The sequence below is a fragment of the Limnobaculum parvum genome (assembly GCF_003096015.2).
GTDB lineage: Bacteria > Pseudomonadota > Gammaproteobacteria > Enterobacterales > Enterobacteriaceae > Limnobaculum > Limnobaculum parvum.
Map to the genome: position 1 here is coordinate 690,857 of NZ_CP029185.2, position 115,343 is coordinate 806,199.

At 46.9% G+C, this 115,343-nt stretch carries 91 protein-coding genes, 1 tRNA gene, 1 other RNA gene and 2 pseudogenes (2 of these 95 running past the window's edge); 67 read left to right on the forward strand and 28 right to left on the reverse strand.

Going from position 1 to position 115,343, the window contains the following annotated elements; all coding sequences use genetic code 11:
* The 4 genes from gshB to metK form a co-directional block, all read right to left on the reverse strand.
* A protein-coding gene (gene gshB, locus HYN51_RS02470) for a glutathione synthase (protein WP_108901393.1) crosses the window boundary here: on the reverse strand, window positions 1-326 show its beginning. Its footprint begins 622 nt before the window's first position; 326 of the gene's 948 nt are visible here — the first part of the coding sequence; the start codon lies at window positions 324-326; its stop codon lies off the left edge, out of view.
* Window positions 327-336: 10 nt separating this feature from the next.
* Window positions 337-1,068, reverse strand: a complete 732-nt coding sequence (gene rsmE / locus HYN51_RS02475; RefSeq protein ID WP_108901394.1) for a 16S rRNA (uracil(1498)-N(3))-methyltransferase — start codon at window positions 1,066-1,068, stop codon at window positions 337-339.
* A 200-nt stretch (window positions 1,069-1,268) separates the two neighbouring features.
* On the reverse strand, window positions 1,269-1,772 hold the full coding sequence (locus tag HYN51_RS02480) for a SprT family zinc-dependent metalloprotease (protein WP_108902130.1): 504 nt from the start codon (window positions 1,770-1,772) through the stop codon (window positions 1,269-1,271).
* A 98-nt stretch (window positions 1,773-1,870) separates the two neighbouring features.
* On the reverse strand, window positions 1,871-3,025 hold the full coding sequence (gene metK, locus HYN51_RS02485; RefSeq protein ID WP_108901395.1) for a methionine adenosyltransferase: 1,155 nt from the start codon (window positions 3,023-3,025) through the stop codon (window positions 1,871-1,873).
* A 746-nt stretch (window positions 3,026-3,771) separates the two neighbouring features.
* Between metK and speA the strand changes: the two genes are divergently transcribed.
* The gene (gene speA / locus HYN51_RS02495; RefSeq protein ID WP_108901397.1) at window positions 3,772-5,670 is read left to right on the forward strand and encodes a biosynthetic arginine decarboxylase; all 1,899 of its coding nucleotides are present in this window, start codon (window positions 3,772-3,774) and stop codon (window positions 5,668-5,670) included.
* A 46-nt stretch (window positions 5,671-5,716) separates the two neighbouring features.
* Here speA and HYN51_RS02500 read toward each other — a convergent pair whose 3' ends face one another.
* Window positions 5,717-6,313 (reverse strand): YhgN family NAAT transporter, encoded by a 597-nt coding sequence (locus HYN51_RS02500; protein WP_108901398.1) that lies wholly within the window; start codon window positions 6,311-6,313, stop codon window positions 5,717-5,719.
* Window positions 6,314-6,701: 388 nt separating this feature from the next.
* Here HYN51_RS02500 and speB point away from each other — a divergent pair, with 388 nt between their 5' ends.
* Complete coding sequence (gene speB, locus HYN51_RS02505; RefSeq protein ID WP_108901399.1) at window positions 6,702-7,619, forward strand: agmatinase; 918 nt, start codon at window positions 6,702-6,704, stop codon at window positions 7,617-7,619.
* A 79-nt stretch (window positions 7,620-7,698) separates the two neighbouring features.
* Here the strand turns inward: speB and HYN51_RS02510 are convergent, their stop codons facing one another.
* Entirely contained in the window at window positions 7,699-8,262 is a 564-nt protein-coding gene (locus tag HYN51_RS02510) for an NADPH-dependent FMN reductase (RefSeq protein WP_108901400.1), read from the reverse strand.
* Window positions 8,263-8,604: 342 nt separating this feature from the next.
* Window positions 8,605-9,354, reverse strand: coding sequence for a M48 family metalloprotease (locus tag HYN51_RS02515; RefSeq protein WP_108901401.1), 750 nt, complete (start codon window positions 9,352-9,354; stop codon window positions 8,605-8,607).
* Window positions 9,355-9,607: 253 nt separating this feature from the next.
* On the opposite strand from HYN51_RS02515, the gene tkt reads away from it, so the two are divergent.
* The 5 genes from tkt to HYN51_RS02540 all read left to right on the forward strand — a co-directional run bounded on the left by tkt (window position 9,608) and on the right by HYN51_RS02540 (window position 16,236).
* The gene (tkt, locus tag HYN51_RS02520; protein ID WP_108900415.1) at window positions 9,608-11,602 is read left to right on the forward strand and encodes a transketolase; all 1,995 of its coding nucleotides are present in this window, start codon (window positions 9,608-9,610) and stop codon (window positions 11,600-11,602) included.
* A 605-nt stretch (window positions 11,603-12,207) separates the two neighbouring features.
* Window positions 12,208-13,371 (forward strand): phosphoglycerate kinase, encoded by a 1,164-nt coding sequence (gene pgk, locus HYN51_RS02525; RefSeq protein WP_108901402.1) that lies wholly within the window; start codon window positions 12,208-12,210, stop codon window positions 13,369-13,371.
* Window positions 13,372-13,467: 96 nt separating this feature from the next.
* Window positions 13,468-14,544, forward strand: coding sequence for a class II fructose-bisphosphate aldolase (gene fbaA, locus HYN51_RS02530; protein WP_108901403.1), 1,077 nt, complete (start codon window positions 13,468-13,470; stop codon window positions 14,542-14,544).
* 206 nt (window positions 14,545-14,750) lie between these two features.
* Window positions 14,751-15,398: an arginine exporter ArgO gene (gene argO, locus HYN51_RS02535; protein WP_108901404.1), complete on the forward strand. Its 648-nt coding sequence runs from the start codon at window positions 14,751-14,753 to the stop codon at window positions 15,396-15,398.
* Between the two features lie 121 nt (window positions 15,399-15,519).
* Window positions 15,520-16,236 carry an oxidative stress defense protein gene (locus HYN51_RS02540; protein ID WP_108901405.1) on the forward strand — a complete coding sequence of 239 codons (717 nt, stop codon included), beginning with the start codon at window positions 15,520-15,522 and terminating at the stop codon, window positions 16,234-16,236.
* Window positions 16,237-16,243: 7 nt separating this feature from the next.
* Here the strand turns inward: HYN51_RS02540 and HYN51_RS02545 are convergent, their stop codons facing one another.
* Window positions 16,244-17,137, reverse strand: coding sequence for a LysR family transcriptional regulator ArgP (locus tag HYN51_RS02545; RefSeq protein WP_108901406.1), 894 nt, complete (start codon window positions 17,135-17,137; stop codon window positions 16,244-16,246).
* A gap of 149 nt (window positions 17,138-17,286) precedes the next feature.
* On the opposite strand from HYN51_RS02545, the gene rpiA reads away from it, so the two are divergent.
* Window positions 17,287-17,946, forward strand: coding sequence for a ribose-5-phosphate isomerase RpiA (gene rpiA / locus HYN51_RS02550; protein ID WP_108901407.1), 660 nt, complete (start codon window positions 17,287-17,289; stop codon window positions 17,944-17,946).
* A 289-nt stretch (window positions 17,947-18,235) separates the two neighbouring features.
* Window positions 18,236-19,468: a phosphoglycerate dehydrogenase gene (gene serA, locus HYN51_RS02555; protein ID WP_108901408.1), complete on the forward strand. Its 1,233-nt coding sequence runs from the start codon at window positions 18,236-18,238 to the stop codon at window positions 19,466-19,468.
* Between the two features lie 60 nt (window positions 19,469-19,528).
* Here serA and HYN51_RS02560 read toward each other — a convergent pair whose 3' ends face one another.
* The 3 genes from HYN51_RS02560 to zapA all read right to left on the reverse strand — a co-directional run bounded on the left by HYN51_RS02560 (window position 19,529) and on the right by zapA (window position 20,770).
* A complete protein-coding gene (locus tag HYN51_RS02560; protein WP_108901409.1) occupies window positions 19,529-20,116 on the reverse strand; it encodes a 5-formyltetrahydrofolate cyclo-ligase in 588 nt (195 codons plus the stop codon).
* Between the two features lie 37 nt (window positions 20,117-20,153).
* A non-coding RNA gene (gene ssrS, locus HYN51_RS02565) (6S RNA) lies at window positions 20,154-20,337 on the reverse strand.
* 103 nt (window positions 20,338-20,440) lie between these two features.
* The gene (zapA, locus tag HYN51_RS02570) at window positions 20,441-20,770 is read right to left on the reverse strand and encodes a cell division protein ZapA (protein WP_108901410.1); all 330 of its coding nucleotides are present in this window, start codon (window positions 20,768-20,770) and stop codon (window positions 20,441-20,443) included.
* Window positions 20,771-21,068: 298 nt separating this feature from the next.
* Here zapA and HYN51_RS02575 point away from each other — a divergent pair, with 298 nt between their 5' ends.
* The 4 genes from HYN51_RS02575 (at window position 21,069) to ubiI (ending at window position 25,819) form a co-directional block, all read left to right on the forward strand.
* Window positions 21,069-21,644, forward strand: coding sequence for a YecA/YgfB family protein (locus tag HYN51_RS02575; protein ID WP_108901411.1), 576 nt, complete (start codon window positions 21,069-21,071; stop codon window positions 21,642-21,644).
* Between the two features lie 460 nt (window positions 21,645-22,104).
* Window positions 22,105-23,421: a Xaa-Pro aminopeptidase gene (gene pepP, locus HYN51_RS02580; RefSeq protein WP_108902131.1), complete on the forward strand. Its 1,317-nt coding sequence runs from the start codon at window positions 22,105-22,107 to the stop codon at window positions 23,419-23,421.
* On the forward strand, window positions 23,418-24,599 hold the full coding sequence (gene ubiH, locus HYN51_RS02585) for a 2-octaprenyl-6-methoxyphenyl hydroxylase (RefSeq protein WP_108901412.1): 1,182 nt from the start codon (window positions 23,418-23,420) through the stop codon (window positions 24,597-24,599). Before pepP ends, ubiH begins: the two co-directional genes overlap by 4 nt.
* A gap of 11 nt (window positions 24,600-24,610) precedes the next feature.
* Window positions 24,611-25,819 (forward strand): FAD-dependent 2-octaprenylphenol hydroxylase, encoded by a 1,209-nt coding sequence (gene ubiI / locus HYN51_RS02590; protein ID WP_108901413.1) that lies wholly within the window; start codon window positions 24,611-24,613, stop codon window positions 25,817-25,819.
* A 26-nt stretch (window positions 25,820-25,845) separates the two neighbouring features.
* Here the strand turns inward: ubiI and HYN51_RS02595 are convergent, their stop codons facing one another.
* Entirely contained in the window at window positions 25,846-27,375 is a 1,530-nt protein-coding gene (locus HYN51_RS02595; RefSeq protein WP_108901414.1) for a tetratricopeptide repeat protein, read from the reverse strand.
* 392 nt (window positions 27,376-27,767) lie between these two features.
* Between HYN51_RS02595 and gcvT the strand changes: the two genes are divergently transcribed.
* The 5 genes from gcvT to trhA all read left to right on the forward strand — a co-directional run bounded on the left by gcvT (window position 27,768) and on the right by trhA (window position 35,185).
* Window positions 27,768-28,874, forward strand: a complete 1,107-nt coding sequence (gene gcvT, locus HYN51_RS02600; protein WP_108901415.1) for a glycine cleavage system aminomethyltransferase GcvT — start codon at window positions 27,768-27,770, stop codon at window positions 28,872-28,874.
* Window positions 28,875-28,947: 73 nt separating this feature from the next.
* Entirely contained in the window at window positions 28,948-29,337 is a 390-nt protein-coding gene (gcvH, locus tag HYN51_RS02605; RefSeq protein WP_108901416.1) for a glycine cleavage system protein GcvH, read from the forward strand.
* 23 nt (window positions 29,338-29,360) lie between these two features.
* Window positions 29,361-32,345 (forward strand): aminomethyl-transferring glycine dehydrogenase, encoded by a 2,985-nt coding sequence (gene gcvP / locus HYN51_RS02610; RefSeq protein ID WP_407936331.1) that lies wholly within the window; start codon window positions 29,361-29,363, stop codon window positions 32,343-32,345.
* Window positions 32,346-32,850: 505 nt separating this feature from the next.
* Window positions 32,851-34,263, forward strand: a complete 1,413-nt coding sequence (locus tag HYN51_RS02615; protein ID WP_108901417.1) for an alanine/glycine:cation symporter family protein — start codon at window positions 32,851-32,853, stop codon at window positions 34,261-34,263.
* A 274-nt stretch (window positions 34,264-34,537) separates the two neighbouring features.
* Entirely contained in the window at window positions 34,538-35,185 is a 648-nt protein-coding gene (gene trhA / locus HYN51_RS02620; RefSeq protein ID WP_108901418.1) for a PAQR family membrane homeostasis protein TrhA, read from the forward strand.
* A gap of 44 nt (window positions 35,186-35,229) precedes the next feature.
* On the opposite strand, the gene ygfZ is transcribed toward trhA, so the two are convergent.
* Entirely contained in the window at window positions 35,230-36,228 is a 999-nt protein-coding gene (gene ygfZ / locus HYN51_RS02625; RefSeq protein WP_108901419.1) for a tRNA-modifying protein YgfZ, read from the reverse strand.
* Between the two features lie 334 nt (window positions 36,229-36,562).
* On the opposite strand from ygfZ, the gene sdhE reads away from it, so the two are divergent.
* The 8 genes from sdhE to cdiI (HYN51_RS02665) all read left to right on the forward strand — a co-directional run bounded on the left by sdhE (window position 36,563) and on the right by cdiI (HYN51_RS02665) (window position 52,537).
* Window positions 36,563-36,826 (forward strand): FAD assembly factor SdhE, encoded by a 264-nt coding sequence (gene sdhE / locus HYN51_RS02630; RefSeq protein ID WP_108901420.1) that lies wholly within the window; start codon window positions 36,563-36,565, stop codon window positions 36,824-36,826.
* The gene (locus HYN51_RS02635; RefSeq protein WP_108901421.1) at window positions 36,801-37,220 is read left to right on the forward strand and encodes a protein YgfX; all 420 of its coding nucleotides are present in this window, start codon (window positions 36,801-36,803) and stop codon (window positions 37,218-37,220) included. The genes sdhE and HYN51_RS02635 overlap by 26 nt, the downstream gene beginning before the upstream one ends.
* A 64-nt stretch (window positions 37,221-37,284) precedes the next feature.
* Window positions 37,285-37,965, forward strand: a complete 681-nt coding sequence (gene creB, locus HYN51_RS02640; RefSeq protein ID WP_108901422.1) for a two-component system response regulator CreB — start codon at window positions 37,285-37,287, stop codon at window positions 37,963-37,965.
* Window positions 37,962-39,392, forward strand: coding sequence for a two-component system sensor histidine kinase CreC (creC, locus tag HYN51_RS02645; protein ID WP_108901423.1), 1,431 nt, complete (start codon window positions 37,962-37,964; stop codon window positions 39,390-39,392). The genes creB and creC overlap by 4 nt, the downstream gene beginning before the upstream one ends.
* 114 nt (window positions 39,393-39,506) lie before the next feature.
* Entirely contained in the window at window positions 39,507-41,111 is a 1,605-nt protein-coding gene (creD, locus tag HYN51_RS02650; RefSeq protein ID WP_108901424.1) for a cell envelope integrity protein CreD, read from the forward strand.
* Window positions 41,112-41,625: 514 nt separating this feature from the next.
* Complete coding sequence (locus HYN51_RS02655) at window positions 41,626-43,350, forward strand: ShlB/FhaC/HecB family hemolysin secretion/activation protein (RefSeq protein WP_108899894.1); 1,725 nt, start codon at window positions 41,626-41,628, stop codon at window positions 43,348-43,350.
* Between the two features lie 171 nt (window positions 43,351-43,521).
* The gene (locus HYN51_RS02660; protein WP_108901425.1) at window positions 43,522-52,170 is read left to right on the forward strand and encodes a hemagglutinin repeat-containing protein; all 8,649 of its coding nucleotides are present in this window, start codon (window positions 43,522-43,524) and stop codon (window positions 52,168-52,170) included.
* Window positions 52,171-52,177: 7 nt separating this feature from the next.
* Complete coding sequence (gene cdiI, locus HYN51_RS02665) at window positions 52,178-52,537, forward strand: ribonuclease toxin immunity protein CdiI (protein WP_108901426.1); 360 nt, start codon at window positions 52,178-52,180, stop codon at window positions 52,535-52,537.
* A 48-nt stretch (window positions 52,538-52,585) separates the two neighbouring features.
* Here the strand turns inward: cdiI (HYN51_RS02665) and HYN51_RS02670 are convergent, their stop codons facing one another.
* Window positions 52,586-52,810, reverse strand: a complete 225-nt coding sequence (locus HYN51_RS02670; protein ID WP_108901427.1) for a SymE family type I addiction module toxin — start codon at window positions 52,808-52,810, stop codon at window positions 52,586-52,588.
* A 224-nt stretch (window positions 52,811-53,034) separates the two neighbouring features.
* Here HYN51_RS02670 and HYN51_RS16265 point away from each other — a divergent pair, with 224 nt between their 5' ends.
* The 8 genes from HYN51_RS16265 (at window position 53,035) to cdiI (HYN51_RS02705) (ending at window position 64,337) form a co-directional block, all read left to right on the forward strand.
* Window positions 53,035-53,205 carry a hypothetical protein gene (locus HYN51_RS16265; RefSeq protein WP_157952964.1) on the forward strand — a complete coding sequence of 57 codons (171 nt, stop codon included), beginning with the start codon at window positions 53,035-53,037 and terminating at the stop codon, window positions 53,203-53,205.
* A gap of 181 nt (window positions 53,206-53,386) precedes the next feature.
* Window positions 53,387-55,378, forward strand: a complete 1,992-nt coding sequence (locus HYN51_RS02675; RefSeq protein ID WP_108901428.1) for a VENN motif pre-toxin domain-containing protein — start codon at window positions 53,387-53,389, stop codon at window positions 55,376-55,378.
* Between the two features lie 10 nt (window positions 55,379-55,388).
* Window positions 55,389-55,859, forward strand: coding sequence for a hypothetical protein (locus tag HYN51_RS02680; protein WP_108899878.1), 471 nt, complete (start codon window positions 55,389-55,391; stop codon window positions 55,857-55,859).
* A 170-nt stretch (window positions 55,860-56,029) separates the two neighbouring features.
* Window positions 56,030-60,850 carry a hemagglutinin repeat-containing protein gene (locus HYN51_RS02685; RefSeq protein ID WP_108901429.1) on the forward strand — a complete coding sequence of 1,607 codons (4,821 nt, stop codon included), beginning with the start codon at window positions 56,030-56,032 and terminating at the stop codon, window positions 60,848-60,850.
* Window positions 60,847-61,158, forward strand: coding sequence for a hypothetical protein (locus HYN51_RS02690; protein ID WP_157952965.1), 312 nt, complete (start codon window positions 60,847-60,849; stop codon window positions 61,156-61,158). The genes HYN51_RS02685 and HYN51_RS02690 overlap by 4 nt, the downstream gene beginning before the upstream one ends.
* 19 nt (window positions 61,159-61,177) lie before the next feature.
* On the forward strand, window positions 61,178-61,729 hold the full coding sequence (locus HYN51_RS02695) for a hypothetical protein (RefSeq protein ID WP_108901431.1): 552 nt from the start codon (window positions 61,178-61,180) through the stop codon (window positions 61,727-61,729).
* A gap of 283 nt (window positions 61,730-62,012) precedes the next feature.
* Entirely contained in the window at window positions 62,013-63,962 is a 1,950-nt protein-coding gene (locus tag HYN51_RS02700) for a VENN motif pre-toxin domain-containing protein (protein WP_108901432.1), read from the forward strand.
* A gap of 12 nt (window positions 63,963-63,974) precedes the next feature.
* Window positions 63,975-64,337, forward strand: a complete 363-nt coding sequence (cdiI, locus tag HYN51_RS02705; RefSeq protein WP_108901433.1) for a ribonuclease toxin immunity protein CdiI — start codon at window positions 63,975-63,977, stop codon at window positions 64,335-64,337.
* A 48-nt stretch (window positions 64,338-64,385) separates the two neighbouring features.
* On the opposite strand, the gene HYN51_RS02710 is transcribed toward cdiI (HYN51_RS02705), so the two are convergent.
* Entirely contained in the window at window positions 64,386-64,610 is a 225-nt protein-coding gene (locus HYN51_RS02710) for a SymE family type I addiction module toxin (protein ID WP_108901427.1), read from the reverse strand.
* 224 nt (window positions 64,611-64,834) lie between these two features.
* On the opposite strand from HYN51_RS02710, the gene HYN51_RS16270 reads away from it, so the two are divergent.
* The 3 genes from HYN51_RS16270 (at window position 64,835) to cdiI (HYN51_RS02720) (ending at window position 66,043) form a co-directional block, all read left to right on the forward strand.
* Window positions 64,835-65,005, forward strand: a complete 171-nt coding sequence (locus HYN51_RS16270) for a hypothetical protein (RefSeq protein WP_157952964.1) — start codon at window positions 64,835-64,837, stop codon at window positions 65,003-65,005.
* Between the two features lie 181 nt (window positions 65,006-65,186).
* Window positions 65,187-65,672: a hypothetical protein gene (locus tag HYN51_RS02715; protein WP_108901434.1), complete on the forward strand. Its 486-nt coding sequence runs from the start codon at window positions 65,187-65,189 to the stop codon at window positions 65,670-65,672.
* A gap of 8 nt (window positions 65,673-65,680) precedes the next feature.
* A complete protein-coding gene (gene cdiI / locus HYN51_RS02720; RefSeq protein ID WP_108901435.1) occupies window positions 65,681-66,043 on the forward strand; it encodes a ribonuclease toxin immunity protein CdiI in 363 nt (120 codons plus the stop codon).
* A gap of 272 nt (window positions 66,044-66,315) precedes the next feature.
* On the opposite strand, the pseudogene HYN51_RS16775 reads toward cdiI (HYN51_RS02720), so the two are convergent.
* Window positions 66,316-66,396: pseudogene (locus HYN51_RS16775) on the reverse strand (integrase); the annotation flags it as partial.
* Between the two features lie 279 nt (window positions 66,397-66,675).
* On the opposite strand from HYN51_RS16775, the gene HYN51_RS02730 reads away from it, so the two are divergent.
* Both HYN51_RS02730 and HYN51_RS02735 read left to right on the forward strand, forming a co-directional pair.
* On the forward strand, window positions 66,676-67,254 hold the full coding sequence (locus HYN51_RS02730; RefSeq protein ID WP_108901437.1) for an Ail/Lom family outer membrane beta-barrel protein: 579 nt from the start codon (window positions 66,676-66,678) through the stop codon (window positions 67,252-67,254).
* A 276-nt stretch (window positions 67,255-67,530) separates the two neighbouring features.
* Window positions 67,531-67,806, forward strand: a complete 276-nt coding sequence (locus HYN51_RS02735; protein WP_108901438.1) for a contact-dependent growth inhibition system immunity protein — start codon at window positions 67,531-67,533, stop codon at window positions 67,804-67,806.
* Window positions 67,807-67,868: 62 nt separating this feature from the next.
* Here HYN51_RS02735 and HYN51_RS02740 read toward each other — a convergent pair whose 3' ends face one another.
* The gene (locus tag HYN51_RS02740) at window positions 67,869-68,411 is read right to left on the reverse strand and encodes an RNA 2'-phosphotransferase (RefSeq protein ID WP_108901439.1); all 543 of its coding nucleotides are present in this window, start codon (window positions 68,409-68,411) and stop codon (window positions 67,869-67,871) included.
* A 26-nt stretch (window positions 68,412-68,437) separates the two neighbouring features.
* The gene (locus HYN51_RS02745; RefSeq protein ID WP_108902133.1) at window positions 68,438-68,695 is read right to left on the reverse strand and encodes a helix-turn-helix domain-containing protein; all 258 of its coding nucleotides are present in this window, start codon (window positions 68,693-68,695) and stop codon (window positions 68,438-68,440) included.
* A 125-nt stretch (window positions 68,696-68,820) separates the two neighbouring features.
* Between HYN51_RS02745 and HYN51_RS02750 the strand changes: the two genes are divergently transcribed.
* Window positions 68,821-69,051: a hypothetical protein gene (locus HYN51_RS02750; RefSeq protein WP_108901440.1), complete on the forward strand. Its 231-nt coding sequence runs from the start codon at window positions 68,821-68,823 to the stop codon at window positions 69,049-69,051.
* Window positions 69,052-69,077: 26 nt separating this feature from the next.
* Here HYN51_RS02750 and fldB read toward each other — a convergent pair whose 3' ends face one another.
* Complete coding sequence (fldB, locus tag HYN51_RS02755) at window positions 69,078-69,596, reverse strand: flavodoxin FldB (RefSeq protein WP_108901441.1); 519 nt, start codon at window positions 69,594-69,596, stop codon at window positions 69,078-69,080.
* 104 nt (window positions 69,597-69,700) lie between these two features.
* Here fldB and xerD point away from each other — a divergent pair, with 104 nt between their 5' ends.
* The 4 genes from xerD (at window position 69,701) to HYN51_RS02775 (ending at window position 74,899) form a co-directional block, all read left to right on the forward strand.
* Window positions 69,701-70,600, forward strand: coding sequence for a site-specific tyrosine recombinase XerD (gene xerD, locus HYN51_RS02760; RefSeq protein ID WP_108901442.1), 900 nt, complete (start codon window positions 69,701-69,703; stop codon window positions 70,598-70,600).
* 36 nt (window positions 70,601-70,636) lie between these two features.
* Window positions 70,637-71,374, forward strand: a complete 738-nt coding sequence (gene dsbC, locus HYN51_RS02765; protein WP_108901443.1) for a bifunctional protein-disulfide isomerase/oxidoreductase DsbC — start codon at window positions 70,637-70,639, stop codon at window positions 71,372-71,374.
* A gap of 94 nt (window positions 71,375-71,468) precedes the next feature.
* On the forward strand, window positions 71,469-73,199 hold the full coding sequence (gene recJ / locus HYN51_RS02770; RefSeq protein ID WP_108901444.1) for a single-stranded-DNA-specific exonuclease RecJ: 1,731 nt from the start codon (window positions 71,469-71,471) through the stop codon (window positions 73,197-73,199).
* A 476-nt stretch (window positions 73,200-73,675) separates the two neighbouring features.
* Window positions 73,676-74,899 (forward strand): OmpA family protein, encoded by a 1,224-nt coding sequence (locus HYN51_RS02775; RefSeq protein ID WP_108901445.1) that lies wholly within the window; start codon window positions 73,676-73,678, stop codon window positions 74,897-74,899.
* A 229-nt stretch (window positions 74,900-75,128) separates the two neighbouring features.
* Here HYN51_RS02775 and HYN51_RS02780 read toward each other — a convergent pair whose 3' ends face one another.
* Complete coding sequence (locus HYN51_RS02780; RefSeq protein ID WP_108901446.1) at window positions 75,129-77,141, reverse strand: LTA synthase family protein; 2,013 nt, start codon at window positions 77,139-77,141, stop codon at window positions 75,129-75,131.
* 339 nt (window positions 77,142-77,480) lie between these two features.
* Here HYN51_RS02780 and prfB point away from each other — a divergent pair.
* From prfB to HYN51_RS02855, 14 genes are all read left to right on the forward strand, one after another.
* Window positions 77,481-78,579, forward strand: a protein-coding gene (gene prfB, locus HYN51_RS02785) for a peptide chain release factor 2 (protein WP_108901447.1) whose coding sequence is annotated in 2 segments (ribosomal slippage) — window positions 77,481-77,555 and window positions 77,557-78,579 — 1,098 coding nt in all. Because the reading frame shifts where the segments join, the coding sequence is not laid out codon by codon here.
* Between the two features lie 17 nt (window positions 78,580-78,596).
* On the forward strand, window positions 78,597-80,120 hold the full coding sequence (gene lysS / locus HYN51_RS02790) for a lysine--tRNA ligase (protein ID WP_108901448.1): 1,524 nt from the start codon (window positions 78,597-78,599) through the stop codon (window positions 80,118-80,120).
* Between the two features lie 239 nt (window positions 80,121-80,359).
* Window positions 80,360-81,031, forward strand: coding sequence for a CsgG/HfaB family protein (locus HYN51_RS02795; protein ID WP_108901449.1), 672 nt, complete (start codon window positions 80,360-80,362; stop codon window positions 81,029-81,031).
* An 18-nt stretch (window positions 81,032-81,049) separates the two neighbouring features.
* Window positions 81,050-81,406 carry a DUF4810 domain-containing protein gene (locus HYN51_RS02800; RefSeq protein WP_108901450.1) on the forward strand — a complete coding sequence of 119 codons (357 nt, stop codon included), beginning with the start codon at window positions 81,050-81,052 and terminating at the stop codon, window positions 81,404-81,406.
* The gene (locus HYN51_RS02805; RefSeq protein WP_108901451.1) at window positions 81,403-82,059 is read left to right on the forward strand and encodes a DUF799 domain-containing protein; all 657 of its coding nucleotides are present in this window, start codon (window positions 81,403-81,405) and stop codon (window positions 82,057-82,059) included. Before HYN51_RS02800 ends, HYN51_RS02805 begins: the two co-directional genes overlap by 4 nt.
* A 378-nt stretch (window positions 82,060-82,437) precedes the next feature.
* On the forward strand, window positions 82,438-82,941 hold the full coding sequence (gene dps, locus HYN51_RS02810; RefSeq protein ID WP_108901452.1) for a DNA starvation/stationary phase protection protein Dps: 504 nt from the start codon (window positions 82,438-82,440) through the stop codon (window positions 82,939-82,941).
* Between the two features lie 517 nt (window positions 82,942-83,458).
* A tRNA-Gly gene (locus HYN51_RS02815) sits at window positions 83,459-83,532 on the forward strand.
* Between the two features lie 160 nt (window positions 83,533-83,692).
* A complete protein-coding gene (locus HYN51_RS02820; protein ID WP_230514008.1) occupies window positions 83,693-84,139 on the forward strand; it encodes a hypothetical protein in 447 nt (148 codons plus the stop codon).
* A gap of 80 nt (window positions 84,140-84,219) precedes the next feature.
* A complete protein-coding gene (locus HYN51_RS02825; protein ID WP_108901453.1) occupies window positions 84,220-85,140 on the forward strand; it encodes a hypothetical protein in 921 nt (306 codons plus the stop codon).
* A gap of 564 nt (window positions 85,141-85,704) precedes the next feature.
* Window positions 85,705-89,295: an AAA domain-containing protein gene (locus HYN51_RS02830; protein WP_192878438.1), complete on the forward strand. Its 3,591-nt coding sequence runs from the start codon at window positions 85,705-85,707 to the stop codon at window positions 89,293-89,295.
* Window positions 89,296-89,389: 94 nt separating this feature from the next.
* Complete coding sequence (locus HYN51_RS02835) at window positions 89,390-89,929, forward strand: DUF2058 domain-containing protein (RefSeq protein ID WP_108901455.1); 540 nt, start codon at window positions 89,390-89,392, stop codon at window positions 89,927-89,929.
* Between the two features lie 252 nt (window positions 89,930-90,181).
* Window positions 90,182-91,618 (forward strand): SEFIR domain-containing protein, encoded by a 1,437-nt coding sequence (locus tag HYN51_RS02840; protein ID WP_108901456.1) that lies wholly within the window; start codon window positions 90,182-90,184, stop codon window positions 91,616-91,618.
* A 140-nt stretch (window positions 91,619-91,758) separates the two neighbouring features.
* Window positions 91,759-92,864 (forward strand): IS3 family transposase gene (locus HYN51_RS02845; protein ID WP_108901457.1). Its coding sequence is split into 2 segments (ribosomal slippage): window positions 91,759-92,011 and window positions 92,011-92,864, totalling 1,107 coding nucleotides; the frame shifts between segments, so codons are not numbered across the junction.
* A 434-nt stretch (window positions 92,865-93,298) separates the two neighbouring features.
* Entirely contained in the window at window positions 93,299-93,505 is a 207-nt protein-coding gene (locus HYN51_RS02855; RefSeq protein ID WP_108901459.1) for a hypothetical protein, read from the forward strand.
* Window positions 93,506-94,011: 506 nt separating this feature from the next.
* Here HYN51_RS02855 and HYN51_RS02860 read toward each other — a convergent pair.
* The 8 genes from HYN51_RS02860 to HYN51_RS02895 form a co-directional block, all read right to left on the reverse strand.
* Window positions 94,012-94,920 carry a LysR substrate-binding domain-containing protein gene (locus HYN51_RS02860; RefSeq protein ID WP_108901460.1) on the reverse strand — a complete coding sequence of 303 codons (909 nt, stop codon included), beginning with the start codon at window positions 94,918-94,920 and terminating at the stop codon, window positions 94,012-94,014.
* A gap of 157 nt (window positions 94,921-95,077) precedes the next feature.
* Window positions 95,078-96,304 carry a cytosine permease gene (locus tag HYN51_RS02865; RefSeq protein ID WP_108901461.1) on the reverse strand — a complete coding sequence of 409 codons (1,227 nt, stop codon included), beginning with the start codon at window positions 96,302-96,304 and terminating at the stop codon, window positions 95,078-95,080.
* Between the two features lie 25 nt (window positions 96,305-96,329).
* Window positions 96,330-96,722 (reverse strand): allophanate hydrolase-related protein, encoded by a 393-nt coding sequence (locus HYN51_RS02870; protein ID WP_108901462.1) that lies wholly within the window; start codon window positions 96,720-96,722, stop codon window positions 96,330-96,332.
* 68 nt (window positions 96,723-96,790) lie between these two features.
* Window positions 96,791-97,750, reverse strand: a complete 960-nt coding sequence (arcC, locus tag HYN51_RS02875; RefSeq protein ID WP_108901463.1) for a carbamate kinase — start codon at window positions 97,748-97,750, stop codon at window positions 96,791-96,793.
* Window positions 97,747-99,189 (reverse strand): YlbE family protein, encoded by a 1,443-nt coding sequence (locus tag HYN51_RS02880; protein ID WP_108901464.1) that lies wholly within the window; start codon window positions 99,187-99,189, stop codon window positions 97,747-97,749. Before HYN51_RS02880 ends, arcC begins: the two co-directional genes overlap by 4 nt.
* Before the next feature lie 11 nt (window positions 99,190-99,200).
* The gene (gene fdrA / locus HYN51_RS02885) at window positions 99,201-100,757 is read right to left on the reverse strand and encodes an acyl-CoA synthetase FdrA (RefSeq protein ID WP_108901465.1); all 1,557 of its coding nucleotides are present in this window, start codon (window positions 100,755-100,757) and stop codon (window positions 99,201-99,203) included.
* 108 nt (window positions 100,758-100,865) lie between these two features.
* A complete protein-coding gene (locus tag HYN51_RS16445; RefSeq protein ID WP_192878440.1) occupies window positions 100,866-101,759 on the reverse strand; it encodes a DUF2877 domain-containing protein in 894 nt (297 codons plus the stop codon).
* A gap of 6 nt (window positions 101,760-101,765) precedes the next feature.
* Entirely contained in the window at window positions 101,766-102,434 is a 669-nt protein-coding gene (locus tag HYN51_RS02895; RefSeq protein ID WP_108901466.1) for a cysteine hydrolase family protein, read from the reverse strand.
* A 790-nt stretch (window positions 102,435-103,224) separates the two neighbouring features.
* Between HYN51_RS02895 and fdnG the strand changes: the two are divergent.
* The 9 genes and pseudogenes from fdnG to HYN51_RS02945 all read left to right on the forward strand — a co-directional run.
* Window positions 103,225-106,274, forward strand: a pseudogene (fdnG, locus tag HYN51_RS02905) (formate dehydrogenase-N subunit alpha).
* 12 nt (window positions 106,275-106,286) lie between these two features.
* Window positions 106,287-107,177, forward strand: a complete 891-nt coding sequence (gene fdxH, locus HYN51_RS02910) for a formate dehydrogenase subunit beta (protein ID WP_108901469.1) — start codon at window positions 106,287-106,289, stop codon at window positions 107,175-107,177.
* On the forward strand, window positions 107,161-107,805 hold the full coding sequence (gene fdnI, locus HYN51_RS02915) for a formate dehydrogenase-N subunit gamma (RefSeq protein WP_108902136.1): 645 nt from the start codon (window positions 107,161-107,163) through the stop codon (window positions 107,803-107,805). Before fdxH ends, fdnI begins: the two co-directional genes overlap by 17 nt.
* A 365-nt stretch (window positions 107,806-108,170) precedes the next feature.
* The gene (locus tag HYN51_RS02920) at window positions 108,171-110,987 is read left to right on the forward strand and encodes a DUF2345 domain-containing protein (protein ID WP_108901470.1); all 2,817 of its coding nucleotides are present in this window, start codon (window positions 108,171-108,173) and stop codon (window positions 110,985-110,987) included.
* Window positions 110,980-113,124: a T6SS effector phospholipase Tle3 domain-containing protein gene (locus HYN51_RS02925; RefSeq protein ID WP_157952967.1), complete on the forward strand. Its 2,145-nt coding sequence runs from the start codon at window positions 110,980-110,982 to the stop codon at window positions 113,122-113,124. Before HYN51_RS02920 ends, HYN51_RS02925 begins: the two co-directional genes overlap by 8 nt.
* A gap of 24 nt (window positions 113,125-113,148) precedes the next feature.
* A complete protein-coding gene (locus tag HYN51_RS02930) occupies window positions 113,149-113,760 on the forward strand; it encodes a T6SS immunity protein Tli3 family protein (RefSeq protein ID WP_108901472.1) in 612 nt (203 codons plus the stop codon).
* Between the two features lie 20 nt (window positions 113,761-113,780).
* Window positions 113,781-114,389 (forward strand): T6SS immunity protein Tli3 family protein, encoded by a 609-nt coding sequence (locus HYN51_RS02935; RefSeq protein ID WP_157952968.1) that lies wholly within the window; start codon window positions 113,781-113,783, stop codon window positions 114,387-114,389.
* A 20-nt stretch (window positions 114,390-114,409) separates the two neighbouring features.
* Window positions 114,410-115,018: a T6SS immunity protein Tli3 family protein gene (locus HYN51_RS02940; RefSeq protein ID WP_108901474.1), complete on the forward strand. Its 609-nt coding sequence runs from the start codon at window positions 114,410-114,412 to the stop codon at window positions 115,016-115,018.
* Between the two features lie 20 nt (window positions 115,019-115,038).
* Window positions 115,039-115,343 carry the 5' portion of a T6SS immunity protein Tli3 family protein gene (locus HYN51_RS02945; protein WP_108901475.1) on the forward strand. The gene runs 304 nt beyond the window's last position, so the window shows 305 of its 609 coding nt (coding positions 1-305); its start codon is at window positions 115,039-115,041; its stop codon lies beyond the right edge, outside the window.

A 115,343-nucleotide genomic window follows, 5' to 3' on the forward strand; every position in this document is an offset into this window, starting at 1 on the left:
CCTTTTGTTTCAGCGCGTTCCAGAATATAGGTAGCGTAGATATATTCGGTATCAAACGGAGGATCTTTACGCATCAAAATAACATCAAGATCGTGCAGAGGGATCTCTTGCTCCTGATGGAAGTCGAACCAGTGTTCCTTGTCATACTGAACGGTTAGTACGCGCGTTCGCGCACGCGCTTCTCCGGTCTGTAGATACAGATCGTTCATTTCCATATAGTGCAGTTCCCAGCCGCGTTTTTGCGCCTCTTGCAGCATGGCAAAGCTGGAGTCTTTCTTAATGTTGATAGACGAAATAGGGTCCATCACGATGCCGAGTTTGATCATCTTTTTCTCCTTATCCCAGATCGCCGAAGCGTATCTGTAGTGCAGCAATCGCGGTAAGCGCCGCGGTTTCTGTACGCAGAATCCGGGGGCCAAGTAGAATATCTGTAAAGTCGTAATTAGCCGTCATCTCGATCTCTTCTTGAGATAATCCTCCTTCAGGACCAATTAACAGACGAATGTTTTGTATCGGCATGGTGAGAGTATTAATACTCTGGCTGGCTCTTGGGTGTAAATTTAATTTAATACCGCCATCAGATTCTGAACACCATTCCTCAAGGTTCATCACCGGGCGGATTTCGGGAATTCGGTTACGCCCACACTGTTCACAGGCAGCAATGGCGATTTTTTGCCATTGCTGGACTTTCTTTTCAAGTCTATCTTTATCTAGTTTTACACCACAGCGTTCTGAAACTAGTGGAGTAATAACATTGACGCCTAACTCGATAGATTTCTGGATAGTAAACTCCATTTTCTCACCGCGAGAAATCACCTGACCAAGATGGAAATTAAGCGGTGATTCCAGATCCTCTTCCCGCTTATCAACTACGTTGACCAATACCTGCTTTTTATCAACCTGAGTAATAACGGCATCAAAAACGTGGTTGCTACCATCAAACAGCATAAGTTGATGGCTTGGCTGCATACGTAACACGCGGCCAACATGATTCGCGGCATCGTTACTCAGGGCGATATCATTAGCGATAGCAAGAGGATTGGGATGATAGATGCGGGGAATGCGCATAGTTGTATTCTGTTTTCCGGTATCTTCCTGAATTAACAGGTATTCAAGGGGATTCTTTTTCGACCATATAGCCAAAGAAGTCATAAATATGTTAACTAAACCGGGTAAGCTTAATATTGTAGACCAGACTGTTCAACCCTGCGTTGTTTTTATCGCCAATAAAAGCGGGAAAAGTTTAGAGAATCGGGCGTTCTGATAACTTAAGTCTCGGCTGGTTTTAACAGACTGCCACAGCGTTTACAGCGATATTCACTCTCTTGACGTATGATTTTATTATGGCGGCGTATGGTTAACTGATGAGTTTGACAATGGCAGGTATAGGTAAAAGTTTTTCCTTGGACCGATAGTACATTAAAACAGTGTGTTCGAGTTGCGCTAACCCCCAGCACTTTTTCCATCATCCATTGCCATTCACTACCGTGTGGAGATACGCGGCCAAACTGGCGATAAACCAATAAATGGGCCAACTCATGGGGAACTACATCATCAATAAACTGCTGACCATTCTCGACTAACAAGACGGCGTTAAGGCGTATTTCCCACTGGGCGAGATGAGCGGTTCCTGCAGTCGTGCCGCGCTGGCGATAGGTGACTTTGGGTTCTAAATACTCCGTTTTTAAATGGCAATTAGCCATTGCCAGATAATGGCGTAAGCAGCGCATAACGGCTTGCTGAATAGAGATAGGAAGGTGGCGTGTGGTCATGGGCGTTAGCATAGCGAGGCGCCATAAAATGAGCAATAAAAAACGGCGCGAGGCAACTGCCATCACGCCGCTAAATTAGCGATTATATTTGCTGGGAACTATTTAAGTCCGGCAGCTTCGCGCAGCATTGCCGCTTTGTCTGTTTTTTCCCATGGGAAATGTTCACGACCAAAATGACCATAAGCTGCCGTTTGCTGATACATCGGCCTGATCAAGTCCAGCATTTTGATTAACCCATAAGGACGCAGGTCAAAAAACTCGCGAACCAAATGAATTAAGCGCTCGTGTGGAATTTTTTCCGTGCCGAAGGTTTCCAGCATAATTGAGGTTGGCTCGGCAACGCCGATGGCATAGGAAACCTGAATTTCACAGCGATCCGCCAAACCAGCAGCAACGATATTTTTAGCCACATAGCGAGCAGCATAGGCTGCTGAACGGTCAACTTTAGAAGGATCTTTACCGGAGAATGCACCGCCGCCGTGACGAGCCGCGCCGCCATAAGTATCAACGATAATTTTACGACCGGTTAATCCACAGTCACCCATTGGTCCACCAATAACGAAGCGACCCGTCGGGTTAATAAAGTATTTGGTATTGGCAGATAGCCATTCAGCAGGTAGAACCGGCTTAATGATGTGTTCCATGACTGCTTCTTGCAGATCTTTTTGACCGATATGCTCAGAATGCTGAGTTGACAAGACAACCGCATCAATGCCGCTGATCTTGCCATTGTCATACATAAATGTGACCTGACTTTTGGCATCCGGACGTAGCCACGGTAGGGTACCGTTTTTCCGCACTTCCGCCTGACGCTCCATTAAGCGATGGGCATAAGTAATTGGCGCAGGCATCAAGACTTCGGTTTCGTTAGTTGCATAACCAAACATGATACCCTGATCGCCGGCACCTTGTTCTAATGGGTCACTGCGGTCAACCCCCTGATTGATATCTCGTGATTGTTTGCCAATAGCGCTTAATACAGCACAAGAATTCGCGTCGAATCCCATATCAGAGTGGGTGTAGCCAATATCACATACGGTGCGACGAGTCAGTTCTTCAATGTCCACCCACGCGGAAGTTGTGATTTCACCACCGACTAAAACCATACCGGTTTTAATGTAGGTTTCACAGGCTACTCGTGCTTTAGGGTCTTGTTCAAGAATCGCATCAAGCACCGCGTCAGAAATTTGGTCGGCAATTTTATCAGGATGCCCTTCGGATACGGACTCGGAAGTAAACAGGTGTTGGGCCATTTATTCTTTTACCTCTAAGACGGTTTAATTGCAAAGCGGCGTTATCTCTTTTATTGGTGAGATGATTCAGCGTCTCAGCTTAGTTGAGCATAAGACAACGCATGTGCAGATTAAGGAGTTCATGAATATGTTAGTTAATCGGTATAGACGGATTAACTTCTGGATGGCTATTTTAAAGATTTACAACAATATTGCCAGTTGTTTTTTATCTGAAAATATTCAACCCATTGTTCTAAAATCTGTTTTTTTTACAACTGGAAATAAACGATGGTTTTGAGTGTGATTTAGTATTAGAGAGTATAGATACACCGATTTGACATAAAAATGATCGATGGACGATCCTTGATAAAAACATTAACTGTTTAATTATCATTTAGTTCTGAAAAAATCGCTTTTTTGCCTTAGATAATCAGGTTTTTGAACTGGTTATATACTTGGATAATTATCACTCTATTTTAAATGGAACTTATCTTCTTTATTTATTGATTTTAATGATATTTAAAATCGCTGAGTACCTAACTATCCCTTGGACATATTTATAAACAAAAAATTTGTTTCCTGCAGCCTGATTGCTTCATTAACAATATGAAATAGCAATATTATCGTCTATCCTTATGCGGTCGTATGGTCCGGGTAGTTACCCTCCAGTGCTGCATGGTAAAATACGAACTAATCGGGTAGTTTTTACTGTTGAGTTGCTCAGATCGGTTTGTTTCCGTTCCGGGCTCTAAGAGGTTTATGTTGTTATGACAAACGGTTCCGCAAGCAAAATGATGCGTACTTATAATGTCGCTCACTGGGGTGGTGGTTATTATGGCGTGAATGAGTCCGGCCATATTACTGTCTGTCCGGATCCTGACTTACCTGATGCACGAGTGGATCTGGCAACGTTAGTTCAAGGAATGCAAGAGCAAGGGCAGCGTCTGCCGTCGTTGTTTTGTTTCCCACAAATACTTCAGCATCGTTTGCGTTCTATTAATGCAGCGTTTAAACGTGCGCGTGAGTCGTTTGGTTATGAAGGCAACTATTTTTTAGTTTATCCGATTAAGGTTAATCAGCAGCGTCGGGTAATTGAGTCACTGGTTAATTCCGGTGAACCTTTAGGGCTGGAAGCCGGTTCTAAAGCCGAATTAATGGCGGTATTGGGTCATGCCGGGTTTACCCGTTCAGTGATCGTATGTAACGGTTATAAAGATCGTGAATATATTCGCTTGGCATTAACCGGGGAAAAGCTCGGTCATAAGGTTTATCTGGTCATTGAAAAAATGTCCGAGATAAAGATAGTACTGGAAGAAGCCAAACGTCTGGACGTGATACCTCGCCTTGGGGTTCGTGCTCGTCTGGCTTCTCAAGGCTCGGGTAAGTGGCAGGCCAGCGGTGGTGATAAGTCTAAATTTGGTTTATCGGCTTCTCAAGTACTAACGCTGGTGGATACGTTGCGTAATGCCGGACGTTTAGACAGCCTGCAACTGCTGCACTTCCATTTGGGATCTCAGCTATCTAATATTCGTGATATTGCCACTGGCGTACGTGAGTCAGCGCGTTTTTACGTAGAGCTGCATAAGTTGGGTGTCAATATCCAATGTTTTGACGTTGGCGGCGGTTTGGGTGTGGACTATGAAGGTACGCGCTCTCAGTCTGACTGCTCAGTGAACTACGGCCTGAATGAATATGCCAATAACGTGATCTGGGGAATCGGTGAGGCCTGTAATGAACATGGCTTACCGCACCCAACGGTGATTACTGAATCGGGCCGCGCAGTGACTGCGCACCATACGGTTCTGGTCTCTAACGTTATTGGTGTGGAGCGAAATGAATTTGAAGTGCCGCAGCCTCCTGATGAAGATGCACCACGTGCCTTATGCAGCCTGTGGGACACTTGGTTGGAGATGCAAGAGCCAGAAAATCGTCGCTCATTGCGGGAATGGCTTCACGATAGCCAATTGGATCTGAATGATGTGCATACCCAATATGCACACGGCATGTTGGATTTAACCTATCGCGCTTATGCCGAGCAGCTTTATCTGACCATTTGTCATCATATTCAACTACAGCTTGAACCAAGCAATCGGGCTCATCTTCCAATTATTGATGAGTTGGATGAGCGTATGGCAGATAAGCTTTACGTTAACTTTTCGTTGTTTCAGTCAATGCCGGACGCATGGGGTATCGACCAGTTGTTTCCTGTATTGCCACTGAGCGGGCTGGATAAGGATCCTGAACGCCGCGTGGTGTTACTGGATATCACCTGTGATTCTGACGGTGCGATTGATCACTATATTGATGGTGATGGTATGGCAACGACGATGCCGATGCCACCTTACGACCCGGCGAATCCTCCGCTGTTAGGCTTCTTTATGGTTGGTGCTTATCAGGAAATTCTGGGAAATATGCATAACCTGTTTGGCGATACGGCCTCGGTTGATGTGTTTGTATTTAATGATGGCAGCGTTGAAGTTGAACAGTCTGAAGAAGGCAACACAGTTGCGGAAATGCTGGAGTATGTTCAGCTTAATCCGGAAACGCTGATGACTCGCTATCGTGAACAAATCAAGAGTGCCAATTTAAGCCCAGAGCTTGAAGAGCAGTTCTTAGAAGAGTTTGAAGCTGGGTTATATGGTTATACTTATCTTGAAGATGAGTAATTAATCGATGAGCAGGTGGTCAATGACCACCTGCTATTTCTGTTCTTTAGTGCGATAAATAGCTACGGATTCCATCCAGAAACATTTGGGTTGATATCATCACTAATATCAGTCCCATCAGACGTTCCAGTGCATTAACACCTTTCTCACCCAGCAACCGTAGAAATAAATCGGACATCATCAGTATCATGGCGGAAAGTGCCCAAGCGATAAACAGCGCAATAGCCAGATAGCCCATTTTGTTTGGATACTGATGCGACAACATCATTAATGCTGCCAGAATAGACGGTCCGGCGACTAGTGGAATAGCCATTGGCACCAGAAAAGGCTCTTCTCCTGCGGGTAAACCAGAGGTGCTGCCACTATCGGAAGATGGGAAAATCATCCTAATAGCAATCAGAAACAGAATAATCCCGCCAGAGATAGAAACCGTCTCGGTACGCAGATTCAACACTTCCAGAATTTTCTCACCGGTAAACAGAAAGACCATCATCAGAACCAGAGCAATCAACATCTCTCTGATAACAATAATGCGGCGACGTTTAGGGTCGATATGTTTTAGGATCGACATAAATACCGGCAGGTTTCCCAACGGATCGAGGATAAGAAAAAGTAGAATTATTGCCGATGTCATTTCTGCCATATTTAAATCCAGTTAACACATTTAGTTTAACTATATACTAACTTCAAAAGCCAAACCGGTTGGTTAATTCTATTACTGCTGGCGGATTTGAAATGCCTGATGGTTGAATCGGGTATTTTAGCGACCATACTCAATGCTGGTTTAAACACGGTATTTTTTATGCTCGGAATATCCATCGATACCGTTCGGGATTTTTCTTGAAGATGGGGAGAATTCACTCCATAATTTACATCAGCACAATTGAAGAATTCTCTGAATCCCTTTCTCGTCGGGCGCTCCATTCTGACGAGGAGGGATTTTTTTTCGCGACTTAGTTGATTTCTGCTAGTGGTCCACCGCTAACCGCGTGGGATAGCAGAAATATAACGCAGACATTTTGAGGAATACAATGAATAGCACGCTTGGCAATAAGCCTGATAATTCACTGGTCTCCAATGCTTTTGGTTTTTTACGTTTACCACTTAATTTTCAGCCGTATGAAAGTGATGCGGACTGGGTTATCACCGGTGTACCTTTCGATATGGCAACCTCTGGCCGTTCTGGGGCTCGTCATGGACCCGCGGCTATTCGCCAAGTATCGACCAATCTGGCTTGGGAGTCCTGCCGTTGGCCGTGGACATTCAAATTGCAAAGCAAGCTGAAAGTTGTGGATTGTGGCGATGTGGTATTCAATTTTGGCGACGCTCAGGACATGAGTGAACAGCTTCAGGCTCACACAGAGCGTTTGCTGGCTGCGGGTAAGCGCTGCCTGACCCTCGGCGGAGACCACTTTGTGACTTTGCCTTTACTGAGAGCTCACGCTAAACATTTTGGCAAAATGGCATTGGTTCATTTTGATGCTCATACCGATACCTATTCTAATGGCAGTAAGTTTGATCACGGCACCATGTTTTATCATGCGCCAAATGAAGGTTTAATCGACCCAACACATTCAGTACAAATCGGCATTCGTACCGAGCATGACACCGATAACGGTTTCACCGTGTTGGATGCTGCTCAGGTAAACGATCGCACTGTGGATGACGTTGTTGCCGAAGTTAAAAAGATTGTCGGGGATATGCCGGTTTATCTGACCTTTGATATTGACTGTCTGGATCCTGCTTTTGCTCCGGGTACTGGTACACCAGTATGCGGCGGATTAAGCTCCGATCGTGCACTGAAAATTCTGCGTGGATTACAGTCGTTGAATATTGTGGGAATGGATGTGGTAGAAGTAGCACCTTCTTACGACCATGCGGAGATGACGGCTTTAGCCGCGGCGACAGTTGCTCTGGATATGCTGTATATGCAGGCTGCGAAAAAGTAATTTAGTGTGAGTGAAACAGTTAGATAAAACGGCTGATATTTATCAGCCGTTTTTGCATTTAGAGAGTTACCAGAACCGTTTATTTTTGTGGACGGGTCTGGAACAGAACCCAGTCAGCATAAGCGTTAACAAAGTTTTGTAAGAAGGCTTTGGTTTTTTCGGTCAGTTCACCGTTCTCTTCAAAAATAGCGCCGGCGTTACTGATATAGGCTTCCGGCTGTTGCATACATGGAATATTTAGGAATACCAGTGACTGACGCAAATGGTGGTTAGCACCAAAACCACCAATAGCGCCCGGTGATGCGCTAACAACGGCCCCTGGTTTTTCTGACCAAGCACTTTGTCCGTATGGGCGCGATCCGACATCCAGCGCATTTTTTAATGCTGCTGGTACCGAGCGGTTGTATTCAGGGGTAACAAACAGTACGGCATCAGCGGCTTTGATTTGATGACGAAATGTGGTGTAAGCCGCTGGTGGAGTGACGTCAATATCTTCGCTATAGAGTGGTAAATCGCCAATTTCCACGATATCCAACTTGATTGAAGAGGGAGCTAATTTAGCCAATGCCAGGGCAATTTTTCGGTTGATTGACTCTTTACGCAGGCTACCGACCAAAACGGCTACGTGTTTCACTTGACTCATAAGACGACTCCTTGGTGAATTTTACTAACGATTCATTTAATACTATAACCTGAATAAATGATGAAATGAGGCACCCGTATAAGGGGGGTGTTGAAATATAAAAGATAGTTGATAATCATCGCTGTAGCAAAGAAATAACCCTTGATAAATGAAAAGATTATCTCGATTTTTACTAGTGACTTGAACACTCTACGCCACTTAATATTGGGGCGCTAATGATTTCGTGCCAAATATTTTGAAAGGGGAGGTTTGGTAAAAACAAAAAGACCGAGGTATTACCTCGGTCATTAAATTATATAACAGAAATGCGTTGATAATTTATCAAGCTACTCTGTCTAAATATTACTTACCGCCGTCAGCAGCGATACGCGCTCTGATTGCATCAGCACGCTCTTTTGAACCTGGGTGAGAACTCATCATACCTGCACTTGCACCACCGTCTAACTGAGCCAGTTTGTCAAACGCAGTTGCCAGAGGCATAGTTTTCAGATTTTTTTGCTTCAGCAGATCATAAGAGAAGTTATCAGCTTCTGATTCTTGAGACTGAGAGAACTGAGCGTTGATCAGTGCGTTAGCGAAATCCATCAGTTGAGCGTTGTTCAGAACTTCTGCAGTTTTACCGCCGTACTGAAGTGCTGCCTGAGTAGCGAACTGGGCTGCGTAAGCAACCTGGAATGCTTTCTTGGTGTGGCCTAAATCAACGTGACCAATTTCGTGACCCAGTACGCCGATAACTTCATCGTCAGACATCTTATCCATCAGACCGCTATATACACGGATACAGCCGTTAGCCATTGCCCATGCGTTGATGTCGTCAGTTAAGTAAACTTTGTAGTTCAGAGGCTGACCATTGATATTGGTGCCTAACTTCTTAGAAATGTTGTTCAGACGCTTGGTGTACTTGCTGCTCTTACCTGCAATTTTGTTAGTCTGATCCATCTCTTGACAAGATTGATCCGTCATTGATTTCACTTCTGCATCACTAACGGTTACAGCAGACAGAAGGGTATCACCAATACTTCCGTTTTGACAACCCGCTAACATAGTAGCTGATGCTAAAGTTACAGCAATTAAAGTGGAACGCATTTTCATAGAATTATCTTCCCGTGATTATATGATTATTAGCCTGCAAAACTGGTCCTATCCAGTTGCGCAATAATATCAATAATAAAAGAGTGTGTCATGAGGAATTAGAAAAATCTGTGATACAAAATCCCACACATTTGGCAACTATATGATGTATCGTCAATCGGGGTTGCCGTTTTAGCGCTGACTTGAGAAGATAACGGCGTTTTCCCTATTCTGGATCTGAACCTCGAATCCTAAGCCTAAAATGGAGTTAATAATGCCTTCTCATAAAGAACTCGCTAACGCTATTCGCGCCCTCAGTATGGACGCTGTACAAAAGGCCAAATCAGGCCATCCCGGAGCCCCGATGGGCATGGCCGATATCGCGGAAGTTCTGTGGCGCGGTTTCCTCAAACACAATCCAACCAATCCTCAGTGGGCTAACCGCGACCGCTTCGTGCTGTCTAACGGTCACGGCTCCATGCTGATTTATAGCCTGTTGCACCTGAGCGGTTATGACCTGACTATCGATGATTTAAAACAGTTCCGTCAGTTGCATTCCCGCACCCCAGGCCACCCAGAATATGGCTATGCGCCGGGTGTGGAGACCACCACCGGTCCGTTGGGTCAGGGTATCTGTAACGCCGTGGGAATGGCGATTGCCGAGCGCACGCTGTCTGCCCAATTCAACCGCCCGGGTCACGACATCGTTGACCATTATACTTACACCTTCATGGGTGACGGCTGCATGATGGAAGGGGTTTCTCACGAAGCCTGTTCACTGGCCGGTACTCTTAAACTGGGCAAGCTGATTGCCTTCTATGATGACAACGGTATCTCCATTGACGGCCACGTTGAAGGCTGGTTCACCGATGACACCGCGATGCGTTTTGAAGCCTACGGCTGGCACGTTATTCGCGGTATCGATGGTCATGATGCCGAAGCCATCCGCAAAGCGGTAGAGCAGGCGCAGAAAGAAACCGGTAAGCCTTCACTGCTGATGTGCAAAACCATCATTGGTTTTGGTTCCCCCAACAAAGCGGGGACTCACGACAGCCATGGTGCACCATTAGGCGATGCGGAAGTGGCAGCGACTCGTGAAGCGTTGGGCTGGAAATACGAGCCGTTTGTTATTCCTCAGGAAATCTATAGCGCATGGGATGCCAAATCTGCCGGTCAGACGGCGGAAGCGGCGTGGGACAAACAGTTTGCGGCCTATCGTTCAGCGCATCCTGAATTGGCGGCCGAGTTTACCCGTCGCGTCAGCGGTCAGTTACCGACTCAGTGGCAGGCCGAATCTCAGAAGTTTATCGAACATTTACAGGCTAACCCAGCCAATATTGCCAGCCGTAAGGCATCACAAAATGCGTTGGAAGCCTTTGGTAAACTCCTGCCGGAGTTTCTGGGCGGCTCCGCTGACTTGGCACCCAGTAACCTAACCATCTGGTCCGGTTCAAAGTCGATAGTGGATGACTTAGCGGGCAACTATATTCATTACGGCGTGCGCGAATTCGGGATGTCGGCGATGATGAACGGTATCGCCCTGCACGGTGGTTTTGTGCCTTACGGCGCGACGTTCCTGATGTTTATGGAATATGCCCGTAACGCGTTACGTATGGCCGCGCTGATGAAAATTCGCAGCGTATTCGTGTATACCCACGACTCCATCGGTCTGGGTGAAGATGGCCCAACTCACCAGCCGGTGGAGCAAATGGCCAGCCTGCGCCTGACGCCAAACATGAGCACTTGGCGTCCGTGTGACCAAGTTGAATCCGCGATTGCGTGGAAGTCAGCGATTGAGCGCTTAGATGGCCCAAGCGCGCTGATTTTCTCCCGTCAGAACCTGACTCAACAACCGCGTACCGCAGAACAACTGGCTAACGTAGCGCGTGGGGGTTATGTGCTGAAAGACTGTGCCGGAACGCCAGAGTTAATATTGATGGCGACCGGTTCAGAAGTGAGCTTGGCGGTGGATGCGGCAGACAAACTGGCAGGCGAAGGCCGCAACGTTCGCGTGGTTTCGATACCTTGTACCGAAGTGTTTGACCGTCAGGATGCGGTTTACCGCGAGTCGGTCCTGCCATCAGGCGTGACGGCGCGAGTGGCCGTAGAAGCGGGAATTGCGGACTTCTGGTTCAAATACACCGGCCTAAACGGTCGTATTATCGGTATGCACAGCTTCGGCGAATCCGCACCGGCAGAACAACTGTTTGTTGAGTTCGGCTTTACGGTCGATAACGTGGTGGCGAATGCCCGTGAGTTACTGAAGTAAGTTTAAATATTCCTAGTACTTAGCATTTAGTTAAGTTTAACGCCCTGATAGTGATGTCAGGGCTTTTTTAATTTCTAGACTGAACAAATATCAATGACGATGTGTTGTATTTTACAACATCCAGTAAACTCAGAAACCAAACTTTTTTTAGCTTAACGACATATAACCAGTAGTAATTTTGGCAGGATTTTCGTAATCTGTAGTTAATTGCTGAAGCGTTTCAGTTTTTATGTTTTCAGATATAGAATAACGGTAATATCGGATCAATACCTGAGGTTTAAGGCTATCGATCCGATAGCCGTATCACAGACAGGCCGTGCTGTTACGATTAGAATAGACGGGTTAATCTCAACTATACTTTTCGTGCTATCATTTGCTGCAACGATTTGTCCGGTATGTTAAATATTTTTGATATATAGGACTTGCCCGCGTGTTTTGTCTACCGCGAATGTCCTGTGTGATAAGTGATTTTTTGTTAAAAGTAGCAATCTTTGATGGGGTAGAAGCTGGACACTCCGGGAAAGCGTTAACCATCAGAATATATGAGTATTGGCAACGCGTGCCGGGCTCAGGTAACTTTGAGAGAATTAACAAGAGGATTCACAATGACTGTAATTAAGATGAACGATCTGGATTTAGCGGGTAAACGAGTACTTATCCGTGCAGATCTCAACGTACCAGTAAAAGATGGCAAAGTCACCTCTGATGCCCGTATTCGTGCATCGCTGCCGACTATCGAATTAGCCTTAAAACAAGGCGCTCGCGTTATGGTAACTTCTCACCTAGGCCGTCCGACTGAAGGTGAATATAACGAAGAATTTTCTCTGTTACCGGTTGTGAATTATCTGAAAGACGCCATCAAATCTCCGGTTCGTTTGGCGAAAGAATACCTGAATGGCGTTGATGTTGCACAAGGCGAGTTAGTGGTTCTGGAAAACGTTCGCTTCAATAAAGGCGAAGAGAAAGACGAAGAGACGTTATCCAAAAAATATGCTGCGCTGTGTGATGTGTTTGTGATGGATGCCTTCGGTACCGCGCACCGCGCTCAGGCGTCAACGCATGGTGTTGCTAAATATGCACCAGTTGCCTGTGCTGGCCCGCTGCTTTCTGATGAGTTGGAAGCCTTGGGTAAAGCGCTGGGTAACCCAGCTCGCCCAATGGTGGCTATCGTCGGTGGCTCTAAAGTGTCAACCAAGCTGACCGTATTAGGTTCTTTGGCCAAAATTGCTGACCAACTGGTTGTTGGCGGTGGTATTGCGAATACCTTTATTGCTGCTCAGGGCCATAATGTTGGCAAATCACTGTATGAAGCCGATCTGATTTCTGAAGCAAAAAAATTAATGGAAACTTGCCATATTCCGGTTCCTACCGATGTGCGTGTGGCTACTGCGTTTTCTGAAACTGCGCCAGCAGCCATGAAATCTGTTGCTGACATTAAAGATGATGAACAAGTTCTAGACTTAGGTGATGCTTCAGCAGAAGAGCTGGCGGCGATCCTGAAAAAAGCAAAAACGATTCTGTGGAATGGCCCTGTAGGCGTATTTGAATTCCCTAATTTCCGCAAAGGGACTGAAATCATTGCTCAAGCTATCGCTGAGAGTGATGCATTCTCTATCGCAGGTGGTGGTGATACATTGGCTGCGATCGACCTGTTTGGTATCGCAGATAAAATCTCTTATATCTCAACCGGTGGCGGCGCTTTCCTTGAGTTCGTTGAAGGTAAAAAATTGCCAGCAGTTGTGATGTTAGAAGAGCGTGCAAAGGGTTAATTTGATAAGACGGGAGGCTTGCCTCCCGTTTCTTCTATATTTATAGGATAAAGTTATTTTATCCATCAATAACCAATGAAAAATAGGACGAGTAGCATGTCTAAAATTTTTGATTTCGTAAAACCAGGTGTTATCACTGGTGATGATGTTCAGAAAGTATTCAAAATTGCTAAAGAGAATAATTTCGCGTTACCTGCAGTTAACTGTGTAGGTACTGATTCTATCAACGCGGTTATTGAAGCAGCTGCAAAAGTTCGTGCTCCGGTCATTGTTCAGTTTTCTAATGGCGGCGCTCAGTTTATGGCCGGTAAAGGTATGAAACTGGAAGGTCAGGGCAATGCTATCGTTGGTGCAATCTCCGGTGCTAAGCATGTGCACTTAGTTGCTGAACATTATGGTGTGCCAGTGATCCTGCATACTGACCACTGTGCTAAAAAATTACTGCCATGGTTAGATGGCCTGTTAGATGCGGGTGAAAAAAACTTTGCAGAAACCGGCAAGCCTTTGTTCTCTTCTCATATGATCGACCTGTCAGAAGAGTCACTGGAAGAGAATATTGAGATTTGTAGTAAATATCTAAAGCGTATGGCTAAGATTGGTATGACGCTGGAGATCGAACTGGGTTGTACCGGTGGTGAAGAAGACGGCGTTGATAACAGCCATCTGGATAACTCTGCGCTGTATACTCAACCAGAAGACGTGGATTATGCTTACGAAAAGCTGAATGCTATCAGTCCACGTTTCACGATTGCGGCTTCATTTGGTAACGTTCATGGCGTTTATAAGCCAGGTAACGTACAACTGACGCCAAAAATTCTGCATAACTCTCAGGAATATGTTTCCAAGAAACATAACCTGCCACACAACAGTCTGGACTTTGTATTCCACGGCGGTTCTGGCTCCACCGCAGCGGAAATCAAAGAAGCAGTTAGTTATGGTGTAGTTAAAATGAATATCGATACCGACACCCAATGGGCGACCTGGGAAGGTATTCTGGAATACTACAAGAAGAACGAAGGCTACCTGCAAGGCCAACTGGGCAACCCGGAAGGTGCCGATAAGCCAAACAAAAAATACTATGATCCACGTGCGTGGTTGCGTGCTGCTCAGGTAACCATGATCGCTCGTTTAGAAAAAGCGTTCAAAGAACTGAACTGCGAAAACGTATTGTAATCGTTCTTGCTTGAAGCTGTTGGAAAACACCGGTTGGAAACAGCCGGTGTTTTTTTATCACATCTATTTAAACCATCTCTGAATCGGACGCATCTGACTATTAGCTTCACCTAATGGGTAATAAGAATTATCCATTTCTCATTATCCTCATCACTCGTTAGTCTATCGCCTGATGAAATCAGTGAAGAGTTAAAGTGAGGAATAACGTGCTGGTAGCTTATTTTCAAGGGATTATTTTAGGGATGGCAATGATTCTGCCGATTGGGCCGCAGAATGCTTTTGTGCTATCGCAAGGGATTCGTCGTCAATATCCAGTGATGGTGGCGGCACTTTGTGCCATGAGCGATGCGGTTCTAATTTCTTTGGGCGTATTTGGTGGCGGGGCGTTATTGGCTCAGTCACCAGTACTGTTGCAAGTGGTAACTTGGGCTGGAGTGATTTTCCTAGTGTGGTATGGATGGGGCGCTTTTCGCGAAGCGTTCAAACCAAATCCAGATACCTTTAGTATGGATAACCAGACGCTGCATACCCGCTACCGTATTATTGCCACTGTTTTGGCGGTCACTTGGTTAAACCCACACGTTTATCTGGATACCGTTGTGGTATTAGGTAGCCTAGGGGAACAGTTTGGTGATTTAAGACTGTGGTTTGTGATTGGCGCTGTAACGGCTTCAATTATTTGGTTTTTCTCGCTGGCATTGCTGGCGGTTTGGATGGCACCTTGGCTGCAAAAGAGCCAAGCTCAACGTGGAATCAATCTGGTTGTCGGCACGGTAATGTGGGTGATTGCTATACAGCTAGCCAGACATGCCCTTTCAGGTTTTCTTACCTCAACCAATATCCATCTTGGGTAAACGGAACGTCAGGATGTTGTAAATTCTGTTGCCATTGTTCAGGATAATCCTATCATTGGTTCGGTTATACATTGATGGCACAGATTTTGTGCCATCAGGTTATGGTTTTTGAGGAGAGTTCATGAAATTAAAAGCGCTAGCGATGGCGGCAGTGGTTGCCATGTTACCGATGACGATGCAGGCAGCAGAATTGCCGGATGGTCCGCATATTGTAACTTCAGGTACCGGAACCATCGAAGTTAAACCCGATATGGCAACGTTACTGATCGAGGTAAAAGTATCTGACAAAGATGCGGCGGTAGCGAAAAAGCAAAACGATGAGCGTGTTGCTAAATATATGGAGTTTCTGGAGAAAAACGGCATCGTCAAAGCTGATATTGATGCGGCTAATATTCAAACTCGGTTGGAATATAACTATCCAAACAGCAACGACAGCAGCAAAGTGGTAAAAGACTATGCGGCGGTTCGTCAGGTTAAGGTAACCGTTCGCCAACTGGATAAATTGAACACGCTGCTGGATGGCGCATTAAGCTCAGGTTTGAATGAGATCCGTGATATCACGCTGGGCGTAACTAAAGATGACACCTATCGTAATGATGTGCGCAAAAAAGCGGTTGAGAATGCAAAAATACAAGCCGAAGCGTTAGCAAAAGACTTTGGCGTGAAGCTGGGGCCGGTATTTAGCATTCGCTATCGCGCTGCTAACCCAATGCCTGTGCCGATGATGCGCGCTTATAAATCTGATGCTGTCTCTGCCAGCGGTATTGATGAAACATACCAACAGCAGAGCATCAGCTTTAACGATCAGGTTGACGTGGTATTTGATATCCAACGTTAATCGCGGATTAGATTTGTCTCAATACCTGACGCCCGTAACTTAACAGGGCGTCAGTCACTCCCCGCATAATCTTACTTTCTGGCGAGAAACGATGCCAGTAAAGCATCCGTCGTTGGCACAGGCCCGGCGTCAAATCCATCAACTCACCGTTAGCCAGTTCCCGTTCAATTTGCAGGTGTGGGATCATACAACAAGTCGTACCCTGTTTTGCTAACTGCACAAAGGCTTCTGAAGAGCTAACGATATGACAAGGTACGCTGCCCGGTGGCAAATCAAAGTTCTGCTGTAAAAAGGCCTGATGCATATCATCCAGATGATCAAACGCCACGGCGGGCGCTTTAAGTAATGCCGTGCGAGTCACCCCATTAGGAAAATAGCGTTCCGCAAAGTCGGGTGATGCCACAAAGATATAGTCCAATGCTCCTAACTGATCCACCAAACAGCGCGGCAGGGCCTGAGGCTGAATACTCACTGCACCAACCACTTCCCCTAAACGTAAACGTTCCTGAGTGCGAGTTTCGTCTTCAACCTGTAGGTTTAAACGAATCGGCGAGTCAGACAATACGGGTTTCAGCGCCGGTAATAGCCAAGTTGCCAAGCTATCGGCGTTAACGGCGAGGGAGAGCTGTAACGGTGAATCTGCGCTGCCTTCATCACTGAGCCATTCGTCTTCCAATAGCTCGACCTGATGCAATAGCGCCAGCAGCTTCTGCCCTTGCTCGGTTGGACGGGGGGGAACGGTACGGATGAGTAATGGTTGCCCATACAAGTATTCAAGTTGTTTAATGCGTTGAGATACGGCTGACTGCGTAATACATAACTTTTGTGCTGCACGTTCAAACCCGCGCTCACGGATAACGGCATCCAGCGCCTGAAGTACACGATAATCTGGGCGTTTCATTCCTAAGTATTCTCCGTTTGAATCAAACCGTCTCTCTAACACTATGCCATACTTTTTTGATTGTCGTATGTTTCTGACAGGTTTAACTGTTTTGCCTCGTGGGTTACTCTATAATAATCACATTTTCGACAACGTAGGTAGATTTCACTATGACTCAAGATGAACTGAAAAAAGCAGTAGGTTGGGCAGCGCTAAAGTATGTGCGTCCTGGGACCATTGTCGGTGTAGGAACTGGCTCAACTGCTGCGCATTTCATTGATGCGTTAGGTTCAATAAAAGATCAAATCGAAGGGGCGGTTTCCAGCTCTAATGACTCAACGGCTAAACTGAAGAAGTTGGGAATCCAGATTTTTGACTGTAACGATGTGGACTCACTGGATATCTATGTTGATGGTGCCGATGAGATTAATGGTCATATGCAAATGATTAAGGGTGGCGGTGCGGCGCTGACCCGAGAGAAAATCATTGCGGCGATTTCTCGTCAATTTATCTGTATTGCGGACAGCTCTAAGCAGGTTGATATCTTGGGGGCCTTCCCTTTGCCAGTGGAAGTGATCCCTATGGCCAGAGCTTATGTTGCCAGAGAGTTGGTCAAACTGGGCGGTATGCCAGAATATCGTCAGGGTGTAGTTACCGATAATGGCAATATCATTCTGGATGTACATAATCTGAGAATTATGGATGCGGTAGCGATGGAGAATAATATTAATAACATCGCGGGTGTGGTAACCGTCGGGCTATTTGCCAACCGTGGTGCCGATGTGGCGCTGATTGGTACACCTGATGGTGTGAAAGTGATCGAATCGTAATGAGATCGCCTCGAATTTTATATAACCCTATAAAATTCGGGGAAATATTCAAAAATTATTACATATAATTAAAAAAATATTAATTTGGTGATATATATCACACTTGGCATTTTTATAACGTTAACAAGCTGCCCGCCCCTATCTGGGGCAGAATAAACCACCTAAATTAAAACATTCACTTACGCCTTCTACTGATATATAAGCAATCGATTGTATTGCCGTAACTTCTATTTTTGATATGTTGGTTAGACAGGGTCTATATAATAATCACTAGGGCAAGGTTCAGCAGATGGTAAAAGTATCGTTAGAAAAAGAGAGAATTAAGTTTCTCCTGGTGGAAGGTGTTCACCAAAGTACGGTTGATAATCTGCGTGCTGCGGGTTATACCAACATCGAGTACCATAAAGGTGCATTAGACGATGAAGCGCTTAAAGTGGCAATTCGTGATGCACATTTTGTCGGTATTCGTTCCCGCACTCATTTAAGTGCAGACATTCTGGCAGCAGCAGAGAAACTGGTTGCCATAGGTTGTTTCTGTATCGGTACCAATCAGGTTGATCTGCATGCGGCAGCTAAACGTGGTATTCCTGTGTTTAATGCGCCATTCTCCAATACTCGTTCCGTTGCAGAGATGGTGTTAGGGGAAATTCTACTGTTACTGCGCCGTATTCCTGAAGCTAACGCCAAGGCTCACCGCCGTGAGTGGTGTAAGCTAGCGGTAGGTTGTTTTGAGGCCCGTGGTAAAAACCTGGGGATCATCGGTTACGGCCACATCGGCACCCAACTGGGTATTCTAGCGGAATCTATCGGTATGAATGTGATGTTCTACGATATCGAGAACAAGCTACCGTTAGGGAATGCATCTCAGGTGCGTCATTTATCTGACCTGCTAAATATGAGTGATGTGGTGACGTTGCACGTACCGGAAACTGCCAGCACCAAGAATATGATGGGGCATAAAGAGCTGGCGCTGATGAAGCCGGGCGCAGTACTGATCAATGCTTCACGGGGTACGGTGGTGGATATTCCAGCACTGTGCAGCGCATTGGAGAGTAATCATCTATCTGGCGCGGCGCTGGATGTATTTCCAACCGAGCCTGCAACCAATCAGGACCCGTTTGAATCACCATTAACCGCGTTTGATAATGTGCTGTTAACGCCGCATATTGGTGGTTCGACTCAGGAAGCTCAGGCTAACATTGGTACTGAAGTGGCCGGTAAGCTGGCAAAATATTCCGATAATGGCTCTACCCTTTCTGCGGTTAACTTCCCGGAAGTTTCCCTGCCGGCACCGAGTGAAAATGTTAGCCGCTTGCTGCATATTCACGAAAACCGTCCAGGGGTTCTGAATCAGATTAACCATATCTTTGCGGAAGAGGGCATTAACATTGCTGCTCAGTTCCTGCAAACCAATAACGATATTGGTTACGTGGTGATTGATGTGGAGACCGATCGTTCAGATGAAGCGTTGGAGCACATGAAATCGATTCAGGGCACTATTCGTGCAAGATTGTTGTTCTGATAGCGATTGATGGTGAAGAAGGCGGCTAATCAGCCGCCTTTATTCTTTCCGGCATAGAATTTACCAATTCCAGTCGCGAGAAGGGGTAACAATTTCCGGTAGAGGGATATCCCAATCTTCATAGGGTAATGCGTCGACTTGCTGGCAATCGTGGGCAATCCCGATAGGATAGGAGCCGCTGTTACGCCAGTGTTTCAACGTTCGGTCATAGTAGCCACCGCCCATTCCTAAACGATTTCCCTGAGCATCAAAGGCAACCAGCGGAGTGATAATGACATCCAACTGTGACACGGGTAAAACTGATTGAACGTTAAGCCGAGGCTCTCGAATTCCAAAAGGGTGAGAAATCATCGGGGTTTCTGGGGTGTAGTGTAAAAACAGCAGATGACCAGGGCTAAAAGGATGAACAACCGGTAGGTAAAGAGACTTCTTTTGCAGCCAAAGCGCCTGAATCAATGGGTGAGTATCAATTTCGCCATCAAAAGAGAGAAACAAAGAGATATGCTGGGCCGTTTTGATTTTAGGATGATGGCACAGTTTTTGACACAATGTCTGAGCGGCTAAGTGCTGTTGTTCTTGCGTTAAACTATTGCGTAGTTGGCGTACTTTTCTTCTGAGGATTTGACGTGCAGAAATCTCAAAGGTCATACCGGATACGCTTATATCAAAGGATGAACAGAGAAGAGAGGACTCCGAGGTGCCGTCCCGGGCTGTAACCCTTGAACCCTTGGTTCAAGGTGAACGTGAATTTACAGCTATTAGGCTTCCCGGACGGACCGGGCATGCACACAAATTGTAAGAATCCACATTCTGTTGGTTTGAAATATCGGCTCAGGGGACTGGCCCGATAACGCGCACCTCAGAGAATTTTTTCAGAAACCGTACATGACGTTTTCTATTATTCTTGGTTAGTTAATATGTTTACCAACCACACATTAACTATAACAACATTTAGAAAAGAGTATATGGGATTTATTCAAATTTTGCACCCTGCCGTTTCGATATTAGATTCTGTTCGACCAAGGCTTGTTCAATTGTATGTTGTAACGTACGAATCCGTTCTTCCATATTTTTAGCATAATCATCGGTTTTATTTTTTTCCTGAGCCAGCTCATAGCTGATATTCAGCGCAGCAATGAAAACCAATTGTTCTGTATTGGTCACGCGAGTACGGACCTTCAAGTCCTTTAGTCGTTGACTTAAGTCTTCCGCAGCCTTATTCAGAGCCTCTTTTTGCTCCGGCGGGCAGTTTACCCGTAACGATCTGCCGAAAATTTGTAAATCTACCGGTTGTGCTGACATGTCACCTTCCTGCCGAATTTTGACCTGTGCTCTTTGTATGGAAAACCCAGAGGACCCAATCAACTAAGAGACGAATAAATAAAACAGATATCACTAATCTAACAAACTACGGCCATTATACCAAACTATCGCTTTGTGTGGGGCGGTACCTTCAGACTATGATTAAACGATAGATAATCACCCTTGGAAGACACGGGGATAAAGTACTTAAGATATATGCCTTTTATGGAATCGGATCTGCGGTTGATGGTAGCATAGTGTTAACTTATCTGACCTTACCTATGGTGGTGAATCATTCATGATGACCGAGAACACGCTTCCCTCTTATCAAACCCTGAATACAACGTTGGCACAGCATCATGTCGGGATGACTGCGGCAGAAATGCACGGCCTGATTAGTGGTTTATTGTGCGGTGGCAGCAATGATAGCAGTTGGACAGTAGTGGTCCATGATTTGACCAATGAAGGCATCGCGTTTGGTTATCCACTGAAGGATATGGTGACGCAATTATATGATGTGACCAAGCAGGATCTGGAAGATGAAGGTTTTGACTTCGACTTGCTATTGCCCGATGACGAAAGCTCAGTTTTTGAACGTATTGATGCCTTGTCCGGTTGGGTTAACCACTTTTTGCTGGGGCTGGGAATGATGCAGCCTAAGTTAGCTCAGGTAAAAGGAGAAACCGGAGAAGCGATTGATGACCTGCGTAATATCGCTCAGTTGGGGTATGAAGAAGATGAAGACCAGGATGAGCTGGAGCGCTCGCTGGCAGAGATTCATGAGTATGTAAGAATGGCGGCGATGTTGTGTCATAACGAGTTTGTTGGGGTGGGGGTTCCGGTGCAGGGAGCTGGGAAGCCGACGCTGCATTGATATTCTGATTTTTCTGAATGTCAGGCTCGGTGTAGGTTTCGCCGCCTTTGATGTAGTGCTTATCCCGGCAGCAGAGCCGCTCCCTACGTCGCTCCGCCTTGGCCAACATCCATATTGGCCGTGCTACTTTTTTATTGGCTGAGGCAACATTCGGATGCTTTAACCTGAAGGGCAATATATAAAAAATAAATGCCTGAATGAATCACCTGACTAGGCAGTTAGCATTGCTAATCGTAGGGAGAGGCTGTCGTGGGGGGCTTCCGGCTGAGCACAACGGTGATATACGCCACATCGTTTTTACGGCCGGAATATCTACCGAGGCAAATAGTAAACGATGTTAATCGGAGGGCTAGGCCGACGCCCTCCAAAGCTAAGTACAAACGGTCTTCCGGCTGGAATATCCACAACAATTACATTAAGAATTTAATATCAACCTGAACGCGAAAGGACAGCCACTATGATCACATTATCTGAATTTCAGCGTCGCCGTCAGGCTCTACTGTCGAAAATGGTGTCAGGGAGTGCGGCGATTATTTTTGCTGCGCCAGAAAGAACCCGCAGTGCTGATTCTGAATATCCTTTCCGTCAAAATAGCGACTTCTGGTATCTCACCGGTTTTAATGAACCTGAAGCCGCATTGGTGTTGATTAAAAGTGATGAAACTCACAGCCACAGCGTGCTGTTTAATCGGGTGCGTGATTTAAACGCGGAAACCTGGTTTGGTCGTCGTCTTGGGCAGGATGCGGCTCCGAAAAAACTGGGCGTCGATCGCGCTCTGCCTTACGATGATATCCACCAACAGCTTCATTTACTGTTTAATGGCCTTGATGTGGTGTACCACGCTCAGGGGCAGTATAACTATGCAGATAGCATCGTATTTATGGCGCTGGATATTTTACGTAACGGTAATCGCCAGAATTTACGCGCACCGGCAACCATGACGGACTGGCGTCCGTGGCTGCATGAGATGCGTCTGTTTAAATCACCGGAAGAGATTTCGGTAATGCGGAAAGCGGGTGAGATAACGGCTAAAGCCCATACCCGAGCGATGGAACGATGCCGCCCCGGTATGTTTGAATATCATCTTGAAGCGGAAATTCACCACGAGTTTACCCGCCACGGCGCTCGCTACCCGGCTTACAACACCATTGTTGGCGGTGGAGAAAATGGCTGTATTCTTCACTACACTGAAAACGAGTCACCGCTGAAAGAGGGTGATTTAGTCCTGATTGATGCCGGATGTGAATACTCTGGTTATGCGGGTGACATCACTCGAACCTTCCCCATTAACGGCAAGTTTAGCCTGGCACAACGCACCATTTACGACATCGTATTAGCTTCTCAGTATAAAGCGATTTCGCTACTTACTTCAGGGAGCAGTATTCGTGATGCCAATGAGCAAGTGATCCGCATCATGTTACAAGGGTTGGTAGAAGCAGGCGTACTGGAAGGTGAGGTGGAACAACTGATGGCGGACAAAGTTCATCAGCGCTTCTATATGCATGGACTGAGCCACTGGTTGGGACTGGATGTTCATGATGTGGGTAGCTATGGCTCTTCTACCCGCGATCGCCTGCTGGCGCCGGGAATGGTACTGACCGTAGAGCCGGGGCTGTATATAGCACCCGATGCAGATGTACCCGCGAAGTTCCGCGGTATTGGTGTTCGTATCGAAGATAATATTTTAATTACCGAGCAGGGTTGTGAAATTCTGACGGCGGGCGTGGTGAAAGATCCCGATGATATCGAAGCCCTGATGGCAGGATCACGGCAATGAACTCGGTGATTATTGTTGGCGGCGGCATGGCGGGAGCAACGCTGGCTTTAGCGTTGTCGACGCTGAGTAAAGGCCGCATCCATATTGATTTAGTGGAAGCGGTACTGCCGGAGAATGCAGAACACCCCGGGTTTGACGCTCGCGCCATTGCGCTCGCTCAGGGAACCTGTCAGCAACTGGCTCGCGTAGGTATTTGGCCCGCACTGGCGGATTGTGCAACGGCGATTAAAACGGTTCTGGTCACCGATCTCGGTCATAGCGGCATGGTAACATTGCGGGCGGATGACTATGCTCTGCCTGCGCTGGGGCAAGTGGTTGAGCTGCATGATGTTGGCAATCGATTGTTTTCGCTGCTGAAAAAATCATCCAATGTGACATTGCACTGCCCGGCTAAAGTGGTAGAGACCCAACGTGATGCCTCCCATGTTCAGGTTACGCTGGATAATGGTCAGCGCCTGTCGGCTGCGCTTTTGGTGGCGGCAGATGGTTCGTTCTCCTCTGTGGCTACCTCGTTGGGTATGGCGTGGAGCGAAGAGGACTATCATCAAATAGCGCTGATCGCGAATGTCACTACTGCCTTACCGCATCAGGGAAAAGCCTTTGAGCGTTTTACGCCTCAAGGCCCCTTGGCGTTGCTGCCGATGTCAAAAGGGCGCATGTCGCTGGTGTGGTGTATGGAGCAGGCACAGCAACAGCAAGTCATGGCATGGGATGAGCACACCTTTGTTAAACAGCTACAGCAGGTTTTTGGCTGGCGGCTGGGAGAAATCGTTTCAGCCGGGCAGCGAACCAGCTATCCGCTACGTTTACGCACTGCGCGTCAGCCGGTGAGCCATCGTTTGGTACTGGTTGGCAATGCCTCACAAACCGTTCATCCTATTGCTGGGCAGGGGTTCAATTTAGGGCTACGTGATGTGATGTCACTGGCTGAGATTTTATCTCAGGCGGTCGAACAGCAGGAAGACCCAGGCAGTTATGGTGTTTTGCGCCGTTATAGTCAGCGTCGCCAGCCGGACCAACAGGCGACAATTGGCCTGACGGACGGTTTGATTCACCTGTTTGCTAACCGTTATAGGCCACTGGTAGTGGCAAGAAATCTTGGATTAATGGTCATGGACAGCTGCGAACTACTCCGGCTGCCTTTAGCGCACAGAACCCTTGGCTGGGTTAAACGATAGGACAATCGTTCATGCACTCTTATGATGTAGTTATTGCCGGCGGCGGCATGGTTGGGCTCTCTCTGGCTTGTGGATTACAGGGCAGTGGCCTGCGTATTGCCATTGTTGAGAATCAATTGCCAGATGAATCTCTGTCTACCGATCCAAGCCTGAGGGTTTCTGCGATCAATGCTGCCAGTGAACGTTTTCTTGATTATCTCGGCGTATGGAAAAGCATTGAGGCTTTACGTCTTAGCCCTTATTCAGCCATGGATGTTTGGGATCGCGATAGCTTTGGCCGTATCGCTTTTAAGGCAGAAGATTACGGTTATACCCACTTGGGGCATATCATTGAAAATGATGTGATTCATAAAGCGCTGTGGGATAAAGCCAATAGCAGTGGTGATATTACCCTGCTGGCCCCAGCTCGACTTAAACAAGTGGTTAGAGGTGAAAACGAAGCGTTTATTACTCTGGAAGATGGCCGGATGTTGAGTGGCCGTTTGGTCGTCGGTGCGGATGGCGCTAACTCATGGGTGCGTCAACATGCGGATATTCCCCTGACATTTCGCGATTATGGTCATCATGCCTTGGTGGCAACCATTCGCACTGATGAGCCTCACCAACATTGTGCTCGTCAAGTATTTCACGGTGATGGCATCTTAGCTTTTCTGCCGCTATGGCAAACGGACCTATGCTCGATTGTCTGGTCGTTACCGCCGGAAAAGGCCGAGCAAATGAAAAAAATGGATAATCAGCAATTTAATCATCAGCTCGGCATCGCGTTTGACAACCGGCTCGGGCGTTGTCACGTCGTGAGCGACAGAGCCATATTTCCTTTAACGGCTCGCTATGCGCGCAGTTTTGCCGCCCATCGGCTGGCACTGGTTGGCGATGCGGCACATACCATCCATCCTTTGGCCGGGCAGGGCGTGAATCTTGGCTTTATGGATGCCGCCTGCCTGATAGAAGAGATTCGGCGCTTACAGAAACAGGGCAAAGATTTAGGCAATTATCTCTATTTGCGGAAGTATGAGCGTAGCCGTAAACAGAGTGCAGTCATGATGCTGGCTGCAATGCAGGGTTTCCGGGGTGTGTTTGATGGCGATCATCCGGCGAAAAAGCTGTTTCGGGATATCGGACTGAAACTGGCGGATACGCTACCGGGAGTAAAACCGCATTTGGTTCATCAAGCCATGGGATTACGTGATTTACCGGATTGGCTGGCAAGCCCGTTATAGGGCATTGCCAGTTTTATTTTTGGTGATTAAGCCTTAGTCTGTTGGCTATGCCACTGGGCTAAGGCATCGCGAACGCGACCAATCATTTCAGTCCATGATTTCTCATCGCTGTGGCGGAAGAGACGCATTGACGGATACCAAGATGAGGTTTCCTGTCCTTCAATCCAGCGCCAGTCAATAGCAAAGGCCGGGAGCATCACCCAACAGGGTTTATTCATGGCTCCAGCAAGGTGAGCTACGGACGTATCAACGGTAATCACCAGATCCACTTGATCGATAATTGCCGTGGTATCCGCATAGCTAGTGACCTGATGACCTAAGGCCAGAATAGGGAACTCTGCCGGTGCATTAATCGCTTCGTCCTCTCCTTCTCCCTTTTGCAAACTAACCCACTCAATATTGGGCACTGACCATAACGGATGCAGCACTGATAGATTCTCTAAAGAGCGGTTGCGATCGTTGGCGTGCTTGGATGAACCTTTCCATACCAAGCCTACCCGTAGCGGACGAGGCTCTGCGGAAGGCAAGCGCCATTGTTCGGGTATTGGTGATGGTGCAAAGACGTAAGGTGGTTGTAGTGCAAAAGGATCCTGACTGTCGACGAAGTGTCGTGGCAGGTCCAGCAGTAAACTCCAAACGTCAAACTCCGGCAAGGGCGCATTGTTTTCTTTATCTAATACAATAATACCGTCGATATTGGGCAGCGACTGCATCAGGGAATAGAGAGCAGGGCGACACATCAGATAGACTGTGGATGCGCCCTTTTCCTGTTTCAGACGAGTGGCGAAACGACAGAATTGTATCTCATCCCCCATTCCCTGTTCTGGATGTACTAAAATGGCTTTCCCGGTCAGGTCCTCACCTTCCCAATAAGGGCGATTAATCGAAGGTAGATTCACAAAACGATGGGGATTGTTTTGGCTATAGCGACTGCGGTACAAAGACCAACCCTGTTCAAAGTTTCCTTGTTGCAGTAGAACCATGCCTAAGGTGTTCTGAGTACGCGCGTCTTGTGGAGAGAATTGCAAAAAGTAGCGCATATGGTCAACTGCGGATTCCAACTGTTGCATATGCGCCAGTACCGAACTTAGCCCGTAGCGCGCTTCAAGATGGTTCGGATCGGCCTCTAAAGCGAGCTGATACTGTTGAGCCGCTTCCTGATAACGGTCCATTTTGTGCAGCATAATACCGTAGTTGTTGCGGCAGCCGGCGTAGGATGGCAGCACGGATAGCGCCATCTGATAGTATTTTTCTGCGTTGGCAAAATCTTTATTATCGTAGTAGGTAAGGCCTAACCCGTTTAACGAACTGGGATCGTTGGGAACTACCGCCAGTGCTCGCAGGTAATAGCGCTCTGCCTCATCCAGTTTTTCATTACGGCGATAAAGGCGTGCCGCCTCATGTAAAAACCAGGCATCCTTAGGGGCGAACATCAGTCTTACCTGAATCTTTTTTAAGGCCTCTTCGGTTTTTCCGGCATTAATTAATTCTGTCACTGTCTGTTGTAGAGACGGTGGTGTGGCAGTTGGGCTGCTAACTCTGGTTTTTTTGTTCATAAAACGTACTGTAACTTCCCATATCTTCGTTTATGACGAGGCGAACACTTCCTGACGAACCCGCCGCCAACAGTGCGATAGAACGACACATGTATAGCCGAAAGTGGTGCGTTTAATAACCGTGATCATATACTAAAAAGCAGAAAATATTGAGTCTTATGCTTCAAGAGACGGGCTGTGAATTTGGTACAGAGCTTTAATAAAACCAATACTGATTTCTGTGCAGAAAACCGCAGTTTATGAATCAAAACTGCTGCATCATAGCAATTGTTCACATGTCGCGATAATTATTAACAATTACGTTAACTTATTGTTACATTAAGACCGATGCCACTTTTGGCACCCGATTTATCTATTACGGGATTCACCCTGAAGTATTTAAAGAGGACCCAATGACCAATAAGACCCCTCTGTACGATAGACACCTCGCCTGTGGTGCCAGAATGGTTGATTTTCATGATTGGATGATGCCGCTGAACTACGGTTCACAAATTGATGAACACCACGCTGTACGCCAGCATGCAGGCATGTTTGATGTTTCCCACATGACCATCGTTGATTTGCACGGTGTTAACACCCGTGAATATCTTCGTTATCTGCTAGCAAATGATGTCGTCAAGTTAACTCAACCTGGTAAAGCGCTGTACAGTGCGATGTTGAATGCATCGGCAGGGGTGATTGACGATCTGATTGTCTATTTTCTGGCAGAAGATTATTTCCGTTTGATTGTGAACTCCGCTACGCGAGAAAAAGATCTGGCGTGGATTACCGAGCATGCCCAGCCCTTTACTGTCGAAATACAAGTCCGCGATGACTTAGGATTAATTGCGGTGCAAGGGCCTGAGGCTAAACAACGCGTAGCAACCCTACTGACGGATCAACAGTGTCAGGCGGTTAACCAGATGAAGCCTTTCTTTGGCGTTCAGTCCGGCGATGTGTTTATTGCCACCACTGGGTATACGGGGGAAGAGGGCTATGAACTGATGATGTCCGCGAGCCAACTGGACGACTGGTGGCAGAAGCTGATGGCGGCAGGCGTGAAACCTTGTGGTTTAGGCGCTCGTGACACATTGCGTCTGGAAGCCGGCATGAATCTGTATGGTCAAGAGATGGATGAGGGGGTTTCCCCACTGGCAGCGAATATGGAGTGGACGATTGCTTGGGAGCCAGCGGATCGTGACTTTATTGGTCGTGCAAGGTTAGAGATTTTACGTAAGCAGGGTACCGACAAGCTGGTTGGCTTGGTGATGACTGAAAAAGGCGTGCTGCGCAATGAGCTGCCGGTGATGTTTTATGATGCAGCCGGTAAAGAACATCAGGGGGTGATCACCAGTGGTTCTTTCTCCCCTACGCTGGGTTGCAGTATCGCATTGGCGCGGGTTCCTCAGGGTATTGGTGATGTAGCCATCGTGCCAATTCGCAACCGTGAAATGCCGGTGCGGGTGGTGAAACCCGGATTTGTGCGTAACGGCAGAACACTGCTGGCACCAACAGAATAAGTCTAGATTAATTATTCTGAACCCCTGAATTAAACAGAGTCAGTTAAAAATAGCGATAAAAATGGAGAGCGACATGAGTAATGTACCTACTGATTTGAAATATGCGACGTCTCACGAATGGGTGCGTGAAGAGCAAGAAGGTGTCTATGCCATTGGAATTACTGACCACGCTCAACATTTGCTGGGTGACATGGTGTTTGTTGAACTCCCGGAAGTTGGCGACGAAGTCGCTGTTGGTGAAGCGTGCGCCGTCGCCGAGTCGGTAAAAGCCGCTTCCGATATCTATGCACCCATGAGCGGTGAAGTGATTGCGGTAAATGAGCAACTGAGCGATGCGCCAGAATTCGTTAACACTGAGCCATACGCTGGGGGATGGTTGTTTAAAATTAGGGCCAATGATATCAATGAGCTCAATAACTTACTGGATGCCGCAGGTTACCTCGCAACGCTGAATGACGAGTAACGGATAAGGCGCCCTGCACTTGAATGACAGGGCATTTTGCTTTTATTTCCGCTATCCCTATTCCTTCACCGGTATCAGCCCGTATCAGGCATGGCGGTCTTATCGAATCCATTCAGGAAGGTATCCCAGTGAATCGAACAATTAAGCAGCTTGAGTATGGTGAATCTTTTATCGAGCGCCATATTGGCCCATCCGCAGAACAGCGCCAGCAAATGTTGGATGTTATTGGGGCAAAAAGTCTTGATGAGTTAACTCAGTTTATTGTCCCTACCGATATTCAATTACCCCACCCTCCCGCGACCGGCGATGCTCAGACTGAACATCAGGCATTGGCTGAACTCAAAGCCATCGCGGCACAAAATCAACGCTATAAATCATACATTGGTATGGGCTATCACGCGGTACTGACTCCCCCGGTGATTTTGCGCAATATGCTGGAAAATCCAGGTTGGTATACGGCTTACACCCCATACCAACCGGAAGTCTCTCAGGGGCGTCTGGAAGCGTTACTTAACTTTCAGCAGATGACACAAGACCTTACCGGTTTAGATTTAGCTTCAGCATCGCTGCTGGATGAAGCGACCGCCGCTGCGGAAGCGATGGCAATGGCTAAACGATCCAGCAAGTTGAAACTGGCTAACAGCTTCTTTGTTGCAGAAGATGTCCATCCGCAAACCATCGATGTGATTAAAACCCGCGCAGAGGCTTTTGGCTTTAATGTGATCGTTGGGCCTTCCAGTCATGCGCTGGCGCATAGCGATCTGTTTGGCGCTCTGGTTCAACTGACTGGAACCAGCGGTGAATTGCATGATGACAGCACGTTATTGCATCAGTTAAAACAGCGTGGCGTGATTACCTGCATGGCTGCGGACATTATGTCGCTGGTGTTGCTGGAATCTCCGGCTGCTATGGGAACGGATGTGGTGTTTGGTTCCTCCCAGCGCTTCGGTGTTCCTATGGGGTATGGTGGACCACATGCTGCGTTTTTTGCCTGTCGCGATGAGTTTAAACGCGCCATGCCGGGCCGAATCATCGGCGTATCCAAAGATGTCGCCGGTAATACGGCACTACGCATGGCGATGCAGACGCGTGAACAGCATATCCGCCGTGAGAAGGCCAACTCCAATATCTGTACCTCACAGGTGTTGCTGGCTAATATCGCCGGTTTTTACGCGGTATATCACGGCCCGGCAGGTCTTAAGCGTATTGCTCAACGTATTCATCGACTAACCGATATTCTGGCGGCCGGATTACAACAAAAAGGGTTGACGCTTCGCCACCACCGTTGGTTTGACACGCTGTGCGTTGAAGTGGCGGATAAAGCGGCTGTGCTAACCCGTGCATTGAGTTTTGGGGTTAATCTGCGGGCAGATCTTGATGGTGCAGTGGGTATCAGCCTTGATGAGACAACCACCGTAGACGATCTGAATACCCTGTTTGATATTTTGTGTGGTGACCAAGAAAATATCGATATTGACGCATTGGATCGCCAATGCATCACCCAAAGCCAGAGTATTCCTACCGCGTTATTACGCCAAACTCCGATTCTGACTCATCCAGTATTTAACTGCTATCACAGTGAAACCGAGATGATGCGCTATATGCATCGCTTAGAGCGTAAAGATCTGGCATTGAATCAGGCGATGATCCCATTAGGCTCCTGTACCATGAAGCTGAATGCTGCTGCCGAGATGATTCCTATAACTTGGCCAGAGTTTGCAGAGCTGCATCCATTCTGCCCGCCAGAGCAAGCAACCGGATATCAGATCTTGTTAGGCCAGCTCTCCCAGTGGTTGGCGCAGATCACCGGTTACGATGCCATCTGCATGCAGCCTAACTCCGGGGCTCAGGGGGAATATGCCGGATTGCTGACCATTCGCCGTTATCACCAAAGTCGCGGTCAGGGGAATCGTCATATCTGTCTTATCCCTAGCTCTGCTCACGGTACTAACCCAGCGTCCGCTCAAATGGCAGGCATGACGGTGGTCGTGGTGGACTGTGATAAACGGGGAAACGTAGATTTACAGGATCTGCGCGTTAAAGCGGAGCAGTCTGGTGATGAACTCTCCTGCATTATGGTGACTTATCCATCCACCCACGGCGTGTATGAAGAGACCATCCGTGAAGTGTGTCATATCGTGCATCAGTTTGGCGGACAGGTGTATCTGGACGGGGCCAATATGAACGCACAGGTTGGCATGACTACTCCGGGCTATATTGGTGCCGATGTTTCGCATCTTAACCTGCATAAAACCTTTAGTATTCCTCACGGTGGCGGTGGGCCGGGCATGGGGCCAATTGGCGTGAAGAAACATCTGGCACCGTTTGTTCCCGGACACAGCGTGGTTCATCTGGAAGGGATTATCTCTCATCAGGGCGCAGTATCTGCTGCACCGTTTGGCAGCGCTTCTATTCTGCCAATCAGTTGGATGTATATTCATATGATGGGGGCTGAAGGGCTGAAGATGGCCAGTCAGGTGGCGATCTTGAACGCCAACTATATTGCTCGTCGACTAAAAGATGCGTATCCGGTGCTTTATTCCGGCGTTGATGGTTTAGTGGCTCACGAGTGCATTCTGGATATCCGTTCGTTAAAAGAGGCGTGCGGCATTACTGAAATGGATATTGCCAAACGCCTGATTGACTACGGTTTCCATGCGCCAACCATGTCATTCCCGGTGGCGGGTACATTAATGGTGGAGCCAACCGAGTCAGAGAGTAAGGTGGAGTTAGACCGCTTTATTGATGCCATGTTGGCTATCCGCAGCGAAATTCGTCGGGTACATGCCGGTGAGTGGCCGCTGAATGACAACCCGCTGGTGAATGCTCCACATGTACAGGGTGAACTGGTGCATGGGTGGAACCACCCTTACAGTCGGGATCTGGCGGTGTTCCCGTCTCAGGCCGTATTCCATAATAAATATTGGCCAACGGTAAAACGTCTGGATGATGTTTATGGGGACAGGAATTTGTTCTGTTCTTGTGTGCCGGTGGGGGAATATCGCTAAGATTTTTAAATCTTTTTTAGAAGGCGTTCCGGCCAGCATATAGAGAGAGAGCATATTGCTTCTCGTATATGGCCGGAAGCGCATCAGGCATAGATCCCTTTATTCTTATATTCTTAACATCAAACAGCAGGATATCGAAGACGCAAATAAATGCCTATGGATGTTCTTTTGTCTGTTGTTTCTGTGATAATTACCGCTATTCCGTTCAATTCCAGCTAAAAAAGCCTGTTTTTTGCTTCGGGGTGGAATAAGCATACCCACCGCTCGATTATTAGTGGTATATTTCCCGCAATATGGGGAGGTGTTTCCTTTCTCTGCCATTTTGCGGTGCTTAATTTCATATCCTATTGATATATCAAGGTTCGTTCCCTTGGTGTTTTGATAGAGTATGTCGGGCGGCCAAAATGAGAAAAGTGACAGACTACTCATATACAAAAATGACGTGCGATAACGCACGCGTAAAAATAGCAAGCAAACACACAACATAACTAAGAGAAACTAAAGTATGGAAATACTTGAGCAACTGGTCGATCGGGTTAATAGCCTGCTCTGGGACCACATACTGATATTCCTGCTATGTGGAACAGGGATCTACTTCACAATTCGTTTAGGTTTTATCCAAATTCGACATTTTGGCACCGGCATAAAAGAGCTGTTTGGTGGGATGTCGCTCAAAGGGGATAAAGCGGGCGAGCATGGGATGAGTTCATTCCAAGCCGTGGCAACCGCGATTGCTGGGCAGGTAGGCACAGGAAATCTGGCCGGGCCGGCAACAGCAATTCTGGCCGGTGGGCCGGGTGCGATTTTCTGGATGTGGGTTTCCTCTTTTCTGGGGATGTCTACCATCTATGCCGAAGCCATTCTGGCACAAAAATTCAAAACCAAAGATAAGAACGGACAAACCGTAGGTGGTCCTGCGTACTATATTGAACAAGGTTTAAAGTGTAAGTGGTTAGCCTGTGTTTTTGCCGTGCTGATTATTTTTGCTTTAGGTTTTATCGGTAATATGGTGCAGTCCAACGCCATTGCTTCTGCCTTTAACAGCTCTCTTGGTATACCAAACTGGCTGATGGGTGTGATCATGGCTATCGTTGCGGGCGTGGTGATTATCGGTGGTATCCGTAGCATCGCGTCCTTCAGTGAGAAAGTGGTGCCAGTTATGGCAATCTGCTATCTAATTGGTGCCTTTACTATTCTGGCGTTTAACTACCAATACATCCTACCCGCTTTTGAAGCGATTTTTGTCGCGGCATTTAATCCACAGGCGGTAGTAGGTGGTGGTGTTGGTATCGGTATCCAGCAGGCGATGCGTTTTGGTATTGCCAGAGGTCTGTTTGCCAACGAAGCCGGTATGGGCTCTACGCCTCATGCTCACGCGGTTGCCCGAGTCGCAAGACCGGAGCAACAGGGCTTTATCGCCATGATGGGCGTGTTCGTGGTGTGCGTTATCGTTACGGTGACTGCGCTGGTGATTATTACTTCCGGCATGAAGGAATGGGATGCGGCAGGTCGCATCGGTGAATCCTTCCTAAGTGTTTTCCGCGGTCAGGGAATTACGGTTACACAGCAGGCATACACCTATGTGTTTGGTCATTTTGGTAGCCTGTTTATCTCAGCATCGCTATTCTTCTTCGCATTTACCACCATTATTGGTTGGTACTACTATGCGGAAAACAACGTGCGTTATCTATTTAGTTCAACTTTCGCCGTGCGTATTTACCAGTTCCTAGTGATCTGCTTTATCTTTATCGCCTCATTGTTTAACGTTGAGCTGGTATGGAAAATGGCGGATATGTTCAACGGCTTGATGGTGCTACCAAACTTGGCTGCGTTACTGCTGCTTTCACCGATTGTGATTAAGTTGGGTAAAATGTCGGGATACGGTAGCGGTATTGCGGATCCTGAGCCGGGTAAATAATATCTGAAGTGATGTTTGTCTCCGATGGGAGAGCAAATCATTTGATAACCAACGGCAGCCCCGAAAGGGCTGCCGTTGGTATTTAACCACCGCGATCTCTGAAACAATAACCCTTCAATTTTTGGTCCATTTTTCCGCCGATAAATATTTCCACAGATTTACACAAAATATTCAGCTTACATGTGTACACTGAAATGATTCTCATATACTCTGATATCGGTTGTGAATACCAAAACTATCGACGTTGTTTTTATCCTTAATAAAAGGCCACCGTATGTCAGCGTCTGTTAAACAGGGCTATTCCGTAGCCGAAGAGATTGCCAATAGTGTCAGCCACGGCATTGGATTTATTTTAGGTATTGTCGGGCTGGTACTGCTTTTAACGCAGGCTATCGGTAAAGATGCCAGTTCTCTGGAAATTACCAGCTATAGCCTTTACGGCGGCAGTATTATTCTGCTGTTTCTTGCTTCAACGCTTTATCACGCCATCCCCAATCCGGCTGCCAAACGTCGGCTGAAAGTGTTTGATCACTGTGCGATTTATCTGCTGATTGCTGGAACTTACACCCCTTTCTTACTGGTCGGCTTAGGCTCTCCATTGGCTAAGGGATTAATGGTGGTTATCTGGAGTCTGGCGCTCATTGGGGTACTGTTTAAGTTAGCATTCACTCACCGTTTTAAAGTCGTTTCGCTGGTGACCTACTTGGGAATGGGATGGCTATCTCTGGTAGTGATCTATCAGATGGCCGTGAAACTGTCGGTGGGTGCGGTAGGGTTATTGGCGGTGGGCGGAATTATTTACAGCCTAGGTGTGATTTTCTACGTTAACAAACGTATTCCGTTTAATCATGCTATCTGGCATGGGTTTGTGTTGGGTGGTAGCGTTTGCCATTTTCTGGCTATTTATCTGTATATTGCCTGATAGTAGTTTGGCTTCCTGCAACGGAGCAGGAAGCCAACAAAATATTACGCTTTGTCCGCGTCTTCCAGTGAATAAGGTAATGATTGAATGGCTAACTGACTGGTTAGATCATCTTTTACCCGCAAAACAGCATCACTCTCCAAATCGTTATTTAATACAGCCTGAACCCAAATAGTACTGTCTGTCAGCTTGACGGAAGCCAGTACGGTACCGGTACGACGCCAGTTTTCTCCCAGCTGTAATTCCAACTCATCTCCAGGGTTTGGCAGACTCAGCGCTTTGCCTGCGAGCCAATACATGGCGCGTTTATTGGCGCCACGGTATTTGGCACGGGCGATCATCTCTTGTCCGCTGTAGCAGCCTTTAGTGAAGCTGATACCATCCAGAGCCTGAATATTGGTGGCCTGCGGAATAAACTCATTGCTGGTGGCACTGTCAATGACCGGAATACCGGCTTCAATATCCAATGCCAACCACTGGCGGCTATCATTCAGCGCCGCTTTACCCAGTAGATAGCTGTACAAGCTGTTGGCGTCATCCTGCGTGGTCACCACCAGAAAACGCTCGCTTGGTAGAGGGAAGTGTAAAATGCAGGTATCACCATGCTGCACCACCGAAGAGACGGCATCTGGCAGGGTTGCATAAAGTGACGACAGCATGGCCCGTGCATGACTACCCGCGATACCTAACAGTACCGCATCATTTTTCCGTTCAATGGTAACTTTAGAGAACACCGCATATTTTTTCAGCTCGGTGAGTTGGCTATCACATACGCTGCTGCGTTGCAGATAGGCTAAGGCATCGCCATACTGAAATAGACGAATGGCACTCCACATTTTTCCTTTGGCGTCACAATGCGCGGTTAACTGATGCTGGTCCGACGGTAGAGCAAATACATCATTGCTGAGCTGCCCTTGTAAGTACTTACGATTATCTTCACCGTTCAGGGTCACCAGCGCCCAGTCTTCTAATGATATCAGCGTCAGCGACAAGTCGGGGGATGGACAGGCTAACTGAGAAGGTAGTGGGGATTTATAAGTCATAGGTACTCCAACATAAATAGAACGATATACAGATGAGTCTGGATAACGCATTCCGGGAACTGCCATATTGCGGCATTAAGCTGTGCATAGTTTACTTAACAATAACAAAATGCAGTATAAGAATCGTGGTTCTTTCTCTGGAAAGTTTTCCGTTAGTAAATGCTTTGCCTTGAATCCGGTTAAACACCCCGTTTCACCGAGTATAAGTCAGGTTTGACACAACAATTTCGATCCTTATAGCAAATTTAAGCTAACTTTATCTGTAGCCTTTCCCAAATCCGAGCCAAATTGTTACTCTACACCACCACGTAACCTGATATGAGTAAGCGTCATCATGGACATCAATAATAAAACCCGAATTCACTGGGCGTGTCGCCGCGGAATGCGTGAACTGGATATCGCCATCATGCCTTTTTTTGAGAATGACTATGACAGCTTGCCTGATACTGACAAGCAGGTCTTTATTCGTTTACTGGCGTGTGAAGATCCTCAACTGTATCGCTGGTTAATGAATCAGGCGATACCGGAAGAGGCCGATATGGCTCGTATGATCAAAATGATTCAGAAGAAAAATGCCGAACGTAGTGCTCTGGCATAGCGATATTCGGGTTTCTTGGAAAACCCAATGCATTTCACTGTTGATACACGGTGCCTTGGTGCTGCTCGTGTTACTCTCCCCGTGGAATGATGGCTATTGGCCGCTGTGGTTAACGCTGGTCACGCTGGTTATTTTTGACTGTTTGCGTAGCCAGCGCCATATACAGCGAATGCAGGGTGAGATGATCCTGCTGAGTAATTACGATATTCAATGGCATCGTGAGGAGTGGCAAATATCAGCGAAGCCAATGATGTTGAAGTGGGGTATCCTATTGAAGCTTACCTCTGTTTCGGGGAAATACTCGCGTCGCCGCGTTTGGTTAGCGATTGACAGTATGGATGCGGAAGCATGGAGCAGCTTACGCTTTCATCTTCTTCAGCTTGATAAACAATAGAATAAGCATTAAAAAATGATGGAAGGGCGTAAATGGCCCGAATGAAAGGATATGGGATAAGGTTATGTCACTAATTTGGCTGGTTGAAGATGAAGCAAGCATTGCGGATACCTTAATTTATACGTTAGAGACGGACGGTTTTGAGGTCCGCTGGTTTGAACGTGGCGAGCCAGTGCTAGAGGCCCTCAATCACAGTCGCCCGGCGTTAGCTATTCTTGATGTCGGGTTGCCAGATATTAATGGCTTTGACCTGTGCCGCCGTATGCTGGCTCAATCTGCCGATCTGCCGCTGATTTTTCTGACCGCCCGTAGCGAAGAACTGGATCGCATTGTTGGTTTGGAAATTGGTGCCGATGACTATATTGCTAAGCCTTTTTCTCCACGCGAGGTGAGCGCCAGAGTTCGAACTATCCTGCGTCGTCTAGAAAAACAGCAGCGTATGTTACCTAGCTATGGCGCATTTCGGCTGGACGAAGAGGGTGCCATCATCACCTTCTGCGGTCAGACCTTATTGCTAACGCGTTATGAGTTTCTGCTGTTAAGAACCCTGATTAAATCACCCCGCCGGGTATTCTCTCGTCAGCAACTGATGGATCTGGTATGGCAGGACGCAGAAGAGAGTCTGGATCGTACCGTCGATACCCATATCAAAACCCTAAGAGCTAAACTGCGCGCTGTATCAGAAGAAACCAACCCGATTCAGACCCATAGAGGCCTAGGATATAGCCTGAGTCCTGATAAATGAGAATCGGTTTTCGCCTATTGCTGGGCTTTTTTATGATTGTGGCAGTGGCTGCTTACTTCGTGATGAATATTTTTGTTCAGGAAGTAAAACCTGGCGTGCGGCGCGCAACGGAAGGCATGATGGTGGATACGGCTAATTTGCTGGCGCAAATTGCCGAGCAGGATATCCGTAACCGCAATCTGAGCAAGGGGCATATCGCTCAGGCTTTTCTCGATATTAATCGTACGCCGATTGGCGCACAGATTGACCATATCGTTAAAAACCGTATGGAATACCGGGTCTATATTACGGACAGCAAGGGTAAAGTCATTTTTGATTCCACCGGTGAAGCGCTGGGGCAGGATTACTCTCGCTGGAATGATGTCTATTTGACTCTGCGGGGAGCATACGGTGCACGTAGTACCCGTCTCGACCCTAGTGATGAAAGCACTTCGGTGATGTATGTAGCTGCACCGATTAAATCTGCTGACGGCAAGATTATCGGGGCGTTAACCGTATCTAAACCCAATCAGACCATGCAGCCAGTCATTCGCCGCAGTGAACGCCGTATGGAGATCGCTGGCGGTATTTTATTAGCTATTGCGCTGGTGATTGGCGCCGGTTTTGTGTGGTGGATCAACCGTTCTATCTCTCGGTTGGTACGTTACGCCAGTGAAGTGGCGGATGGTCATGCACCAACGTTACCGAAAATGGATAGCCCGGAATTATCCAGCTTGGCTCATGCACTGGAGAGTATGCGGGTTAAGCTGGAAGGTAAGGATTACATCGAAAAATATGTCCATACCCTGACCCATGAGCTAAAAAGTCCGCTGGCCGCCATTCGCGGTGCGGCAGAGATCCTACAGGAGATGCCTCCAAAGCCAGTGGCTCAGCGCTTTATCAGCAATATTCAGCAGCAGAATGAACGACTGCAACTGTTGGTTGACCGCATGCTGCAACAGGCTCAGGTAGAAAGCCGAGTGCGTCAGGAACTGGCCCCAGTAGATCTGGCGGAAGTCTTGCACAGCGTGATTGCCGCCAAAGAGGCGCAAATTACCCATCGTAGAATTCAGCTAACCAGCCAAATTGATGCCCCGGTTAGCGTTGGTGGCGATAAGCTGTTACTGGAACAAGCGTTTAGTAACCTATTGGACAATGCCTTAGACTTTACGCCAGAAGGGGGCAAGATAGCCATTAGCGGTGAGTTTATTGACAAGCATTACCGGATTATTGTGGTCGATAACGGCCCTGGCATGCCGGAATATGCTCTGGATAAGGTGTTCGACCGTTTCTACTCCCTTCCCCGTCCGGATAAAGAAAAAAGTACTGGGTTGGGGCTTAGCTTCGTGCGAGAAGTCGCATCCATTCATCAGGGAACCATTCGTCTAGTAAACGGCGAGCAGGGGGGGGCAAAAGCTATTTTTATCCTGCCGGTAAAAGAGAAATAAGTCATCTGATTCGATATAAACCAGCTAACTTCACACCGCCTTCACACAACATCATCATCTGTTCACGCAGCACATTTACCCTGACGCCATAATAGGAAACAGGAGTATGTAGTGATGTTCAAATCAACGTTATTTTGGAAAGTCTTTGTACTTATCGTACTAACATTATTAATGTTAGTACCCATTAACATGGTGCTGGAGATGATTGATGGTCGTAATCAATATCGGGAGAGCGTCATCCGCCAGATTGAAGATGGAACCAGCGGTGAACAGACGGTTATAGGGCCGATATTAGTGGTTCCCTATGTTCGTCTCGAGACAGAAATTGTCAGTGATGACAGCAAAAAGGGAAAAACAATAAAAAGAGTCAACCGGGTACAGGGGCAGAGTTACTACCTGCCGGATAATTTAGCGGTTGACGGTAGCGCAAATGTAGAACCCCGCAAGGTAGGTATCTATCAGACTCAGGTTTATCAGACTCAGCTACAATTTAAAGGCTCCTTCGGTAAAATGAGCTTGGTTAATGATGACAAAATTACCTATGAGAAACCTTATTTGGTATTAGCGCTGGCAGATTCTCGAGGGATCACCGCAGTGCCAACCGTCAAACTTAATCAACATCAGAGCGAGTTTGAATCGGGAACAAATTATTCACAATTACCTCAAGGAATGCATGCAGTCTTTCCTGAAGCGATACTGACCTCTCAACAGCCGCTGGATTTTGAATTTACCATCTCTTTACAGGGAACCGGTCAACTGGCGCTGATGCCGGTTGGGGCAACATCAACATTCAATCTTAGCGGCAACTGGCCGCATCCAAACTTCCTTGGGCAGTTCTTACCGAAAAAACGTGAAGTGACCGAGCAGGGCTTTACCGCCAGTTGGCAAAGCAGTTTTCTGGCCAATAATATTAATAACAACTTTGGTCGTTATGATATGAGCGATATTCGCCAAAGCCAGGCTCAGTCACGCTCATACAGCTATACTGAAGCGGAATACAGTAAAGATAGAGGAATGTCGACTATCCCAACCTTCAACACCAGCTTTATTGAGCCGGTTAATCATTACCAACTGAACACCCGCACGGTGAAGTACGCCATTTTGTTTATCAGTATGACTTTTGTTGCCTTTTTCCTGTTCGAAGTACTGAAATCACTGTCTATTCACCCTATGCAATATCTGCTGGTGGCTGCGGCGCTGATGGTGTTTTACGTTATTCTGTTAGCGCTTTCGGAACATATTGGTTTTGCCTGGGCTTACTGTATTGCTGCGGTAAGCTGTAGCAGCTTAATTGGCTTCTATTTAAGTGCAGTATTGAAAGGGATATGGCGTGGTATCAGTTTTGCCATCGGATTATTGATTTTGTACGCGGTGTTATACATCCTGTTGCAGTCTGAGGATAATGCCCTACTGTTGGGGGCGGGACTACTATTTATAGTATTGGCAGTCATCATGACATTGACTCGTCGTTTAGACTGGTACAAGGTTGCATCGCCAGCATCGCCAGCATCGCCAGCATCGCCAGCATCGCCAGCATCGCCAGCATCGCCAGCATCGCCAGCATCGCCAGCATCGCCAGCATCGCCAGCATCGCCAGCATCGCCAGTCGCATCAACGTCAGGTGGCGGTATGCAACCTTCCGGTGATGCTAATATCGAATCGGTGGCAGCGTATGATGAAGATAGTTTGGAACGAAGAAAATGTCGGTTATGGAAATAATATTTCTGAACGTATAGGTAGTCAGTAGTCAATTTTCCTCCCCCCGTATTTCAGCGAAAGTTTGAGTGCGGGGTTTTTGTACTTCAAAGTGTAGTTTTATGGGGAGTTTGGGGTAATTTAATCGCGGTTCCTAAATAATAAGCTCTGCATTTTCATTCAATTCAAATCATGCACTGAAAACTTCAAATACAGCTGCTATTCGCTATGTCTGCGAGCATTTCATAGTTTTTATTTTAATTAATTTATTTTAATATCAATGTGATAAATTTTTTTGTGCAATAGTGAAAGCTTCGAAAGTTAAAATCCCCCCTTTCTTTAGAAAATATTCACCACTGTAAAAACTAGTATTTTTGACAGGTAGAAAAGTCATGTAGACACCTTGTATAATTAATCGCCTTATAAATAGAAATTAAATAATAACCAACTTAAATCATACAATGGCTACAGTGTAATAAGCCGCTTCTTAAGCTTTACCGCTAGCCCCTTATAACGGATAAATGACCACGGACAGGGTATGCCTTTTAAAACCAATTCTAGTTTCGCTCATCGGAAGCGAGTTTTCCCGCCTGTTTGGCGTACAGCTTTGTTGCTGTCATTTGCTTTCTCGGCCCATTCAGCGCCGGAGTTGAACCGCATCAATGACCAGCAAATCATTAATCAGCAAGAGCGTCAAAAAGCACTGGAAGACCAACTCGCGCCGGAGCAGCCTGACGTGCGTATGGAACTGCCTGCGGGCAGCTCGGTCATCACGCAATTCCCCGAAGAGCAGAGTTGCTTTAGCATCCAACAGGTGACGTTAAGCGGCAGCGACTACTTAACCAACTGGCTCTTGTTGCAGCGGGTAGCCGACCAAGCTAAAGGGCAGTGTATCGGCGGTCAAGGCATTAACCTGTTGATGAGCGCCATTCAAAATCGGTTAGTGGACCGAGGCTATATCACCTCTCGGGTACTGGCTCCGCCGCAGGACTTGAACAGCGGTGAGCTGAAGCTGCAAATTTTAGAAGGCAACGTCAGCCATATCCGGTTTACGCCGGAAAGCGACAGTTATATTCAGTCGTTCAATACGCTGCCGGTCTCTGAAGGGGATTTACTCAACCTGCGTGATATTGAGCAAGGGATAGAGAACCTGCGTCGCGTTCCCACCGCGCAGGCGGACATCAATATGTTGCCCGGTCATGAACCGGGAGAAACCGATTTAGCCATTAGCTGGAAGCAGAGCCGCCACTGGCGACTGGGGGCTTCGCTGGACGATTCGGGCACCACCAGCACCGGTCGCTATCAGGGGGGATTAACCCTGTATGTGGATAACCCGCTTTCCCTCAACGATACCTTCTATATTTCTGGCGGTCATGACCTGCAATGGAAAAACGACCGGGGCAGCCATAACTACACCGCGAACTATTCCGTGCCTTACGGCTATTGGGGGCTGAATGTTACCACCAGCGCCTACAGCTACAACCAGAAGGTGGCCGGCCTGATTGAGAACTATGACTACAGCGGCGACAGCAACAACCTGACTTTTGGGCTGAGTCGTTTGCTGCATCGAGATGCCTCACAGAAAACCACCCTGACTTACGATGTGTTGATGAAATCGACCCGTAACTACGTGAATGACACCGAAGTTGAGGTTCAGCGCCGCAATACCTCCGCTTGGCGGTTGGGGTTACAGCATCGCCATTACATCTATGCCGCCACGCTGGATGCGGGGGTGAGCTATCAACAGGGAACCCGCTGGTTTGGCGCACAGCCTGCCCCGGAGGAGTACAGCGGTCTGGCGACGGCGCTGAGTAAAATCACCCAGCTTTCCGCTAATTTGGACGTGCCGTTCAGCCTGTTTGAACAGAAATTTAGCTTTCGCAGCCAGTACCAGCGCCAGCTCCCATCCTCAACCCCGCTGACCTCACAGGACCGCTTCTCCATTGGCGGTCGCTATACGGTGAGAGGTTATGACGGCGAACTGAGCCTGTCGGCTGACCGAGGGTGGTTTACCCGTAATGAACTGGCGTGGCAAACGCCGATGCCGTCGCAGGAACTCTATGTCGGGTTGGACTACGGCGAAGTGGGCGGTGGGGGAAGTGAATACCTGCTGGGGAAACATCTGGCGGGGGCGGCGCTGGGGCTAAGAGGCCATGTACTGAATACCAGCTATGACCTGTTTGCCGGTATTCCCACCTCAAAACCGGATGGCTTTAAGACGGACCCGGTGACGCTGGGGTTCAATTTGAACTGGCAGTATTAATCAGGCCGCAGGAATACGGAAGGTGTCTGATTTCAATTGAAAATGAAGACAGGTTCCCGATAACGGGAAGAAAAATATGAACCATCAGAAACAACAAACAAAAACAACAAACAAAAACAACAATCAACAACAATCAAAAACAATACAAAAAGACGTAAAAGGATTTTACCGATGAACAAGAATTTATACCGCGTAATTTTTAACCAAGCGCGTGGTCAGTTAATGGTGGTACCGGAGATTGCCGGTGCCCACACTGCGGGGGGAACGCCTCGCGCGTCGTCTGGCGGCGGACATCCCTTAAGCCAACTGATTGCCGGTCTTAAACCGCTGACGCTGTTGACCAGCCTGGCGTTAGGCCTGATGACCATTAGCCTGCCCGCTCAGGCGGATATCGTGGCGGACCACAGCGCGCCGGGCAACCAGCAGCCCACGGTCATCAGCAGCGCGAACGGCACACCGCAGGTCAATATTCAGACTCCCAGCGACGCGGGCGTATCGCGCAATACCTACAGCCAGTTCGATGTGGATAACCGTGGCGCTATCCTCAATAACTCAGCCGCGCCGGTACAAACCCAACTGGGCGGCTATGTTGACGGTAACCCGCAGGTGATACGCGGCGGGGCCAAAATCATTCTTAACGAAGTCAATTCCCGCGACCCAAGTCAGCTTAACGGTTATGTGGAAGTGGCGGGGCAAAAAGCGCAGGTGGTCATCGCCAACCCGTCAGGCATTACCTGTGACGGCTGTGGTTTTATTAACGCCAACCGCGCCACGCTGACTACCGGTACGCCGAATCTGGTCAATGGTCAACTGGAGGGCTACAACGTCCAACAGGGCAATGTGACCATTCAGGGCCGAGGCATGGACAGCAGCCAGCAAAGCTATACCGATATTATTGCCCGCTCAGTGCGTGTGAATGCGGGCGTCTGGGCCAATGAGCTTAACGTCGTCACCGGTAAGAACAAGGTCAGTGCCGATACCAGCCAGATTGAAAAACAGGGCGGCAATGAGGCGGGCAGCCCTCAATTCTCCGTGGATGTGGCGGTGCTAGGCGGCATGTACGCCAACAGCATTCGCATGGTGGGTACCGAAAACGGGGTGGGGGTTCACAACGCGGGGCATATCGGTACGCAGGCCGGGTCGGTGGTGGTGACAACCGACGGGCGGATTGAGAACAGCGGAACGATGAGCAGCGCCCAAGACCTGACCCTCTCTACGCCGGAAAGCCTGACTAACAGCGGAACGCTATTTGGTAAAAATACGGTTCAGATTAACGCGCAGGGGGATATCGTTAACACCGCCGCTGGGCAAATGGGGACTAACGGACAGCTTGACGTCACCACGCAGGGTAGCCTGACCACGCAAGGCGTGATGGCGGCGGATGGCAACACCACGGTGAGCAGCCGTCGCGGCCTGAATAACGGCGGAACTGTCTCTGCCGGTCAGACACTCCGGGTCTCGGGCGCCAGCATTGATAACAGCGGGACGTTGCAGGGCAAAGGGCGCACTGCCATCAGCACACCGGGGTACATCAACCAGACCGCCAGCGGAAAAATCAGCAGCACGGGCTTTTTAAGCCTCGACAGCGGCGACTGGATGACCAGCTACGGCAGTATTTACTCGGCGGACGCGGCTTCGATTTCAGTTCAAAATGCCCTGTTTAACGGCGGGACTCTGGATACCGGACTGGGGCTGACCCTGTCGGCCAGCCATATCAACAACGCCGGGGCAATTTATGCCGGTAGCGATGTGCAGGCGCAAAGCCGCAGCGACCTGCTCAATAGCGGAACCCTCGGCTCTGACCGGGATATCACCCTGAATGCGGCGGGAGCGTTTGCCAGCAGCAATACGCTGTATGCTAAAGGCGATGTGCGGTTAGCGGCGGGCAGCACCGTCAGTAATAACGGAACCTTGGCGGCAGATGGTCATCTGAGCTTAACCACCCCGGGCGCGCTGAACAATAACGGCACGCTGTACAGTAAAGGCAACCTGACCTTAAGCGCGGACCAGTCGGTGACCAGCTATGGTGGCATCGGTGCTGACGGCGAACTGAGTCTGAGCACCGACGGAACGCTGTTTAATAACCAAATGCTGTACGGCAAAGGCCAGACTACCCTGAAAACCGGTGGCGATGTCACCAACCTCGGGGTGATAGGCTCGGATAGCCGATTGTCCCTGACCACCCCGGGCAACCTGCTGAATACCGGCACCCTGTATAGCGGTGGCCCGATGACGGTCACGACCAACGGTCGCATCACCAACGGCGGCACCGTCAACAGCGGCAGTGATTTAATCCTGACTGGCCAAAATTCCCTGTATAACGGCAACACGATTTACGCCAAAGGCCATGCGAACCTCAATATTAGCGGCGCGGTCACCAATGACGGCACCATCGGCGCTGACCGTAACCTGACGCTCAAGGCCGGTGAGGACACCCTCAATAACGGCACGTTGTACAGTCAGGGCGCGGGGAAATACCTCACCGAGGGCAGCTTTACCAACAACCGCCTGCTGCGCAGCGAAGATACGCTGTCGGTGGAGGTGGGCGGCAGTCTCCTCAATGACGCGGATATCTACGCGTCTGCCGGGCTTGATTTCAGCGCCGGACAGCGCATGGATAACCATGCTCAGATATACAGCGGCGGGGCACTGAACCTGCACGCCATCGGGGATATCAGCAACACCTCGGTGCTGGCGGCATTCAGCGATATGACGCTGTCGACCACCCACTTTAGCAATGGCAGCAATGCGCTGTTGGCCTCCGGTGTACAAAGCAACGGTCAACGGGTCAATACCGGTGATATCACCCTTGTCAGCGCACAGCCTGCGGATTTACAGGGCCAGGTCTTGGCCTCTGGCACCTTTAACGTGGATGCGAACGGCATCAATCTGGCTGACGGACTGGTGAGCGCGGGCGCGATGAATTTACAGGGGCACGGGGGTGAGATAAACACCGACCGGGCTCAACTTTACGTGAACAATGCGTTCACTGCACAAACCACCGGTCACTGGAGCAACCTTGGCGGTCAGCTGTACGCCGGTGATATGCAGCTCAAAGCGGGGTCGTTGACCAACGATGCGGCGGGGATTATCAGCGCGCAGTCCACCAACCTCACCCTGAATGGCCTGTTAAGCAACCGGGGGCTGATTGATGGGCTATTGACCCGTTTACAGGCCAGTCAAATCGATAACTATGGCACCGGTCGCATTTACGGCACGTGGTTGGGGTTACAGGCGGATGTTATCAACAACCGGGAAGAAGGCAGCACGGCCGCCACTATCGCCGGTCGTGAAACGCTGGATATGGGCGCAGGAACCTTAAACAACTACACTCATTCGCTGATATTCAGCGGCGGTAATATGTCCATCGGCCGATTGTTGGATGACAACGGCAACGCCACCGGTATGGGTGGAACGTTGAATAACCACAGTGCGACCATAGAAGCATTAGGGGATTTACGGTTGTCGGTGGGAGTGGTGAATAATGTTAATGACCACTTTAGCACCGAAGTGCGTGAAATTTCGCGCGAAGATTTTCATGATTTTACTCTCAAAGGGTCCGTCAACCGCTATACCTTAAATGAATTGAGTTTCTACAAAGACGGTAACGGCATCAAAAATATCCTCTCACCAGAAAACCCTACCTGGGGTAAGGATAACTTCTATGAGTACATCTACACCCGTATAACCAAAGAAACGGTTATCAGCGAAACTGACCCGGCTAAAATTTTAGCCGGTGGTAATTTGCTGATGACTGCGGATACGGTGAATAACGATAAAAGCCAGATAGTGGCAGGTAACGTACTTAATATTGCGGCCAACACCTTGAATAACACGGAAGTGACCGGCACTCGTACGATAGATGAAATTGGTAAAGTGACGCATTGGTCGCGTCAGAGAAGGAGTGGTAAAGATAAACAAAAAAAGCCGACCACCGATTATATTCCTGCACAGGTAGTTCAATCCATCACGCTAAAACCGTCTGAAACCCTGAGCAATACTCTACCCAACGGTAGTGGAACATCAATTGCCGGTCGTCAGGAAGGTATCACGCCAAATGCCAATATCAATGGTATCAATATTGAGCGGGTAAATATTCAACTGCCGGGTGAGGACGGTATGAAGGATGTCGGCGTGGTGACCCGTCCACCGAGTCTGAATCTGACATTACCGAATGCCAGCCTGTATAAAGTCAATCCGGCGGTAGGTAGTCGCTATTTAATCGAAACCGACCCTCAATATACCCAACTTAAGCGCTGGCTGGGTTCGGACTATATGACCAGCCGTTTAAAGGCTGACCCGAACAATATGCATAAGCGTTTAGGCGATGGTTACTATGAGCAGACGCTTATCCGTGAGCAGGTCATCAACCTGACCGGACAGCGCTTTTTAAACGGTTACGCCAATGACGAAGAGCAATATATGGCGCTGATGAACAGCGGCGTGGAGTTTGCTCAGAAGTATCCTCTGTCATTAGGTATCGCGCTGACGCCAGAGCAGATGGCTAACCTGACTTCAGACATCGTCTGGCTGGTCAGCCGTGACGTGACCTTACCGGATGGCAGTGTCCAGACGGTATTGGTGCCGCAGGTGTATGCCATGATTAGGCCGCAGGATATTGACGGCAGCGGTGCCTTGTTATCTGGGAAACAGGTTAACTTGCAACTGACCAATGATTTGGTGAATCAGGGGCGCATTCTGGCGGGGGATAAGCTGAATGTGCTGGCGCAGAATATTCAAAATCAGGGCGGTAGCATCAGCGGCAATAATGTGATGTTGCTGGCGAATAACGATATTAATAATATCGGTGGGTTGATGCAGGGCTTTGACAGCCTGAGGCTTCAGGCCGGGCATGATATTAACCTCATCACCACCACCACGCAGGGAGAAAAGGCGGGTCGCAATGGCTCTTCCCATACGGCTATCAATCAGGTGGCAGCCCTTGCGGTTAATAACGACAACGGCACATTACAGCTTTCGGCGGGTCACGATATTAATCTGACGGCGGCGCTGCTGAGCAACGCGGGTCAGAACAGTGATACGACCATCGAGGCGGGTCATAATCTGAATCTGAGTACCGTGACGGAAGAGAAGCAGCGCAGTTATGTCTGGGATAAGGATAACTATCGTCACGAGGGAAGTTCACAGGATGTCGGGACCCAAATTACCGGTGGTGGCAATATCACACTGGCGGCGAAAAATGACGTCAATGCCAGAGCATCTCAGGTAGAGTCAGGCGGTCAACTGGCGGTTGTTGCCGGAAACGATATTAATATTATGGCAGGTCAGTCATCAGCGCATCTGGACGAGCATACTAAATCCAGTGGCAAAGGTGGTGGTGGTATGACTAAAGTCACCAATGAGTCGCACAGTAAGCTGGATTATCAGTATGCTGAAAGCAGTCGCTTTGACGGTAACAGTGTAGTGATGAATGCCGGTAATAACCTGTTGGTTCACGGAAGTGAAGTGATTGCCACCAATGACCTGACGCTGAAAGCGGGTAATAACCTGACCATCACCAGTGCACAGGAGACCAGTGATGAACGGCGGATGGAGCGTGAAACTAGGTCCGGCCTGATGGGCAGTGGGGGCATTGGCTTTACCGTTGGTAAGATAGATGAAAAATCCACCAATACTGTCCACGGTATCAGTAATGTAGGGAGTACCATTGGCAGCACTAACGGTAGTGTCAGTCTGAGCGCAGGAAATAATCTCGCGGTCAAAGGCTCAGACGTTGTCGCCCAGCAAGACATCAGCCTGACGGGTAAAAACGTCACCGTTGAGTCAGTGGAAAACCAGACCCACATTCAGGACAAGTACGAACGTACCCAGTCGGGCGTGACCGTTGCGCTGTCTGGTGCGGTGGGTGGTGCACTGAATGCGGCGGTGACCGAAGCGAAACAGGCGCAGGAAACTCACGACAGCAAAATCAAGGCGCTACAGGAAATCAAAGCGGCGCTGTCGGCGGTGCAGGCCGTACAGGCCGGGATGATGGACTTGCCCAAAGACAGCGAAGGGTTTGTGGGTATCAGTATTTCGGGCGGTGCTCAGCGTACTGAATCCACCACCGACACCAAGATACGGGCGGCACAGGGTTCGACCATTGCGGCGGGGAATAATCTGTCGATTACCGCCACCGGTAACGGTGAGAAAGGGGTGGATGGCGATATCACCCTTAAAGGCTCCGCCATCAATGCGGGGAATAATATGTTGCTTGACGCCAACCGGGACGTTAACCTGCTGGCCTCGGCGAACACCCAGAAAACCGACAGTGAGAACAAGAGCTACGGCGGTAACGCCGGGGTCAGTTTTGGTATTGGCGGGGGTAAAAACGGCCTGCGCTTCTTTGCCGATGCGAACTTTTCCCAGGGGAATATGCATGCAGACGGTCTGTACTGGACGGAGAGTCAGCTTGAGGCCGGTAATAACCTGACCATCATCAGCGGTCGGGATACCAATCTGATTGGTGCACTGGCGAAAGGGGATTCCGTCACGATGGACGTGGGTCGTGACCTGACCGTTCGTTCATTGCAGGACACCGACGATTACAGCTACGAGCAATACTCACTGAATATTGCCGGCAGCTACGGCACCGGTTTCGACGGCAGTCTGGGCTTCACGATGGACAAGATGGACAGCACGTGGGCCAGCGTCAATGAACAGAGCGGGATTTACGCGGGTCAAGGCGGTTATGACATTACCGTCGGTAAGCACACCCAGTTAGACGGGGCGGTGATTGCCTCGGAAGCCACGCCAGAACTGAACAATCTGGACACCGGCACGTTGGGTTGGAGCGATATCAAGAACCGAGCGGATTATGACGTCAGCCATGTGTCGATGAGTATCGGCTCGGGCGGTGGTGCCCCGTTTGGGTTCCCGGGCGTACCGGGTACGCCTATCGTGGTGGCTTACGGCGATAGCGCCAGTAGCACGACCCATGCGGCGATAGCGGATGGCAATATCACTATTCGCGACCAAAACAATCAGCAGCAAGACATCAGCCGTATCAGTCACGATACGGAGAATGCCGCCAATCCGCTGGATAAGATTTTTGATGCCGATGAGCAGATGCGAAATCTGGAAGCGATAGGTCTGGCGGGGCAGATAGTGTCGCAGGTGACGACCATTGCGACCAATATTGGGGTGAAGGCGGCGCAGGATGAGGCACATGCTAAGGCGGATGCACAAAAAGACTCAGCGGCGAATGACCCGGCCATCATTGCACAGGCGAGAGCCGATTTGTCTAAAGCGGGTAACGACAATCCGACGCAGGAAGAGCTCAATAAAGCCACCTACGATGTGGTGTATCAGGCTGAGTTTAAGATTGCCAATAAAGCGCAGATGGAGAAGTACGGCACGGGCAGTGATGTACAGCGGGCTATTCAGGCTGCGGGTGCCGCACTGACGGTAGCGATGGGCGGTGGTAGTGTTGGGAATGCGGCTGCGGCGGCTTCAGCACCTTATCTGGCTCAGGGCGTGAAAGTGCTGACCGAAGGGCCTGAAATGAAGGACAAGGCCATTAACGCAATTGCACATGCGATTATCGGTGCCGCAGTGGCTCAGGGGAGTGGTAATAGCGCGGCTTCCGGAGCTATTGGTGCCGCCAGCGGTGAAATCATTGCACAGACCATTACGCAATATCTGTACGAAGGTAAAAAGCCGGAAGAACTAACAGAAGAGCAGCGTCAGGCGGTTGCTGCGTTGTCGATGATAGCATCGGGCGCGATTGGTGGTGTGGTCGGAGATAGTACTGAATCGGCTGCCACTTCTGCTAATGCAGGGTATAACGCGGCGGTCAATAACCACCTGACGACAGGTGAAAAACAGGTTCTTGATCGTAAAGAGAAGGAATATGCCTCAACCTGTCAGGGGGGCAATGCTGGAAGTGGTGCCTGTCAGGAGCTGAAGCAAGATATTGATAAGCTGAAAGAGAAAGGCAGCAGCATTGATAAAGTTGAAGAGAATGAATTTGGCCCTGATTTTCAACTTGCTGGCACGGAGCAAATTGACCACAAACCGGGCGATGTTGTTAGCTGTGTAGGCTCCAGTAATGGGTTCTGTGTTGTTACCGAGCAATCAACCAGCAATGGCAAAGAATGGATTTTAGCTGAGGCTAATGAGGTTCAGGCCATTGCGGCTAAACATCAGAATGGAGATGCAGAAGCATTTATTAAGGAGCTGGGTGCGGCTTACTTTAATGCAGGGTGTGGTACTCCAGGGGGGCTTGGTATATCTGCCGTATGTCAGACATACTCTGCAGCGGGTGGTGCAAACCCGATTGATGGCAAGGTGCCTACGGATGGCGATCGGTTGCTGTGGGCGATGGAGGCGGCAACAAATACTGCTGGTACAGTGTTGACAATCAACCAGTCCCTCAGTCTGAATTATAAGGCTAATATCGCTGAGCATCTGGCCAATTTTGATGGTTTTACACAGAGTAGAGGGATTAAAGGTGGGCATAATGCGAATTCATTTTATGATTCTGTGAAACAGTATGGTGTACAAATTGTTAGCGAAACTCCAACGGGAACACCAGGAATTACTACAATAGAATATCGAATACCTGCTAAACATCCTCAAACAGGTGAAATTACTCATTATAAAGGTGATGGGAGTGAACCTTTCAAAAAGACTATTTATGATCCTAAGATATTTACTGATCAGAAAATGTTGACGCTAGGTAAACAGGCTGCAGCAAAAGCATATAAAGATGCAATGTTGAGCCCTAAAGGAATAGCTGACGCTACTGTAGGCGGAGTAACGTTTAGAGTATACGTCGATAAGGCAACCGGCGTTGTTAGAAACTTCCACCCAAAATAGAATACTTATGAAAACTTTATTTACTTTGTCTGATATTAACTCTGGTTTGAATAGCATTATTACAACTTATTTTGACATTATGTATAGCGATGGTGATTTTTTAAGAGCAATCGAGCTATTATCTCAAAAAGGTGCACTGAATACTGATGGCGCGTATTGTCACTTTCCTGATATGGATAGTTATGATGAAGAGGAACACTTTGAAGGTGTTGAATTTGCTGTTGGTTATCCACCAGAGGAAGACGATATAGTTATAGTAAGTGAAGAGATCTGCTATAAATATGTCAGGCTGGCTTGTGAAAAATATCTCCAGCTACATCCGAAAGATACTGAAAAAGTTAATACTCTACTGGCTAAAATGCCGTAATAAAAAGCTCCCGACTATATATTTTGGTCGGGAGCTTTGTTTTAACCGTCAGCTAGTAATATCCGCCTCAATCACCATCCGCCCCCGCTCAGTGGTCACGGTCACCGCCTGCCCGGGGGTAAATCCTAATGCTTCCAGCCATTTACCGCTGATTTTAAGTTGTGGGCTGGGTTGAGTCTTACCGCCATTGGGGACATATCCCACGGTGTAATGACGGGGTTGTGGTAGTTTTGCTTTAACCGTCTGTTTTGATTTACAATCGCTTTTAGCCATAGTAACTGACCTCATCTCTGTCCAAGTTGCTTGTGGTTAGCGGTTGTTGTGAGCTGTGAACTCACTTCAACCGTGCTCTATTTTTGTCTAACTAATACTTCTGTTAGTAAATCTATTAATGCAGTATCCAGACGTATATCTGGGTATTTGTACATTATTGTTTTTGCTACTTTCTGAATATACACTGGTATATACCATTTCTATTATCATTATGGGTATATACATTGTCAATACCGGATAAGCGTTCTCCTCAATTCCCTATGCGCCTGAGTGCAGAGTTTCGCGATCAACTTGAAGCTGAAATGAAAAAAGACGGTGATACATCACTGGCAACATGGATAAAGCGAATTTTACGTAAAGAGCTTCAATCAAGAGGTATTGAGCCAAAAGGTTGAACGAGCCTGTAATTTAATTTGAGCTTAATGTTGGAGGGCTAAGTATCACTTTTGTAAACTAAAAGCCTTAATGTTTGTATACCTAATGGCACCTTATCAAAAAGGTCGGGTGTTATTTTGTAGTTCCTTTGCTTTACCTGCTTTGCGACTCACACATCGACTTTAACTATAAAAATTAAATGTGGCCTATGGTGACAGCGCCAGTAGCACGACCCATGCGGCGATAGCGGACGGCACGTTGACCATTCGTGACCAAAACAATCAGCAGCAGGATATTGCCAAGCTCAGCAATGACACGGCTAACGCAGCCAATCCGCTGGATAAGATTTTTGATGCCGATGAGCAGATGCGTAATCTGGAGGCAATTGGTCTGGCGGGGCAGATTGTTTCGCAGGTGACGACCATTGCGACCAATATTGGGGTGATGAACGCACAGGACCAAGCCCGTGCCGAAGCAGATGCCAATAAGGATGCCGCGTCTAAAGACCCGGCTATCATCGCGCAGGCGAGAGCTGATTTAGCTAAAGCCGGTAATGAGAACCCAACGCAGGAAGATTTAAACAAAGCGACCTACGCGGTTATCTATCAGGCTTCTTATGACAAATTCTACGAAAAGGAAATGGAGTTCTACGGCACCGGCAGCAATGTTGGCCGAGCGATACAGGCAGCCGGTGCAGCGCTGACGGTAGCGATGGGCGGTGGTAGTGCGGGGAACGCCGCCGCGGCGGCTTCGGCCCCGTTACTGGCTCAGGGCGTGAAGAGACTGGCGGATACGAATTTCCCGGTGGATAAAGAGCATCCGGATAACGCTAATCTGTTTGCCAAAGTTATCGGTCATGCCATCGTCGGTCTGGCGGTTGCGGAAGGTTCGGGCAATAGCGGTATGGCGGGTGCGTTAGGAGCCGCCAGCGGAGAGCTGATAGCGAAGACGATAGCGGAAGAATATTACAAAACCGATCCGGAAAAACTGACAGAAGCCCAGCGTCAATTTATTGCCAATATGACCTCAATCGCCACCGGTGTAGCGGCTGGTTTAGTGGCTGATAATACGGCGGATGCGGGAACGGCGGCTAGTGCAGCGTATAATTCTGCTACTAACAACTACCTTAGCCAGCCGGAAAAGACCGATCTTGATTTAGCGAAGCAGAAACTTAACGACCCGGATCCTTTAGTGCGTGAAAAAGCACGTCAGGATTACGACCAGTTGATGGAGAAAGATATTTCCAGCGATCAGGCCGTAATAGATGCCTGTGGTAATGGTCAGGCGGGAAGTGCAGGTTGTGCCAGTGCCAGACAGGATGCGGCGGCAGCGAAGGATAGCTATGAAACGGGTTCGTATAACTCTCAGGCCAAAAAACAGTATGCTGACGCTTATGGTCAAATTGTTAGCCTGTTAAATAGCACGACGGTAGATGCCGAGCATAAAGAGCAAGTTACCGATGGTCTGGCTCGTTACTTTATGGCGGTAACGGGCGTAGATTACGAGACAGCTCGGGGTTATGCCGATACCAAACAAGGTATGGATATTCTTGTTGCGTCTTTGGCGCTGAAAGATAACCTACAAGCCGCACATTCGTATCTGGCGGCAGAAGGGGCAGTATCACAGGCTAATGCAGCAAAAAGTGCGTCAAAAACTTCTTATAACTGGTCTTCAGGTGAGGGCGCGTTTAGTCCGAAATCAAACGGGAAAATTGTTGATGTTGAGTATCCCGGTGGTAAGTATGATGGTAATTCGTTGCCTTATGGTAAAAATACATCGACAGGATCAAAGACAGCTGACAGCACAGCAGGAGAGAAACTTGCTGGTCCGACGGAAAGTTGGGGGAGTTATACTAGCAAAGAACAATATATTCAGAGTCTGACTCCGACCGAACATACTATTGTGCCTTCACGGAAAGCCCCTCAAAATTATATACCAAATTCAGTATATGAAGTGTCACGAGCTGATGGGACAAAAAGTATTACGTATTATGATGATAAGGGAAGAACTTTTTCTAGAGAGGATTATGGACAACAGAAAACACATGGTCAGTTAGGCTATAATACTGATGGGAGCGTTCCTCCTCATGAACATACTATAACTTACAGCGAACGAGGTTTTGTTGATACCAGACAGTATCGCTTAATAGATAGTAATGGTAAGGCTGTAGGTCCGTGGATACCTGAAAACTAGAGATATAATTATGTCGAATGATGTTAGTGGTTATATTACCCCGGCTCTTACCAGAGAGGTTAAAGATATATTGGAACATTATATCTCTCAGAGAGAGATCGGAATCTATAAGATTCGTAAAGATGAATTGTATAATTTTCCTTTAGATATGTTACCTGTAGATGATGCATTTATGTTTTCAATTGGGGATCGACCAGGATACCCTAATGCTACATATTTAATTGATTATTATGAATATGATCCAATTTCATCGAATACTGGTTTCCCGTTTGGAGGAAAAGATAGACTCACTATACTTCTAGATACATTCGTGGATATGATTAAAATAACGAACGCAAAGAAGATGGTTGTAGCGCTGACTGATTGCAACCAGATTGAGACAATAAAGAAGATAAAACTATCTGATTTGTATGATGTTATTTATTCTGATTTTGAGGAGCATCAAGGGCCAACCGATACACTCTACGAAATTACGGTTTAGCTAATGTCTGCAATCCCGGTCAGTTCACAAACTGACCGGGAATATATATAAAATTCCCCAAGCTAAATATAGAAAATCCCACCCGATAAAAGCGTTACCCCGATACCCGCTCTTTGACGTTCAGTTACAGTACTGAACGGGTAAACATTCAACTGCCGGGTGAGAACGGTATGAAGGACGTCAGCGTGGTGACCCATCCACCGAGCCTGAATCTGATATTACCCAATGCCAGTCTGTATAAAATCAATCCGGCGGTAGGTAGTCGCTATTTAATCGAAACCGACCCTCAATATACCCAACTTAAGCGCTGGCTGGGTTCGGACTATATGACCAGCCGCTTACAGGCTGACCCGAACAATATGCACAAACGTCTGGGGGATGGTTACTATGAGCAGCGGCTGATTAGCGACCAGATAATTAACCTAACCGGACAGCGCTTTTTAAACGGCTACGCCAATGACGAAGAGCAATATATGGCGCTGATGAACAGCGGCGTGGAGTTTGCTCAGAAGTATCATCTGTCATTAGGTATCGCGCTGACGCCAGAGCAGATGGCTAACCTGACTTCAGACATCGTCTGGCTGGTCAGCCGTGACGTGACCTTACCGGATGGCAGTATCCAAACGGTTCTGGTGCCGCAGGTGTATGCCATGATTAGGCCGCAGGATATTGACGGCAGCGGTGCGCTTTTGGCCGGTAAGCAGGTCAATTTGCAACTGACCGGTGATTTGGTCAATCAGGGGCGCATTCTGGCGGGGGATAAGCTGAATGTGCTGGCGCAGAATATTCAAAATCAGGGCGGTAGCATCAGCGGCAATAATGTGATGTTGCTGGCGAATAACGATATTAATAATATCGGTGGGTTGATGCAGGGCTTTGACAGCCTGAGGCTTCAGGCCGGGCATGATATTAACCTCATCACCACCACCACGCAGGGAGAAAAGGCGGGTCGCAATGGCTCTTCCCATACGGCTATCAATCAGGTGGCGGCCCTTGCGGTTAATAACGACAACGGCACATTACAGCTTTCGGCGGGTCACGATATTAATCTGACGGCGGCGCTGCTGAGCAACGCCGGTCAGAACAGTGATACGACCATCGAGGCGGGTCATAATCTGAATCTGAATACCGTGACGGAAGAGAAGCAGCGCAGTTATGTCTGGGATAAGGATAACTATCGTCACGAGGGAAGTTCACAGGATGTCGGGACCCAAATTACCGGTGGTGGCAATATCACACTGGCGGCGAAAAATGACGTCAATGCCAGAGCATCTCAGGTAGAGTCAGGCGGTCAACTGGCGGTTGTTGCCGGAAACGATATTAATATTATGGCAGGTCAGTCATCAGCGCATCTGGACGAGCATACTAAATCCAGTGGCAAAGGTGGTGGTGGTATGACTAAAGTCACCAATGAGTCGCACAGTAAGCTGGATTATCAGTATGCTGAAAGCAGTCGCTTTGACGGTAACAGTGTAGTGATGAATGCCGGTAATAACCTGTTGGTTCACGGAAGTGAAGTGATTGCCACCAATGACCTGACGCTGAAAGCGGGTAATAACCTGACCATCACCAGTGCACAGGAGACCAGTGATGAACGGCGGATGGAGCGTGAAACTAAGTCCGGCCTGATGGGCAGTGGGGGCATTGGCTTTACCGTTGGTAAGATAGATGAAAAATCCACCAATACTGTCCACGGTATCAGTAATGTAGGGAGTACCATTGGCAGCACTAACGGTAGTGTCAGTCTGAGCGCAGGAAATAATCTCGCGGTCAAAGGCTCAGACGTTGTCGCCCAGCAAGACATCAGCCTGACGGGTAAAAACGTCACCGTTGAGTCAGTGGAAAACCAGACCCACATTCAGGACAAGTACGAACGTACCCAGTCGGGCGTGACCGTTGCGCTGTCTGGTGCGGTGGGTGGTGCACTGAATGCGGCGGTGACCGAAGCGAAACAGGCGCAGGAAACTCACGACAGCAAAATCAAGGCGCTACAGGAAATTAAAGCGGCGCTGTCGGCGGTGCAGGCCGTACAGGCCGGGATGATGGACTTGCCCAAAGACAGCGAAGGGTTTGTGGGTATCAGTATTTCGGGCGGTGCTCAGCGTACTGAATCCACCACCGACACCAAGATACGGGCGGCGCAGGGTTCGACCATGGCGGCGGGGAATAATCTATCGATTACCGCCACCGGTAACGGTGAGAAAGGGGTGGATGGCGATATCACCCTTAAAGGCTCCGCCATCAATGCGGGGAATAATATGCTGCTTGACGCCAACCGGGACGTTAACCTGCTGGCGGCGGCGAACACCCAGAAAACCGACAGTGAGAACAAGAGCTACGGCGGTAACGCCGGGGTCAGTTTTGGTATTGGCGGGGGTAAAAACGGCCTGCGCTTCTTTGCCGATGCCAACTTTTCCCAGGGGAATATGCATGCAGACGGCCTGTACTGGACGGAGAGTCAGCTTGAGGCCGGTAATAACCTGACCATCATCAGCGGTCGGGATACCAATTTGATTGGTGCACTGGCGAAAGGGGATTCCGTCACGATGGACGTGGGTCGTGACCTGACCGTTCGTTCATTGCAGGACACCGACGATTACAGCTACGAGCAATACTCACTGAATATTGCCGGCAGCTACGGCACCGGTTTCGACGGCAGTCTGGGCTTCACCATGGACAAGATGGACAGCACGTGGGCCAGCGTGACTGAACAGAGCGGGATTTACGCGGGTCAAGGCGGTTATGACATTACCGTCGGTAAGCACACCCAGTTAGACGGGGCGGTGATTGCCTCGGAAGCCACGCCAGAACTGAACAATCTGGACACCGGCACGTTGGGTTGGAGCGATATCAAGAACCGAGCGGATTATGACGTCAGCCATGTGTCGATGAGTATCGGCTCGGGCGGTGGCGCACCGTTTGGATTCCCGGGCGTACCGGGTACACCTATCGTGGTGGCCTATGGTGACAGCGCCAGTAGCACGACTCATGCGGCGATAGCGGACGGCACGTTGACCATTCGTGACCAAAACAATCAGCAGCAGGACATCAGCCGTATCAGTCACGATACGGAGAATGCCGCCAATCCGCTGGATAAGATTTTTGATGCCGATGAGCAGATGCGTAATCTGGAAGCGATAGGTCTGGCGGGGCAGATAGTGTCGCAGGTGACGACTATTGCGACCAATATTGGGGTGAAGGCGGCGCAGGATGAGGCGAAGGCCAGCATGGAGGCGGCATCGAAAGACCCCGCTATTCAGGCACAGGCCAGAGAGAATTTAGCGAAGCAGGATATCGAAAACCCAACGCAGGAGCAGTTGAATAAAGCTACCTACGATGTGGTGTACCAGGCGGCCTATGAAGAGCAAATGAAGACTTACGGTACCGGCAGCAATGTTGGCCGAGCGATACAGGCAGCCGGTGCGGCACTGACGGTAGCGATGGGCGGTGGTAGTGCAGGGAATGCGGTGGCTGCGGCTTCTGCGCCGCTCTTAGCTCAGGGCGTGAAACGGTTGGCGGATGACAATTTCCCAGTGGATAAAGAACATCCGGATAACGCTAATCTGTTTGCCAAAGTTATCGGTCATGCCATCGTCGGTCTGGCGGTTGCGGAAGGTTCGGGCAATAGCGGTATGGCGGGTGCGTTAGGAGCCGCCAGCGGAGAGCTGATAGCGAAGACGATAGCGGAAGAATATTACAAAACCGATCCGGAAAAACTGACAGAAGCCCAGCGTCAATTTATTGCCAATATGACCTCAATCGCCACCGGCGTGGCGGCTGGTTTAGTGGCGGATAATACGGCAGATGCGGGGATGGCGGCTAGTGCGGCGTATAATTCTGCTACTAACAACTACCTTAGCCAGTCGGAAAAGACCGATCTTGATTTAGCGAAGCAGAAACTTAACGACCCGGATCCTTTAGTGCGTGAAAAAGCACGTCAGGATTACGACCAGTTGATGGAGAAAGATATTTCCAGCGATCAGGCCGTAATAGATGCCTGTGGTAATGGTCAGGCGGGAAGTGCAGGTTGTGCTAGTGCCAGACAGGATGCGGCAGCAGCGAGGGATAGCTATGAAACGGGTTCGTATAACTCTCAGGCCAAAAAACAGTATGCTGACGCTTATGGTCAAATTGTTAGCCTGTTAAATAGCACGACGGTAGATGCCGAGCATAAAGAGCAAGTTACCGATGGTCTGGCTCGTTACTTTATGGCGGTAACGGGCGTAGATTACGAGACAGCACGGGGTTATGCCGATACCAAGCAAGGTATGGATATTCTTGTTGCGTCTTTGGCGCTGAAAGATAACCTACAAGCCGCACATTCGTATCTGGCGGCAGAAGGGGCAGTATCACAGGCTAATGCAGCAAAAAGTGCGTCAAAAACTTCTTATAACTGGTCTTCAGGTGAGGGCGCGTTTAGTCCGAAATCAAACGGGAAAATTGTTGATGTTGAGTATCCCGGTGGTAAGTATGATGGTAATTCATTGCCTTATGGTAAGACTCCGGTAATAGAAGAAAAAGGTAATGAGATTGTCACTTTTTACCATGGTGCTAGTAGCGAAAATGCTTCACTAATTAAAACAAACGGAATTAATCTTTCTGCTGGTAATCCTCAGGCCGATTTTGGTAGAGGTTTTTATATGACTACTTCAAAAGAAGAAGCATTGATGTCTGCGGGGAGAATTTTCAAGGGCGCAGGAGTATATGATGTTGTTGAATTTAATGTACCAATTCAGGAAATAAAAACGTTATCTGCGCTTGAGTTCAAATCTGCAAATGAAACATGGCAAGACTTTGTGAGATTTCATAAAGAAAATGGCCCAGATGAGCTTTTGCACGCTGGAAAACCTTATGATTTAGTTACTGGGCCATTATTTCGACGTGAATCTAAAGGGGGGGCGATACCATGGGATAATCGACTTCCACAAACTAGTATTCATACAGAAAAAGCTGTTGATCTTTTTAATATTTATATGAATAAGGACAAATGATGAAGCCAATGTTACCTACGGATGATGACACAAATATATTTTTTGACAAAGTAGTCTTCTTATTACAAGATAACTTTGGATATTCTGAAGTTATGGCGTCAAATTTAGTTCATGAATATTATGAATTTTTTAGAGATGCAGAGTCATGTGATAGTATCAATGTGCCTGTACAAGATGATGATTTCTTTTTCCATGAAAGTGCTCGTGGAATGGCGTTAAGAATTTATTATTATCTGGTATTAAAAGCGGATCCTGATCCTCATGCTTTTATGAAATGGCGAGCATCATTGTGGCGGTCTAAAAATTAAATCTAATTGAAGATAATATATGGCTGTACTTATTGAAGGTATATCAGTAGTCATCCGTTGTGAGCAAATCGTTAAAGCTTACTACGGGGGAGTTAATGCCTTTGCCAGTGAAGTACCTAATGGTTCTTTACGAGCAGATGGAAAACTAGCCTGTGTAACATTTATGACACCAGATGACGTACAAAAATATGTTAGTCATTTGGAGCAACGAGGTTTGGTCTATCTTAATTCAAAAGCAGCTATCGACTTAGTTGTTGTTGATCAAAGAGCTGGATTATGTGCGCCTTGTGATTGGGTCGTGTTTGGGCAGAGTTATTGGAACAATGATTCAAATAAACCCATTTCTATATGTTCAACAAGTGTTAATGAAGCTCAAAAAGTTGTGGTTCCAAACGGATGGGTATTTGAAAAATCTTTAAGTGCAAGAATGATATTTATTGAAAATGGAAAGGTGCCGACAAATCTTAAATTGATAACTCAGGAAAACGGAGTTGATGTTTACCAAGATAGCGAGACTGGTGAAAAGTTCTATGTTGGGCGCGTTTTTCAATCTACAGATGAAGATTTTTAATTTCGACTTTTAAATAATATGTATGAATTAAAATCATATTTTTAATGTCCTGGTTATTAACTAGGACATTTATTTTTTAAGTATCAAAGATTAACCACTACTCCGATCGCCATCCTTCCCGCTCATTAGTAACTGTCGCCACTTGTCCGGTCTTAATCCCACAATTTTTATAGCTAGTTACCGCTGATTTTAAGCTGTGAACTTGTCCGAGTTTTACCGCCATTGGGAGCATATTCCATGGTGTAATTACCAGGTTGTAGTTGTTTTACTTTAACTGTTTGTTGTGGCCTATGGTGACAGCGCCAGTAGCACGACCCATGCGGCGATAGCGGATGGCACGTTGACCATTTGTGACACCGACCAGCAAAAACAAGACATCAGCCGTATTAGTCACGATACGGAGAATGCCGCCAATCCGCGGGATAAGATTTTTGATGCCGATGAGCAGATGCGAAATCTGGAAGCGATAGGTCTGGCGGGGCAGATAGTGTCGCAGGTGACAACCATTGCGACCAATATTGGGGTGATGAACGCACAGGATCAAGCCCGTGCCGAAGCAGATGCCAATAAGGATGCCGCTTCTAAAGACCCGGCCATCGTTGCACAGGCGAGAGCGGATTTAGCTAAAGCCGGTAATGAGAACCCAACGCAGGAAGATTTAAACAAAGCGACCTACGCGGTTATCTATCAGGCTTCTTATGACAAATTCTACGAAAAGGAAATGGAGTTCTACGGCACCGGCAGCAATGTTGGCCGAGCGATACAGGCAGCCGGTGCAGCGCTGACGGTAGCGATAGGCGGTGGTAGTGCGGGGAACGCCGCCGCGGCGGCTTCGGCCCCGTTACTGGCTCAGGGCGTGAAGAAACTGGCGGATACGAATTTCCCGATAGACGAGGAACATCCGAACAATGCGAACCTGTTCGCGAAAGTGATAGGTCATGCGATTGTTGGTCTGGCGGTAGCTGAGGGTTCGGGTAATAATGGCCTGTCTGGTGCGTTAGGTGCGGCCAGCGGTGAGCTGATAGCGAAGACGATAGCGGAAGATCTGTATCATAAGAAGACTGATGACCTGACCGAAGCCGAACGTCAGTTTATTGCTAATATGACCTCAATCGCCACCGGCGTGGCGGCTGGTTTAGTGGCTGATAATACCGCAGATGCGGGAACGGCTGCGGCGGCTGCGTATAATTCTTCTGTTAATAATTACCTTAGCCCATCAAAATCAGATGCGCTGACAAAAGCACTTGAGGAGCAAAAGGCCGGTGAAAACCTAGTTAAGGCCTCCACTGATATTGTGCAACTGATGGATGAAGACAAGTATACCAATGGTTTGGTACACAAGCTCCAGCAAGGTCAGGAACTGACGGAAAGTGAAAGGCAATCGTTGGCAGGTTCATTAAATGAGTATGGATTAGATCTTCAGCTCAATTACGGTTATACAAAAGAGCAGGCAGCGGCGGCAATACAAAGTATCCTGACGGGTAATTCATTCTTTGCACCGCCAACAGATGTTGGGGCTTATAATGAAGCATACCGTTATTTGGCAAGAGCAGGCTCTACCAATAGTCTGGCAAAAATAGGTAATGACGTACTTTTGGGATTATCGGGAGCACCGGGGAAAACGGGGGCCATAGCACGTTATGCACTGGAAGCCGGTGGAGCTTATCAGGTGGGGTATGGTGTTGGAGAACTCTCTGATGGTCATTATGGTGCAGGGGCTTGGGATATTGGGTTAGGACTTACGACTTTCTCTGGTAGTGTGGCATACGGGATGAAGGTAAATGCTATTTCTCCTGATAGCCTTGTTTTTCGTGCTAACCAAGCTGAACATCTGGCAACTTTAGATGGTTTTACACAAAAAAGCGGTATCGGCGGGGCACATAACGCAATAGCTTTTTATGAGGTTGTGAATCAATATAATGTAAAAATTCTTCCAGGAACACGTACTATTGCTCCTGGAATCTCTGAAGTCAAATATCAAGTACCAGCTAAACATCCCCAAACAGGTGAAATTACTGGTTATAAAGCCAAAGTTGAAACGAAAACTATTTATGATCCTAATATTTATTCAGATCAGACAATATTAGAACTAGGAAAACAAGCAGCCGCCAGTGGTTATAAAAATGCTAGGTCCAAGGGACAACAAGCGTATGATGCTAAAGCAGGCGGTATTACATTCAGGGTATATCTGGATAAGAAGACAGGTAAAGTTACTAACTTCCATCCTAAATAGGAATGATTTCAGATGAATAAAGAGTTATTTGGACAGCCATACAGTGATACAGATCCATATTGGATTGTGAAATCTTATTTTGACAGAATGTATAATGATGACAAATTTCTAGAAGCAATAGAACTATTAACTAGGAGATGGACATTAAATGTTGATGGTGCATATTGTAATTTCCCTGATATGGATAGTTATGATGAAGAAGATCATTTCGATGGCGTCGAGTTTGCTTATGGCTATCCACCAGAGGAAGACGATATAGTTATAGTAAGTGAAGAGATCTGCTATAAATATGTCAGACTGGCCTGTGAAAAATATCTCCAGCTACATCCGAAAGATACTGAAAAAGTTAATACTCTACTGGCTAAAATGCCGTAATAAAAAGCTCCCGACTATATATTTTGGTCGGGAGCTTTGTTTTAACCGTCAGCTAGTAATATCTGCCTCAATCACCATCCGCCCCCGCTCAGTGGTCACGGTCACCGCCTGCCCGGGGGTAAATCCTAATGCTTCCAGCCATTTACCGCTGATTTTAAGTTGTGGGCTGGGTTGAGTCTTACCGCCATTGGGGACATATCCCACGGTGTAATGACGGGGTTGTGGTAGTTTTGCTTTAACCGTCTGTTTTGATTTACAATCGCTTTTAGCCATAGTAACTGACCTCATCTCTGTCCAAGTTGCTTGTGGTTAGCGGTTGTAGTGAGCTGTGAACTCACTTCAACCGTGCTCTATTTTTGTCTAACTAATACTTCTGTTAGTAAATCTATTAATGCAGTATCCAGACGTATATCTGGGTATTTGTACATTATTGTTTTTGCTACTTTCTGAATATACACTGGTATATACCATTTCTATTATCATTATGGGTATATACATTGTCAATACCGGATAAGCGTTCTCCTCAATTCCCTATGCGCCTGAGTGCAGAGTTTCGCGATCAACTTGAAGCTGAAATGAAAAAAGACGGTGATACATCACTGGCAACATGGATAAAGCGAATTTTACGTAAAGAGCTTCAATCAAGAGGTATTGAGCCAAAAGGTTGAACGAGCCTGTAATTTAATTTGAGCTTAATGTTGGAGGGCTAAGTATCACTTTTGTAAACTAAAAGCCTTAATGTTTGTATACCTAATGGCACCTTATCAAAAAGGTCGGGTGTTATTTTGTAGTTCCTTTGCTTTACCTGCTTTGCGACTCACACATCGACTTTAACTATAAAAATTAAATGTGGACTATGGTGACAGCGCCAGTAGCACGACCCATGCGGCGATAGCGGATGGTACGTTGACCATTCGTGACCAGAGCAATCAGCAGCAGGATATTGCGAAACTCAGCAATGACACGGCTAACGCAGCCAATCCGCTGGATAAGATTTTTGATGCCGATGAGCAGATGCGTAATCTGGAAGCGATAGGTCTGGCGGGGCAGATAGTGTCGCAGGTGACGACCATTGCGACCAATATTGGGGTGAAGGCGGCGCAGGATGAGGCACATGCTAAGGCGGATGCTCAGAAAGACTCAGCGGCAAATGACCCGGCTATCATCGCGCAGGCGCGAGAAAATCTGAAGAACAGTGGCAACGAGAATCCAACGCAAGAAGATTTAAACAAAGCCACCTATGACGTGGTGTATCAGGCTGAGTTTAAGATTGCCAATGAAAAGATATATGTGGATAAAGCTACAGGGACAGTAAGAAGCTTTCATCCTAATTGAGGTCTAATATGAGAAAAGAGCTATTTAGCCAATATGATGTTGATTCAGGATTAAATTTGATCGTTGTATCTTATTTTGATCGTATGTATAGCGATGGTGATTTTTTAAGAGCAATCGAGCTATTATCTCAAAAAGGTGCACTGAATACTGATGGCGCGTATTGTCACTTTCCTGATATGGATAGTTATGATGAAGAGGAACACTTTGAAGGTGTTGAATTTGCTATTGGTTATCCACCAGAAGAAGACGAGATAGTTATAGTAAGTGAAGAGACCTGCTATAAATATGTCAGACTAGCTTGTGAAAAATATCTCCAGCTACATCCGGAAGATATCGAAAAAGTTAATACTCTACTGGCTAAAATGCCGTAATAAAAAGCTCCCGACTATATATTTTGGTCGGGAGCTTTGTTTTAACCGTCTGCTAGTAATATCCGCCTCAATCACCATCCGCCCCCGCTCAGTGGTCACGGTCACCGCCTGCTCGGGGGTAAACCCTAACAAATCCGGACGATTGCTTATTTATCTATTTCACACCCATCTATATAAAATTCCCCAAGCTAAATATAGAAAATCCCACCCGATAAAAGCGTTACCCCGATACCCGCTCTTTGACGTTCAGTTACCATGTAAGCACACCCATTTTAGTACCACATATTTTTTGAGATTTCTGGGTTTTCAGCCATCAGCCGATATTCTTCCGGTGTTAAGTTATTCAAGGACAGATCATATTTATTCTGATTTTGAGGAGTATCAAGGGCCACCCGATACACTCTATGAAATGACGGTTTAGCTAATGTCTGCAATCCCGACCGGTTCACAAACTGGCTGGGAATTTAGTTTTAACGTCAGAAACAATTATGCCTATGATCGTGGGCTCTACTTTTTTGATAACTTATTGTTTGACATGGAAGTTAATTTAATATTAATTACCTCGTTCTGGTTTTTTAGAATAGCTATTTCTAATTTATGGATTAATTGAAATTTAATATTAAAGGAACGTCATGAATAAAATTCTTATGGGTTGTCTTGTTGGCTGTGGCTTAGTTTTGACTAATGTAGCTTCAGCGGACTCACAAACGGTATCTGCTGGTTATGCTCAAAGTAAAGTGCAGGATTATAAAAATATTAATGGTTTTAACCTGCAATATCGGTATGAGTGGGATTCTCCGGTTAGTTTAGTCAGCTCATTTACTTATATGAGCGGTAGCGACAGTAACTCATATCATGACTATGCTGGCGATTTATATAAAAATAACCTTGATATAAAGTATTATTCTTTATTGGTAGGGCCTGCTTATCGTTTGAATTCTTATATCAGTTTATATGGTGTTGTTGGGGCTTCTTATACTAAATCCGATGGTTCTTATGAATGGTATAATAGTGTAGGGGCTGATGAAGATGATGGGCACAGTAAGGGAAGTCTATCTAAAAATTCAACAGCGTTTGCTTACGGTACTGGCGTAATCATTAATCCAACAGATTATTTATCTTTCAACGTAGGCTATGAAGGTTCAACACTGGATCTGTCGGGTAGTCATGGAATTAATGGATTTAATGTAGGCGTTGGTTATAAATTCTAAAATTTATAGGTTAAAAGTTATATTTTAAATAATGCATGATTAGGTATTTTAGAAATTGGTGGCCTAATCATTCGGGTTAGCTGCATGAATTTAATAATATACAATTTACTTTGAAGGGCTTCAAATTTACCGGGTTAGTTTGACTCAGTTAAGTTTGAAGCCCTCTGATAGCAAATGCGGAAAAAGGGTTGTTGCGCTGTCCATCTGTAAGTCAGATTGAGGAAATAAAGAAGATAAAACTATCGATTCCTCCAAAGCAAAAAAGAAAAAATAATAATGAAAACAGAAAATATAAATTATTTACTAAGTGCATATTTCCATCAGGATTGGCGATGTGAGGCTCAAAATGATGATGAAATCATCATGCATTTTAAAAAAGCAGAAACTCAGCAGACTATTAATGAGTTGAAAGAGGAGCTAAATAGTCTATTAGCAAGTAATCAAGAATTAACACGAGAATTTATTATTGAAAATGATGGGTACTATAATCCTGAGTATGGCGGATTAACTATCAGAGAATGGCTGGCGAGATTATTACAGCTCCTAAATTGAAACCCAAAAGATCCAAATCTCGACTGGGCTCTCCCTTTAGGCTTCAGACATTAATTCCCACCTCAATCCTCAATAAACCTTGCCGGAATCCCACCACTCAACCAAACCCCATTCTCCGCCCGATGAAACACCAACCCCTGCTGGTACATTTCCAGTGCTCTAATTTTCAGCACTACAGGTTTACCGTGACGTTGCCCGACGGCCACTGCCGTAGCTTCATCCGCAGACAGATGCACATACTGACGTGACCCCGCAACCAGTCCCTGCTCACGAATAGCATCCAGAAAACGGGTTGCCGTCCCATGATATAAAAACTCAGGCGGGACTTTCTCTTCATAGCGGATATCAACTTGTGATGATGAGTGCCCCTGAACCGCCCGAATACGCAGGCCGTCTTCTGAAATGGCAAATCGTTTTTTATCGCTGGTTTCAACCACTGATTGAATCAACGTCAGATCGAGATGTTGACTGTCTTTAGCGGCACAGGCAATCAAAGTATTGATGTCAGCCCATCCTTCACTATCCAGCGTTAATCCGATAGCCTCTGGCTGATGGCGTAAAACGTAACTTAAAAACTTACTGATTCCTGCGTGTTGCTTATCCATCTATTCTTTATCCCAAAATTCCCGTTTCAACCCATTTGTTTTGCTTCATATAATGCCAAAATCGACTCGGCAAATTCATCATCGATGGTATAGAAATAACACTCTGGTACGTTAAGCACTTTTGCAATAGCGCACATCATTTCAAATGGCGGGCGGTAAGTTCCACTTTCATACTGAGAAACCCGTGAACGAGCAGTAGATTCATCAATCCCTGCCATGACTCCCAGTTTTTCTTGAGTTAGATGAGCTTTTTTTCTGGCTGCCTTTAGGCGTTTTGGGAGCATGACATCAACCATCAATTAAACACATTGACGATATGTTTAGCATCCCTTAACATTCGGGTTGTTTAGAATAACTGAACAAAATCTGTAAATTGTTTCAGATAAAAAGGACATACAAGGTTAATCAAATGGTTAAACAACACATGCTGCAACAATTTGTTGTAATTGAACGAGTAAGTTACCGGCATCGAGCTGATTTTGGCCTAAAGCTGCTGGCAGTGACTGATTCACCCGAAGGTGCTGAAGAACTTGTTCAACAGCTTAGGCAATCCTATAAACAGAACGAACACAACCTGATCAGCTTTCTCTATTTAAAAGTAGATAATACTTTGCTTGAACAACGATTAGGGGTTGTTTAACCATAGGAAAAGGCATTCAGCACTCGTTATAGCAGGGCCTGCATCTCACCTAAAATCTGCTCGCACCAGTTTTCAATGCGTTCATCGCTGGCGTCATACTGAACCACGTCATCCAACGCTAGTCCTACAAACTGACTGCCATCCGGCGTGACGGCCCGTTGGCTGGTAAAGTTATAGCCCTCGGTTGACCAGTAGCCGATAAACTTAACTCCCATGGGTTTAAGATGGTCGTGCAACATGCCCAGTGCATCCAGAAACCATTCACTGTAACCGTCTTGATCGCCCATGCCGTAAAGCGCCACGATTTTACCGTGCAGGTTAACGCGCTCTAGCGCTCCCCAGGCTTTATCCCAGTCTTCTTGCAGTTCGCCAAAGTCCCAGGTGGGAATGCCCATAATCAGTATCGGGTACTGTTCCATCAGGGTAACCGGATCGTCTTTAACGTTATGTAGAACCACTAAATCTTCACCGAGAATGTCACGGATTTTTTCTGCCGCCATTTCGGTATAACAGGTACTTGAACCATAAAACAGGCCGATCTTCATGGTGTATGTCGCTTTATTACGGGTAGAAGTTTAGGGGGAAGTATACCAGATAGGGTATTATCAGACATAATTAAGCAAAAGGCAGTGTGAGCGAAGGAGGAAAGGTGGCGCAGGATAACACAATTCTGATTGAACAATTTCTGGATGCGCTCTGGCTGGAACGCAATCTGGCAGAGAATACGCTGGCATCTTATCGTCTGGATTTGCGGACATTGAGCGAATGGCTACTGGCCCACGACCTGACGCTGGAAAATACGCAGGCGTTGGATCTGCAATCGTTTCTGGCAGATAGGGTAGACGGTGGATACAAGGCGACCAGTTCTGCGCGTATGTTGAGTGCCATGCGGCGGCTGTTTCAGTATCTGTATCGTGAGAAAATCCGCAGCGACGACCCCTCTGCTTTGCTTTCTTCGCCTAAACTACCACAGCGATTGCCTAAAGATTTAACCGAATCTCAGGTAGAATCTCTGCTGCAAACGCCTTGCATTGAAGAACCCATTGAACTGCGCGATAAAGCCATGCTGGAAGTATTGTATGCCACCGGGCTGCGGGTATCTGAACTGGTAGGGCTGACTATCAGTGATGTCAGCCTGCGTCAGGGGGTGGTGCGGGCCATTGGTAAAGGTGATAAAGAACGTCTGGTTCCCTTGGGGGAAGAGGCGGTTTACTGGCTTGAACAATATATTCAGTATAGTCGACCATGGTTGATCAATGGCGGTACACTGGATATCCTGTTCCCCAGTAAACGCGGGCAGAAAATGACCCGCCAGACATTCTGGTACCGGATTAAATATTATGCGGTGCTGGCCGGCATCGACAGTGAGGCGCTTTCGCCCCATGTATTGCGCCATGCATTTGCGACACATTTATTGAACCATGGTGCAGATTTGCGTGTCGTACAGATGTTATTAGGCCACAGCGATCTGTCGACTACCCAGATTTATACTCATGTAGCAACCGAGCGGTTGAAACAGTTACACCAACAGCACCATCCCCGGGCCTGACCAGATGGGCTGGACTGATACTCCAAAGGAAAAATGATGAAAAAAGGTTTATTGCTATTAACGCTGGCGCTGACAGCATTCACTTCTGTTGCTAAAGCGGATGATGCGGCGATTAAGCAAGCTCTGCAACAGAAGCTTGGCGCTACTCAGATAGAGATTCTGCCATCCCCTATTGCTGGGGTGCAGACCGTTCTGACTGAGGGGGGCGTTCTTTATGTTTCCAGCGATGGTAAACATGTTCTGCAAGGACCTTTATATGACATCAGTGGGCCGGCGCCGGTTAATGTCACTTCCGATCAGTTAGGGCCAATTCTGTCTAAGCGTATGGAAGCCCTGAAAAATGAGATGATCATTTATAAAGCACCGCAGGAAAAATACGTGGTTACCGTATTTACCGATATCACCTGTGGTTACTGCACCAAGTTACATAAAGAAATGGCCGGTTATAATGAATTAGGAATTACCATTCGTTATCTGGCTTATCCACGTCAGGGCGTTGAATCCGATGCAGAGAAGAAAATGGCTTCCATTTGGTGTGCGTCCGATCGTATGACTGCATTTGATGATGCTATGGCTGGTAAAGCGGTAAAACCTGCCAAGTGCGATATCAACATTAAGCGTCATTATGAACTGGGTTCTCTGTTCGGTATTCAGGGAACGCCGGCTATCGTGGTAGATGGCGCAACCGTACTTTCTGGCTATAGCGCACCTAGCGAGCTGAAAGCGACGCTGGATGCCTATGTTGCCCATAAAAACGGTGTAAAAGTTAACTAATTCTTCCGTTCGTTGCCCACAGCAGGTGGTTGACTGCTGTGGGTAATTCGCTTTGCGTTCCGCTGTAAACATCAGGTTTAATTACGCTTCAGCTATGAATAAAACACAATTACGTCGTCGTCCTCAGGTTGACAGCAGCATGCTGCCATCGACAATTCCACCGCTATTGCGTCATTTATATGCTTCCCGTGGGGTAACAGATGCCAGCCAGTTGGATAAAGGTGCCAGAAGTTTACTCAGCTATCAACAATTGGACGGTATTCAGCAAGGCGTAAACTTACTTGTCGCCGCGCTGAAAGAGAAACGTCAGATTGTTATTGTGGGTGATTTTGATGCGGATGGCGCAACCAGTACGGCGTTAAGCATGTTAGCGCTGAGCAGTATGGGTTTTCCTCGGGTGAAATATCTGGTGCCTAACCGGTTTGAAGATGGTTATGGCCTAAGTCCTGAAGTGGTTGAACAGGCCGCTGAGCTGGGGGCAGAACTGATTGTCACTGTGGATAACGGTATCTCTTCCCATGCCGGGGTCGATCGTGCTCATGCCAAAGGTATTCAGGTGTTGGTTACCGATCACCACTTGCCGGGAGAAACCTTGCCCGCCGCAGAAGCCATTATTAATCCGAATTTAGATAATTGTGAGTTTCCCTCTAAATCTCTGGCGGGAGTGGGTGTTGCCTTCTATTTGATGCTGGCTTTGCGGGCGCGTTTACGTGAAGACAAATGGTTTGAACTACAGGAAATAACGGAACCCAATCTGGCAGAGTTGTTGGATTTAGTGGCGTTAGGTACTGTTGCAGATGTGGTACCGCTGGATGCTAATAACCGAATTCTGGTACATCAGGGGCTCAATCGTATTCGCGCCGGACAGTGCCGACCAGGAATTCGGGCGTTGCTGGAGGTCTCTAAGCGAGATGCACGGCAGTTGACGGCGAATGATATGGGCTTCTCGTTGGGGCCGCGACTGAATGCCGCTGGGCGACTGGATAATATGTCTATCGGCGTTGAGTTACTGCTGAGTAACGAGATGGCCGAAGCTCGAGGCATGGCAAGCGATCTGGACGTACTAAACCATACGCGTCGCGAGATTGAACAGGGAATGCAGGTTGAGGCGTTGGCTCTGTGTCAACAGCTTGAACAAAACGAAGCAGAACTACCCTATGGCGTGGCAATGTATCATCCTGAATGGCATCAGGGGGTGGTCGGCATTCTGGCATCGAGAATTAAAGAGCGCTTTTATCGCCCGGTGATTGCGTTTGCACCAGCAGGTGACGGTATTCTAAAGGGGTCTGGACGCTCAATCGCCGGACTGCATCTGCGTGATGCGCTTGAACGATTAGATACCCTTAATCCTGGATTAATATTGCGATTTGGTGGTCATGCCATGGCGGCAGGGCTATCGCTTGAAGAGTCTCGCTTCAGCGAGTTTCAGCAGCGTTTTGCCGATTTGATTGGCGAATGGCTGGATCCATCTGCGCTAGAAGGGGTTATCTGGACGGATGGTGAACTGGAAAATGCCTTACTGACGTTAGATACGGCTGAACTGTTACGAGATGGCGGTCCCTGGGGGCAATCATTCCCAGAGCCGGTATTTGACGGACAATTTAAAATCTTACAGCAACGTTTGGTTGGCGAGCGCCATTTAAAAGTGACCGTTGAGCCCGTGGGGGGTGGCGTACTATTAGACGGTATCGCATTTAATATTGATACTACCCAGTGGCCGGATGCCAGTATTAAACAAGCCACTATTGCTTATAAACTGGATATTAATGAATATCGCGGTAACCGTAATATTCAATTAATGATCCAGCACTTATGGGCTAATTAAAATACGTAGAATAAAGACAATGCCTGTTTGACTTAGGCAATGCTCAATAACCACACTTGTGATAATCAATACAAGTGAGACACTAGTTTCACCCAGAAAAGCATTTACCCGAATAAAAAAGATAACGTGATGTTATTTTTTTTTATGAAACGATTACACACTAAAAAAAAAGGCTCTTGTTTTTTATTTGCAATAAAATCATTAGGTTGAATTGGACTAATTAAGGGGTGGTGTTACTTTTTATTATTCGGCACTAGTTTTGTAAGCATTCTATTACTGGATAATACGCCTCGCTGAACCTAAATAGATTGACGATTCCGGTTTCTTTCTCTTAAGCTCCCTTTCGTTAATTATGTCCTTCAATAATTAAATCGGCAATGAAATGATTAAACTCATTATTAAACTAACTTCTATATTTATAGTGAACTGTAATAGTTTGTTATAAATACTATTTATCCAAGGATAGATGAATAACAATGGACAATATAATTAAGCTACTGACTGCCAATGTAACACCGCAGCTGATTGAAAAATTATCTCACTCTTTGGGAGAGAAAGAGAGCGGTCTAGGACTGGCATTACCAAGCGTTTTTCCTGTTGTTTTAGAGCAGGTGCGGAATTATCTGAAACATTCAAATAGCTCTCACGAGTTTATTGCTGAATTAGATGAAATTCCTGAGTTTAATATAAATAGTCTTATTGATGGTAATCATCATCAGAGTGATAAGTTATCTTCACTGATGTCGATGATCACTAACAGAATGCCAGAAATTACCGATAAAGTGGCTTCAGTATTTAATCTGAACGGTAGTTCAGCCAAGATGCTGTTAACCGTAGCCAGTGGTATGGTGATGAATACGCTGAGAGATTATGTTAATAATCGTGCAACTCAGTCTATTTCACTTAAAGGATGGTTATCTTCACAGGCTCATCTGATTTCGTCTGAGCTGCCGGTTCAATTCCAGTCATTCTCCAGTGATGAAGTGATTAAGCAGAATACCGTTAAGGTTGCTGCTCCAGCTAAACCACTGCTGAATCCGGATGCACCAATCAGACCAACGCCAAAATTAGCTGAAAAGAAAAAAGGTTGCGGCAAATGGTGGCTGCTTCTGCTGTTACTGTTGATTCTGGCTGCTGCTTATTTCTTACGTAGCTGTAGTACCACGAAAGAGAGCACACCTGTAGAAATTACACCACCAGCGGCTACCACTCAGGTAACAACTGGAAGCCTTTGGGGCAATCTGGGTGATTTCTTCCGTAAGTTATTACCAGATGGTAAAGAGCTGAATATTCCACAGTATGGTGTTGAAAATAAACTGATTGAGTTTATTGAAAGCACTTTACCGGTAGACAGCACGACTTGGTTCTCTTTCGACCGTTTACTGTTTAAAACTAACAGTGCTCAACTGGAGCCACAGTCTGATGAACAGCTGAATAACATCGTTGCTATTCTGAAAGCTTATCCGAATGTGAAATTGAAGCTGGGTGGTTATACCGATAACACCGGTACTGAAGAGATTAACCTGAAGTTATCTCAGGACCGTGCAGACTCTGTACGTGCTCAGATGATTCAACTGGGTGCTGATGCTAGCCGCCTGGAAGCTAAAGGTTATGGTTCAGAACATCCAGTAGCACCAAACGATACTGATGAAAATCGTGCTAAAAACCGTCGTATCGACATTTTAGTTATCGAGAAGTAATTTGTTAATCTCTCTCAACCTGTGTTACAGGTTGAGAGAGAGTTTTAACTGGTACCATTAATTAGCCCGCCGCGATAATTCTGTTAGTACCTTCCATAACGTTTCGATCTCTCTTAACTGAACTCTGATAGCACATTATCTGGCGGTTTGGCTGCAATATCCCATAGCATTTCAGTCTGAGTATTCATCAGTCACAACAACATAGAGTCACAACAATATAGCGATATAGCTATTGTTGCCCATGTACCTGTCTGTTCAACTGCCATAACAACAAATCCGTAAACCCACTCCAGCGGTTAAATTGCTTTTGTTGTTCCGGTGTCATGCGTTGAGGCTCTCCCAGCAGCAGGCCTTTATTTGAAACCCAGGGGCGATATTCTCCGTTATCCGTTAGATAGGCGCCCTGTGGCGTAATAACCGCTTCTGGGTTATAGCCTTGGCACCAGATATCATCCAGATGCTCTGCCAGCAGGTTACAGCCAGTTTTATAGTAAGGTGTATCGGACAGGCTTAGTTGATATAGGGTTGGCCAGATGTCCTTGTGGCTACCAACGCGTGTAGCATCAAAATGGCTCTGTTGACGGTAGGATGGAGGAACATACAGATAGAAGGGTACTCCATGCCCCAGCACCCGTTCATGGGGATCTGGATAGCCAATCCCGCGAATATTATGGTCGCCCGTCGCGGCAATAATGGTACGGGATCCCAACGGCTGCGATTTTACCCAACTGATAAACTGCCCCAACTGATCGTTAGCATAACGCAGGGTTTGCATGACTTCGTCAAGCGCGGTGCCCGTTGCCAGATTGCTCATGCGCTGTTTTTCTTCACTGCTGAGTACAAGCTGGGTCTTCTGATAGTTATTCGGCGTTTTATAAGGGGGATGATGGGTGGTGGACATGGACATAATCAGTACGTGCTCACCTTGCTTATCCGCCTCTGCTAGACGCTCTTCAATATAGCGGAACATAAACTCATCCGGCACGCCCCAGGTTCCTAAATGCGCCTCGGGATAGCGTTTTTTCAGACCGTTTTGCTCGATAAATTCACTAACGCCAAGATGAGAGAGAAACTGGTTAAGGTTACGCCAGGAGCCATTGCCGGAAGTGACAAAAATCACTTTATAACCATTGGCCAACCAAGGTTTAAACATATTGCTGGTAAAGTCGAGATACTGGGCGCTGGATTGGGTAATACCGCTCATTGGGCTGCGAACAAAAAAGCGGCTTAGGCTATCGATGGTGCCATCACCTTCCGAGATAAAACGTTCAAAACGCCAGTCGCTGCTCCAGTGCTGTCTTAAAGCACCGAACAGATCGCGATCCGGGCGATCGTAGCCTTCAAGGTAATAACCCATGCTTTCCATCACGGCAAAAACCACGTTGGGCGGGGTTTGCTTCGCCATAGGATTAAGGTCAGTTTTTGCCATAAACGGTGCCAGCCCGGCTGGTGTTGGCTTATCCAGAAAAAGGCTCAACAGTTGTTGACCCTGCTGGTCAGTGGCTTCGGCAAAATGGCTATTTTCGCTATGGGCTTTAAATGCCCAGTTGAGGGCCATCAGCCCGTTAGGCGTCAGCATATTTAACATTTTGAGGTCAGAAACTTGCGCGTCCGACTGGCGAAGAGGGAAGGTACCAATAGAACCGCGCATGCCAACAAAACCAATAGCCAGAATCAGTAGGGTAGACAATACGCCAATCGGTAGGCTAAGGCGGCGTTCTGGTTTAGCGCTTAGTCGACGCTGCCAGCGGCGGTAAAGCCAGAACACAAGTAAAGCAAATAGCCCCAAACCCAACAGGCCACGAATAACCGGATAGTCTTGCCACATGGTGGTCAAGACCGCCACGGTATCGTCTTCAATCAGCCCGAAGACAAAAACATCAATCGCCCGATCGTAGGTGGCATAGTAAAAAATATTACCGACGGTGAATGTCAGCACCAGCGTGCTTAATAACGCTGCCAGCCAAGGCCAGAAACGTTGCCAGAAATGAAAACTGCGTTGGCTAACGGCCAATAGGGCAGCCATCAACAGACAGGGGACAAACAGTAGACTGGCGATCCGAATATCAAACAGACCGCCAAGCCAAAACATCCGTGTTACATCAGCATCAAAACCCGTCAGAATTTCGTTTGAACCGTAAGCCGATAGCAGATAGGTTCTGCCAGCGGTTTGAGTGAATACGGCCAATAGCCAGGGCAATAAAAGCGCGACAAAAGCTTGTCGAAATCTGCAAAACCACATAATGCCTTCTTTCTGGTAAGTAAACTGAAATAAACATATTTTTTAGCCCGATAGTGTACGAGATTTATCAGATTAATTTGAATAGAGAATGATAATAATTGGTTACTGAACATGAATTTGTTTGGCGTGAATGAAGCGAGTTAGATTTCAATTGTATGATGGAGAGTTAGGCATCGTGGTGTGGGATCTTTCATTTTATTGGTTTTTGGCACAGGATTCCCGAGCAAGATGCATAAAAAGCCCCGGTTTCGGCTATATTCCGCAGCGCAGATCCGATAGAATTACGCGTTTATGATAAAAATCCTGTCAACGTATATGACGTAATGGTAAGTACAAATCATGTTTGAAATTAATCCGGTAAAAAACCAGATCCAGGACCTGTCCGAGCGGACAGCGGTTCTTCGGGGGTATCTTTGACTATGATGCCAAGAAGGAACGTCTGGAAGAGGTCAATGCAGAGCTTGAACAACCTGATGTCTGGAATGAGCCAGAGCGCGCGCAGGCACTAGGTAAAGAACGTTCTTCCCTTGAAGCTATCGTAGAGACTATCGATCAGATTGAGCAGGGTGTTGAAGACGTTTCCGGGCTGCTGGAATTGGCGGTGGAAGAGAACGACGAAGACACCTTTAATGAGACGGTTGAAGAAGTTAACCTGCTGGAAGAGAAATTAGCCCAGTTAGAGTTCCGCCGTATGTTCTCTGGTGAGTATGACAGTGCCGACTGTTATCTTGATATTCAGGCGGGTTCTGGCGGTACTGAAGCGCAGGACTGGGCCAGCATGTTGGTACGGATGTATCTGCGCTGGGCTGAAGCCAGAGGCTTCAAAACCGAGATGATTGAAGAGTCTGATGGCGATGTCGCAGGCACCAAGTCAGCCACCATCAAAGTGATGGGTGATTATGCCTATGGTTGGCTGCGTACCGAAACGGGCGTTCATCGTTTAGTGCGTAAGAGTCCGTTTGACTCAGGCGGTCGTCGCCATACCTCATTCAGCTCTGCGTTCGTCTATCCGGAAGTTGACGATGACATTGATATTGAAATCAATCCGGCCGACTTGCGTATTGACGTATACCGCGCTTCCGGTGCCGGTGGTCAGCACGTTAACAAAACAGAATCTGCGGTACGTATTACCCATATGCCGACTAACATTGTGGTGCAGTGCCAGAATGACCGCTCTCAGCATAAGAATAAAGATCAGGCCATGCGACAGCTGAAGGCGAAGTTGTATGAGTATGAGATGCAAAAGAAAAATGCGGATAAGCAGGTAATGGAAGAGAACAAATCGGATATCGGATGGGGTAGCCAGATCCGTTCTTATGTGCTGGATGATTCACGCATCAAAGATTTACGTACCGGTGTTGAAACCCGGAATACTCAGGCCGTATTAGATGGCGACCTGGACAGATTTATTGAAGCAAGCTTAAAAGCTGGGCTATAAAAAAGGATAGAACAGAAATGTCTGAGCAACCTCAAGAGCATGATGCAGCGCAATCCATTGCGGAATTAAATAACGAGCTACAGGCTCGCCGTGAGAAGTTAGTGGCACTGCGCGAGCAGGGGAATCCGTTCCCGAACGATTTTCGTCGAGATGTTACATCTGACAAGCTGCATGCTGAATATGATGAGAAAGAAAACGAAGAGCTGGAAGCATTAGGTCTGGAAGTCGCCATTGCTGGTCGTATGATGACTCGCCGCATTATGGGTAAAGCTTCGTTCGCAACATTGCAGGATGTGGGTGGCCGCATTCAGATATATGTTTCTCGTGACGATCTGCCGGAAGGTATATATAACGAGCAGTTTAAAAAGTGGGATCTGGGAGATATTATCTCTGCCCGCGGTAAGCTGTTTAAAACGAAAACCGGTGAACTGTCGGTTCACTGCCATGAAGTTCGCCTTCTGACTAAAGCGTTACGTCCGTTACCGGATAAATTCCACGGTCTGGCGGATCAGGAAACGCGTTATCGTCAGCGTTATTTAGATCTGATCACCAATGATGATTCGCGTCGCACTTTTGTGATTCGTTCTAAAATTATGGCGGCTATCCGTAATTTCATGGTGAAACGCGACTTTATGGAAGTGGAAACGCCAATGATGCAGGTAATCCCTGGTGGTGCTTCTGCGCGTCCATTTATTACCCATCACAATGCGTTAGATATCGACATGTATCTGCGTATTGCGCCGGAACTGTACCTGAAGCGTCTGGTGGTGGGTGGTTTTGAGCGGGTGTTCGAAATTAACCGTAACTTCCGTAACGAAGGGGTTTCTCCACGTCATAACCCTGAATTCACCATGATTGAGCTGTATATGGCCTATGCCGATTATAAAGACTTAATTATGCTGACCGAAGATCTGTTCCGCACCCTGACTCAGGAAGTGCTGGGCAACACGACGGTGGAATATGGCGATCAGACCTTTGATTTTGGTAAACCATTTACCAAGATGACCATGAAACAAGCCATTTGCCACTATCGCCCAGAGACCAACGTTGCCGATCTGGATGATATGGATAAAGCGAAAGCCATTGCCGAGTCTTTAGGCATTAAAGTCGAGAAGAGCTGGGGTCTGGGCCGCGTTCAGTGCGAAATCTTTGAAGAAACTGCTGAAAGCCACCTGATTCAACCTACCTTTATTACCGAGTATCCGGCTGAAGTATCACCATTAGCCCGCCGTAATGATGATAACCCGTTTATTACCGATCGCTTTGAGTTCTTTATTGGCGGTCGTGAAATCGGTAACGGTTTCTCCGAGCTGAATGATGCAGAAGATCAGGCACAGCGTTTTGCCGATCAGGTCAGCCAGAAAGATGCGGGTGATGACGAAGCCATGTTCTACGATGAAGATTATGTCACCGCGTTGGAACACGGCTTACCGCCAACGGCAGGTTTAGGTATTGGTATCGACCGTATGGTGATGCTGTTAACTAACAGCCACACTATCCGTGACGTTATCTTGTTCCCGGCGATGCGCCCAGTGAAATAACCAAAGCCATACGAAAAGAGTAAAGGGAGCTAACGCTCCCTTTTTTTTAACTTGTTTGTCGAGACATAAATAATAATTCCCTGTATTTATTATAAAATTTGCATTTATTATTTATGTGAATCAATTATGATAGCTAAGTGAACAGTGCCTCTTTTTTATTGTCAAAATGTAACCATAACGCAGATGCGTTATAGGAGAGAGCGTCACCTACTTTTTATAAATAAAGGATCATTTAGACCATGATAAAGAAAATAGCGTTGGGGATGGGCGTTAGTGCCATGGTGTTACTGGGCGGATGTGCAACAGAATCCTCTCGTAGCGTGGAAGTCCCAAAAGTTGCTTCTTATAACACCAATTATCAGGGCGCACGCAGCCCGATCTCTGTGGGTAAGTTTGATAACCGCTCTAACTATATGAATGGCGTGTTCTCTGATGGTGTTGACCGTCTAGGAAATCAGTCAAAAACGATTCTTATTACGCATCTGCAACAAACCGGGCGCTTTAATGTGTTAGATCGCGCCAATATGGAAGAAATCAAAAGCGAAGCAAAAATGGCCGGGAAAAGTCAGCAGCTAAAAGGTGCTGACTATGTGGTTACCGGTGATGTAACCGAATTTGGTCGTAAAGAAGTCGGCGATCGTCAACTGTTTGGTATTTTGGGTAGAGGCAAAACTCAGATTGCTTACGCTAAAGTTAACCTGAACATTGTTAACGTCCGTACTTCTGAAGTCGTTTACTCGACACAGGGCGCAGGTGAATACGAACTCTCTAACCGTGAAGTCATTGGATTTGGCGGTACCGCCAGCTATGACTCAACGCTGAATGGCAAAGTACTGGATTTAGCGATTCGTGAAGCGGTTAATAACCTGGTTACTGGTATTGAAAATGGTGCTTGGAAGCCAGCACAATAATTTGATGGAATCGTCATAATGAAATTAGGATACAAAGCAGGGTTGCTGCTGATTGCTGGTGTGTTGGGCGGCTGTGCGGATACTCCCAAGCCCATTTACAGTTGGGATAATTATCAGGATACGGTTTATGAGTATTACAAACTTGAAACCGGGGCCGAAGAACAAATAGCCGCTCTGAAAGCGGGAATTGAACAGGCAAAAGCCAAAGATCTTCCGGTTCCCCCTGGGCTGCATGCTCATTTAGGTATGCTCTATAGTAATACCGGACATCCTGAACTTGCCGGTAGTGAGTTTGAAGCAGAGAAGGTGCTGTTTCCTGAATCCGCACCCTTTATGGATTTTCTGCAGAAGAAGTTAAAGGGAGGTAAGAAATGAGACATTTAATCGCACTGACGGGGTTAGTCGCCACGCTGCTGCTGGCAGGGTGTGCTAAACCCGTTGATTATGATTATTCTGCCTTCCGACAAAGTCAGCCGAAAAGCATTTTAGTGTTGCTGCCTCAAAACTCTTCACCGGACGTAAACGCCAGCCATGGTGTTTTATCTCAGGTGACTTTGCCGTTGGCTGAGTCGGGATACTATGTTTTTCCTGTCGCAGTCGTTGAAGAAGTTTTCAAACAAAATGGTATGACTAATGCACATGATATCCAAGGTGTTAGCGCTACCAAGCTAAGGGAGATTTTTTCAGCTGACGCTGCACTTTACCTAGAAGTCACCGATTACGGCGCTTCTTATAAAGTGATTTCCAGTGAATCTCGGGTAACGGTGAGCGGCAAGCTGGTGGATCTGAAAACCGGTCAACAGTTATGGAGTGGTTCTGCCACCGCGTCTACGGCAGAAGGGAACTCTAATAATAACGGTATTTTTGGCATGCTGCTCGAAGCGGCTATTACCCAGATTAGCCATACCCTGACAGACAAAAGTTATGATGTTGCAGGCGTTACCAGCATGCGATTACTGTCTGCCGGTAGACCTAGCGGTATTCTCTATGGCCCTCGTTCGCCAAAGTATGGTAAAGAAGCCGAGTAATTTTAGCGGTTGTATTTAGTTTAATCGGGCCACGTTATTTCATACAGCGTGGCCCGTTTTTTTGTGTTCTCAGGCGACGGTGGGGCGGCGCATGAAGGTGAACATAATGCATGGTTTATGTTGAGAATATAAAAGATCTGATTAAATAAATACTATTTAGACAGTAATAATATTTTCATTATATTCTGCTATTAAATGAGAATTTCTCGTATATAATAATTATTATCAAAATTAGTTGAAAAATGTTTTTTATTTTTCTTTGTGACAGTTACCTATATCTATAATAGGCATATTCTATCTGCTATATCCTGTCAGAGTGCTATACTGAACACAATTAATTAAGCACTCCAATGTTAAAAAACAATGAGGACACGGACAATGAGCACAGTTAAATCATTAAAAGCAAAAGAGTCAAAATTAGCTTTCACACGCATTGATATCGAGGAAAGTGTAAAATTATCCTCAATTAAAACCTTAAATCATATGGTCGCTCAACTGGCCGATTTGGCGTTAATCACTAAACAAGCCCACTGGAATATGAAGGGGGCTAACTTTATCAGCGCCCATGAAATGATTGATGGCTTCCGCGATGTGTTGCTGACCCATCAGGATACCTTTGCTGAGCGAGTGGTGCAGTTTGGTGGTATTGCAATGGGTACCTTACAGGCCGTAGCGGTATCGACGACGCTGAAACCTTATCCAACCGATATTTACACGGTAAAAGACCATCTGACCGAACTGGCTGACCGTTACGCGGTTGTGGCTAATGAAATGCGTAAAGCGATTCCCGAAGCGGAAGATGAAGATGTGGCGGATATGCTCACTGCCGCTTCTCGCGATTTGGATAAGTTCGTGTGGTTTATTGAAGCCCATCTGGCGTAATAACGCATCGTAATAAAATAAATAATGAACCCCTTCTGGTAGAAATATCAGAAGGGGTTTTGCTATATCTGAGTGTAAAATATCACGGATATAGTGCTTCATTATTTCTGAGAGGAAGTGATTTTTTTCTGAAATTTATTTGGAATAAAGTGAATTGTTAGTTGAATGAATTAGTGATGTATCTGGAATATTTATTTTAATAAGGTCATTAGCGATAGTTTAATGTAACTTATTTTTATATCTTATTCATATAACTGATTTTTACTGAGGAAAAGAGAATTATATTTTATGTAAATTTCGGACGGTAAATAATATGACATATATATAAACTATTGTGCGAACACCCCTGAACCTCGCCAGACATCCCGGTTGGTTGGCGGTGACGGGCAGAAATCATATCCGGTAAACATCGAACAGGCGAAAGGGCAATGCGTTCCAACAGACTCGTGCTGTTGATAAATATTGCTTTTATCCACCGTGATTTGCGGTTTATAATTGTGCGGCAGTTATTCCTCCTGCGGGTGTAGTTCAATGGTAGAACGAGAGCTTCCCAAGCTCTATACGAGAGTTCGATTCTCTTCACCCGCTCCATCTAGATTTTCTTCCATAACTTTTATCCTTAACTCATTATAAAAATGAGAATCTGGTTTTCCCCTGTATCATTTACAGATTATTAGTGAAAGTACAATGGGTTTAACATAACCTGTGTTTAACCTTCTTTGCGCTAACACCTTTAATGAGGCAAACCATAATGATTGAAAAAATGCGCTATGTATTGATGCTATTACTCGTCTGTTTTAGTGGCGTGGCGCTGGCCGCCAGTTGTATATCCATCAATGATAAAGACCAACGGGCTTATTGTTATGCTAAACAGAGTAATAGCAGTTGCATAGCAATTAATAACGCTGACCTGAGGGCGCAATGCAATGCAGAAAAAGGAAAGGGCAGTTGTTTAGCCATTAACGACAAGGATCAGCGGGCCTATTGCAACGCCAGAAAGAGTACTAGCAGTTGCATAGCAATTAATAATGCTGATTTAAGAGCGCAATGCAATGCGGAACTAAAGCAGAGTAGTTGTCTAGGGATTAACGACAAGGATCAACGTGCGTATTGCTATGCCAAAAAAGGTCAGGGGAGTTGTATTGCTATTAATAACGCCGATCTGAGAGCGCGCTGCAATGTGGAGAGGAGTAAGTAGTCTCTATTGATGGTGTCCATCATTCAGTTACGTTAAAATTACCCAGATTAATCATTCGCTTGAATCCAAGGGTTGTTGCCGTGAAATTCAGTTATTCAACCAGCTTTAAAAGCTCAATTAGGATTGTGCTGTTACTGTGCATCGCATTAATTTCACCCTTTTTGGCTATTCTCGTTTTTGCGTTGTTTAGCCTGAAAGAATTATCTTCACCTTTGGGGATGCTATCAGAGTTAATCTGCATCATTCTGTCATCCCTGCCTGTTTTAGTCTTTTGGCGAAGTTATCGAAAACTTAACAAACAAAATGCTGGCCTTATTATCACCAATCAGGGAATTGAATTTAATTTCTTTGAAATCGGTAAGCCATTTTCTGCGTCATGGCGCGAGATTGAAACCATAGAAAAAAAAGAGAACTCAATTCGTATCGTCCCCCTTACTTTGTCAGGTAAGAAAAAGAAACCGCTGAACCTGTTCGATCATTTTGATTACGCTTTAGACCAAATATATCAAACCCTTCTGGACGCAAAACAGGGGCGGCTAAAAGAAGAGCCTGTTGAACCCTCAAGAAAAATCATCAATCAGGCATATCAAAAAAGAACGATGTTTTATAGCTACTCAATCATTGCGATTATATTCTTATTGCTGGTTACCCTGATGATTACCGAACTGTTTTTGCATTCGGGTGGATATTATTGGATCTTTATTGGTTTGATTATTGCTGCGGTACTCTCCTTTATCGTATCGGCTAGGTTTGATAGCGGAACATTTACTGAACTTACCGTCATTGATTCACATCTTATTATTGAGTATGTGGCTTTCAGAAATATGCGAAGAAAACGTTTTGCGGCCATCACTATCCCTACTGCGGACATCGCTACTTTCACCATAGAGAATAAAGTGCTAGAGGTTAAAACTAGAAGCGAAAGCTATCGCTTCAAACCGGTTGAATTGAGTCAAATGGATCGGCTTTATTTGCAGGATAATCTGATCAACAAATTGTAATTTTTACTCTCCTCTTTATCTATTCTGATGACTCAAGGCGCAGGGCGGGGGTTATTGCCAACGGCACCTTGGATATTTGTGCACCATTGGTGTTTTCCTGTGTCAACTACAAATTAGATGATGATGCTACTCTTTTGGTAAAAACCAGTATGGTTATCGGTTTGCTTGGGGAATAATTATTTTAATAGATTAAAGCATGAAAAGGTTTTTACACATTACATTTAAACACGAAATGGAGTCATAAAATATTAGAGCCTAGTTATATAAGAATAGAAGGTTACCCCCCTGATTTTACTGATATCAATGTGTATTAATTGCATCCGTGATTAATATTAAAATTAATTATGCTCTGAGTGAAAAATAAAAAAACACTCTGTAAATATGCATTTAAGTCTTATCAGTCTGTTATTGTAATAGGTAATAAATATTGTGATATAACATTGCCTATTATCTAATTCATTCCTGCCGTAAAAATTGATATTAGAAGGTTAGGTTGTTTGTCTCATTATTAAAATTAAACAAATGGCACTTCTGTAGAAGAAATCAGAGCAAGGAATGATAGGCATGAATTCAACCAAAACAGGGCAATGGTTGCGGTATTGGCGTAACTCTTTAGCCGATGCTGAAAGTGGTAAAGGTGCATTAACGTCAAAAGAACTTCATACCTATTTATCCGTTCCGGTTGATTCGCTGAAAAATGGTTATCTGGATAAAAATAGCGATGTGCTTGAATCTTTGTTCAAGCACGAAGCAGAAAATGTATCGTTGGTTAAAGTAGTCTATCGACCAACGGCCTATAAACTTAGTTTTGAACATGGAAAAAAACACACAGGTCCCTTCCCTGAAATAATCACACCCGTTATCTGTATTTTTTGGGTGAGCCGTAATGGCTTCTTTTTACCCGAATCAATCCCGGTTATTCCTCGCGACCTCCTATCTCCACAACATGATGATAAATTGACCCTTTCATCAGTGAGAGAGATGGATAAATTCTTAGATCACAATGAACTCCTAGTTTTCTCCGAACAAGAGGCAACGGCATTATTTAAAAACGCGAAAAGCCATGAGGAATTGGCATCCTATTGGCTGCAATATCACCAATTTACACGTTCTTTATTCAGCAAGTTATGCAATGAGCTTGTGCTGAGTGAACGCTATAACAATAAGAAAGGAAAGGGATATCTGCTTAAGTGCGACGATGTCAGCAATGGCACTCGTAATATCCTAAAGCTGTATGATTGGCTGGATGGGAGTCAGGAAAAAACACCATTACTGAATAATTATGCCCTGGCTTGTAATACCACTTATCAACCATGTGTTGACGCATTATCCTCCATATCGCTACGCCGTGGGCATTCAAATTCAAAATTCCCCTTGGCAGATGCACAGCGTGATGCCTTAGCTCAGGTGCTAACGATGTCAGAGGGGGAAATATTGGCGGTTAATGGGCCACCAGGAACGGGCAAAACCACCTTTGTTTTATCGGTAGTTGCTTCGATGTGGGTTGATGCTGCACTGAAAGAGCAAGAACCTCCGCTCATTATTGCCGCCTCGACCAATAATCAGGCCGTAACCAATATTATTGAAGCCTTTGGTAAAGACTTTGAAGAAAATAGCGATCGGTTTAGCGGGCGTTGGTTACCCGATGTTAACAGCTATGGCGGCTATTTTCCGGCTTCCAGTCTGGAAAGTGGAGCGGCTAAATATTACCAAACGGCCGCGTTTTATCGTTCGTTAGAAGACCCTGAGTATATTGATCGAGCCGAGTCAGCATTTTTACTTAAGGCTCAAACCGCGTTTGACGATAGCTCGTTGGATACCGTACTTAAGATAAAGCAGCGTTTGTATGCTGAACTCAACGGTAATCATCAACAGTTTGGTGCGATACAACAGGCCTGGCAAGCATTTAGGCGTGCTGAAAAAAATTGTAATAAAGCGATGGGAAATGATGCCGAATTGGCTAAAACGGCAAAGCAGGCTGAATTGGTTGCTATGGAGCAGCAACTGTCTTTGGTCGCTCAAGATTCTTTGCAGTGGAAACAATTTTGTGCCGATGAATCGATACTGCTAACCCTGTTAAATGTATTACCGCCGATAGCAAGAAAACGTCAACTCCGACGAGAGATTTTTATTGAGCAGCATTTTAGTGCAACCGCTCGTCACATTGTTCGCGTTAATGGAAATACCAGCCCTGAAATGGCGTTGTCTCAATGGACAGAGACCCAACAACAAGCCATAGCGCAAACCGAATCAATATTAGATAGCTGGAATATTTTGCTAGAAAAGAAAAACATAGCGAAACAATGCTGGCTAAACAAAGCGTCATTACTTATAGCCACACCTGATGTTATTCAAACGTTGGATGAACTAGATAAAGCATTGGATATCTCATTGCGCTTTAAATTATTTCAGCTTGCGGTGCATTATTGGGAAGCGCGTTGGCTGCTTGATTGCAGGGCTCAGGAAGATGAACTCCTAAAAACTGGCCCATCAGGTAAAGAAAAAACAGGACTAAAATTTGTTCGCCCTCGTTGGCATCGGCGAATGAAGCTGACCCCATGTATCGTCTCTACCCTTCATTCCCTGCCGGGGCATATGACATTTAGTGTCTTTGAAGGGGAAAATAAATATCGTTATGACTATCTGGTGAATGAAATCGATTTGCTCATCATTGATGAAGCCGGGCAGGTAGCGCCCGACACTGCCGCCGCTTCTTTTGCGTTGGCGAAACGTGCATTAGTCATTGGCGATGTACATCAAATCAAACCGGTGAGCAATCAATCACAAATGGTTGACGTGGGCAACATGATGCAACACCAATTGTTATCTCATCGGGATGAGTATGACGCGCTTTGCCAGCAGGGGCGTTCAGTGGTGGATGGCAGCGTGATGCGAATTGCACAATCGGCCAGTCAATATCGTTATTTAGCAGAAGCAGAACCGGGAATGTTCCTCAGAGAACATCGGCGCTGTTTTGATGAGATCATCTCTTTCTGTAACGAGCTTTGCTATCGAGGTTTACTTGTTCCAAAACGTGGAAGATACGATGCGTTAAATGATAGCCAACTGGCATTACCTGCTTTTGGCTATTTGCATATCGATGGTATGGCTGAATCTCCCATGGGAGGAAGCCGTATCAACCGACTCGAAGCCGCGACGATTGCCAGTTGGTTAGCAGCAAAACGTACCGAGTTAGAAACGGCTTACCACGCGAAGTTAGAAGACATCGTGGGTGTTATCACCCCTTTTAAAGCGCAGGAGCGATTAATTGCGGAGTTGTGCAAAGCTGAGGGCATAAAAGTTGGCCGGGGCGAAGGGGAAATGACCATCGGAACGGTGCATGCGCTACAGGGCGCGGAAAGAAAAGTGGTGATTTTTTCTGCGGTTTATTCCCGTCACAACGATGGTGGTTTTATTGACGCGGATCCCTCGATGCTGAATGTGGCGGTATCTCGGGCTAAAGATAGCTTTCTGGTGTTTGGCGATATGGACGTAATCTCGTCAGCCAGTAAAAGTACGCCAAGACATATGCTGGCGAAATATCTGTTTAGTTGTGAAGAGAATGAACTGAGTTTCTCTATTGGCTCTAGGACTGATTTAATGAAGTTGTGTCCAGAACCCAAATTAATTAATGGCGCTGAAGAACACGATCCTTTTTTCCTGAATTTGCTGAGTATTGTGCAGACGCGGGTGGATATGGTGTCACCGTGGCTTACGCTTTTCCGCCTGACTGATTCCGGATTCCTTAAACATATGCAAGCCGCGGTAGCGCGAGGCATTGAGGTAAATATTTATACTGACTATTACTCGAATGCTTTCAACAACAACCAATATCATGACGAAAAAGATCGAACATTTAAGCAGTGTTGTGAAGCCTTGCGTAATAACGGCATTCGGGTTTATGTCATGAATCGGGTGCACAGCAAGATCGTGATGGCGGATGCAAAAGTGATGTGTGTCGGTTCTTATAATTGGGGAAGTGCTGTACGTAAGGGCAAGTATAAGCAGATGGAAACGTCGATGCTGTATAGCGGCGATTTAGAACAAGAAATTCAGACACAGCTTGATGGGTTGCACGCCCGCGTAAGAAAAACCTATGGGCAGGAGAACGTGACGGTTGGAGCGCGGGTTATGGAGGTGGAGGGGGTGTTGTAGGTTTTAGGGGCCCCGATTAGGTCTTGCAATCTGGTACAGCCTCAAAAATTACAGGTATAATCCCACAAATTATTCAATTGGTTTAGAAACGAAGATGACAAAACTTACCTTACAAGAGCAGCTGTTAAAAGCGGGATTAGTGACCAGCAAAAAAATGGCCAAAGTCGAAAGAACGGCTAAAAAATCACGAGTTCAGGCGCGTGAGGCAAGAGAGGCTGTGGAAGAAAATAAAAAAGCACAGCTTGAGCGTGATAAGCAGCTAAGCGAACAACAAAAACAGGCTGCATTATCTAAAGAGTATAAAGCTCAGGTGAAACAGCTTATTGAAATGAACAGAATCAACATTTCAAAAGGCGATATTGATTTTAACTTCACCGATGACAATGTCATTAAAAGAGTGACGGTGGATAAGCTGACACAAGCTCAGTTGATCAGTGGTCGTCTCGCCATTGCTCGGTTGGTGGTTGATAGCCGTGGCGAGAGTCAATATGCCATCATCCCCGCGATCGTTGCTGATAAAATCGCACAGCGGGATGCGAGCAGTATTGTTTTGAATAGTGTGCTTAGTCAGGAAGAGCAGGATGAGGAAGATCCGTATGCTGACTTTAAGGTGCCGGATGATTTGATGTGGTGATTTTGGGGTTTGTGAATAGTTGCTAACACTTCTGTTATTTTATGAGGATACAGGTGTGACTATTAGCTTTGTGTCAAATCATAAATAGATACAGTTAACGTTTTTGAGTATTTCAATTATAAGTATCTTTATTGACTTACCCTTTAAAGTTAAATAATCAAGTGGCTTATGTTCACGCCATTGTATACAAGCCTATATAGTTCACAAGCCGTTGAATACGGTGCTATCCATTCATTAAGGATTTACACATAAATGGAAAACCTAAAATTATTCATTTCTTATAGTTGGTCTAATCCAACCCATGAACAGTGGGTAATCGATTTAGCCAAGGAACTAACCGAATCTGGTGTTCATGTAATTCTTGATAAATGGGATCTTAAAGAAGGCCATGACTCGGTTGCTTTCATGGAAAAGATGGTTACAGATCCTCAGATAGCCAAGGTAGCCATCATATGTGACGAAATATACGCATCAAAGGCAGACGGCCGAGCTGGTGGTGTTGGTACCGAAACTCAAATCATTTCACGTGAAGTTTACGAAAATCAGGAACAAGAAAAATTTGTAGCAATTATTTCTGAAAGAGATTCACAAGGTAAGGCATATCTACCCACGTATTATAAATCACGAATATATATTGACTTAAGCGAACCTCATAGCTATGCCGATAATTTTGATAAACTATTGCGTTGGATATATAACAAACCCCTATATATAAGGCCTGAAATAGGGAAGCGGCCTTCTTTTTTGGATGAGCCAGATGGAATATCTTTAGGAACAACATCAGCACACAAAAGAGCTATATCTGCCATCAAAGAAAATAAGCCATTTACTTCTGGTGCATTAGACGAGTTCTTCTCTACCTTTATTAGTAATCTTGAGAAGTTTAGAATCACTGAAAAGGAAGGTGAGTTTGACGATCAGGTTATTGATAACATAAATAACTTTATTCCTTACAGAAATGAACTAATTGCATTATTTATTGCTCTTGCTCAATATGCACCAACAGAAGAGAATCTTCTCAAGGTACATCGTTTCCTTGAAGCTTTAATTCCATATATGAGCCATCCGACGGATGTAAGTCATTGGACAGACTGGGACTTCGATAATTTTAAATTTATTATTCATGAGATTTTTCTATATGCGACCGCCATTTTCATAAAGTATGAAAGATTTGCAGAAATTAACATTTTATTGACACAACAATACTATGTGGTTGGAAAATCTGATTATGGGAAAAATGCAATGGTTGGATATGAAGTATTCAAAGGATATTTAAAATCCTTAGAACGTCGAAATAGTAGATTAGAACTAAGACGTTTATCTATTCATGCAGATTTACTTGAGCAAAGAAGTAAGGGCTCTGGTATAGAGTTTCGTTATTTAATGCAGGCTGACTTTATACTGTTTCTGCGGACTCAGATACAACAAGCTGACTTCTATACTCGTTGGTTTCCAGATACTTTACTGTATATTGATCGCTTCCATGGTGCATTTGAAGTTTTCGCAAGATCTTCATCAAAGTCATATTTTGAAAAAGCCAAATGTATTTTAGGTATAGATAAACTATCAGACCTTAATGAGTTGATGGGGATTTATAAAACGAATCCTAAAAGACTACCAAGGTGGGAGTTTCAATCAATTAACCCTTCCATGTTACTTGGGTTTGAACAACTAGCAACAAAAGCATAGCAAGAAATCTATTGAATAATTTTTCTATCGCGCTCCAAAATTTCTTTGTAGCGCGGTGTTAGCACCTACTTCTGTCCACTTCCCTTAAAATGAGACAATTATAATTAGACTTTCTGCCTTACTTAACTGCAGGAGTATTTATGAAAAAGATCCGTTTTACTGAGACCCAAATCGTTAATATCTTAAAACTCGCTGATTCTGGGATAAAAGTGGATGATATTTGCCGTCAAAATAGCATTAGTAGTGCAACCTATTATAACTGGAAGTCAAAGTATGGTGGGATGGAAGCGGCTGATATAAAAAGAATTAAAGAGCTTGAAGAAGAAAATACTAAATTGAAAAAGATGTTTGCTGATGTCAGTCTGGAAAATCATGCTATGAAGGAGCTCTTTGCAAAAAAGGGTTGGTGATGACAGAGAAAAAATCCTGCGCAAAAATACTCGTTACCTCAGGATTATCTGTCATAAAAGCTTGCAAGATGACGGCATTAACACGCTCAGTTTATTATCGACAATGCATTGATTGGAAAGAAAAAGATAGTCTGGTGATTACAGCGATTCAATCAGTTTTAGCTAAATCGCCTCAAGCTGGTTTTTGGAAATGTTATTTTCGACTTCGCTTTCAAGGCTATCATTTTAATCATAAACGCGTTTATCGGGTTTATTGCCGTTTAGGACTGAATTTACGACGCCGGGTTAAAAAGATTTTGCCAAAACGAGAAAAACAGCCATTGTCAGTCGCTAAAATGGCAAATGCTCAATGGGCGTTGGATTTCATGCATGATGCTTTGTATTGTGGAAAACGCTTTAGAACATTAAATATTTTGGATGAAGGGACTCGGGAATGTTTAGCTATCGAAATTGATACATCGTTACCCGCAGAACGAGTTATTCGGGTTCTTGAACGTTTAAAAGAAGAGCGTGGGTTACCAAAGCAAATTAGGGTTGATAATGGCCCCGAGCTTATTTCTATTAACTTATTGAATTATTGTGAAGAAAACAATGTGAAATTAGTTCACATTCAGCCTGGGAAACCCACGCAAAATGGTTTTATTGAGCGATTTAATGGTTCGTTTCGTCGCGAATTTTTAAATGCCTATTTATTTGACTCATTAAGCCAAGTACGGGAAATGGCTTGGTTTTGGCAACAAGATTATAACGATGAAAGAACACATGAAAGCTTAGGAAATATGCCACCAACAGCTTATCGGAAACAACTGGAAAACTCTAATAACTTACTGTCCTAAATATAGGGGAGTGGACACTTCCTGCTCTTAACTGGCTGTTAGATTGAACTTCAATTAATTCCTCATCAACACAACCCCCAAAAACTAAAACAATCCCCCAGCATTCCCACCCCCAAATATTTGCGAACCATCCCCCCATTTTAAAATTAACCCACCAACTCGGCCGCTGTTCCATTGACCCTCTCCCTGTACAAATATACTGTGTTCTGGCTGTCGGTTTTTTATCCGTCAGCCAAAATAGCGAAACCCCGCAGTGCTAGAACACATACGGGGTTTCTCACCACAACGTTATAAGAGAGATAACATTATGGCTGTAAAGAAGCATACCCAAACTCACTCTAAATTTATACTCGCAGTACGATCTAATTGCGGATCCGGATCGAAAAAACGATCCTCTGTTTCAGCAAGTTGGCTGAAGAAAGGAGGGTGCCGTCATGCTTAATCTTATCGACTCCACCCCAAAAGATCCGCTGGAACTGGTTGAACAGTGTTTAGCACTGACCTGTGCGGTCATCAACATCGAGGAAGCGGCGGTAAAAGAGTCACTGCAATTTATCCTGCATGAAAAAATGGAAGCGCTGTTTAGTGCACTTTATTGTGTGGAGGATGAAATGAAATCAGACGTGACAGAAAAAGTGTAATATTTATAAAAATCAAGGCATTGATGAGAGGTTTTTTTGTCTTTGCCTTGCGTTGAGTCAGTGTTTTAGTGTGGACTAAAAATAGACTATATTTGAACCATTCATAATGAAAAATTCAGTACTTAGCTTCAAGATTGAGTTAACAGTTGCTGATATAAGATTGAAAAATAGAAAAGAAATTCTGATTTGTCAGGGGTAAAAACCAATGAAAATAGAAACCAATATTGAAAACACGCAGGGAAAAGGTTTAAAGGAATAATTAGTGCCGATTGGAGGCAAGGTTCAATAGTCGAGTATCTCTCCCTAAATATAGCCCATCGTAGGGAGGGTCGGGTGTTGGGGGTGACTTGGCGTAAGCCAACGAAGCGGCCTAACCCGGCCAGGCCCGATGCACTCCGCAGCCAAGAATATGGCCCTTCCGGCCGAGCACAATGCCAATATACACAATATCGTCTTTACGGCCGGAATACCCACAGAAGCTAATGAATTAGGTTTTCCAACACCCATCAAAAATACCCACACAACCGCCCCTTCATCTCCGGCCGCAGCAAAAACTCCGCCGCCCACTGCCGAACCTTCCCCATCCCATCCGAACGATAAGCAACAAACATCTGAGTGGCGTGCTTATGCTCCTGCATCGGCTTCTTCACCAGTTCACCGGCATTCAGCAACGGCAAACACCAATGATGAGGAATATAACCAATCCCCACATTTCGCCGAATCAAATCAATGGCAATATGAAAGTCAGGCACAAACACCGGCTTCTGGCCTTCAAGTAACCATGCCTGCTGCCGGGTGAAATTAATCGAGGTATCGCGAATACAAATCGCCGGATATTTACGCAACTCGGCATTCTGCAACGGGTGAACCTGCGTGGCTAATGGATGCGTAGGGCCAACCACAAAATCCCAGTCCATTTGCCCGATAGGGGAGCTAATAATGCCCTCGGTGCTGGGAACAGAGTGGGGCGCGCCAATGGCTAAATCGGCCTTCTTGCTGTACAGCGCATCCCAACTGCCGTTATACACCTCGGTATTCACTTTTAACTGCGTGGAGGGAAATGCCTGCTCAAACTCGCTGATAAATTCCACCAGCGCACCGGGCGCGACAATGTTATTCACCGCGACCGTCAGCTCGCGCTCAACCCCTTCATGCACCAGCGCGGTATTGCGCTTCAGCGCATCCAGATCGTCAAGAATGGTTTTGCTGTGGTGGATAAAATACTCACCGGCGGGTGTCAGCTCAATATAGCGCCCCTTGCGGGTAAACAGCTCGATACCAAATGACTCTTCCAGCTTTTTAACCGTATAACTGATGGCGGAGGGGACTTTGTTAATGTGCTCTGCGGCGGTGGTAATGCTTTTATATTCAGCAACCAGACGGACAATACGAATAGTCTCATCAGAAATAAACATGGTTAACCTGCAGGAGATCGGCGCTATTAATTGAAAAGCATCATGAAGCAGTTAATTAGCGGATGCAACCGCGTATCAACATTTGTGTTAAACCGGAGGTATTCTCACTCCCAATAAAGGGAGTGAGAATAGACAGAGCAGATAGTCGAGAGGATATTTATTTGTTGGCTGACGTGAATTTGCTCAATACCGCATAACACACACAGGCCACTAAAATTGAATCCACAGATGGAATCGTGGTCAGGGTAAACATCCCTTTGATGGTCATAAAGCCAACCAGTGAACCAATAATCCATGCCACAAAAGTGGTGATTTTAATCTGAGATTCTTTAGCCAGCAGACTTTCATCATAGCCATTACGGCGATAGATAAAGAAGTCAGCAATATAGATACCGGCTACCGGAGGCGTCGCAACCCCGAGGAATAACAGGAATGGAATAAACCACGCCATAATATCCATACTGCCAACGATGGTTGCCAGCACGCCTAAAGCCACGGTGATTTGCCATTTAGGGAAACGGGTAAGCAAGGTGGAAACCACCAGCGTGCCTTGGAACATATTCCCTGCGTTGCCGGTAACGGTAGCAAAAATCAGCAGAATAGCGGTCGGTAATACCGCGCCAAACAGAGCCATCGCCCCTAACAGCGAGCTTTGTCCACTCAGTGCGCTTGGCGTTGCGCCGGCCCAATACAACAGCGGATAGGCAATCAAGAAGGTCAGCAGCGCGGCGATGATCGCATGTTTACGGTTATGCACGAAGCTACCGAAATCCGGCAGGGTCGCCACTAAAACAATAATGGTACCCACCACCGATGAAATCGCCACCCCCATATTCATGGAGCTAAGATGTTCAACCATCGGCGCTTTACCGTTAACGGCAACATACAGAATGTAGCAAAGTACCAGTGCGATAATCGGAACCGCGAACTGTGCCACTTTGCCTAACACTTCAAACCCAAATGCGGTTGAGGCAACAAAAATGATACAGCCGAAGCCGACCAGCAGCGGCGTAGGCAAATTAAAGCCATACTGCGCCAGTAAGTCATGAACCGAATGACCAAACATATTGGCGGTAACGGTAATCCAGCCAAACAGGCTGATCGCCATCAGAATGTTGATGGCAATGGCCCCTTTCTCACCGAAAGCGTACTTCACAATACCATAGGTCGGTAAGCGAGCCTTTTCGCCAACGCTGATAGTAATCGCGGCTAAAATAGCCAGAATTAACCCACCAATGCTGACCACCTGAATGAGCTCAGAACTGGACAACTGATTGCCTAAGCTGGATGAGGATAGCAGTACCGGTGTAACGGCAATACCCAGCAAAATCATGGCGATACGAAGCCCTGAAGCAGTGTTTAAATTTTCACTCGTTTTGCGCATACGATATTCCTTTACGCTATAGCGTTTAGCTTAGGTGATGATGCCCGGTATATTTTCTCCAGCATCCTAAATCAGTGATCTCTTTTTGTCCTTCGGTTAACCATGGTTCCGCCAGCACGCCCAGCACTTCGCTGCCGTCTTGCAGTTTCACTTTACCAATGGCTAAACCCGCTGGCTCACTCATCAGTAAGTCTGCGAATGAACTCAGAGGAAGTTCCCAGATTTCCAGCGACACAGAAGTACCGCCTTCCATCACTCTGATCATACCCGGGTGGCGATCGTTAATACTCCAAATGCGGTAGTGAGCATCCGTCTTATCTTCACGGACAAATACGCCGCCAGCTTTAAGCATATTCGGGTTAAGTTCCAGTCCACGCATTAGGGTGCCGTTGACTGCCAGCAATGTGGTTGCTGCCATTTGTTGTCTCCTGTTAAATAATTATTCGGTATAAAAGCCCCGCTGATGCAGGGCTCAAAATTTGTTGGTTACGGTGTAATCCACGTGCCGGTTTTATGCTCTAACGCATCGCGAATGGCTTCTGGGCTGGTAATCAGCCCACGGCCGGTTTTGCCATGCTGTTGGTTATAAGCAATGAAACCCATAATGGCTTCTACTTTTGGCAGCATGCTGCCTGCACCAAACTGCTGCTGATCGATAAGTTCTTGCGCTTCTGCCATTGTCAGGTTGCTTAACCAGCGTTGATCCGGCTGGCCGAAATTGACGGCTACCTGCTTAACACCGGTAGGGATCAGCAGTAAATCGGCTTCTAACTGTTGAGCCAGCAGAGCAGAGGCCAGATCTTTATCAATCACGGCTTCAACGCCGGTTAACTGACCTTTTGCATCACGCACCACCGGAATGCCGCCGCCGCCGCAGGCGATAACGATGCAGCCTTGAGCTAACAGACTGGCAATCACCTGATGCTCAATGATTTCCTGTGGCAGTGGCGAAGCCACGGTACGACGCCATCCACGCCCGGCATCTTCCATCACGGTCCAGTTCAGTTCCTGCTGACGCTGACGGGCCGTGGCTTCATCAAAGAAAGCACCAATCGGCTTACTCGGGTTGTTGAACGCTTTATCGTCGGCGCTGACCAAGGTTTGGGTAACGATAGTGACCACTGGCTTATTAATTCCACGGCGTTGAAGCTCGTTGTTCAGCGCTTTTTGGAACATATAACCAATAGCACCCTGAGTGTCGCCAACGGCGTAATCCAGCGGTACCGGAGCCACTTCTTGTTTTGCCAGCTCTGAACGGCGCAGAATAAAACCAACCTGCGGCCCGTTGCCGTGAGTGACGACTAAATCCCAACCCGCTTCAATCATTTCAGCGATATGGCTAACGCTCTCAATCACTGATAGGTACTGGTCGGGAATACTGTTGTGCTTATCATCGGTAATCAGGGCATTACCACCGACTGCCACAATGGCTAATGGCTTACTCATGATGCTTTTCCTTCATGATGTTTTTCTTCATAGAGTCTGACCTGTTCCGCCAGCGCAGTGATGGCTTCAACAAAACCCGGCATTGGTGCGGTGGTAATACCGGCACCGATTTGGCCTACGCCTGCCTGCTTGTGTGCAATACCCGTATTAATCACCGGTAGAATGCCCCGATCGACCACTTTACGTGCATCAATACCGGCGGCAGTTGGCGCAAAGTTCAGCGCTGGTAGCGTAAAGGCAGGGTTGCCTCCCAGCGTGATGGCTTGCATCCGGCGGCTGTTATTGGTGGCATCATCCGGTGTACCACCGACAAATTTCACGATGGCCGGAGAAGACGCCATCGCAAAGCCACCGACACCGGCGGTTTCGGTAATGGCGCTATCGCCTAAATCGGCAGCGGCATCTTCAACACCGTAGCCCGGGAAGAATAGGCCTTCAACCGGGTTGGCCGGCGCTTGGAACCAGCGATCGCCGGTACCTGATAGACGAATACCAAAGTTAACGCCGTTACGCGCCATCACCGTCACCATTGAACTGAACGGTACGTTGGCGGCGGCATCCATCATGGCTTTACAGGCCGCCATCGACAGATTTAGGAAGAAGTGGTCATTGCCGACAATAAATGCGGTGGCGCGTTGAATCAGATCTAACGGCAGGCCGCTTTCCAGCAGGGCAGGAATCAGGCGCTTAATCAGCAATCCCGTAGCCGCCGCATTACGGTTATGAACTTCATCCCCCATATGCAGCGCTTGGGCCATCAGCGGTTTAAGTTCTAACTCGCCTAATATGGCAATGGCTTTTTTCAGTGCGGGAGCCAGTTCGTTAGCCATCCAGTGTAAACGTTGCAGCACTTCATCATTGTTGGCACCAAAACGTAACACTTTGCCCAAGCCTTCGTTAAAGTTGCTGAATGAACGAGCACCGTTGGCTTTGTTTTCAATCACCCACAGCGGCATGGATGGGCTGATAATACCGGCCATCGGGCCAACGGCCTGATAGTGGTGGCACGGTTCCAGATCGATTTGGTTGTCCAGCACCAGTTTTTCTGCCGCTTCGTGGCTGGTGGCCCAGCCTTCAAACAGAATGGCACCAATAATCGCGCCTTTTACCGGGCCGCACATGTTGCTCCAGCTAATCGGCGGGCCGGAATGCAGGATCAGCTTGCGCTGGGACATGGCACTGATGGCTTCACGGGCAAACATCACGTCAATTAACGCGGGTTGAGCGCTAAGGTATTGCTCAAATGCCTGCTTATTGGCCTGCTCAACCAGCGGATGGCGCATTAACCAAGCCAGATCCAGACCCGCTTTGATATTGCTCATTGCGGGTGGCTGCCAGCTCAAATTGATAACTTCACCACCGGCCTGTTGCAGGTTATTAGCAAAGCTTGCCAGACCTGCGTTGACCACTTTCAGCGGTTGACTAAATAATTGATTCATTGAGGACTCCATTATTTCTCTGCCTGCTGACGAGCAACATAGCTTGCCCAAAGTGCAGCCTGTGCATTGCAGCCTGCGACCAGAACGCCGGCCTGACGTAAATTTTCAATTTGGCGCGACCTGACTTGTGGGTCGACTTCGGTTCCACAGACGTGGGCGATCAAGAGAGGGAGATTTTTCGCGCCGACCTTCTCACGCACCTGACCAATCACTTCAAGTAGCTCTGCCGCAGGTTCCATTGACGCGCCATAACCCAAGACCAGATCGAACAGCACCACGGCGGTTTTCGGATCGTTTAGCTCTTCCTGAATCCGCTGATTACGCAGCGTAGGGTCGATCATCGGGTGAGGGCGACCGTTGGTAAAATCGTCATCGCCCATATCCACAATGGTATTGCCCTGGCTGTGCCAGATATCGGTCAGTTTGGTATTGCCTTTCACCGGGGTATTGGAAGAGGCTGAGAAGCCCTGCTGCTTACACAGCAGTTGCGCTTCATAACAGAACGTACCACCGGCGAAAACACCGCGAATTTCGCGGCGCTGTGCAGGTAAGTGAGCACTTTCAGCGGCCAGTACTTTTTCATCCGCAGGAGCAATTGTTGCCACGGAAGCGGGAGGGGTTTTCTGATTCAACAACGCAACCGCCACTTCTGCCGCATCGGCTAGCGTATGGACAAAGGTGATGCCTGAAGTATGGAACTCTTCTGCATCTGCACCCAAGAAGTTAACCACGACCGGTTTACCGGCTTTTTGTGCCTGTTGCAGAATGCGTTCCGCCACCGGGCGAGCAGGCGGTTTGGAAATCAGTACAATCACTTGAGTTTCAGGATCGTTCGCTAAGGCATCCACGCCAAACAGCATGGAAATGCCGCCAATCTCCTCGTGTAGGTCGTGTCCACCGGTGCCAAGCGCCTGAGAAATACCCGCGCCCAGTTGGTCGATACGACAACTGACTTCCTGCAATCCGGTGCCCGAAGCGGCAACCACGCCAATGGCACCGCGCTTCACCACGTTGGCGAATCCTAGCGGCATACCATTAATAATGGCGGTACCACAATCGGGGCCCATGACCAGCAGGTGCTTTTCACGGGCTAATTCTTTAATCTGTTTTTCGTGCGCCATACTGACGTTATCGCTGAACAGCATCACGTTCATGCCTAGGTTCAGGGCCTTAATTGCTTCGGCAGCGGCGTAATCGCCGGGCACGGAAATTAATGCCAGATTGGCATCTTCAGCGGTTTCTTTCGCCATTTCCAGACTGGTTAACACCGGAGGGCGCACGCCGCCGCTGTTACTCTCTTCTGGTTTGCTTTTCAGGCGCTGTTCCGCCAGAGTAAGCGCTTCATCACAGGCTTCATCTTCACCACGAACGGCAATAATCAGATCGTTTGGACCGGCCTGACAGCCATTATCCAGACCTGCATCGCGCAGTTGAATCAGGTTGGTTTCTGTTCCCATCACCACTGACGCTTGCTCTATGCCGGGCAGCTTATTGATTTGAGCGGATATCTGCATCAGGGAAACGGAATCCTGATACAGATTGGCAAATACTTTATGTTTTACACTCATCTTTATTACCTGTGTTTTACTGCCTACCAGGTTTGCAGGCAAGGTCATCACTTGTCGATAGACGGAAATATCGACATGAATATTAAAAAATAGGCCCCAATTGGGGTATTAGTGCGCGCTACTCACGGTTCTTAAACCGTGTAACACGCCAGCCAGACAATCCACGCCGGAAGCAGCACCAAACTGCATCACTTGGCGACCGGCAAGCTTCAGTTCCTCGTCCGTTGTCTGGCGGCAAATACAGCCTAAAAGTCGGTAAACGGGTTCGGAGTAATTTTGCTGTAGCGCCAGAGATAAGTAGTGTTTGCTGATATCAGTGGTTTTTGTCAGCATTTGAGCTATGGCCGCTTTTACGCTGGTTATATGGCGTGAAACTGCCGGATGCCGGTGCCACAGAGAAAGGGCAGCCAGATATCCCAGCAGATAATCATCGCCATCCGGCGTTAAACCGGAGCCGTAGCCAATTAAACTGGCAACTTGCTGCTGTAATTGGCTATCGCTGTATGCCAGCTCTAACGAGGGGAGTCGTCCATCCGTTGGCTCATCGGGAAGCAACTGTAATGCGCTACTAACCCGATGTTGCTGGCAATAATCCATCAGTAATGTTTTTAATAGGCGGTAGTGGATGCCGATAATTTTCTGGCTGTCCACATCCCTTGGCATGCTGAGTTTAATCGGTTGCCAGTGGCTGGCCTGAGCGGTGTCTGCTTGCCAGTCACCACCGATTAACCGTCCCTGTTGGATGGTGATATTCATGGAACGGGCACAGCCGTTGCGCCAGTCCCAACCCGCCGGGGCCGCTATCCTTACGGCACAGGGCAGGTTTTGATATTCATGATTAAGCAGGGTTAATAGGCCGCCATTAGCCAGCGACAAATTAACCGCGCGGGAGAACACGCTGTGTACCGGTAAGCAGTGGCTACCTTGCAGGATGGGGTGAGCAAGATAGCCTACAGAGAGCACCGGTAGGCAATGGTTGATAACCTGCGTTCTCCCTTCCATGATGGATTACCCTTTCAGGCCTTCCACGATGGCGCTAGAGTCACTGACCCAGCCAAAGATAGCGCCCTGAGCTTTAATCATTTCCAGAGCATATTTTTGGAATTCAGGGAAATAGGAACCCACGCAATCTTCAGGAATGATGCACTCATAACCACGGTCATTGGCTTCACGCACGGTAGTATTTACGCAAACTTCCGTGGTAACGCCGCAAACGATCAGGGTTTTGATGCCGTGATTTTGCAGAATTAAATGCAGGTCGGTCTGATAGAAAGCACCTTTACCTGGTTTATCAATGATGGGCTCACCGGCAGCAGGGTAGAGCTCAGGGATAATGTCATGGCCGTCTTCACCGCGTACCAGAATACGTCCCATTGGGCCTTTGGTGCCGATAAAGGTTTGACCGCCACGGGTTAATTTTGCTGGCGGACAATCTGCCAGATCGGCACGGTGTCCTTCACGGGTATGGATTACCAGCATCTTGTGGTCACGAGCGGCTTTCAGGACTTTTTTACACGGTTCAATAGCCGTGCGAACAAATGAAACATCATTACCTAATGCCTCGCCAAAACCACCTGGTTCAACGAAATCACGCTGCATGTCAATCATGACCAGCGCAGTAGTTTTTAAATCAAACGGCAGGGCAAAGGGTTCAGCACGAAAAGTATGTTGTGTCATAGGTCAGGCTCCTTGAGTCCCATGATTATGGGGTAGGGGATTAAGTGTCGTTTCTTCCATCAGACTAGGACAGGAATTCGAAAACCGACAGGAAAATGATTTTCACGCCAGCGACAAATTTTTTGACGCAGAAAAAATAATCAGAACCCGCTCTCATTATCAGATTGATACCCATCATATCTTTTGTCATTGAATCAAAAAAATTGATTTTAAAATCTATTTTGATTCAAATTATTTAATGTGTAAGTGTGAGTTAACGCGGCCTTTTTTACTGGTTGATGGCACCCATCGTAAGCGTTTGATGAAAGGACAGGGGTGAGTTTTTTAATGGAAAGGAGAGAAACCACGACTTCAACATAGTGAGAAAACTGATGCTTTTATGTTAATTCAAATGTTAAAAAAATTACTTCATTAGAGGTAGTTAAATGTGTTGAATTGTAAAAATTATTTATAAAATAAAGTGAGTTACAAATTTTTACATATAAGATGCATTTTGAATCCATCAATATATTATGTTTTTCTTTCAGTATGATATGCCACCAATGGTCTTTATTTGGTGGGTTTAAGATACGAAAGTGACGTTTTTTTGGTCAAATGTTAAATTTAATAACCTTGCAAATTATAATTCTATTTGGCACTTAAATTATCATATTAATACCTATTAAGTGGTAAAATTTTTAACAAAAACAAATTGATAATTAAGGATCGAGATCAATAAGTGAGACGGTTGTACCCTCTATAATCCGCGCGTCAATGATTAAGTTCGTATGTCATCAATGAGGAGAGAACCATGCAGGTCAGCAGGAGGCAGTTTTTAAAATCTGCGCTGGCGGTATGGCGGGTACAACTGTAGCGGCATTAGGTTTTTCGCCGGCTACGGCACTGGCGGAAACGCGTAATTATAAATTATTACACGCCCGTGAAACGCGTAATACCTGCACTTACTGTTCCGTTGGCTGTGGGCTGTTAATGTACAGCTTGGGCGACGGAGCGAAAAACGCCAAGAGTAGTATTTTCCATATCGAAGGGGACCCGGATCATCCGGTAAACCGCGGTGCGCTTTGCCCTAAAGGGGCTGGGCTTATCGATTACATCCACAGTGAAGGCCGTTTGCAATATCCGGAATACCGCGCGCCGGGTTCGGATAAGTGGCAGCGCTTGAGCTGGGATGACGCATTAAATCGCATTGCTAAACTCATGAAAGCAGATCGCGATGCACATTTCCAACATACCAATGATGCCGGTACGGTTGTCAACCGCTGGCTGAGTACCGGTATGCTGTGTGGCTCTGCGGCCAGTAATGAAACCGGTTTACTGACTCAAAAGTTTACCCGGTCTCTTGGCATGTTAGGCATCGACCAAGTAGCACGTATCTGACACGGACCAACGGTAGCAAGTCTTGCTCCAACATTTGGTCGCGGTGCGATGACCAACCACTGGGTTGATATCAAAAATGCGAACGTGGTTGTGGTGATGGGCGGTAACGCCGCAGAAGCACATCCCGTCGGTTTCCGCTGGGCGCTGGAAGCCAAAAAACACAACAATGCTAAAATTGTGGTGGTCGATCCTCGTTTCACTCGAACAGCAGCGGTGGCTGATATTTATGCCCCAATCCGTTCTGGTACCGACATTGCTTTCCTGTCGGGCGTGATTCTGCATCTGATTAACAACAATAAAATCAATGCGGAATACGTGAAGCATTACACCAATGCCAGCTACATCATTCGTGAAGATTTCGGCTTTGAAGACGGCTTATTCAGCGGCTTTGATGAGCAGAAACGTCGTTATGATAAATCCAGTTGGAACTATCAGTTGGATGACAGCGGTCAACCTATGCGCGATCCGACATTGAGCGATCCGCGTTGCGTATGGAATCTGCTAAAACATCACGTTAGCCGCTACACCCCGGATGTGGTTGAAAACATCTGTGGTACCCCACAGGCAGATTTTGCCAAAGTGTGTGAAGTGCTGGCGGAAACCAGTGCGCCAAATTTAACCACCACCTTCCTGTACGCATTAGGCTGGACCGAACATACCGTTGGTTCACAAAATATTCGTACGATGGCGATGATTCAGTTGCTGCTGGGTAACATCGGTATGGCGGGCGGTGGCGTAAACGCACTGCGAGGTCACTCTAACGTTCAGGGGACGACTGACGTTGGTTTGTTATCTCAAAGCCTGCCGGGTTATTTGAGCCTGCCGTCAGAGAAGCACATCAATCTGGAAACCTATTTATCTGCGGTAACGCCGAAAAGCTTACTGCCAGGCCAAGTGAACTATTGGAGTAACTATCCGAAGTTCTTCGTTAGCCTGATGAAGAGTTTCTACGGTGATAACGCGCAAAAAGATAACGACTGGGGCTTTGACTGGTTGCCAAAATGGGACCAATCCTACGACTGGATGCACTACTTCGAACGTATGGATCAGGGGCTGGTTACCGGTTTTATCTGTCAGGGTGTTAACGCACTGGCATCATCACCCAACCGAAACAAAACGGCCCGTGCGCTGGCGAAACTGAAGTTCCTGGTGGTGATGGATCCATTAGCGACGGAAACCGCAAGCTTCTGGGAAAATCACGGCGAGCATAACGATGTGGATCCTGCCGCGATTCAAACCGAGGTATTCCGCTTACCGTCCAGCTGTTTTGCTGAAGAAGATGGTTCTATTGCTAACTCCGGTCGCTGGTTACAGTGGCACTGGAAAGGCGCAGAGCCACCGGGCGAAGCCAAAACTGATGGTGAAATGTTATCTGCTCTGCTGTTTAAAATTCGCGAGCTGTATAACGCCGAAGGCGGTAATACCCCGGAACCTCTGCTGAATATGCAGTGGAACTACTCTCGTCCACACCACCCGGAATCGGAAGAAGTGGCGAAAGAGCTTAATGGCCGGGCGCTGGCGGATGTAGTGGATGCCAATGGCAACGTACTGGCGAAGAAAGGCCAGCAGTTATCGACCTTTGCTCATCTGAGGGACGACGGTACTACCGCCAGTGCCTGCTGGATTTATGCCGGTAGCTGGACTGAGGCCGGAAACCAGATGGCACTGCGCGATAACGCAGATCCATCAGGCTTAGGTTTGACGCCGAAGTGGTCATGGGCTTGGCCGGTTAACCGCCGGATTATCTATAACCGTGCGTCGGCGGACGTACAGGGCAAAGCTTGGGATCCAAAACGGACGCTGATCGAATGGGATGGCAGTAAGTGGGGCGGTAACGACGTGCCTGACTTTAACCTGACGGCAGCACCGGGTTCGGAAACCGGTCCATTTATCATGCAGCCAGAGGGCGTTGGTCGTCTGTTTGCGCTGGATAAGATGGCGGAAGGCCCATTCCCTGAGCACTATGAGCCGATTGAAACGCCGATTGGTACCAATCCGCTGCATCCAAACGTGGTGTCTAACCCGGCTGTGCGTCTGTTTGAGAGCGATAAGAAAGAAATGGGTACCAGTAAGGAATTCCCTTATGTGGGCACCACTTATCGTTTAACCGAGCATTTCCACACTTGGACCAAGCACTCGAAGTTGAATGCCATTACTCAGCCGGAGCAATTCATTGAAATCAGTGAAGGGCTGGCAGAGAAAATCGGCGTACAGCACGGCGATATGGTGAAGGTCAGCTCTAAACGGGGCCAGATTAAGACCAAAGTGGTGGTGACTAAACGTCTTCGCACGCTGAAAGTGAACGGTCAGGATGTGGAAACCGTCGGTATTCCGATTCACTGGGGCTTTAAAGGCGCGGCGCGTAACGGCTATATTGCCAATACCCTGACGCCATCGGTGGGTGATGCCAACTCACAAACGCCAGAGTTTAAGGCGTTCTTGGTTAACGTGGAAAAGGTGTAACGGAGAATAATTATGTCAATGCAATCTCAAGACATTATGAAGCGTTCCGCCACCAACGTTTTGACGCCGCCTCCACAGGTGCGTCATCACCAAGAAGAAGTGGCAAAGCTGATTGATGTCACCACCTGTATCGGCTGTAAAGCCTGTCAGGTAGCCTGTTCCGAGTGGAACAACATTCGTGATGAAATCGGTCATAACGTGGGGGTCTACGACAACCCAGCGGATTTGTCCCCTAAGTCATGGACGGTTATGCGCTACTCGGAAGTCGAGGAAAACGGCAAGCTGGAATGGCTGATCCGTAAAGACGGCTGTATGCACTGTAGCGAACCGGGATGCCTGAAGGCGTGTCCGTCTGCGGGTGCGATTATACAGTACGCCAACGGTATCGTTGATTTCCAGTCAGAACACTGTATCGGCTGTGGATACTGCATCGCCGGTTGTCCGTTCAACGTTCCGCGTCTGAACCCAGAGGACAACCGGGTGTACAAATGTACCCTGTGTGTGGATCGGGTTAGCGTCGGTCAGGAACCTGCCTGTGTGAAAACTTGTCCTACCGGTGCCATCACCTTTGGTACCAAGAAAGACATGATTGATTTGGCACAAGAGCGTATTGCTGAGCTAAACACGCGCGGCTACACCAATGCCGGTTTGTATAATCCGCAAGGGGTTGGTGGTACGCACGTGATGTATGTGCTGCATCATGCCGATCGCCCAGAGCTGTATCACGGGTTGCCGAAAGAACCGACCATCAGCCCGGTGGTGGGTTTCTGGAAAGGCATTCTGAAGCCGCTGTCGGCGCTGGGTTTTGTGGCGACCTTTGCCGGTCTGATTTTCCACTATGTGGGTGTTGGTCCGAATAAAGTCGACAGCGATGACGAGGAAGAAAATCATGAAGAAAAGTAAGATGATTAAGCGTAACTCGTTTATCGACAGAGCCTGCCACTGGACGGTAGTGATTTGCTTCTTTTTGGTTGCCCTGTCTGGTATTGCGATGTTTTTCCCATCGCTAAGCTGGTTGACCCAGACTTTCGGTACCCCGCAAATGGGACGGATTCTGCATCCTTTCTTTGGCGTGTTGATTTTCTTCGTGCTGATTGTGATGTTCTTCCGTTTTGTGAAGCATAACATTCCGAAGAAGGATGATATTGGCTGGTTCCTGCATATTGTGGAAGTGCTGAAAGGCAACGAGCATAAAGTGGCGGACGTGGGTAAATATAATCCGGGGCAGAAGATGATGTTCTGGAGCATTATGAGCCTGATTCTGGTGCTGCTGGTAACCGGGATTATCATCTGGCGCCCTTATTTTGCTCACCTGTTCCCAATGTGGTCGATCCGCTTGTGTCTGTTGCTGCATGCGGTGGCGGCGATTGTGCTGATTCACGCCATTCTGATCCATATCTATATGGCATTTTGGGTGAAGGGCTCTATTTCCGGCATGATTGAAGGTAAGGTCAGCCGTAAATGGGCGAGAAAGCACCATCCGCGCTGGGCGCGTGAGGTTGAGGCCGAAGAAGAGAAACACCATCGCTGATTGCAGTTGGCGTTTCTAAATAATGTAGTAAAACGGCGAGATTATCTCGCCGTTTTTGTTTTTGTGGATCGGCAAAAAGTTTTTTAGTTTTCACACCACGGGCATTCTTACCTGCCGTTTATCACCACGACCTATCCTAAGCGCCGCCATTAAATCAGAATACTTTTTGTTTCCTATAATTCCGCGTTTTTAAGAAACGACTGGTAATTTTGACAGGATGTATTATTACTCATTCAGGTGTAGTATGAAATCGAAATCATTTTAATGCGTTGTATTATATCAAGTATTTGCAACGCATTTATTAGCTATCTCTCAAGCCGTGTAGCGATTTCGGCATGGTTGGCGAGTAACTATAAGGATATAGCATGAAAGATCTGTTGATGAAAACGGGCAAAGATCGGCTAAACCAACAGATGAGCGCTTATGGTTTAGACAACGTATCGAAGGTATTACGCGGTGGCGCGGCATTATCGGAAAGTGGCCTGAGCCGTTACCAGTTAGTGATTGATGGCGTCAGTGCTTCACTCTCGGTATTGAGTGTACAAGGGTATGAGCATCTGAGTGAACCGTGGCGCTACCAAGTTCAGTTTACCGCGCAACACGGCCTGACCATGCAACAGATATTGAGTGAAAAAGCGACTTTCACTTTGGCGGAAAATGGCATCAACAGCCTAGGCAGCGCCGCTGGGCAATTAAGCGATGCGCTGACCAGCGCATTCAGTGTTTTTGGCGATATGTTGGGGGTAGGTGAAAACCGTGTTCTACACGGTGTGGTTACCGCCTTTAGCCAGTTGGCGACGTCAACGGATGAAGCCCACTATTCCATAACGCTGTCTCCCCGTTTGGCCCTGTTGGATAACGCGCAAAACAGCGCCATTTTTCAACATCGGACCGTTCCGCAAGTGGTGGAGCAGGTACTACGCCAGCATGATATGACTGGGGTGGATTTTCGCTTTGAGCTCACGGAAAGCTACCCGGTCAAAGAGTACATTTCCCAATGGCAAGAGAGTGACCTGTCCTTTATTCGCCGTTTACTGGCGGACAGCGGCATCTGGTTTCGTTTTGAAACCCACACCAAACATGCTTGTGATGTAGTGGTGTTTGGCGATGGTGAACAGCAGTATCAGGATGGCCCAACCGCCAGCTATCGTCAGCCTTCCGGCAACAACGATAACGGGGTGGAGTCGGTGTGGGATATGTCGGTAGACCGTAAGACCGTCCCCCAAAGCGTGCTGACTCAGGACTATAACTATCGTAACGCCCAAACCGGGATGAAGTCAGACGTCAACGGTGCGCAAAAAGATAAAACCACCCGCGGTCGGCACTATGTTTACGGTGAGCACTATCGCGACAAAGGCGAAGTGACCCACCACGCCAATGCTCAGGACGAACTGGTGGGGCAGTTCAGCAATATGATACCGGCGGGTTTAGGGGATGTTCCCGGCGTTGGCGGTACGTTGAGTGGTTTATCCGATAAAAATCTCGGCCTGCGAAATGGCCTGAGCAGCAATGAAAGTGAAAATGCAAGTGAAGAGGCCGCCAATCATGAGCCGGATAACGTAGGTCAGGGCGCTTGGTATGCTCGCTTGCGCCATCAGCGCTTTATGACCGAACAAATCACCATCCGCGGCAAAACCACCTTATCCCATCTGGCTCCGGGGCAAATTCTGACCGTATCCGGCTCGCCGATAGCCGAAGCGGGCAGCGGCATTCTGATTGTTTCAGTAGAGACACAGGGCGACCGTCAACAGGCCTATGTCATCAGCTTCACCGGTATTCCTTACGACGTTCTACGCCCTTACCGCCCGGCCCGTTTGCCTTGGCCGACCATCAGCGGCACCTTACCGGCAAGGGTCACCAGCCCGGATAACGACACCTACAGCTACATCGATGTACAGGGCCGCTATCGGGTGAAGATGGACTTCGACCTGAACGACAACTGGCGCAAAGGGGAAGAGAGTTTATGGATGCGGTTGGCGAAATCTTACGCCGGTGAAACCTACGGCATCCACTTCCCGCTGATTGACGGCACGGAAGTGGCTATCGCCTTCACCGAAGGCAACCCCGACCGACCGTATATCGCCCACGCCATGCACGACTCCCGTCATGGGGACGTAGTCACCCTCGCCAACCATAAACGCAACCTGATCCGCACCCCAGCCAATAATAAACTGCGCATGGACGACGAGCGGGGTAAAGAGCACATCAAACTCGCCACCGAATACGGTAAAACCCAACTGAATATGGGGCATCTGGTGGACGCCGAACGTAAACCGCGTGGGGAAGGGTTTGAGTTACGCACCGATGAGTGGGGGGCGATACGGGCAGCAAAAGGGATTCAGATTTCCACCGAGCCTCAGGAACGGGCGCAGGGCCAGCAGCGTGATATGTCCGGTATTATTAAACAGCTTGAAGAAGCGTTAATGCTCGCCAGAGGATTAGCCGGTGCGGCAGAAGTTGCGGGGGCGGTAACCTCAGAACTGGATAGCCAGCAGGCTCTACAGACCACCATCAATAATCTGAACGCTTCGGGATTGGCGCTTTACGGGCAGGAAGGCATCGCCCAACTGACGCCAAAGAGCCAGCAAATTTCAGCCGGTGATAACGTGATGATTACCAGCGGTCAGGATGTTGCGGTGAGTGCGTTTAAAAAATTTACGCTGGCAGCCGGTGACATGCTGTCGCTGTTCGCACAAAAGCTCGGCATCAAATTAATTGCTGCTTCCGGTCGGGTGCAGATTCAGGCGCAAAACGATGAGCTGGAACTGACCTCAAGAAAGGATATGTTTATCACCACCCTTGAGGGAAAAATGGTGATTCATGCTCGCAAAGAGCTGCTGCTGATGTCGGGCGGGGCGGGCATTCGTATTCGTGATGGGGTGGTGGAAATTATCGCTCCCGAAAGAATTTTGCATAAGTCACCGGTATTGGAGCAACCGGGTGGAGCCAGTATTGATGAGGTTATGCCATCGTTTCAGAAAGGCGATTTTACCCGCCAATTCCGCCTGCATGTGGAAGGTAACCCGGATCGGGTTATTGCCAATCGACGTTTCAGATTACACCGCGCCGATGGAACCATTGAAGAAGGTATCAGCGACGCGAACGGGGAGTCACCGCTGTTAGCGATGAATGAGCTGGAGCAGGTACAAATCGAGATATTGGAGGTGGTTAGAAATGTCTGATGAAAAAGCAACGGATAGCACCGATAGCAGTAGTAAGCGCAGCAATAGCAACGTTCATATTGCATATGGGGTTCATAAGAACAGTGGAAAGAATGCACAAACCTATAACATAGGGTTACCGATGTCGATGCCCTGTATTGTGATTCTGGTACATGGGGTTAACGATGTGGGAGAAGCATTCCAGCACCAGGACCGAGGCATTTGTGCCGGGCTTAATGAGCGGCTAGGCCGTGAGGATTTAACGCCGCATACTTGGGAGAACTATATCGCGGAGGATATTCGTAATGCGGTTCCCTCTATGGTTGCCGACGATCGGCACCTTAAGAATATTGGGAAATCACCAATTATTCCGTTTTATTGGGGGTATCGACCGGTTGATAAGCAGGTTTTTCTTGAGGATCAGAAACGTTATTTTGATGATTTGATGGCGCAGCAGAAGAAGCAACTGACGGAGATATTGACTAAAGCGGAAGAAGATCAATATATTGCGGACTACCCCAGCCTGCTGTCCCCTGAAGTTGATGTCGATCTGGCCTATGATGCCTATGTTAGGGAAGAGTCCTTATCTGACGCGCAATGCAACAACAGCTATACCGATCAGTTTTTTAACTATTTGGACAGCAATAAAATTAAGAACGGCGGCCTGTTTGCCAATGCAACAACCTGCATTCCGGACATGTATGGGCCGGGCAGTAATGGCCTTGCTATGTACGTGGCGAAATGGAATTCTCGCTGGACTTCGTTCAATGATGGGGATTTTAGCCACCCGATTTATGATAACTGTCATCGTATTTATCAGGTGTTCGCCGCGCAGCGTTTGGCGGATTTGATCATTGCTATTCGGGAAAAAGATACTACTAAACATGATCCGATAAATATTGTGGGCCACAGTCAGGGCACTATTGTTACCATGTTGGCTAATTTTCTGGTAGAGAAGGCAGGATATCAACCGGCAGACTGTGTGATATTGAATCATTCCCCCTATTCGCTGGAGTCGCGGCTGATGGAAAATATGATGCCCGGCAATCAACAAACCGCTAAAGGCCGGGAGGAAACCCTGGTAAATTTTTGTCAGTTGATCGGTAAAAATGAGCTGAAAAATACCTATACCACTGACGTATTAAGTAAAAGTGCGGTTTTGGGGCCAGACCATCAGTGGGACAAGCCCGAATACAGCCGTAATAATTTTGGCAAAGTGTATAACTATTTTTGTCCTAATGACCAAACCGTCTCGCTGATGCCGGTTCAAGGGTTTGGCTGGCAGGGGATCCCCGATGAGGTGATGACCCGGCTGGGTTCTGGCTTCAGACAGCGGGTATTTTATGAGGGGCATACGGTAGGCAATGGCGAGTCTGTTTTTTCGTTACCCTATGAAGAAGTGCGTACTACTACCTCCTATCCGCCAAGTGGCCTTGCTTTTCGCCAACGGGTATCAACCGCGCTACAGGGGACATCGGTTAACTTTGGCGATCGCCACCGAACCATTAACGGTGAAGCCCTGGTGACGCCCTTCCCGTTCGAACTGATGCCAAAAAGTGGCCCGCTTGGCGCATCGGATATGGCCTTGACCATGGCGGCCATTGCCAGAGATGATATGAAAAAAACCGAGCTGATAAAAAAGCCGGACTATATTACTCGAACTCTGCAAGACGAAGATTATTTAAATAAGAGTGAAATCGCACTGCTTAACCGCAATCTGTATAACGGCGCAAATATTATTTGCTCTGCTCAACTGACTCTTATCAATCACCTGTTAGTCTACCGTATCAAAACCCGGGAAGAAATTAAGCTTCAGGCCAGTAATACGGTGACCACCACCAGCCAGCACTCATCGATTGTGGTGAATGAAGATGTCTCTAAAAATGCCATGGCTTATGATTTAGCCATTGGTGTTTGTAATGCTTATATTATTGAGAGGGGGACATTTTGGTTGAAATTATTAAAAATGGCCGATTGGCGTGATTCAGGAAATCCTGTGAAAGATGTCAGAACCTATTACCAAACGGGGATATTGCCTGATAAATTTAAAAAAATGATGAATCATCCGAGAATAGGGATACCAGAGGGGGTCGTTAACCATTTTGACTCAAATGAAACGGCGCAACAGTGGCCTTATCCGTGGCCGCAGTTAAAGTAAGCTGAGTAAAGGAAAATATTCTGTATGCAATATTATATAAAAAAGTGGGTTAACCTATTTCTACCTGCACTACTGATAGCCATGCCGGTTTATGCTGAGCTTGGCCGACAGGTTATCTATTTATTCGGTGACGATCGCGCTTTGGTTCTGGTCGGAAATAAATGTCAGGGAACGGTATTCTATGTGGACAATAAACAGAAGTTTGCCACGCAAGTCACCAGCGGATTTAAAGTGTCGCTTTTCCCTTTTATTCACCCGTCAAAAAAATACATTGCGATACCTTATCGCGATTTATCTGGACTCATGGTTTCTAAAGATTATGGGCGAACGTTTGAAGATGCTAGTTTTTCTCCAGGAGGAGGGCCGACTGGAATGAGTGATGCAACTCCAGAGGTATCAGATGTCGTTTCTTTTACTGTGGTTGACGATCAGGGTTTTTTCTTAACCAAGCAAAACTATATTTATCTTAGCTCTAAACCTTTTGGCAATCGCTGGGGGTTGGATTATGTCGCATTAGATGCCATTCCTGAATTGGTATATAAGGATAGAGAAAACTTCCAAAATCTCCCTACCTCGGTACCCGAAGTTAAAGATTATAAGGGTTGGACTCATATGCAATGCGATCCAACCCGATAATGTATTTACAGGGAGAGGGTATGAAACGTTTAGCCAAGGGATTAACCACATTAGTTTTCTGTTTGTTGGTCGTTATGCCCGCTTATGCTGAGCTTGACCGACAGGTTATCTATTTATTCGGTGACGATCGCGCTTTGGTTTTGGTCGGGAAGAGGTGTGAGGGAACACTATTTTACGTGGATAATAAACAGAAGTTTGCCACGCAAGTCACTACTGGATTTGATTTGCCTCTTTTTCCATTTATTCATCCATCCAAACAATATATTGCTATACCCTATAGTGATTTATCTGGATTCCGGGTTTCTAAAGACGGTGGGAGAACGTTTGAAAGAGCTCGTTTTTTACCAGGGGGAGGGGCCGAGGAATTTAAAGGAAATCACCCATTAGTTAAAGATGTTGTTTCTTTTACCGTGGTAGGCGATCAGGGTTTTTTCTTAACCAAGCAAAACTATATCTATCTTAGCTCTAAACCTTTTGGTGATCGCTGGGGATTAGATTATATGGCGATAAATTCTATCCCTGGAACGGTCATCGAAGATAGAGAAAACTTCCAAAATCTCCCCACCTCGGTACCCGAAGTCAAAGACTACAAGGGCTGGACTCATATGCAATGCGATCCAACTCGATAATGTATTTACAGGGAGAGTGTATGAAACGTTTAGCCAAGGGATTAACCACATTAGTTTTCTGTTTGCTGGTCGTTATGCCCGCTTATGCTGAGCTTGACCGACAGGTTATCTATTTATTCGGTGACGATCGCGCTTTGGTTTTGGTCGGGAATAAATGTCAGGGAACGGTATTCTACGTGGACAATAAGCAAAAGTTTGCCACTAAAGTCACAAGCGGATTTAAAGTGTCGCTTTTTCCTTTTATTCACCCGTCAAAAAAATATATTGCGATACCTTATCGCGATTTATCTGGACTCATGGTTTCTAAAGATTATGGGCGAACATTTGAAGATGCCAGTTTTACTCCGGGAGGAGGGGCCGAGGAATTTAAAGGAAATCACCCATTAGTTAAAGATGTCGTTTCCTTTACCGTGGTAGGCGATCAGGGCTTTTTCTTAACCAAGCAAAACTATATCTATCTTAGCTCTAAACCTTTTGGTGATCGCTGGGGGCTGAATTATGTTGCACTGAATGCCATTGACCATTTGACATATAAACATCAAGAAAACTTCCAAAATTTCCCCACCTCGGTACCCGAAGTTAAAGACTACAAGGGCTGGACTCATATGCAATGCGATCCAACTCGATAATGTATTTACAGGGAGAGTGTATGAAACGTTTAGCCAAGGGATTAACCACATTAGTTTTCTGTTTGCTGGTCGTTATGCCGGTTTATGCTGAGCTTGGCCGACAGGTTATCTATTTATTCGGTGACGATCGCGCTTTGGTTTTGGTCGGGAATAAATGTCAGGGAACACTATTTTACGTGGACAATAAACAGAAGTTTGCCACGCAAGTCACTACTGGATTTGATTTGCCACTTTTTCCCTTTATTCATCCTTCTAAACAATATATTGCTATACCTTATAGTGATTTATCCGCATTGATGGTTTCTAAGGATGGTGGGAGAACGTT

Coding starts and splice junctions, on each gene's coding strand:
- rsmE (WP_108901394.1), bottom strand. CDS start 1,068: ATGCGCATTCCCCGCATCTATCATCCCAATCCTCTTGCTATCGCTAAT.
- HYN51_RS02480 (WP_108902130.1), bottom strand. CDS start 1,772: ATGACCACACGCCACCTTCCTATCTCTATTCAGCAAGCCGTTATGCGC.
- metK (WP_108901395.1), bottom strand. CDS start 3,025: ATGGCCCAACACCTGTTTACTTCCGAGTCCGTATCCGAAGGGCATCCT.
- speA (WP_108901397.1), top strand. CDS start 3,772: ATGACAAACGGTTCCGCAAGCAAAATGATGCGTACTTATAATGTCGCT.
- HYN51_RS02500 (WP_108901398.1), bottom strand. CDS start 6,313: ATGGCAGAAATGACATCGGCAATAATTCTACTTTTTCTTATCCTCGAT.
- speB (WP_108901399.1), top strand. CDS start 6,702: ATGAATAGCACGCTTGGCAATAAGCCTGATAATTCACTGGTCTCCAAT.
- HYN51_RS02510 (WP_108901400.1), bottom strand. CDS start 8,262: ATGAGTCAAGTGAAACACGTAGCCGTTTTGGTCGGTAGCCTGCGTAAA.
- HYN51_RS02515 (WP_108901401.1), bottom strand. CDS start 9,354: ATGAAAATGCGTTCCACTTTAATTGCTGTAACTTTAGCATCAGCTACT.
- tkt (WP_108900415.1), top strand. CDS start 9,608: ATGCCTTCTCATAAAGAACTCGCTAACGCTATTCGCGCCCTCAGTATG.
- pgk (WP_108901402.1), top strand. CDS start 12,208: ATGACTGTAATTAAGATGAACGATCTGGATTTAGCGGGTAAACGAGTA.
- fbaA (WP_108901403.1), top strand. CDS start 13,468: ATGTCTAAAATTTTTGATTTCGTAAAACCAGGTGTTATCACTGGTGAT.
- HYN51_RS02540 (WP_108901405.1), top strand. CDS start 15,520: ATGAAATTAAAAGCGCTAGCGATGGCGGCAGTGGTTGCCATGTTACCG.
- HYN51_RS02545 (WP_108901406.1), bottom strand. CDS start 17,137: ATGAAACGCCCAGATTATCGTGTACTTCAGGCGCTGGATGCCGTTATC.
- rpiA (WP_108901407.1), top strand. CDS start 17,287: ATGACTCAAGATGAACTGAAAAAAGCAGTAGGTTGGGCAGCGCTAAAG.
- serA (WP_108901408.1), top strand. CDS start 18,236: ATGGTAAAAGTATCGTTAGAAAAAGAGAGAATTAAGTTTCTCCTGGTG.
- HYN51_RS02560 (WP_108901409.1), bottom strand. CDS start 20,116: ATGACCTTTGAGATTTCTGCACGTCAAATCCTCAGAAGAAAAGTACGC.
- zapA (WP_108901410.1), bottom strand. CDS start 20,770: ATGTCAGCACAACCGGTAGATTTACAAATTTTCGGCAGATCGTTACGG.
- HYN51_RS02575 (WP_108901411.1), top strand. CDS start 21,069: ATGATGACCGAGAACACGCTTCCCTCTTATCAAACCCTGAATACAACG.
- ubiH (WP_108901412.1), top strand. CDS start 23,418: ATGAACTCGGTGATTATTGTTGGCGGCGGCATGGCGGGAGCAACGCTG.
- ubiI (WP_108901413.1), top strand. CDS start 24,611: ATGCACTCTTATGATGTAGTTATTGCCGGCGGCGGCATGGTTGGGCTC.
- HYN51_RS02595 (WP_108901414.1), bottom strand. CDS start 27,375: ATGAACAAAAAAACCAGAGTTAGCAGCCCAACTGCCACACCACCGTCT.
- gcvT (WP_108901415.1), top strand. CDS start 27,768: ATGACCAATAAGACCCCTCTGTACGATAGACACCTCGCCTGTGGTGCC.
- gcvH (WP_108901416.1), top strand. CDS start 28,948: ATGAGTAATGTACCTACTGATTTGAAATATGCGACGTCTCACGAATGG.
- gcvP (WP_407936331.1), top strand. CDS start 29,361: ATGACAGGGCATTTTGCTTTTATTTCCGCTATCCCTATTCCTTCACCG.
- HYN51_RS02615 (WP_108901417.1), top strand. CDS start 32,851: ATGGAAATACTTGAGCAACTGGTCGATCGGGTTAATAGCCTGCTCTGG.
- trhA (WP_108901418.1), top strand. CDS start 34,538: ATGTCAGCGTCTGTTAAACAGGGCTATTCCGTAGCCGAAGAGATTGCC.
- ygfZ (WP_108901419.1), bottom strand. CDS start 36,228: ATGACTTATAAATCCCCACTACCTTCTCAGTTAGCCTGTCCATCCCCC.
- sdhE (WP_108901420.1), top strand. CDS start 36,563: ATGGACATCAATAATAAAACCCGAATTCACTGGGCGTGTCGCCGCGGA.
- HYN51_RS02635 (WP_108901421.1), top strand. CDS start 36,801: ATGCCGAACGTAGTGCTCTGGCATAGCGATATTCGGGTTTCTTGGAAA.
- creB (WP_108901422.1), top strand. CDS start 37,285: ATGTCACTAATTTGGCTGGTTGAAGATGAAGCAAGCATTGCGGATACC.
- creC (WP_108901423.1), top strand. CDS start 37,962: ATGAGAATCGGTTTTCGCCTATTGCTGGGCTTTTTTATGATTGTGGCA.
- creD (WP_108901424.1), top strand. CDS start 39,507: ATGTTCAAATCAACGTTATTTTGGAAAGTCTTTGTACTTATCGTACTA.
- HYN51_RS02655 (WP_108899894.1), top strand. CDS start 41,626: ATGCCTTTTAAAACCAATTCTAGTTTCGCTCATCGGAAGCGAGTTTTC.
- HYN51_RS02660 (WP_108901425.1), top strand. CDS start 43,522: ATGAACAAGAATTTATACCGCGTAATTTTTAACCAAGCGCGTGGTCAG.
- cdiI (WP_108901426.1), top strand. CDS start 52,178: ATGAAAACTTTATTTACTTTGTCTGATATTAACTCTGGTTTGAATAGC.
- HYN51_RS02670 (WP_108901427.1), bottom strand. CDS start 52,810: ATGGCTAAAAGCGATTGTAAATCAAAACAGACGGTTAAAGCAAAACTA.
- HYN51_RS02680 (WP_108899878.1), top strand. CDS start 55,389: ATGTCGAATGATGTTAGTGGTTATATTACCCCGGCTCTTACCAGAGAG.
- HYN51_RS02685 (WP_108901429.1), top strand. CDS start 56,030: ATGAAGGACGTCAGCGTGGTGACCCATCCACCGAGCCTGAATCTGATA.
- HYN51_RS02690 (WP_157952965.1), top strand. CDS start 60,847: ATGATGAAGCCAATGTTACCTACGGATGATGACACAAATATATTTTTT.
- HYN51_RS02695 (WP_108901431.1), top strand. CDS start 61,178: ATGGCTGTACTTATTGAAGGTATATCAGTAGTCATCCGTTGTGAGCAA.
- cdiI (WP_108901433.1), top strand. CDS start 63,975: ATGAATAAAGAGTTATTTGGACAGCCATACAGTGATACAGATCCATAT.
- HYN51_RS02710 (WP_108901427.1), bottom strand. CDS start 64,610: ATGGCTAAAAGCGATTGTAAATCAAAACAGACGGTTAAAGCAAAACTA.
- cdiI (WP_108901435.1), top strand. CDS start 65,681: ATGAGAAAAGAGCTATTTAGCCAATATGATGTTGATTCAGGATTAAAT.
- HYN51_RS02730 (WP_108901437.1), top strand. CDS start 66,676: ATGAATAAAATTCTTATGGGTTGTCTTGTTGGCTGTGGCTTAGTTTTG.
- HYN51_RS02735 (WP_108901438.1), top strand. CDS start 67,531: ATGAAAACAGAAAATATAAATTATTTACTAAGTGCATATTTCCATCAG.
- HYN51_RS02740 (WP_108901439.1), bottom strand. CDS start 68,411: ATGGATAAGCAACACGCAGGAATCAGTAAGTTTTTAAGTTACGTTTTA.
- HYN51_RS02745 (WP_108902133.1), bottom strand. CDS start 68,695: ATGCTCCCAAAACGCCTAAAGGCAGCCAGAAAAAAAGCTCATCTAACT.
- HYN51_RS02750 (WP_108901440.1), top strand. CDS start 68,821: ATGGTTAAACAACACATGCTGCAACAATTTGTTGTAATTGAACGAGTA.
- fldB (WP_108901441.1), bottom strand. CDS start 69,596: ATGAAGATCGGCCTGTTTTATGGTTCAAGTACCTGTTATACCGAAATG.
- dsbC (WP_108901443.1), top strand. CDS start 70,637: ATGAAAAAAGGTTTATTGCTATTAACGCTGGCGCTGACAGCATTCACT.
- recJ (WP_108901444.1), top strand. CDS start 71,469: ATGAATAAAACACAATTACGTCGTCGTCCTCAGGTTGACAGCAGCATG.
- HYN51_RS02775 (WP_108901445.1), top strand. CDS start 73,676: ATGGACAATATAATTAAGCTACTGACTGCCAATGTAACACCGCAGCTG.
- HYN51_RS02780 (WP_108901446.1), bottom strand. CDS start 77,141: ATGTGGTTTTGCAGATTTCGACAAGCTTTTGTCGCGCTTTTATTGCCC.
- lysS (WP_108901448.1), top strand. CDS start 78,597: ATGTCTGAGCAACCTCAAGAGCATGATGCAGCGCAATCCATTGCGGAA.
- HYN51_RS02795 (WP_108901449.1), top strand. CDS start 80,360: ATGATAAAGAAAATAGCGTTGGGGATGGGCGTTAGTGCCATGGTGTTA.
- HYN51_RS02800 (WP_108901450.1), top strand. CDS start 81,050: ATGAAATTAGGATACAAAGCAGGGTTGCTGCTGATTGCTGGTGTGTTG.
- HYN51_RS02805 (WP_108901451.1), top strand. CDS start 81,403: ATGAGACATTTAATCGCACTGACGGGGTTAGTCGCCACGCTGCTGCTG.
- dps (WP_108901452.1), top strand. CDS start 82,438: ATGAGCACAGTTAAATCATTAAAAGCAAAAGAGTCAAAATTAGCTTTC.
- HYN51_RS02820 (WP_230514008.1), top strand. CDS start 83,693: ATGATTGAAAAAATGCGCTATGTATTGATGCTATTACTCGTCTGTTTT.
- HYN51_RS02830 (WP_192878438.1), top strand. CDS start 85,705: ATGAATTCAACCAAAACAGGGCAATGGTTGCGGTATTGGCGTAACTCT.
- HYN51_RS02835 (WP_108901455.1), top strand. CDS start 89,390: ATGACAAAACTTACCTTACAAGAGCAGCTGTTAAAAGCGGGATTAGTG.
- HYN51_RS02840 (WP_108901456.1), top strand. CDS start 90,182: ATGGAAAACCTAAAATTATTCATTTCTTATAGTTGGTCTAATCCAACC.
- HYN51_RS02855 (WP_108901459.1), top strand. CDS start 93,299: ATGCTTAATCTTATCGACTCCACCCCAAAAGATCCGCTGGAACTGGTT.
- HYN51_RS02860 (WP_108901460.1), bottom strand. CDS start 94,920: ATGTTTATTTCTGATGAGACTATTCGTATTGTCCGTCTGGTTGCTGAA.
- HYN51_RS02865 (WP_108901461.1), bottom strand. CDS start 96,304: ATGCGCAAAACGAGTGAAAATTTAAACACTGCTTCAGGGCTTCGTATC.
- HYN51_RS02870 (WP_108901462.1), bottom strand. CDS start 96,722: ATGGCAGCAACCACATTGCTGGCAGTCAACGGCACCCTAATGCGTGGA.
- arcC (WP_108901463.1), bottom strand. CDS start 97,750: ATGAGTAAGCCATTAGCCATTGTGGCAGTCGGTGGTAATGCCCTGATT.
- HYN51_RS02880 (WP_108901464.1), bottom strand. CDS start 99,189: ATGAATCAATTATTTAGTCAACCGCTGAAAGTGGTCAACGCAGGTCTG.
- fdrA (WP_108901465.1), bottom strand. CDS start 100,757: ATGAGTGTAAAACATAAAGTATTTGCCAATCTGTATCAGGATTCCGTT.
- HYN51_RS16445 (WP_192878440.1), bottom strand. CDS start 101,759: ATGGAAGGGAGAACGCAGGTTATCAACCATTGCCTACCGGTGCTCTCT.
- HYN51_RS02895 (WP_108901466.1), bottom strand. CDS start 102,434: ATGACACAACATACTTTTCGTGCTGAACCCTTTGCCCTGCCGTTTGAT.
- fdxH (WP_108901469.1), top strand. CDS start 106,287: ATGTCAATGCAATCTCAAGACATTATGAAGCGTTCCGCCACCAACGTT.
- HYN51_RS02920 (WP_108901470.1), top strand. CDS start 108,171: ATGAAAGATCTGTTGATGAAAACGGGCAAAGATCGGCTAAACCAACAG.
- HYN51_RS02925 (WP_157952967.1), top strand. CDS start 110,980: ATGTCTGATGAAAAAGCAACGGATAGCACCGATAGCAGTAGTAAGCGC.
- HYN51_RS02930 (WP_108901472.1), top strand. CDS start 113,149: ATGCAATATTATATAAAAAAGTGGGTTAACCTATTTCTACCTGCACTA.
- HYN51_RS02935 (WP_157952968.1), top strand. CDS start 113,781: ATGAAACGTTTAGCCAAGGGATTAACCACATTAGTTTTCTGTTTGTTG.
- HYN51_RS02940 (WP_108901474.1), top strand. CDS start 114,410: ATGAAACGTTTAGCCAAGGGATTAACCACATTAGTTTTCTGTTTGCTG.